A 115,343-nucleotide genomic window follows, 5' to 3' on the forward strand; every position below is an offset into this window, starting at 1 on the left:
ACAGATCGAGCAGCTTGCGCTGCCAGCGCGTGATGCGGTCGCCGGGCGTGACCGGCGCCTCGTCATCGGCGGCGGGCGCGCTGCCGACCTGCGGCGGCGCGTCGTCGATGACGCCCGGGCCGGTGACAGGCGCGTCGTCCGGCCCGCCCTGCACGCCGGCATCGGCGCTGGCCAGCGGCTTGATGCGTTGCAGCCGCGCGCGCCGGATGTCGATGACCAGCTCGAAACTCTCGTCATGCTCCTCGCCCACCTGACGCGTGCCGAGCTCGGTGGCGTGGGTAAAGGACGGCACCGGCCGGTGAGTGACGATCGTGGTCTCGAACAGCACCAGCTCGCCGAGCTTGATGCGCTTGCGCAGCGCGCTCGCATCGTCGACCACCACGGTGCTGAACTCTTCCGGCCGCAGCCACACGCCGGCAAACGCATGACCACGCGTGAACACCAGCAGCGGATGCAGGCCGGCCTGCTCGATGACCGAGCAGAACATCAGCGCCAGATCGAGGCAGGTGCCGAGCCGCGCATCGAGGATCTGCGTGATGCTGCGGACCTTCTGGCCGCTGTACTCGAAGCTGGCCGGCGGCAGCGCGTAGACCAGCCCGAGGCTGCCGACCGTATTCCAGATCGCCGAACTCAGCTCCCAGGCACGCTTCGGGCCGGCCTTGTAGCCGTCGATCGCCGGGCTGCGCCCGTTGGCGCGCAAGGCCTCGGCGGCCTGCTTGAGCAGCCGGTCCACCGACGGCTCGTTGGGCTGCACGAAGGCCGCGACGATGTCGGGCAGCTGGGCCAGCCCGCCCCACTGGTTGCGCGGCAGCAGCTCGATGGTTTGTTCATGACGCGCCAACTCGCGCGTGCCGTCGGCGGTCAACAGCAGCAGCCGCACGCTCGCCGTCTCGGCCTCGGTCAGCCGGGTGAGCAAGGCACCGTCGAGCGCGATGTCGCGGTCGGGCAGATGGCGCGTCTCGCCGGGTGCCAGCGCATCGAGATGCCAGCTGCGCGGGCGCAGAAAGGGCGGCTCGGAATCGATGCGCAGTTCGAGCGCGCGCAGCGGATCGGCGGTTTCGTTGACCACCGCCAGATCGCGCAGCAGCGGCACGGCGTTCTGGAAGTCGGCCAGGTTCAGCTTGCCGGCCAGCGCGATCTGGAGCCGGGGCGCGGCGGGCGGCGGGGCGACCGGTTCCTGGACGGCGGGTTCCTGGACTGCGGCGTCCTGCGTCGGTGCTTGCATGGGCTTGGCTTTCGGGTGCGCCTCGGCGCGAGATGACAGTTCGTCGATTGTCGCGGCGGCATGGCGCGGGCGTCGGCGAGTTTCGAGCGATGCCGCAAGTGCGCTGCGGTTTGATGCTGCATCGCCACGCACTGCATGCCATCGACGCTTTGCCCGGCGCCGGCTGTGGGTCATATTCGCCCGACCCTTCCACCAGCCCCGCCATGGACCCCGCCCGCCCGCTTGCGCCCGTCTCCGCCGCCGACCTCGACGACAGCCGCCTGCTCGCGCTGTCCGTCGATCCGGGCGCGGCCCTGCGCAGCGCGCTGCTGGCGCCGGCCGACGCTGCGCCGCGCCTGCTGCTGGGCATGCGCGGCTGCGGCAAGACGCATGCGCTGCGCCTGTGGTCCTGGCCGCTCGCCGGCCAGCGTGCGCCCGACGCCGACGGGCTCGATCTGGCGCGCGCTGACGCGATGCTGGCGGTGCATCTGCGCCTGAGCGCCTTCGACGCCCAGCGCTATCGCGCGCGCGGCGCCCAGCCGGCCGGCTGGCTCGCAGCCTTCGCGCGCCAGCTCGAATGGCGGATTGCCGAGCGCCTGCTCGGCGTGGCGATCGCCTGGCGTGCGCGCTGCGCCGGCGCCGGCTTCGACGAAGCGGTCTGGCCCGGCGGCGCCGGTCCGGCGCCGCTGCTGGCGCAGATCGTCGCCGCGCGGCGCCAGCTCGACGTGGACGCCGCGCGCGCCGCCGGCAGCCGCGCGCCCCAGCCGGCGCGGCTCGCCAGCCTCGACCTGCCGGCCCAGCGCGCCAGCCTCGACACGCCGGCGCAGCAGCACGCGAGCCCCGGCACGCCGGCCGCCGCTGACCGGCCCGGCGCGCTGCTCGCCGCCATCGGCGCGGCCTGGGCGCGCTGGCATGCCGACCTCGCCGACCTGCCGCTGATCTGCATCGTCGACGAAGCCGAGCAGCTGCCCGCCGCCCAGCTCGCCGAGCTGGTCCGGCTTGCCGGCACCGCCGCCACGCTGCGCTGGCGCATCGCCGGACGCCGCGAACTCGACGCCGAACCGGCCTTCGCCGGCTGGCCGCGCCATTGCGCCGACGACCTGCTGCGGCGCCTGCCGCACTGGCCGGTGCTGGCGCAGGCGCTGCTCGACCGCCGGCTCGCGCCCGGCGAACTGCCGCCGCTGGCCGACGGCGCCACGCCGCAAGGCGCGGTCGGGCTCGCCGCGCTCATCGACGCCAGCGCCGGCAATCCCGGCCTGCTGCTCGGCCTGTTCGACCGGCTCGCGCTCGCGGTGTGGCAGCGCGGCTTTCGGTTTGGCATGGCCGACGAGGAGAGCGGCGTCGAGGCGCCGCTGCCGGCCGCGCTCCAGGCCGAGGCGCTCGCCGCCAGCGCGCGCGATTTCTTCGAGCCGCCGGCGCTCGCGCGCAGCGATCCGCGTCATCACGACGCGCGCCGCCTGCCCGCGCCCGCCGCCCGCGATGCGCTGCGCCGGCTCGGCCTGCTGATTGCCGCGCTCGCCGGCCGCAGCGCGCCACGGCTGCAACTCGCCACCGCCGGGCTGCCGGCGGAGGCTGCCGCCAACCTCGCTGCCGCGCTCGATGCGGGTTGGCTGATCGACCTGGGCAGCGCGCGTGCCGAGCCGTCGGCCGGACCCGCCGGCGCGGCGCCGGCCGGCGCCGCCGCGTCACCGACCGCAGCCGTGCCGACGGCCGCCGCGTCGCCCCCGGCCGCGCTGTTCGACATCCCAGCGCCGCGCCAGCTGCCGCCGCGCCTGCGCGTCGCGCTGCATCCGCTGGTCGCGCTGCGGCTCGAGCTCGCCGCCGGCACCGAGGCCGCGCCGCTCGCGCTCGATGTAGCGCGGGTCGCGGCGGTGTTCGGCGCCACGCCGGCCGAGCGCTTCGCCCGCCTGCTGGCGGCGCTGGCCGCCGCGCCGCGCGATGCCGCCGATCCGCCCGGCGAGCAGGCGACGCTGTTCTAGCCGCGCAGCAGCCGCTGGGCGCGCGGCGGCAGAAAGGCCGGATTCCAGACCGCCTCGGCGCGCGGCCGGACCTTGAGCGCAAACACCTCGGCCACCTCGTCGAGCTGCTGCTGGAAATTGGCCGCCACCACGTCGCCAATGCCATTTGCGCGCGATTCGGCGGTGGCCACGTATTGCGCGGTAATGCGGAATCGCTCGATTTCGGTCGCCTCGTCGAGCAGAGGTTCGCGCTGTTTCACGAACGCCACTGCCGGCGCCGGATCGATCAGGCATTCGAGCATCGCGCGATGGGTGGCGCGCACGAATCCCGCCACCGCCTTCGGATTCTCGGAAACGATCTTGCTGCCGGCCAGGACCGCATTGCCGTAAAGCACCACGCCACTGTCGGCAAACGGCAATACCGCCAATTCGGCCGGCTTGATGCGCTGGAACAGCGACAGCGCCGAGTCGTGGAAATAGGTCGCGCCATCCACATCGCCGCGCACCACCACATTGTCGCGCGCGCTGAAATCGGTCGTGACCCATTGCAGGCTGTCGGCTGGCATGCCGAGCTTGCGCGCCGCCATCGGCCAGGCGCGTTTCGTCGATTCGACCGCCGCCGCTGCAATCCGCTTGCCGGCCAGACTCTTGAAATCGGCAATTCCGCGATCGCGCCGGCCGATGATCGCGAATGGCGCCCGGTTGTAATACTGATAGACCGCCTGCACCGTCGGCCGGCCATCGTTTTGCGCGACAAATTCCATCAGCGAACTGACATCGCCAAAACCCATGTCATAGGCGCCGCTCGCCACCCGCGTGATCGATGCCACCGAGCCGCTGCCCACGTCGAAATTCACGTCGAGCCCTTCCTCGCGGTAATAGCCCTTGCCGAGCGCCAGAAAGAACGGTGCCATCTGGCCGCTGATGCGGAAATCGAGCGTGAAACGGATCTTGCTCAGCGAGGGCTGGGCAATCACCGCCGGCGCGGCGAGCGCGGCCAGACCGCCTTGCAGCAATTTGCGACGAAGAAGCGAAGTCATTTCAGAGTCCTTTGATGTGTGCGCCATGAATGACGGGCGCGCGCCAAGCGACGGCCGAGCGCGCCCCTTGCCGACGAAACGCAGATTTCGTCGAGCGGAAAACGGAAAGGGAATGGCCCGCAGTGCGGGCCGAGGCTCAGCCGGTGATGGGTGGCATCACCGCCTGTTCATTCGCATTGCCGCGATGAATTTCCTGCTCGCCCGAGCGCGCGAGCAATTCCATCAGCTTCTTGCGAATGAGCATGCCGGGCTTGTCGCTCGGCATCGAAAACTCTACGCCGCGCCGGCGCATGTCGATGACCGCATCGGCATCGGTCGATTCGAGAATCTCCTTGTCCTCGCGCGTGATGATCTCGTCGAATTCGATCAGCATCTGCGCCGGGCAATCCTCTTCGCGGTCATTGCGAAACAGCCATTGGCACAGCTGAATATGCTCGTCGTCGATCGGCGTGAAGCAATTGATGATGATGTGCCGCACGCCCGACGGATATTCGATATCGAGCCGGCGCGAGAACGGCGTGAAATAGGCATTGCGCATGTGGCGCGTGGTCACGGCATCGGTCACGCCACTGATGCGATGGTATTTGGCCGGATTGGCCGCCGCGATGATCGTCTCGGCGCAAAAGCCGGCATCGTTTTCCACCAGCTCGTACTTGCTCGGCCTGGGCTGATCGAACACGCCAAACGTGGCCCGATGCACAAAGCTGAAATGCGAATTGTCGAAGGAGTTTTCCAGCGCACGCATCGGGCTGGTATTCCAGGTCTCGTAGAACTGGAAGATGGTGCGGAATGCCGGATCGTCGAATTCCGGCACCGGCGGAATGTCGGCAATCGGCTTGTCGAGCGCGACCCAGGCATAGCCGTATCTGGCCACGCAGCGATAGGCCGGCGTGCAATAGCCGTCCGGCACCGGCTTGCCATCTTCGAGTTGCGGAATATGGATGACGCGACCGGCGCGGTCGTAGGCCCAGCCGTGATAGCCGCATTGCAGCGCGCCCTTGAGCTTGCCTTCCGACGGGCAGAAGCCCATTGAAAGCCTTGCGGTGCGGTGGCAGCAGCGGTCCTTGAGTGCGGCGGGCTCGCCGTTTTCATCGAGGAAAAGAACGATTTTTTCGCCGAGCAGGGTGAATGGCTTGGGGCCGTCAGCCAGCTGGCTGATCGGCATGACTGCATGCCAGAACTTGCGAAAGATGGGTTGCCGGGTGGTCAGCATGAATGCCTCGCATCTTGAAGTGGGGAATCAGCCCCCGGCTGGCCGCATTGCGCGGCACAGCCTTGGGGCGCTTCAAGAGCAATTTCCGGCCGTCTCGCGGTGGGAACCGACGCGAATGCACTTGTGTTGTGCGCGGCGGTGACGGGACGGTGAACGCTTCTACTCTCTAATTTTTGAAAAGCAGTAAGCGTGCCACTTAATGCCAGATTTTTTCAAAAATAATGTTTCCTAAAATTCCAGTTATAAGGCTAAACGAAATCGAGCCAATGAATGAGAGCCAATTGATTTTTTGTTGGCGATCGCATTTTTCTTTATATTGCTCGGATTTTTTTGTGAGTAAGATATGACTTTGCTGGTGTCGTCCAGCTGTTGTTCCCACCCAGAGCATAATGCCGATGGTGAGTATTCCTGACGTTAGTGCAAAGAGTGTTGCGGTGGTGTAGAAGCTTTGCCATGTTCCATTGGCGATCATCTTTAGGATGTGATCGATTTTTTCGGGTTGTGTATTGGTGGCGATTATGTTGTTGATTTCTTTTAGTTGTTCTGTCTTGAGTGAAATGGCTTGTTGTATGCAAGTGCTTATAGATCCAATAAAAAATGCGCATCCTGAAAGCAGGGCGATTTTCCCACTGTGTCTTTGACAAAATTGCTGTAAATCGTTTTTGGGGTGAAATATATGTTCGATGTGGCCGGACAATAAGGCTTCTATATCTGCGCCCCATGTTCTGGCTGTGTGTTTAATTCTAAAGGTTGCTCCTCCTCCGCCGATAAATTTTGATAGAGGGATTACGGGTGAGTCTGATGATGAAAATAATTTAATGGCGCCTTCTAGTTTGGTTATAAACGAAATGTCAATATCTTGTTTTTCCGGAGTTGTTCTGTCTCGAAAGGTGACGAGAAATTGCCATGATAGATGCACTTGCGTTGCAATGAGTGGACGAACTTCGGAATAAGTCTGAAAATCATGGAGGCTGGTTAATAAAATTGAACTATTGTCATCATAAATAAGCCTTGCTGTGAATTGCAGCAAATGCGATTCATTTTGCTGTGCAATTCGTTGGGTAATGAGTTGATGTGTATTGGCAATATCTGTATGTTTGAGTTCAAAATGCCCGTAAAAACCTTTTGATATTGTTTGCGGTTTGCCTAATAGACTCTTGATGAAGCTACTGAAATCTTCTTGCGTGCAGGGTAATGCTACGGCATATTGCGGAGATGTCTTGCTTTGTCCGATGTATTCGTTCTTGTTCATTTCTTCTCCTGTAATATTAAATTATAAATTTTTTCTGGTGAATGCTTCGTGAATATTTTCACAAATTTCTTTTATTGAAAACGGTAATGCACTTTCTATTAAAATTTTGAACTGGTTGAGTGTGTGATTATTAAAATTTGGCATTGCAATAATAAAATTCATAAGGATATGAAGCTCTTCCGTGCGATTAGGGCTGCATTATTTAATCGCCTCAGATTTTCTAGGCTGATCGATTGATCGGTAAGGTAAACCCCGTCACCAACCCCGTCCCAGCCAGCACCAACCCGCTCCCAGCCACCGTGTGCCAACCCACCGCCTCGCCCAGAAACATCACCCCCCAAACCGTCCCGAACACCGGCACCAGAAACGTCACCGTCAGCGCCGACGCCGCGCCCACCTCGGCGACGAGCCGGAAATACAGCAGATAGGCCAGCCCGCTGCACAGCACGCCCAGCGCCGCGACGATCGCCAGCACATGCCATTCCGGCACGGCCGCCGGCAGCGGCGCCGCAAAGGCCATCGGCAGCGCGAACAGCGTCGCGGCCCACATGCTTCCGCTCGCATTCGCCACCGGTTCCACGGCGCGCGCCGTCCTGGCATAGACCGACGCAATCCCGTAGCAGCAGGCGGCGCCGAGCGAGGCGAGGATCGCCAGCCCGGCGCCCGCCGGCAGATGCAGGCTTTCCACGCCGGCGATCAGCGCCACGCCGACCACGCCGCAAGCCAGCCCGAGCAGCGTCCTCGGCGCGAGGCGGGTGCCGGTCATCGCGGTGCCGATGAGCGTGGCCCAGGTTGGCGCGGTGGCGTTGAGGATGGCGAGCAGCGCGGTCGGAATCACCTTGGCCGCCACGCCGATCAGCACGAAGGGCAGGGCGGTGTTGATGAAGCCCAGGAACACGAAATGCCGCCAGTGCGCGGCCAGCCCGAGCGGCTTGCGCTGCCAGCGCGCGACGCCCCACAGAAACAGCGCCCCGAGCGCGATGCGGCTCAACGCCAGCAGCCCCGGCCCCAGCACCGGCGCGCAGATGCGCATGAATGGAAACGACGCGCCCCAGATGGCGGACAGGCAGAGCAGGCGGACGAGGTTGGCGGTGTTCATGACGCGGCGCGGCGATTGACGGGCGCCGAGTATCTCCGGGCGGTGCGCTGCGCCGGCTGCGCTTGCAGTTTCGGGCTGTATATTTCCTCAGTACCCCAACGCCGCCGCAAAAATGTCCAGCTCCCGTCCCGCCGCCGACACCGATCCGCTCGCCACCCTCAACCCGGCCCAGCGCGAGGCGGTCGAATACGGCATCGGCGCCGCGCGCGCGCATGAACGCGCCGCGCTGCTGGTCATTGCCGGCGCCGGCTCGGGCAAGACCAACACGCTCGCGCACCGGGTCGCGCATCTGGTCGCCAACGGTGCCGACCCGCGCCGCATCCTCATGCTCACCTTCTCGCGCCGCGCCTCGGCCGAGATGACGCGCCGCGTGAGCCGGCTGCTCAGCCGTCGCCTCGGCCTGCGCAGCGATGCCGCCGAGAGCTGCCTCGACTGGGCCGGCACCTTCCACGCCATCGGCGCGCGGCTGCTGCGAGACTTCGCCGAGCGCATCGGCCTGGCGCCGACCTTCACCATCCACGACCGCGAGGACTCGGCCGATCTGCTCAATCTGGCGCGGCATGAGCTGGGGTTTTCGGCCAAGGCGCGGCGCTTTCCGACCAAGGGCAGCTGCCTCGCGATCTATTCGCGCGTGGTCAACACCACCGACGAGCTCGACGCGGTGCTGAAGGCGTCCTTCCCGTGGTGCCTGGAATGGGAGGCCGACCTGAAGAAGCTGTTCGGCGCCTACGTGGTGGCCAAGCAGGCGCAGAACATCCTCGATTACGACGATCTGCTGCTGTGGTGGGCCCAGCTGATGGAGGTGCCGGAGCTGGCCGCCGAGGTGGCGGCGCGCTTCGACCATGTGCTGGTCGACGAGTACCAGGACACCAACCGGCTCCAGGCCGCGATCCTGCTGGCGCTGCGGCCCGACGGGCGCGGGCTGACGGTGGTCGGCGACGATGCGCAGAGCATCTATTCGTTCCGCGCCGCGACGGTGCGCAACATCCTCGACTTCCCGGCGCAGTTCGCTGAAGCCGCGCGCGTGGTCACGCTCGACCGCAATTACCGCTCGACCAAGCCCATCCTCGACGCGGCCAATGCGGTCATCGGCCTCGCTGCCGAGCGCTTCACCAAGAACCTGTGGACCGAGCGCGAATCGACCGCGCGGCCGCGCATCGTCACCGTCTACGACGAGGCCGAGCAGGCGCGCTATGTGGCCGGCGCGGTGCTTGAGCGGCGCGAAACCGGCACGCCGCTCAAGCGGCAGGCGGTGCTGTTCCGCAGCTCAAGCCACAGCGCGCAACTGGAGATCGAGCTGACGCGCCGGAACATCCCGTTCGTGAAGTTCGGCGGGCTCAAGTTTCTGGAGGCGGCGCACATCAAGGATTTGCTGAGCGTGCTGCGCTGGGCCGACAACCCGCGCAACCGGCTTGCGGGCTTCCGCGTGATGCAGATGCTCGCGGGCATCGGTCCGGCGACGGCGGGCAAGGTGCTGGACGCGATGGATGCGAGCGCGACGCCGTGGCTGGCGTTCGATGTGTTCGAGCCGTCGGCAGCGGCGGCCGGCGAATGGGCCGGGCTGCGCGCGCTGATGCAGGCGCTGCGCACGCCCGCCGGCTGGCCGGCCGAAGTCGAGCAGATCCGCCGCTGGTACACGCCGCTGATGGAGCGCCGCTTCGACGACGCCGCCGTGCGCGAGACCGACCTGCTCCAGCTCGAATCCATCGCCGCCACCTATCGCAACCGCGAGCGCTTTCTGACCGAACTCACGCTCGACCCGCCCGATGCCAGCAGCGACGAATCGGGCGTGCCGCTGCGCGACGACGACTACCTGATCCTGTCCACCATCCACTCCGCCAAGGGCCAGGAATGGGAGGCGGTGCATCTGCTCAACGCGGTCGACGGCTGCCTGCCGTCCGACATGGCGACCGGCTCCGAGGCCGAGATCGAGGAGGAGCGCCGGCTGCTCTACGTCGCCATGACGCGCGCGAAGGACGCGCTGCATCTGGTCGTGCCGCAGCGTTTTCATGTGACCCAGCAGGCGCCCGGCGGCGACCGCCATGTGCTGGCGGCGCGCACGCGCTTCGTGCCGGCCGGGCTGCTCGCGCTGTTCGAGCAGGCCAGCTGGCCGCCGCCGTCGCCGCTGTCGCGTGAGGCGGCGGCGCTGGCGCGCGAAGCCGCCAGGCGCCCGGTGGTGGATGTGGCGGCGCGGCTGCGCGGCCGCTGGAGCTGAGGCCGGCTCAGGTCCAGAACGCCATGCCGCCCCAATGGAAGAAGCCGCCATAGCCCGGGTTGTGCACATTCGAGTCGACCAGAACCATGTGATAGGGCGCGTCGAGGTGATGCCAGGTCCATTTGCCGGCGCGTATCGCAGCGGCCCCGGGATTGATGCGGTCGGCCATCGAGAAATGCTGAGCCCGGCTGCCGTTCGGCGCGATCTTCACGATTCTGCCGTTGCGCGTCATGCCCGACTTGGGATTGACCGCCTGATTGACGCCGGTGGTCAGATCGACCTGCGTGCCGCCCAGAATCGGATTCTTGTTGCCGGCGCCCACATTGTTCGAGAAATCGATATTGAAATTGCCGCCCAGTGTGTAATCGAAAGGATAAGGACCGCTGCGGTCGGAGCGCATGGTCAGATTCTTCAATACCATCTGGATCGGCGCATTCACGCCTGAGTCGAATGTCTTGCCATTTCTGGCATAGGGATGATGGCGATGTTCCCTCAGCCGGCGATAACCGGGCACTCGCCCGCCACCGTCGCGCAATTTGTCGCGCCCAAAGCCGAAATGGACGGTGTCCGAATAATCGGGATCGCTGGCCTCGTCGTCGCTGGCATGAACCGATTCCTCGTCCGAGCTGCCGCCGCCGAGCGTGGCTTCTTCCGATTCGCCGTAATAGACGGCATACCGTTGCGGGTTGCCCTCGATCTGCGATTCATAGCTTTGGCGCGTCGGCCCTTCGAGATCGCCTTCGACCGGCAGGCGTGCCCTTTGCGGCTCGCCATCCACATGGCCATCGTCCTCGTCCTGGTCGACATGCCCGAAATCGACCGCCACTCGCTGGACCGGCGCGGCTCCGCCGCTGGCGCCACGCTGGCCGGCCAAGTCGCCCGATCCGACGGTGGCGAGTGCGCGGCTGCCCATCGCATCGGCCTCGGCTTCGAGCGCGCGGTCGTCGTTGACCGACGGGCCGCCCTTCATCTGCCGCGTGGGCTGAACCCGGCCCTGGGCCTGCTGCACCACATGCCAGGCCTCATGCGGCAAATGTTTTTCCTGACCCGGTGCCAGATGAATCTCGCTGCCTTGCGCATAGGCATGAGCATTGAGCTGGGCCGGCTCGGGCGAGTTGTAATGCACTTTCACGCTGTCGAGGCTGATTCCCGACATCGATTCGATTCCCGATTTGAGCTGATCGGGCAAGCCGGTGTCGTTGGCATGCCGCGATTCGGCCAATTGCGCGAGCGGTGCGCCGCCGGCATCGGCACGCGCTTGCAGGTGGCGCAATTGCATCGCCCGCGGACTGGCCTCGGCCAGCGCCATCAGGCGCAATTGCACAGCTGAATCGATGCCGGCACGGCCGGCGCCGGCCGATGGCCGCGCCGCCGCTGCAATTGCGTCAACCGGCTGCTTGGCGTGAATGGTTTCATTCATCTGGAAAATCTCCGGAGCGATTCAATGCCGTCGGCCCGTGCCATTCGCAGGCTTGGCAGATCTTGCTGCAATCGATGCTGGATTCGCATTGGCTTTGGCCAATGGGATCGGCGGGCCGGGCGGAGCCCGGTGTAACTTGCGGTTTCCACTCCAAGAGGCCCGCCATGTCCGAATCCCTCCACGCCGATCGCTACGGCATTCCGCCCAGCCTGCATGTCGATGTCTATCTCGAAGGCGAGCGCGAGTTCTGGCGCCTCGACGAACCCACGCTGGTCAGCATCGACGGCCAGCCGCTGGTGCTGCCGCCCGACCTGAGCCCGGCCAATCTGGCGCTCGGTCAGGTCATCGAGGCGGCCGACGGCGCGACCGTGGTGCTGCTGCTGCGCGACCGCGTGGCCACCGCGCCGGGCGCCGCGCCCAATGCCTATGTGGCGATCGCGCGCCGGTTTGCGCCGGGCGCGCCGCCGGTCTGCGTCTACTTTCACGACGCGCTCGATTCGGTCGATGCGGCGCTCGCCGCGACGCTCTGACGCCGGCGCGCGCCTGCCATGAACGCCGCCAGCCTGCTGGTCGGCACCGCGTCCTGGGCCGCGCCCGGGCTGATCGCCACCGGCCGCTTCTATCCGCCCGGCTGCGACAGCGCCGAGGCGCGGCTTGCGCATTACGCCTCGGTGTTTCCGCTGGTCGAGGTGGATGCGAGCTGGTATGCGCTGCCCACGCCGGCCCGGACCGAGCGCTGGCGCGACCGCACGCCGGCCGGTTTCATCTTCAATTTCAAGGCCTTCCGGCTGTTTACCGGCCATGCGACCGCGCCCGAGGCGCTGCCGGCCGATCTGCGCGCGGAGCTGGGCGCGGCGCCCGGCACGCGGCTCGGCTATCGCGATGTGCCGGCAGCGATCCGCGCCGAGTTGTGGCGCCGGCAGGCGCTGGCGCTGGCGCCGCTGGCGGCGGCCGGCAAGCTCGGCGCGCTGCTGTTCCAGTTCGGGCCGCAGCTGCACGGCGATGCGCGCGGCCGGGCCCATGTGCAGCACTGCCTGCAAAGCCTGCATGAGCACTGGCCCACCGCCGCGCCGCCGGCGACGGTCCAGCCCGGCCTGTTCGACGCGCCGCCCGCCGCGCCCGCCGGCGCCGCGCCGATCCCGCCCATGGCGGTCGAATTCCGCGACCGCAGCTGGTTCGCCGATGGCCGCAGCGCCGCCGCCACGCTCGACTTCGAGCGCGAGCTGGGGCTGGTCAATGTGGTGGTCGACGGGCCGCAAGGCCACCGCAACACCGTGCCCGCCGTGTGGGAAGTGACCCGGCCCGAGCTGGCCATGCTGCGGCTGCACGGCCGCAACGAGGCGGCCTGGGCCAACACGGCCGCCGCCAGCTCCGGCGCGCGCTTCGACTATCGGTATTCGCCGGCCGAACTGGCCGAGCTGGCCGACCGCGCCCGGCTGCTCGCGCTCGATGCGAAGCGCACGCATGTGGTGTTCAACACCAATCGCGAGGACCAGGGGCCGCGCAATGCGCTCGGCTTTGCGCAGGCGCTGGCCGGCTGAGGCCGGCGTCATTCGCTCAGCGCCTTCCAGCCCTCGTTGGCGACCAGTTCGACCAGGCGGGCGTGGATGGCCTTCAGCAGCGGCACGGCGGCCAGCTGGGCCGCGACCGCAAGCATGTATGCGGTGTCTGCATCACCGGTTGGTTCTTCATTCTTCCTCTTGGCGTTGAGGGCGCGCAGCGCCAAGCCGGTGCGCTGATCGAGCGTTTGGGCGACGGTGTAATCCGGCTCGGCAGGCGGCCGGCTACCGAACACCTCGAACACCATCGTCTCCACCTCACTGAAGGCTTCGATCATCAGATCCTTGTCCAGGGGAGAGTCGCTGCCCTTCAGGTTGTTCAGCCCTGCGGCTTCGAGCGCGGCCGCCAGCGCCGTCGCCAGCCGGTTCGCGCCCGAGAACGACTGGGCCTGGAACACGTACTGGTCGTCGAGCGGGATCGACTGCTCGGCGGCGGCGGTCCCGGCGCTGCGGCGCGGCGCGGCGGCGACCGAGTCGGCCGTGTAGGTCTTGCTCGCCTCGACGCGCAGCCGCACGCCATTGGCGTCGATGCCGGTCGGCACCGAGGCGAGCGGCGCGTACACCGCATCGATCGGTCGCTCGCGCCCGGCCAGTCCGCGGATGGCGGCGTTGTAGACCGCCCGGCCCTCGGAGCGCTGGGTGCCCCAGGGATTGGGCGCGCGGCCGGTCTTGCTCTTGCGCGCGGCGGCATAGGTGTCGCTGCGGATGAGGAAGTTGGGCTCGGTCGGATAGGTGAGCGTCGGCGCGACCTCGTGCACCGCCTGGCGGATCGCCAGATCGACCGCGTTGGAGCGCACCGTGTGCCGGTAGTCGTCGGGCTCGGCGTAATGGTCGGGGTCGGCGGTGAGGTTGTAGCCGCCGATCACCATGTCGGGCAGCGCGTCCGGATCGGTCGCGCGGCGGGCGTCGACGATCTGGTCATAGGCTTCGAGCACCGGCAGCCACTGCTCCTCGTCCTGCGGATCGCGCGTGAGCGTCTCGAAATCGGGCGCGTCGGCATCGAGCGAATGCAGATAGACCGGCTTGGCGCCGTTGCGGGTCAGATGCGCTTCGAGGCCGGCGGTCTCGTCGGTGACCAGCCCGCGCAGAAAGCCGTAGGGCACGCCGTAGTCGTTGCGCTGCTGGTTGAAGGCGGCGCGGATCGCCTCCTTGTCGGTCACCGTGCTGCGCACCGGCTCGGCCGGCAGCGCGTCCTCCTCGTCCGATTCGGGCGTGACCACCGAGACCCAGCGCAGCGTCTTGCCACCGTGGCTGCCGGTCTCGATCAGCCGGCCCAGCTCCAGCGTGGTGACGGTGCCGATGCCGTCGAGCTCGTACGAATAGCCCCAGGTAAAGCCGTTGACCTCGGACGACACCAGCTTGCCGACGCTGGCGGCGCTTGCCTTGGCCACGCCGCGCACCTTGTCGGCCTGGTCGCTGGCCTTGCCGTCGAAGGCCTGCTTGCTGTTGATGCCGAAGGACACGCCGAGCCGTCGCTGGCGTTCGGCCTCGGGCCAGCGCTGGCTGCCGGTCACGTACCTGGTGGCGAGATTGGCGGCGTCGTTCTCGCCCGAGTAGACGATGGCCAGCCCGAGGTAGCCGGCGCGCTCGGGTTCCTTGCCTTCCGGCGGCTTGCCGTGGCGCGAGCTGTCGGTGGCGACGACCTTGAGGTTGTTGCGCAGCGCGCCGTCGCCGTCCTTGATCTTCACCGCCTCCTCGTCCGTCGACGGCGGCAGCACGACTTCCAGGATCGGGGCGTCGGCTTCGCTTTCCGGCGCCTGGCCGATGCCGGTGACGAGGCTGCTCTGCGCCCGCTTGTCCTTGATCGGCAGGCCGGCGCGCTTGAGCCGATCGGCCGGCGGCTGCGCCTTCTTCTTCGTTGCCGACGGCGGCCCGTCCGACACCGGCTTGGGCGCGAATGCCGCGACCGCCGCATCGACCCGATCGAACACCTCCGAATAGCGGTGCTTGTCGTCGAGCAGCGCATCCCAGTCGACCAGTCGGCTGTATTCGGCGGCGCCGTGGGCGGCGGCCTCGCGCTCGAAGCGGCGCCGCAGCAGGCCGGCGTCGATGCTGGTCATGGCCTGCACCGGCGCGCCGGCCGTCGGCAGCAGCCGGCCCAGCGCGGCGCGCTGCGCGGTCATGCGCGGACTGCTGTCGATGCGCTCGGCCAGCGCGCGCTGGGCGGCGTGGCTGCGGCCGGCGCCGCTGCCGCCGGCCGTGCCCGGCGTGGCCAGCGCCGCCGGCTGGCGCGGATCGCGGTCGGCCGTGGCCGGGGGATGCAGAGGCTCGTTCATGGCTGCTCGGTGCGCGGATTGAGGTATTCGTACAGCGCCCACAGCAGCAGCGCCGCGATCAGCGCGATGAAGGGCGCATTGCCTTCGCGCACGCCGGCCAGCGCCGGATCGCAGCTGAGCATGCCGAGCGCCAGCGCGGTGAAGACGATGCCGCCCAGCATCAGCCCGAGCAGATAGCGCCGGCCCCAGCGCTGCACCCGGCACACCGCCCAGTACAGCGCAAAGCCGGCCAGCTCCAGCACGCCGAGCGCCTCGACCGCGATGCGTAGAGGCCAGCGGTTGGGGCAGAGCAGGCCGCAGACCGCGTTGTCGCCGCGCCGCCGGCTGTCGACGAAGGTCTCGACCAGCTTGTCCGGCAGGTCGATGCCGTGGGCCGCGAGCGGCAGCGCCCAGAAGCCCACGCCGCCGAAGTTGTTCTGCGCATAGGCCAGATCGTCGAGCAGCTGCACCTCGTCGTCGACGATGGCGCTGCCCGGCTTGCCGTAGGTGCCGGGCGTGAGGATCGGGATGAGCTTGCGGCTCACCACCGTGCGGTTGCTGCCCGACAGCGCGGTCGACAGGTCGATCTTGCGGCGCAGCTCCTTCTTGGTGAACTTGGTCGGCTCGGTCATGAGCACCAGGAATTGCAGCGTCAGCCGGGTGCTGCCGCGGTAGTCGCTGCCGGCGTAGCAGATGCGGTCGCCGCGCATCGACGGCCGCTCGGCCAGCTTGATCCAGTCGAGCAGGCTGGCGAAGTCGTAGCCGCCGGCCGCGTCCGCGTCGGCCGGATCGGCGTCGCGGTCGCCGAGCAGCCGGTCGGGGATGACCAGGTTGAGCGCCAGCGGCCGGTCGGCGGCCTGCATGCGGGCGATCAGCGCCGGCATGAAGGCGCGCATGAAGCGGCGCCAGTCGGCCGGCGCGGTGTAGGGCGCGGCGGCGCTCGTCTTGCCGCTGCCGCCAGCGCCGCCGGCCACGATGGGCGCGGCCGGATCGCGCGCCGGCGGCGGCTCGAAGAACAGCGTGATGCCATCGGCCGAGCCGCCCGGCGCGGTGAAGAAGGGCACATGGCGCTCCAGGTTCGAGGCCGGATCGGTCAGCGGCGTCTCGACGATGCGCATGGCCTGATCGACCAGATTGGCGATCGCGCGCGGCGTGCGCAGCACCGGATCGCCGGCCGGCATCGGATCGCACTGGAGGTTGGGATCGCTGCCGATCAGTGCGGCCAGCGGCGCCGGCAGCACCGAGGGTTTGGCGGCGGGTTTTGCGGCGGCGGGCCTGGCGCCGGCGGCACTGGCGCCGGCGTCGGCGGGCGCGCCGGCGGTGGCCTCGCTGCCGCCGCCGGTCACGGTCATGGGCCCGGCGAGCAGGCGCTTGAGGTCGCCCCACTGGCTGCGGTAGAGCACCAGATCCATCGCGCTGCCGTAGCGGCGCGCGGTGCGCACCGCGCCGGTGACCGCGTCCTGCCAGCGCGCCGGCGGCGTGAGCTGGCCGTCCTCGTCGAACGGCAGCGCGAAATAGCCGATGCGCTTGAACACCCGGAAGTCCAGCGTCGGCGCCGGCGCCTTGGGATCGCGGTTCCAGAACGGGAAGAAGCCGTAGGTCAGGCTCTTGAGCCCTTCGGGCACGCAGTCGCAGCCGGCGCTGGCCTGCCACAGATCGGCCGCCGCCAGCTCGGACGGGAAGGCGTGGCGCTTCATCGCGCGCTGCACCACGGCGCGCCGCAGGTCGTCGGGGAGGATGTCGCGCACCAGTTCGTCGACCGTGAGCCGGCTGCGCGGCGAGCGCAGGCTGGCGCCGGCCGGGCCGGTGTCGGTGGCCGGCGCGGCCACGCCCTCGGGCATGGCGGCGCGCGCATCGCCGGCATTGGCCGGCAGCAGTCCCGAGGCGGCCGGACCGTCGAGCGCGCCGCGCGCCTTGCAATAGCGCTGGCGCGCCAGCACGGCGGCCAGCGGCCAGTTGAGTTCCTCGGCGAACACGCCGCGCGCGTAGTCGCAGGCCACGTCGTCGAGGCTGCTGGCGAATTGCGCCTCGGTCGGGAATTCGACGCCGAGCAGGCGGTTGAGGATTTCCTGGGCCTGCTGGTCGCGCGCGCCGAGCGGCGCGGGCGGGGCCGGCGCGGCGGCGGGATCGCTGCCGGCGGGGTTGGCGGCGTTTGCGGCCGGCGCCGCCGCTTCGCCCTTGATGAGCGCCTCGATGTCGGCCGCGTCGAGCTGCCAGGCCAGGGCTTCGCGCAGGCGCAGGCCGTCGAGCGCGACATCGCCGGCGCCGGGCAGGGTCAGCGGCGCCGGCTGCGCGGCGGCCGGCGCGGATGCCGGTGCGCGCGGCGGCGCCAGCACCCGCAGCGAATAGCTCTGGCGCGCATTGCCGGGCGGCGTGGCGCTGTCGGTCACGCGCACCGCAAAGCGATAGCTGCCGGCGCCGGTCGGCGTGCCGACCAGCCGGCCGTCGGGCGCCAGTTCGAGGCCGGGCGGCAGCGCGCCGTCGGGCGCAAACCGATAGCCCGGCGTGCCGCCACCGGCCAGCAGCCGGCGCTCATAGGCCTTGCCGACGGTGGCACTGGGCAGCCCGACCGACTCGACCACCAGCCGCACCGCGCCGGTCGGCGGATTGGCGCAATAGGCGGCGGCCGCGCCGGGCTGGCCGCAGGCGTTGAGGTCGGTGGCGGCGGCGTCGGCGGCTGGGGAGGCGACTGCGGGAGCGGACGTTGCGGCGGCCGGTGCGGGCGTGGCCGGTGTGGGCGCGGGCGGCGTGGGCGGCGCGGTGGTGGCGGGCGTGGCGGTGGCGGGCAAGGCTGGCGCTGCGGCCGGCGGTGGCGCGGCAACCGCCGGCGCCGCATCCGCCGCCGTGGCGCGGCCGATCAGCGCCGCCGCGATCACGCCAGCCACGCCGGCCAGCACGCCGGCGCCGAGCAGCAGCGGGCGCAGGCCGGGCCGGCGCGGCGCTGGCCGGGAGGCGGCCGGTGCGTGCGCCGCCGGCGCGGCGGCGGGCGGCGCGGATCGATCCGGGCGGGGCGATGGCATCTGGGGCTCCTGCGGCAATTTCTGGTTCATGGCGTCTGCAAGGCGGCGCGGCGCTCAGCGCGTGCGGCCTTCCTTGCGCATTTCCTTGGCGATGCCGCGCCTGAGGTCGGCGGCGTTGATCTGGTCGCGCCCGGTCTGCAGGGCGGCGATGGCGGCGTAGCGCACGACGTTGGCGATGGCGCCGCCGGCCAGTTCGTGCTCGTCGGCGAGCCGGCGCAGGTCCACGTCGGCGGCGAGGCGGCCGGTCGGCAGCAGCACCGATTCCCACAGCCGCAGCCGCTGCGCCGCATCGGGCATCGGGAAGTAGACGAGCGACTGGAAGCGCCGTGCGAAGGCGTCGTCGATGTTGGATTTGAGGTTGGTGGCCAGCAGCACCGTGCCCGGGAAGTCCTCGATGCGTTGCAGCAGATAGGCCACTTCCTGGTTGGCGTGGCGGTCGTTGGAGCTGGACGTGGCGGTGCGCTTGCCGAACAGCGCATCGGCCTCGTCGAAGAACAGCAGCCAGTTGCGGCTCGCGGCCTGGTCGAACACATGGGCCAGGTTCTTCTCGGTCTCGCCGATGTACTTGGAGACGACCATCGACAGGTCGATCCGGTACACGTCGGCGCCGCTGGCCTGGCCGAGCAGCGTGGCGGTCAGCGTCTTGCCGGTGCCGGGCGGGCCGTAGAACAGGCTGCGATAGCCGGGCTTGAGCGCCTTGGCCAGCTTCCAGTCGTCAAGCAGCGTGGCCGAGTGGGCGAGCCAGGTGCGGATCGCGTCGATCTCGGCCAGCACCTCGGGCGCCAGCACCAGATCGCTCCAGCCGAGCGGGGTTTCGAGCCGATGCGCCGGGAAGCCGGCGCTGAAATCGGGCTTGTGGCGGCGGCCGAGCGTGAGCAGGTCGAGGTATTCGTCGGCCAGGCGCAGCGGCACGCAGAAGAAGGGCTCGCCGGGCGCGTCATGGTCGAGCCGCAGCACGCCTTCGCGGCGCAGCGGCGCGTCGTCGTCGAGCCGGCGGCGCAGCGCAAAGCGGCGCGCGAGATCGTCGCCGGCGGCCAGGAAGGCGGCGGTCTCGGCCGTGGGCAGGAAGCCGCCGTGCAGCTTGCCCTTCCAGCCGCCGAACTCGGTGAAGCCGCGGTCGAGCGTGGTGTTGCGCAGGAACAGGCTGTCGAGCAGGCGCGGGCGCAGATGCGGCGCGAGCGCGAGCGCCAGCGCGAGGCGCTCGTCGAAGCCGAGGCCGAGGCGGGCGACGAGTTCGGCGTGATCGGAGTCGCTGGCGGCCGGCGGCGCGATGTCGTCGATGCGCGCGACCGCGCCGGCTTGGCCGAAGTGCAGGTCGAGCCGCGCATGCAGCACGGCGTCGAGCCAGTCGAGTTCGCGCTCGAGCGCGGCGGCATTGGCCGCGAGCCGGTCAGCGCCAGTCGACATGGATCGGCTCCTTCATCCAGGCGAACTTGACGGTGCGAAAGCCCCAGGGAATGCGGTCGAGCAGCATGTCGTAGCTGCGCGGCGCGACGCGCAACTCCCAGCGGTCGTCGGCGCGCAGCAGCCGGCCTTCGCGTTGCAGGAAGGCTTCGCGCAGGCCGGCGGTCGAGGTCTTGCCGAGCGCGGTCCAGTGCTGGCGCATCGCGTCGAGCATGCCGTCGACGGCGGCGGTCTCGGCCGGCGCGGGGCCGATCTCGCGCCGCACCGGCGTCTCGGGCAGCAGGCCGCACATGAGCTTGTTGAGCACCAGCAGCGGCTCGGGCGTGTCGGGCTGGCCGGTGACGACCATCTGCATCAGGTGGACGGCGCGCTCGGCGGCGTCCGGGCCGGTGAAACGGCCCTGTTCGACGAGCTTGAGCATGGCGAGCAGGCGCGGGAGATAGGGGCCGGCGAGGACCAGGCCGGCGTTGGTGACGGGGATGGGCTCGCGCTCGGTGGCGGCGGGCGGGGCATCCTCGAAGCGCCAGGGGTCCGGCGCGGAGGCACGGGCGGCGACGGGCGCTCGGGCGGTCGCGGCGGGTTGGCGCTCGGCGGCGGCGGGCGTTCCGGGCGCGAAGGCGCGGACGATGCGGTGATCGGCGGCCGGCTGGCCCGGGTCGCGGGGAATGGCCGGCGTGGAGGCGACGCCGGGCGGAAGCGTCTGTTCGAGCGCGACGCGCAGGTCGGCGGCCAGGCCGGAAGCGTCGGCGCGGCGGCCTTCCTCGAACAGATGGCGCAGGGCGAGGCGCCAGGCAGTCTCGGCGAGCTGGTCGCGCGCCGGCGCGTTGGGCCGGATGGCGACGGCCGCGACGGCGGCGGCGACGGCCTCGGGCACGCGGCTGGCGGGCAGGAGCAGATCGGTCGCGCGCGGGAGGTGATCAGGGCCGAGCAGCTCGATCAGACGGCGCGCGGCGAGCGGCGAGTCGAGCCGGCGGTCGAGCGCGATGCGCAACGCGGAGCCGCCGCTGGCCAGGGCGCGCAGGGCCGCGACGCGGACAGCCTCAAGGCTGGCGGCGGCCGGCGGGCGGTCGTCCGCCGCGTCCTCGGCGAGATGGCGCAGGAAGCGACGGACATCGTCAGCCGACGCCGATCCGGCGGGCGCCGGCGCGGTGGCCTCGCCCGCTGCCGTGACGGCCTTGCCGGCACCAACGACCGCGCCCGGGCCATCGCCGACCGTGACCGCACCAACGGCCTCGTGGGCAGCGGAATCGGCAGCGGCTCGCGGCGCGGACGACCGCGCCGCGAGCCGGGCGAGGCTTGCATCGGAGTTCGCGCCCCTGGCTCCGGTCAGCGCGGCGAAGGCGACGGCGACCGACTCGTTCGCCGTCGCGGGCGGTGCGGCGAGCAGCCAATCGGCGAGCGCGCGTGCCTCGGGACTCGCCTGCCGAGCCCTGGCCCACGCGGCGCGGTTCGGATGCGAGAAGCGCCGCAGTGCGGTGGCGAGCCACTCGCAATCCTCGGCAAGCGTCGCCCGCCAGGCGGGCGTCTCGGTGAGGCCGGGCGGCAGCCCGAGTCCGCCGCGCGAGCGATACCTCAGCATCCAGTGGGCGAGATGCTTGCGGCGGACCCGGGTCGCCGGATGGGTGCCGGAGGCTGATGCGGCGGCGATGTCGTCGGGCGTCGGCGGTGGCGGGGTTTCCCGGGCGGCGAGCACGATGCGGAGGAGAAGCGCCCCGGCCCTCGATTCGCTGCGTGCCGAGCATTCGTCGAGCCAGCCGTCGAGCCAGGCGCGGTCTTCGGCGAGGGTGAGCCGCCAGTCGGCGCTGGCGCGGAGTTCGGCGTGCAACCGGGCATCGGTGGCGGGTGCGGGCGTGGCCTGCCAGTGGCGGAGCAGATGGGCCGAGACGCGTTCGCGGCGCGCGGCGGTGATGGCTGCCGCATCCGGTGCGTCGGCCCGCGCGTCGGCGGGCGGGGCGGGCTGCCGGGTACCGACGACAGCCGGGCTCGGGTCGGCGGCATTGGACGTGGCGGTGTTCGGGGCGGCGGTGGTCGTGAACGCGCCGGGCGGCAGCTCAGGCGGATCGGCCTGGGCCGCAAGCGCGTCGGGCGGCGGATCGGCACCGAGATCGAAACCGAGGGCGGCTTGCAGGCGCGCGCGCGCATCGGGCGCGAGGAGGCGCGCGAGACGCGCGCGCAGGCGCGGCGAGGCGCCGAGGTCGAGCACACGCTCGCGCAGCGCGGCGGTCAGGCCCTCGCCCGGCGGGTGGGCGAGGCTCGCGGCGAGCAGGTCGGCATCGCCCCCGAGCCAGCCGTGCTCGAAGCTGTCAACCAGGGGATCGGCCTTGCCCGGCCTTCGTGTTTCTGCTTGCCGCCCGTTGGAGCGGAGGGCAGCGACAGGCCCGGCGCTGACGGCGGACGTGACCACGGCTGCCGGACCCGAACTCGCGGCGTCCTTCGACCGCGATGCCGCGCCGGCCGCCTCGGGTTGGCCGGGGGCCGTCACGTTGACGGGGAGCGGCGGCCGCGCCGGTGTCGAGGCCGGCGCCTGCGGATCGTCGATCAGCAGCCGCGCGAGAACGCCGACGCCCGGAGCGATCGCGAGCCGCTGGGCGAGCCGGGCCCGCTGGCGCGGCGATCGGGCCAGATCGCGCAGCAGGGCGCGCAACCAGTCGGCATCGGTGGCGAGGCTGAGTCGCAAGTCGTCGTGATCGGGATCGGGGTCGGTCACCCGGTCATCGATGAACGACATGAGGGTCGCGGCCGAGGTCCGGTCGTCGCGCCAGAGGTCGGCGGCATCGGCGCCGGGCAGGGGCAGCAGCAGCAGGGCCTCGACGCGTTGCCGGCGGGCGAGGAGGGCGGCCGAGGGCGATTCGGTGTCCGCGCGTTTTCCGCCTTCTGTGGCGTCGGCGCCTTGGGTGGCTTCAGCGGCCTCGGTGGCTTTGGCGACCTCGGCGGCTTCTGCGGCTTCGGTGGCGGGCGCGGCGTCCGGGGCAGGGTCGGCGATGTCGGTGCGCGGCGTGCCGGCAGCGGTGGCATCGACCAGGGTCAGCAGGGCGTCGAAGACTTGTTCGTCGCCATCGGCCAGGCGGCGCAGCAGGCCGATCAGCTCCGCGTGCGGCAGCACCGCGAGGAGGCGGGTGGCGAGCGCGCTGGCGCCCGACCCTTCGGGAGACGCGGTGGTCGCGTGACTTCGGTTGGGGGCCGGGCGGGCGAAGGCGGCAGCGAGGGCGCTGGCTGGCGCGGGCAGCGTGTCGAGTGCGGCGGCCCAGGCCAGCCAGAGGCGGCGCAGGCGAGCATCGGCGGGCGCATCGCGGAGGGCCGCGAACAACGCGGCGGCGGGCCGGGCAAGCGCGTGGGTGTCGGGTGTGAGCAGCAGGTCGAGCAGCCAGCCCGAACGCCGTTCCGGTGCGATGGCGTCAGCGGCCAGCGTCATGCCGTCGGCGATGACGGCGGGCAGCAGCAGTCGCGCGATCGCATCGGCACGCGCGTCGTCGAGTTGCGCGGCGAGGCGCTTGCGCAGGCGGCGGGCACGGCCGATGTCGCGCAGCCAGCCCGCGAGCCAGTCGCGGTCGGTGGCGAGCAGATCGCGCAGGCGGGCGTGGAAATCGGCGGTCCGCCCGGCATGGAAGGCGGCGTCGAGATCGACGCGCGCGGCGCGGCGGGCAGGCGCGGGAGCGGGAGCTTCCACCGAGTCTTGCTGGGCGCGGTCGCCCATGCCGACTGCGCCCGGCGTGTCGGGAGCGGGCCCGTCATCGTGGGCCTGGGCGGCGCCGATGCTTGCGGTTCGTGCGGAGTCGGCCGTCGGCCGATCGGCGGGCGTCGATCGGAGTGGCTGACCACCGGCCGGGAGCGATGCGTCGGGTGCGCCGTACGGAAGGGAGCCGGCTCTCGCATCACTCACGGGCGGCGGGTTGGGGCCGGCCGCGGGGACAGTGGCGCCGGACTCCGTTCGATAGGGCAGCCTGGCCAGATCGGTCGGGTCGTTCAGGTCAGTCAGGCCGGTCAGCGGCAGCTGGCGCAAGAGCACGGGTGGAAGCGCGGCGCTCAGCTGCCGACGATAGCTGGCGGAACGGGTCAGATCGGCGAGGCGACGCGCGATGCGCTCGCCGTGGGTGGACAGCGCCGCCGGCAGCAGGCGGACCAGGGTGTCGGCATCGGCATGGTCGAAGGCGCGCGACAGCCGGTCGGGCAGGTCGTCGGCGCTGGCGTCATCCGTGGCGTTGCCGTCAACGTCAGCATCAACGCCGATGCCGATGCCGATGCCGATGCCGATACCAGTGTCGGTGTCGGTGTCGGTGTCGGCGCGGTCGTCGGATGTCGTGCGACCGAGCGCGCCGCCGCTCCCGACCGCCATCCCGTCCGCGTCAGTCCGCGCGGTCCCGGCGCCAGCCGCAGACCGGGGCGCCGGGGCGACATGGTCCGGGCGCAGCCAGCCTTGGAGGCCGGTGCCGGCTGCCAAGGCGGCGAGCAGACGATCGAGGGCGACAACGGCGGCATGGTCGTGGTCGGCGCCATCGCCGGGCCTGCCCGCCTCGGCTTGCGCGCCCGGTGACGGCGACGCCGGCACTCCTCCCTCGCCGACTGCCGTGCGCGCGATGTTCTCGAAGGCGCGAAGCATGGCGAGCGCGGAGGCGACCTCCGCCGGCGCGAGCCACAGCGCGAGCAACTCAGGCAGCAGACGCTCGGCGCGCGCGGCGCCAGCAAGGCGCCGCCGCCGGGGGGCATCGCCGAGGGCGATGTCGAGAGCCGCCCGCAGCGTCAGGTCGACGCCCGGCGCGCCGGGCGGCGGGGCCTCAACGGGCTGCAGGGGCGGTACCGACCGCCGCGACAGCTCCGGCAGCAGGCTCAGCAGCAGCCGTCCCAGCGGCAGTGGCACGTTTGCCAGCGGCATGCCCGGCGGGCTCGATGCTTCTGCGGCTCCGGCTCCGGCGGCGCCGAAGAAGGCCGCATCGAAGGGACTGCGCCCGGCGTCGAGGTCCAGCAGCACATGGGCGAGCGCGGCTTCCCTGGCCTCGGGCGTGCCGGCCGCAAGGCTCGACGGCTCGGCGCCGGCGTCGGCATCGCGCTCATCCGTCAGACCGACATGCGCCAGCAGCGCCCGCCGTGGCTCGGGAGCGAGCCAGAGCGCGATCAGCCGCGCGAAGTGTTCCGGCGTCAGCGGCACGCTGGCCAGTCGGCGGCGCCAGCGCCGTTCGCGCCCGAGCACGGCGAGCGCCGATGCGAGCCAGCCGGTGTCCTCGGCGAGCAGGCCGGGCAGTTCGGCGGCCAACGTGGCGCCGTCATCGGCGTGCAGCGCGACGAGCAGGCGCAGGCGTCGCGGCGTGATGGAGGCGACGTCAAGCGCCGCCGGCATCCCGGCGTCGGCCGTGTCGAGCGAGAAGACGAGGGTCGCCAGCGCCAGCTCGCGGATCGGCTGGGGCGCGGTGATCGGAGCGCTCGGAGCGGCCGGAGCAATCGAAGCGGCCTGAGCGACCGGGGCGGTCGAAGCAGCCGAAGCAGGCGCGACGCCGGCGGACGGCCGCACTCCGGGCGGCTCGGCGGTGGTTCCCACGCCCGAAGCGCCGGGCCGGGTGGAACGCGCCAACGCCCGTGCGGACCGCCGCGCTTCGGCAGGTGCCAGCCAGAGCGTCAGCACCGCCTCGAACAGCCGGTCGTCGCCAGCCGCGGCGAGCGCGCGGCGCAGGCGCCGGATGCGCAGTGCCTCGGTCAGTCGGCCGACGGTCCAGGCACGATCGTCCGCGAGCGCGTCGAGCCAGATCGACGCGTCGGCGAATGGCTCCCTGCCGGCGAGGCGATCGAGCAGCCGGAGGCGCCGCACATCGGTCACGCCGTCCGGCGTGGACGGGCCGGGAGCACCGTCGGCGACTGCGACAGTAGCGACAGCGTGGGCGTGGGCATGGGAGGACGCCGGCGCGGCGATCGGCGCGGGCGGCGTGCGGAACGGCGTGGCGGTGGCGACGCGGCCCGGCGTCCGCGCTGACGCGTTCAGCGCGGACGCCGCTTCGGGCGTCAGAGGCGTGCCCAGGGGGCTGCCCGGAGATCCTGCCGCCGAGTTCTCGCCCGGATCCGCGCCGGCCGTCGTCATCGCCGACGCGGCCGGGGACTCGTCCGAATGCGCTGCCGTCGTCTCGCTTCCGGCTGCCGGCGCCGTCATCCTGTGCGCGCTTTCGCGCAGCCGCGCGACCCAGGCCGGCGCGAACTGCGCGTCGAGCCGGCGTGCAACGCCGGGCCGGTCGAGCAGCGGCCCGAGCGAGCGCGCGAGCGCATCGGGCGCCGCGACCATCGCCGAGCGCGCCAGCCGGTCGAGCGTGGCGGCATCGGTCCCACCCACATGCCAGGGCAGCCGGCCGTGCAGCAGGAAATGCCGCAGCGCCTCGATGTCGGCCTCGCCGCGCGCGAGCCGACTCGGCGTCGCGCCGCGGGCCCTCAGCCCCGCCAGCCAGTCATCCAGCGCCTCGCCCAGCCGGCGCAGGAAGACGGCCTCGAAGTCGTCCGCCGGCAGCACGCCGAGGTCCAGTTCCAGCGTGTCGATGCGCAGCACCTCGTCGGGCGGGCTCGCGCGGTCGAAGCGATCGGCGATCAGCTCGGCCATGCCACGCCGCGCGCAATCGACCAGCCGCGACTGGAGGTCGAAGGCCAGCGCTTCGTCATCGAAGCGGAAGTCGAGGTCGAGCGCGTCGATCAGGTGGCCGCTCATGGCCGCGCTCCCGCTTGACGCAGCAGCCGCGCGAGGCGGGCGGCATGGCGGTCGTGGCGCCGCAGCAGGTCGTCGTCGGGGCCGGAGGCGGGATCGGCGGCCGCGAGCGCGACGCGGTCGGCGAGCCATTTCTCGTAGTCGGTCTCGAAGGCGCCGAGCGTGGCGCTGTCGAGCCAGACCGGCTCGACCAGCAGATGGGCCGGCGCGTGCTCGCGCACGAGATCGGCGAGGTGGTGGCGGAACAGCGGGTCGCCGCAACGCGGTCCCCAGGCCGGCAGCACGAGGCTGACGCGCGCGGCGCAGAAATCGGCCAGCGCGGCATCGAAGGCGGCGCCGTCGTCCGTGCCGAGCGCGCGGCGATGGAAGTCGGTCCGCCCGAGCGGCCGCAGCAGCAGATGCTCGACCAGATGCAAGCCTTCGGCACGCCGCGCCAGATGCAGCGCCAGGCCGCGCAGCGCGCGCGCCGCGCGCCAGGCCTCGGCGGCGGAATCGAAGCGGCCCAGCTCGCGCGGCGCGGTGCCCGCCTCGTCGAGCGCGAGCAGCAGCGTCTGCCCGTCGTTCCGGGCGCGCAGCGAGAAGTTGCGCTCATGGCAGGCCGCGCCGAGCAGCGCGTCGTCCAGCAGGTCGGCGCGCCCGCCGAGCAGCCGCGCGAGCAGGCGCATGCCCTCGCCGCCGGCCGGCGCCGCATCGGGTGCCATGCGCGCGAAATGCGCGCGCCAGTGCATGACCTCGGTCGCCAGCGGCCGGCTGCCGCTCCATTCGAAGCCGAGCAGCAGCCCCACGCGCCGCGCCAGCGAGCAGCCGTTGTCGCTGCGGCCCCAGCTCGGCCGGCTGTAGTCGAAGCCCGCCGCGCGGTCGCGCCCGAGCGTGAGGATGGCGATCAGGTAATCGGCCTTGTTGCGCAGCAGCGCCTGCTCCTGCCCGGCCGGCCACAGATGGCCGAGGAACTGGCGCTGGGTGTTCTGCGTCAGCGACTCGCCGTGCAGCGCCAGCAGATGGTCGAGCGCGCGGTGCTTGCGGTCGGCCCAGCGGTCGCTGTCCAGATACACGCCGCGCTCGATGCGCTCGGGCGGATTGCGCCACAGCGCATCAATGCCCGGCAGCGCGTCGTCGTCGAGCAGCCGCCAGCCGGCGCCGATGCCGGCGTCGAGCCCGGTCGAGAACAGCCGCCGCGCCTGCTGCAAGTGCGCAAGTCCATTGGCCAGAATCTGGTCGAACAGCGCCAGATAAGCCTTGAGTTGCAGCGCCGCCGCGCGCCGTTCGGCATCGGCCGAATGCGGCAGGCCGCGCCGGCCCACGCCGTACACCTCGGGCAGATCGAGCGCGATGGAGCGGTGCCGGTCGAGCTGGCGATGGCGGCCGCGCGGCAGCTCGGCCAGGTCGGCCATGTCGCCGGTCACGGCTTCGCGCAGCGCAAAGATGGCGGTGCGCTGGTCGTGAAAGCGCGCGGCAAACGCGGCCGGATCGATGTCCACGCGCCGGCCGCGCCGCAGCAGCGCCAGCCGGGGCAGCTCGGGAAAGCCGGGCCGGTCGGGCGCGCGCAGCCGCAGCGCCCAGCCCACGTCGCGCCAGGGCAGCGAGCCGGTCACCGGGCGCGCGGGCTGGCCGTCGGCATCGGGCGGCGGTTGCAGCGCCAGGCTCAGCACCTCGCGCACGCCGTCGATGTCGGCGACCAGTTGCCGCAGATCGCCCACGTAGAGCGACTTGGCCGTGAGCGCTGCGCCGGTGTCGAACACGCCGTTCGGCGTGTCCGGCCCGGTGAACACGTCCTCGACGCTGGCGCCGGCGGCGATGAGTTCGTCATGCCGATGGCGCTGCGGCCGGTCGGCGATGTAGCGCGCGCAGCTGGCATGGATGTCGGCGGCGATCTCGACCGGGTCGCGCGCGCCGCCGATCTCGATCTCGCCGACCAGCTCGCAATCGCGCTCGGCCACGGTGGCGACGGCCGGGTCCAGGTCTTCACCGAGGTTGCGCTGGCCGAGCCACACGGCGCGCGCCCGGCCGCTCAGGCTCGCGGCCTCGACCCGGCTGGCGCGCAGCGCGAGCGTCCACAGGCCGGGCGTGCTGCCGGCCTGCGCCGGCATCGCGTCGTCGAGTTCGTCGATGCGGTCGAGCAGCAGCCGGCGGTAGTCGTCGGCGGTGGTGGCGCGGCAGGGCAGGGCGCGCGCCGGCGGCGGCAGCGCGAGCAGGTCGGCATCGAGCCGGCCGTCGGACGCGGCCAGATGGTCGGCAACCGGAAAGTCGTTGCGGTAGATGACCTCGGTCAGCGCGAAGCACAGCTGCTCCAGCAGCGTCAGGCCGGGATCGTGGGCGTTGTAGTCGGTCCAGACGCCGCCGCTCAGCGCCTGCGCCAGCTCCACGCCGCGCGCCAGCAGCCGCTCGAAGCTGGCGTCGTCGGCCTCGGGCTGGCGGCGCGCAATGCTGGCGGACGGGCCGGTCATGCGGGCGCGCTGGGCACGGCGGGTGCCGCGCCGGCCATGAAGGCATCGCTCCAGAGTTGCGTGAGCTGCACCTGGATGAGCACGCCGGCGCCGTAATCGCAGCCGGTGCGGATTTGCAGCCGGTAGCGCGCGTTCTTGCCGCTGTCGCCGTGCCAGCGCAGTTGCAGCCGGTCGCAGCGCCGGCCGTACCAGGCATGGGTGCTGCGGATGCCCGAGCGCGGCCGCAGCCAGCCGAGCCAGCGGTCGCGCGGATTGAAGGTGTTGAGTGCAATCGCATGCAAGAGCGCATAGCGGCCCTCGCCGACGCGGCCGGTGCCGGCCATCACCTCGAAGCCCTGGCAGGCCGTCAGCTCGCCGGTGAGGTTCTGCCATTCGCCGTTGGCGAGCAGCGGATCGGCTTCGGTCGGCTGCACCGGCTGGCCGCTGCGGCCCTGCATCGCCACGGTGCCGGCCACGTCCAGCAGCTGGGCCGGCGCGGCGGTGCCCACGCCGACATTGCCGGCGGCATCCAGCAGCAGCACCGGCGGCGCCGCCTCGGTGACCAGACCGGGCCCGCGCGCAAACCGCAGCCCGGCGGCGCTGCCGTCGTAGCCGACGGTCCAGTGCGCATCGCGCGGCGTCTGGTCGCGGTAGAAGCTGAGCAGCGCGTCGTGGTTGACCGGCGTGGACACGCGAAAGCCGTCCTGCGCGGTCTTGCTGAAGCCTTCGTCGGCCATGTTCAGCATCGAGTCGATCAGGTCGCCGAACTGCGCCTGACCCGGCCGCGCGCCGTCGGTGAAGTAGTTCTTGAGCGTGCTTCGGTTCAGCTTACTCATCGCCTTGTCCGCCCACGATGAAGGTGGCGCCCACGCTGAGCCCGGCGACGCCGGTCGGCTCGGGCAGGCGCGGCTGGCCCGCATCGAATGTGGTGAGAATGTGCCGGTCCGTCGGGATGGCGATGGAGCCGGGGGAATGGGCGCGCAGCGTGACCGCCGCGCCATCGGCGGCGACCAGGGCGCTGTCGCGCAGGCGCAGGCCGCGCTCGCCGTCGTCGACAAAGTGCAGCAGCGACAGCCGCGCCACGTCGTCGATGTAGTCGAGCGCGCGGATGCGGGCTTCGACCTCGTCGCTGGCCAGGGTCCAGTCGAAGCGCGCCTGCCGGCCGCCCTCGCGCCACGGCGAGAGAAAGTCGCCGATGGCGCGGTCGAGCCGGCGTAGCGCGACGCCGGGCTGGTGGCCGGCATGGATGCGTACCGCGCAGCGCACCTGGATCGGCTCGTAGCGCGCGTTCATCACGCGCAGCGTCACGCTCGGCGAGGCCAGGGCGCGCAGCTCGTCGGCGATGCGCTCCAGCGCAATGCTGTTGAGGCGCGGGCCGCCGAGGTCGGCGATGTCGTCCATGCCGCGCGCGGCCGGCAGCACCATCACCAGCACATGGCCGGGGCGGTCGATGCGGTCGGGCGCGGCGCGGTGCATGAAGCACTTGACCTTGAGCACCTCGGGAAAGCGGTCGAGCACGAGGCGCTCGTAATCCCAGGCGGTGACGGCGCGCTGCTTGTGGCGCAGCCGCTCGCCGAGGCGGGTTTGCAGGCCGGCGCGGGTCTCGGCCGGCTCGAAGCCGAAGCTGGCGCCGACCTGCTCGACCGCGCCCAGGCCCGGCACCGGCCGCGCCGGCTTGCGCAGGCTGCCGGCCGGCAGCGGCGCGAGGGCGGCTTCATCGGCGCTGCCGTCGCTGGCATTGCCGGCCGCGCCCGTCAGCCGCGACACCCGCAGCGCCTGCGCGCGCACCGCATACAGCCCGGCGAAGGCATCGAACACCGGCAGCTCGCCGCGCACCGACACGCGCAGCCAGAACCGGCCGGCCGGAAAGATGCGGTTGTCGCGCGTGGCGGCGGCCGGGATGTCGAGCATGACGATGCCGGTGCCCAGAAAGGCGCGCGTGGTGTCGAGCAGCACGCGCGCTTCTTCCAGCGCCAGCCAGCGGTCGTTGGCCAGACAGGCCCAGACCGGGCGTGGCCGGGCGGCGGCCTCGGCATGGGCGGCTTCCTCGCGCAGCTCGAACAGCAGGCTGAGCGGGCCTTGCAGCTCGCTGGCCTCGATGCCGAGGTAGAGGTTGCCGTCCTCCTCCGAGCCCGGCAGCAGAAAGGGATGGCCGCCGGCCGCAACCGCATGCACCTCATGGCTGCCGAAGGGATGCAGATGAAAGAAGCGCAGCGCCGGCGCGGCATCGGCGCGCGGGCCGTGGCCAAAGTCGATCCGGGCCTCGGCGCGGTAATCGACCGCCAGCCCTTCGACCGTGGGCGTGTAGGGCGGATTGGGCAGCCGGGCCGGCTGCTTGCGCCTGGCGCTCTGGGTCACCGCCTCGGTCAGGCTGCGCGGATAGGTCTGATGGCCAAAGGCGTCGGGCGGGCTGGCCAGTTGCAGCCGCACGAAGGCATTGCGCGCGGTCAGGTCGTAGCGCGCCTCGGGCTGGCCGGGGCGGAAGTGGTCGCGCAGCAGGCCGGGCTCCACGCTCAGCCGGCGCTCGCTGCGCAGCCGGCCGCTGCCGGGCTCGGCGGCAAACAGCGGCTGCGGCCGGCCGGCCTGCCAGCGGCCGTCATGCAGCACGGCAAAGGCGGCGGTGAAATCGGCATTGCCGGGCACGCCCGGATAGCCGCGGTAGTGCGTGGCAAAGCCGCCGTCGTCGCGCGGCAGGCCGCCCCAGGCGAGGCGCAGCGTGAGGTCGACGACCGGCTTGCGCGCGAGTTCGGCGCCGCCGACCACCAGCCACGATTCGGCCGTGGGCAGCGGGCCGAAGGGCGCGAACGGCCGCGCCGGATCGAGCGCGCCGAACTGGTTGGCCAGCAGCAGATTGCGCAGCCCGCGCACCGTCACCTCGATGCGCGCCGCCGTGATACGCAGCCGGCCGAGCAGCGACAGGCAGTACATGCCGGCGCCCGAGCGCAGCCGGGCGCGCAGCAGCGGCGCGCCGGCGCCGTCCAGGCCGTCGTGCAGCGCCGGGTCGGCAGCGACCACGGCCGGCGCGTCGGGCCCGAGTTCGGTCGTCAGCACCAGGCCGCCGCGCCCGGCCACATGGCCCAGATCGGCGAGCGGCACGATGCCGGCATCGGCGCTGCGCCAGCCGTCGGCGCAGCTGAGTTCGAGCGCGAAGGCATGGCGCATCACCCGGTCGAAGATCAGGTCGCGGTCGGGCGGCGCGCTGCCGATCAGCGCCAGCGGATCGCCGATGCCCGAGCCCGATTCGCCCACGCGCGCGCCGAGCAGCAATGCGGCCTGCGCCGCCACTGCCTGACGCTCGGCCTCGCTCGGGCAGCCGGCCGGCGGCGTGGCGCCGAACCACGGTCGCGCGTCGAACATCCAGCGCGCAAACCAGTGGCCCAGATCGCGCCGGAAGGCGTCGGCGTCGGTCGCGGCCAGCAGGCGCGCGAGCAGCTCGGCATCGGGCGTCGGGTCGGCATCGTCGAAGGCGAGTTCGAGCCGGATTTCGCGTTCGCCCTCGGCCAGAAACAGCAGCGGCGAGGCGAGCGCAAAGCCGATCTGCGCATCGCTCGCGCAATGGCCGATGGCCGCCGCCGCATCGCCGCCGAACATCGGCCACCAGGGTCGGCCGGCGGCGGCGCCGGTGGCGCCGGTCGGCAGCGGCTCGGCGTTGGGCGCGCTGGCGCGGGCGCGGCACACATAGCCGAATTCATGCTCGGGCGAGATCAGCCGGTCGCGCTCCAGCCGCAGCGTGCGCAGCGCGGTCACGCGCGCATCGGTGACCAGCAGATCGTGGTCGGCGGCGAACTCGATCGGCTGGCCGGCGGCGTCCTTGCCGGCGCTGAACACGCTGCCGCGCGCGATGCGGGTCTCGCCGTCGAAGCGCGGCGTGCGCAGGCAGATGAGATGCGCCCAGTCGGTGCGCGCCGGGCGCGGCCGGGCGCGCAGCACATCGCGGTAATAGAAGTCGGCATGGCGCGCGGCAAAGCCGTTGAGCCGCTCGCGCGCCACGTCGTAGAGCTGGAGAAAGGCCATCAGCAGCGCCGGCGCCGGCGCGTGCTGGCCGTCGGCCAGCGCGGCGGGCAGGGCGTCGCGCGCCAGCTCCTGCATGCGCTCGATCAGGCTGGCCAGCGCGACGAAGGCACGGCGCAGTTCGTCGCGCGCGGGCGGCGGGCCGGCCGGCGGCGGAAAGGCGGCCGGGTCGCCGACCCGCTGCATCAGCGCGAGCAGGCCCTCGGGCAGGCGCGGCGGGCTCGGCCGCAGCGCATGCAGCCAGTCGTCGATGGGCCGGCGCAGCTCGGCATAGCGGCGCAGCAATTGCGCTGGCTCGGCGCTGTCGGCCAGGCGCAGAAAGTCGGCGCTGCGCGCATCGACATCGATGGCCAGCACGCGCGCCAGCGTGAGCGCATCGTCGGCGGCAAACATCGGCAGCCAGTCGGCTTCGGCGCCGCCCATGCCGGGGTTGATGTAGCGCAGCTGGCGCGCGAGCGCGGCGCTGGTCGCCACGCGGTCGGCGAACGTGCTTTCGTCGATGCCCACGCGGCCGGCGCCGAGCGCGGCCGGAAAGCGGTCGAGCTGGTGGGTGCCGTCAGCCACGCGGGCGCCTCGTCACAGCAGGCTCCGCACCGCATTGCCTTCCTGCATGTACAGCGGGAAGACGAGGTTGTAGCGGCTGTTGGTGCTGCGCACCGTGTAGTCGAGCGAGATCTTGAGCAGGCCGTCGGCCAGCTCGGCGGTGTCGAGCGTGACCGCGTCGAGCGTGATGCGCGGCTCGAAGAACAGCACCGCCTGCTCGACCAGATTGCGGATGCGGGTCTCGGCATTGGTGTCGATCTGCTCGAACACCATGCTGCGCAGGTCGCAGCCGTAGGTCGGCCGCATCAGCCGCTCGCCCGGCGTGGTCGACAGCAGGATGAACAGGCTTTCGCGGATGTCGGCCTCGGCCGAGACGGTCGCGGCATCGCGCGTGACCGGGTCGAAGCGCGGCGGAAAGCTCCAGCCGGTGCCCAGAAAGCTGGCGTCGTCGTCCATCGCCATGTCAGCCGCCGATCATCACGGTGAACTCGCCCAGCACGATGCTGCCGCCGTGCGCGGTCGGGTCGCCGATGCGCGCCGCCGGCTTGCCGCCGATCAGCACCGTGGTCGAGCCCATCACGATGGCGTCGGGCGGGCCGACGCAGACCGCGTTGTCGCCGACCACCGCCGCCGGCAGCTTGCCGATCAGCACCGTCGGCACGCCGGGGCCGATCACCGGCCCGCCCACATGCGGAATCGGCGGCAGGCCGGGCGTCTGCATCGGGCAGGTGTGCATGTCGGTCAGGCGGGCGGCGGGCGGCATGGTCTGGGCGGGCGCGGTCAATTGATCATCACCAGCGCGCCCTTGACCGTGGTCTGGCCGCTGGCCGACAGCTCGGCCGTGGCCGTGCCTTTCACGGTGAGGGCGACCTGGGCTTCGGCGGTCACGTTGAGGCCGCTGGCCTTCAGGTCCTGCGTCGCGGCGATTTCCACCTTGCCGGTCGCGCTGAGCTTGATGTTGCCGGTCGCGGTCAGCGTGATGTCCTTGGGGCTGTCGAGCAGGATGCCGCTCGTGCCCAGCTCGACCTTGTTGCCGGTCTGGTCCTGCAACAGGATGGATTTGCCGTCGTCGCTCACCACCACGGTGTTGCCGGCCGGCGTGACGACCGTGACCACCTTCTTGTCGTCGTCGAATTCGAGCTTGAGCTTGCTGCGCGTGACGATGGCCTTGGTGTTGTTCTCGGCCGCCAGCTCATAGGGCGGCGCGTGCTTGCCGCCGTAGACGCTGCCGAGCACCACCGGCTGGCCCGGATCGTTGTTGACGAAGCCGACGATCACCTCGTCGCCGACCTCGGGCAGGAAGAAGGCGCCAAAGCCGTTCGACGCGTAGAACTTGGCCAGCCGCGCCCAGACCGGCTGGGCCTCGCTGCCGAGAATCGGCAGGCTGATCTGGATGCGCTGGCCGGCCGCCGGATCGCCGTCGAGCTTGGTGACCAGCGCCGTGTGCAGCCCCTCGATGCCCGGCACCCAGCCCGAGGCCGGCGGCGCGACCACATCGCTGCGCGCGGTGATCGGCTCGGGCGGCAGGCCGAATTCCACCTCGGTGAGCCAGTTGCCGTTGTCGATCTCATGCACGACCGCGTTGACGAACACCGAACCCGAGAAGTGCTTGCCCACGCCGGTCACGCCGATCAGGCAGCCCGGCTGCGGCGTGGCGCTGCCCTGGAAGCGCATGTGGCCGCGGATGCGCGCCAGGCCCGCGCGCATCTGCGTGCCCTTGGCCCAGGCTTCGAGCGCATCGCTGGCGAGCGTGGCCGGGCTTTGCAGCGCATACGCCGACAGGCCGATCACCTCGGCCAGCGTCGCGCTGGTCAGATCGCCCTGGTCGTTGAGCGCGCCGGCGTCCGACGTGGCGTTGACGGTGGCAAGGCTGGCCGGGTCCCAGGCCGTGGCCGACACCGTCGCGAGCTGGCTGCGCACATCCATCTCGGCCGAAAAGTCGTAGAGGTCGCTGCCGTAGTTCACGTCGAGCACGGTCTCGCCGCTGACCGTTGGCACTGTCACCTTGAGCTTGCCCGGCGACGGCAGCAGCAGCAGGCCGTTGGCCTCGGCGCGCGCCACCACAAAGTCCCAGTCGGTGCAGTAGTACTGCACCAGCTCGCCGTGGGTCACGTCGGTCGCGATCACGTCGGTGCTCAGGCCGGTGGCGCCAAGCAGCGTGCTGATGATGTCGCTGTCCTTCTGGTCGATGTACGAGGCGTTCTTGCGCCCGACCGTGAGCGTCACCGATTGATGGCGGCATTCGACGACCAATTGCCCGTTGTTGCCCGGCCCGATCGAAATGCCGTGGCGAATCACGATGCCCTCGAAAACCGGCAATTCGGCATCGCCATAGCCGAGCGCCACCGTCACCTTGGCGCCCGGCTTGAAATCGGCGGAATCGCTGATCGGGAAAGTGGCATTCGGCATGTCGCCGTCGAGGAAGACCAGCGTGGCCGAGGCGATGCGATTGATGGCGTGGCTGATGCGCAATGAACGCAATTCGGCCGTGTCGCTCACGGGATTGCCGTCGCATTTGATGGTGATGCGCAGGACGCCGTCGGCGCCGGTTTCCGGGCTGGTGGCCATCGCTTACTCCAGCGGCGGAAATTGCAATTGCATGCCGGGCCGCAGATCGCGGAAATCGGCAAGATCGTTGAAACGCGCGACCTGCGGGTAATAGCCCGAGTCGCGGTAAATGCGATAGCACAGCAGCGGTAGCGTATCGCCTTCGCGCACGGTAATGCTGTGGGTCAGGTCGGGCGACGACTTGTTGGCCATGCGCGCCGCCTGCTTGGCGCTCAGAAAGCCCGAGAAAGCGAGCGACACCTTCGCGCGCAAGGGCTCGCCGGTGGGCTTGAACAGCGTGTAATCGACCGACAGGCTGGAAAGTCGGCCATAGAAACTGAAAGTGCCCCAGACGATCTGCACCCGCCAGGGCTCATGCTTGGCGCCCTTGTAGTCGTAAACCACCTGACTCAAGCGCGCAATCTGCTGGGCCACGGTCTGCTTTGCATCGCGATGCGCGGGCGGCACGGCGCCAGTGCCATCGATGACCAGATCGAATTTGAGCGTATTGGTGTCGTAGGCGCGAAATTTCGATTCGAGCCCGAGTGCGCCTTGCGGCTTGGCGCAGGAATAGCCGATGCCGCCGGTATAGCTGAGCTTGGCCGGATTGATCATGGCCGAGTAATACGGCCCGCTCTTGACCGTGACCGAGCCGTCCGATTCGATTTCGCAGGGCTGGATCTTGAGCATTTCCTTCGTGCCCGAGGCGGCCGGCATCTCAGCGCTCCCGCATCTCGCGCAGCGATTCCTGCAACATCAGCCGGCATTCGGCCAGGATTTCGCGCCGGATATCCTCGACCTTGTCGGCCGGCGGATCGCAATTGTCGGCATCGCAGCCCTGCGGCCGGGTATTGACCGTGGACCGGATCGTCATTTGCCTGATTTCGATGGTCATGGCCTGTTTCAGAGAATGAGCGTCACATTGGTATACGAGAACTCGATGCTGTCGACCGCCACCGAATTCTTGGTCGAGCCGAAAGGATCGACCGACCATTTGACCGGATAGGCATTCTCGAACGACCAGGTGCGCACCGGCGTGGCATTGGCATCGAGCAGCATCAGGTAAATGGCCTTGTAGGGCACGACCGCATTGGCGAATCCGCCCGACAGCAGCGACCAGCAATCGGCGCCAAATTTCGTATCGGCCCGCGTGATGCCACGCTTGAGCACCAGGCGCGGATGTTTGAATCCGCCCGGCAATACATGCACGAAGCGGTTCTCGCCCCCTTCGATCACGGTTTCGGTCTGCATTTCGGGGCCGATGCCCGATGCCTCCATGAAGGAGGCATCGCCCGAGGCACCGCCCCGGGACAGCGACAGCGCGAAATGAAAAGCCGGCAGTGGATAGTCGGGATCGGGAACGTCCCCGATATCGGGCATCAGCTATTCGCGATCGTCAGCCCTTCATGGGCAATCACGATCGTTTCGACGGCTACTTCATTGCCCTGCGACTTGAGATCGGTGCCGGTGATCTTGGTCGGCCAGGCATTTTTCAGCGTCCAGACCATGGTCGGCGCGCCGGCTTCATCGAGCAGACTGATCACGACCGGAATCCGCTTGATCGTGTTCATCTTGATCTGGTTGAACCAGTCCCAATAGGCGTTATCGGATTTGAACACGCCCTTCTTCATGGTGATGTCGCCGAATTTCTTCATGCCCGGCATCTTGAGCACCGAGAATTCCTTGCTGTCGCCATGCCGGTATTCGAGCGGCTGGGCTTCGATGTCGAGGCCCGAGATTTCCTGGAACTTCATGACCGTGGAGTCCCATTTCACTTCGAAATAGAACTTGGGCAGCGGCCAAATTGCCTTTGTCTGTTCTGAACCGTCGTCAGCCATGATCGATCTCCACCAAGATGTTTGCGATGTTTGAAAGTTGAGCGCGCGACCGATGTGACGATTGCCGCATCGGCGCCGGCATCATCAGGACTTCTGCATTTGCTGCTGGAAGGTGATTTCGATGAATTCGGCCGGGCGCGAAATGGCCACCAATACGGTCACGCGCATGATGCCTTCGAGAATGTCTTCGGGCGTCATCGTTTCGCCGAGGCCGACATGCACGCTGAAGGCATCGTCGGGCACGGCACCGGCCAGGCCGCCGCGCTTCCAGATGCTGGCGAGGAAATTGGAAATCATGCTCTTGATCGTGACCCAGGTATTGGCCACATTCGGCTCGAATACCATGGCCTTGGCGGCAAGGCGGCAGGATTCCTCGAGCATGATCATGGTGCGGCGCACATTCACATAGCGCCAATCGAGGCTGTTGCCATCGAGGGTGCGCGCACCCCAGACCAATACGCCTTCGCCAATGAATGAACGGATCGCATTGATCGATTTGCCTTGCGCGGTCACATTCAGATCTTCCTGCTCGTCATGCGAGATATTGACCGCCGGCGAAACCACGCCGGCCAGGCTCACATTGGCGGGCGCCTTCCACACGCCTCGGCTGCCGTCGACCATGGTGTAGACACCGGCCATGGCCGGGCTCGGCGGCAGCAGGTTGAGCTTGGAGCGGATGTCGGCCAGCACCGCGTTGTAGACATTGCTGATGGTGCGCAGCGTCTTGTCGACCAGCGCCTTTTCCACCGCGATATCGGCGGCCGAAAGCGATTTGTCGGCCGACCAATCCTTGGCGATATTGTCGATCGCCTCGATGGTCTGCTTGACGCGCGTGGTCGCATCGGCCGGCGCCGCATCGGGCAGGCCGAGTTCTTCCTTGATGCGGGCAATCAGCTCGTCCTTGTTGATGACATTGTCGTAGCTGAGATTCTTGTCCTGCACGAGGCTGGTATTGACCCACGGGTAATAGGCCGCCGCAAAGTCGAGATAGTTCTTGCCCAGATCGTTGCGGAATTGCTCGACCACATCGCCGTCGGGATCGGTGCGCGGCTTGTAGCCGCCCCACACATCCAGAATCGCAATGCGATTGCGCATCTTGCCGCCGCAATGGGCCAGCGCTTCCTGTTGCACGGCAATGCAGGCCGGCTCGGTCAGCAATACCGCATCCGGAATCACGACGATGGTCGGTTCCTGCTCCTTGACCAGTTGCAGGATGCCGGCGCGCAGCAGATCGGGATCGAGCGGCTTGGTATAATCGCCGACCGAAACGATATAGCAGGGGCCGCCACCGTTCTGGAAGAAATGCAGCATGCCGTAATACAGCAGATAGCGGCCACCGTCCGGGCCGTCGGGCTGGCTCACGAGATATTCGCTGCCATTGAGCGTGAAGGCCGAATCGGCGAGCGAGCCGTCGGCCTTCTTCTCGATATTGAAGCGCGCGGCCGGACCGGCGCCAAAGTATTGATGGAATTCAGCCAGCGAGCTGATGCGCCAGGGCTTGTTGGTCAGGCTCTTGCCGCGATTGTCGGCACGTTCCGTATGGCCGACGAAGACCGGCACGGCGGTCGCAACCTCGACCACGGAATTCGGGAAGGCGTTCTTCTCGACGATATAAACGCCTGGTGTCTTGTAGGCCATGTCGGTCTCCGTCAGCGGTTAGCAATGGATATAGATTTCCGAAAGCAGCGCCGGCATGCCGTCGCGGAGCTCGCGGTGAAAATGGGAAGCATCGGCCACCGGCAGCCGCTTCACCATGACTTTGTCGATGCCATCGACAGATTGACGCAATTCGAATCGGCAGCTTGAACGCTGCTGAATGACCAGTGGCCGGGCGGAAATGAAGCCGCTGGCCTGCTGACCGGCGCCGAGTGCTTCATTGCCGGTCGGCGTGAAATCGATCTGGCCGTCGTTGTCCACGATGCGCAATTGCTCGACCGGCCAATCGCCGACCAGCAGATATTTCCAGTAGGCAGAACGCGGCGCGAATCTCATGACGCAATCGAGCGGCAGCCGGGCCAGATCGTCAGGGCCGAGTGCAATGCTCAAGCCGATTTCGGTCGCTTCGCTGCCGGGCCGGGCCGATTGGCTGTGTTCGGCGCTGCGCTCGGAGAAATCGAGCGTGGCGTCGGAATGCAGCCGGATTCGGCCATCGGCATCGATCGCGCGGTCCCGTGCCGACAGCGACAATGTCTGCCGGCCGAGCAGGCCACCGGCGGTGTAATTGGCAAAATCGGCATCGAAGCGAATGTCGAGCCGAATCGTCAACGGTTCGGTCGCATCGCCGATCAGATCGGCGAGCACATCCTGGCGCTCGCTGTCGTAATGCAATTCGATGCCGCTGCCGATATTGCGGACGATGCCGCCAAAGGCAGCGGCAATGCGCAGAAAATCGGCTGCCGGCGCAAACCGGGCGGTGCGGCACAGCCCATCGGAAAAATATCCGTGTTCGACCGTCAGGCGCAGCAGCGGACGATAACTGGCCATTGCGCTCAATTCCCCCGCGGCACGATGCCAGAATCGGTGCCGGAAATGACCGGGACGCGGGCCGAAATCGCGGTCGAGTCGTAGGCGACCATCCGCACCCGATAAAGCGCCGACGGCAGATAACGGCCGCCGAGCACACCCCAGAGATTGCTCAGATCGTTGCTGCTGAGGCTTTCGAGATCGACGATCAGCTTGTCGAGGCGCGGATCGAGTTCGGGCGTGTTCTGCCGGTCGAATACCGATTGAATCTGCAACAGGCTGATGGCGTTGGAAAGCAGCTTCAGCGCTTCGCGGTAATTGCTGGCGCCAAAGCTTGCCGCAATCATCATGCGCAAATTCAGATAGATCGGCATCGGCCGCTGCAATGCGCGGCTGGCGCTGGAATTGCCGGGGCCGGCATGGGCCACGGTATCGCGCTCGATGTTGACGAGAAAGATCGCCAGCTTGTTGGCTACATGAATGGCGGCGCTGCCGTCGGTTTCGGTGACGGGCGCCACGACTGCAAAGTCTTCATCGACGAGAAAGCGCCGACGCAATGCCTGATTGAGATAGGCGGCAATATGGTCGAGGGCAGCGGCAATCATTGCGACCGGATTCGCTCAGGCGTTGCCAGCAGGGCCGAAAGACAGGGAGACATGATCGGTTCGGGTTGCGAGGCTTGAATTCGGGTCGCCGGACTGTGGTGGTGGCCAGAAACGATCTGGACACAAAGTCGATGCTTGCAGGATTGCGCCGGCGGCGATTGAGCAGTGCCAGCGGCGGCGCGCGGCAGATTCTATGGCGTTTGCCACAGAAATCGTGCGAGTTTCTTGAATTCAATTCGCCGCTTGATGGTACGGCCAAGTATCTCGATGCTCAGTCAAGGTTAGGAGGTGCAGAAAATCGTGAACTATTTCCTCTTTCTGGCGCGTGTCTTTGGCGAATAAGAGAATGTCAAAACGAATGTAGGTACTTGCCAATATCAAATGAAAAGCCCCCGAAACCTTTCGGTCGCGGGGGCCTGGCTTGCAGTACCGGACGGCGTCAGCCGGTATTGCGCAGACCGGCTGCCACGCCGTTGATCGACAGGTGGATGCCGCGCTGCACGCGCACATCGACCGTGCCGCTGTCCTTCTGCAGCCGGTAGCGGCGCAGCAGTTCGACCTGCAAGTGGTTGAGCGGATCGAGATAGGGGAAGCGGTATTCGATCGAGCGCGCGAGCGACGGGTTGGACGCCAGCCGGCCCGGCGTGCCGAGGATGGCGTCGAGCGCGGCATTGGTGCGCTCCCATTCGGCCTGGATCGCGGCCGAGATGCGCTTGCCCAGCCTCTTGTCCTCGACCAGATCCACATAGCGCAGTGCCACCGCGAAATCGCACTTGGCCGCGACCATTTCCATGTTGGCCAGCAGGGTGCGGAAGAACGGCCATTGCTTGTGCATCTTCTGCAGCAGCGCCAGCCTGGCCGGGCGGTCGTCGCCTTCACCCAGCACGCTTTCGATCGCCGAGCCGAAGCCGAACCAGCCCGGCAGCGCCACGCGGCACTGGCCCCAGCTGAAGCCCCAGGGAATCGCGCGCAAGTCCTCGATGGCGCGGGTGGCCTTGCGCGAGGCCGGGCGCGAGCCGATGTTGAGTTCGGCGATTTCGCGGATCGGGGTGGCGCTGAAGAAGTAGTCGGTGAAGCCCGAGGTCTCGTAAACCAGCTTGCGGTAGGCGGCCATGCTGGCGGTCGAGATGGCGTCGGCGGTTTCGAGGAAGGCCTTGGGCGCGGCCTTGCTCGGATGCAGCAGGCTGGCTTCGAGCGTGGCGGCCACCAGGGTTTCGAGATTGCGCCGGCCGACTTCGGGATGGGCGTACTTGGAGGCGATCACCTCCCCCTGCTCGGTCAGGCGGATCTGGCCGTTCACCGTGCCGGGCGGCTGGGCCAGGATCGCGTCATAGCTCGGGCCGCCGCCGCGACCTACCGTGCCGCCGCGGCCGTGAAACAGCCGCAGCACGATGCCGTGGCGGGCGCGCAATTCGTCGAACAGCTTCACCAGCGCGGTCTCGGCGCGGTAGAGCTCCCAGTTGCTGGTGAAGAAGCCGCCGTCCTTGTTGCTGTCGGAGTAGCCCAGCATGATGTCCTGCTCGGGCACGGCGCCGACGCGCGAGGCTTCGATCAGTCGGGCGATGCCGGGCAGCTCGTAGAAGGCGGCCATGATCGGCGCGGCATTGCGCAGGTCGCCGATGGTCTCGAACAGCGGCGAGACGATCAGGTCGGCCACCGCGCCGTCGTCGAGCGTGCCGCGCAGCAGGCCCACTTCCTTTTGCAGCAGCAGCACTTCGAGCAGGTCGGACACCGTTTCGGTGTGGCTGATGATGTAGTGGCGCAGCGCCTGGCGGCCGTAGGTCTTGAGGATGTCGCGCGCCGCCTCGACGATGGCCAGCTCGCTTTCGACCAGCTCGCCGTACTGGGCGCCGATCACGCGCAGGCCGCGCGCATCGTTGAGCAGCCGGAGCAGCAGCGTCTGCTTGGCGGCTTCGTCCAGGCCCGAGTAGTCGGGCTCCAGCCTGGCCACCTTGAGCAGCTCGTCGATGACCGCCTCGTGCTTGTCGCTGCTCTGGCGCAGGTCGATGGTGGCGAGATGGAAGCCGAACACCTGCACCGCGCGGATCAGCGGCCGCAGCCGCATGTTGGCGAGCGCCTCGCCCTGGTGCGCCAGCAGCGAGGTTTCGATGGTGCGCAGATCGGCGAGGAAGTCTTCGGCGTTGGCATAGGGCGTGGTGGGCACGACCACGTACTTGGCCGGTTCGCCGCCGGCCAGCGTCTTGAGCGTGGCGGCCAGCCGGGCGTAGATGCCGACGCAGCTGCGGCGATAGGGCTCGTCGCGGCGGTGCTCGGCCTTGTCGCCCGAGGCGTCGGCGAGCGCCAGCAGTTCGGGCGCGGCCGGCTTGAGCAGCGTGGTGGTGCTCAGCTCGGCGCCGAGCGCATGCACTTCGCGCAGGTAGTGGCGCAGCGCGGTGTCGCTCTGGCGGCGCAGCGCGAGCCGCAGCGTCGGCGCCAGCACGAAGGGGTTGCCATCGCGGTCGCCGCCGATCCAGCTGCCCATGCGCAGAAAGCTGCCGATGTCGTGGCCCGGCAGACGCTGCTCGAGCTCGGCGTACACGCGCGGAATCTGTTCGAGGAAGGTGAGGCCGTAATAGCTCAGCGCGTTCTCGATCTCGTCGGCCACGGTGAGCTTGGTGTAGCGCAGCATCCGCGTCTGCCAGAGCTGGGTGATGCGCTGATGCAGCTGGGTCTCGTTGCGCGCGATGTCGTAGGGCGCGCGCAGCCGGTCGCGTTCCTGCACCAGCTCGGCGATCGCATGCTCGGTATCGAGGATGGACTTGCGCTGCACCTCGGTCGGATGCGCGGTGAGCACCGGCGACAGCCAGGCGCGTTGCAGCAGGTCGGCGATGTCGGCGGCGCGCACGCCGGCGTCGGCCAGCTTCTCGAAGCTGTTGTCGAGCGTGCCGGCGCCGTGGGTGCCGTCGATGGCTTCGTTCTCGAGCCGGCGCGCGTTGTGGCGGTCTTCGGCGATGTTGGCCAGATGCGAGAAATAGCTGAACGCGCGGATGACCGATACCGCCTGGTCGCTGGCCAGGTTGTTGAGCAGGCGGGTCAGCGTCTTGCCGGCCTTGTCGTCCTTCTTGAGCCGGAAGGCGACGGCGAGCTGGCGGATGCGCTCGACCAGCTCGAAGGCGGCGGCGCCCTCCTGTTCGCGGATCACGTCGCCGAGGATGCGGCCGAGCAGGCGGATGTTGTCGATGAGGGCGGCGTCGTCGGGCGCGGCGGTGCGGCTGCGGGTCTGCGTTGCGCGGGCTGCGGGCATTGCGGTCTCGGTTGTTATCGATGGGAGGTGACGCGGCGGTGGCCGGGTCGTGGCGGCCGGGTAAGCCGTGCGCTTCGCGGCGCGGCTGCGGTTTTAGCAAGGACCAATCCAGCCGTGTGAATTTACTTGCGGCGGGCCGGTTGCGCGGCCGCTTCGGGCGCACCATGCAAGCCGAAAGACCCCGAAAAACCGCGTGCTAGCATCCGCCGCCCATGACCGACACCCCGCTTGAAACCGCCGCCGCGCCCTACGCAGGCTTCACGCCCGAACAGGTGCTCGACGCGCTCGATGCACTCGGTTTCATCACCGACGGCCGCCTGCTCGCCCTCAACAGCTACGAGAACCGCGTGTTCCAGGTCGGCCTCGACGACGCGCCGCCGGTGGTGGTCAAGGTGTACCGGCCCGGCCGCTGGAGCGATCCGGCGATCGCCGAGGAGCATGCCTTCGTCGCCGAGCTGGTCGAGCGCGAGATTCCGGTCGCCGCGCCCATGCAGCTGCTGGCGCGCGATGCCGGCGCCGTCGTCGATGCCGCCGGCACGCTCGCCACGGTGGGCGGCTTTCGCTATGCGGTGTTCCCGCGCTTTGCCGGCCGCGCGCCCGAGCTGGACCGGCCCGAGACGCTGGAATGGATGGGGCGCTTTCTGGGCCGCATCCATGCGGTCGGCAAGCTGACAGCGTTTGCAGCGCGCCCGGCCATCGATCTGGCCAGCTACGGCCATGCGCCGCGCGACTGGCTGCTGGCGCACGGCGCCATCCCCGATGAATTGCGCGAGGCCTGGACCAGCACCGTCGCCTTCGCGCTCGACCGCGTCGCCGCCTGCTACGAGCGCGCCGGTGCGGTCGCCACGCTGCGGCTGCACGGCGACTGCCATGCCGGCAATGTGCTGTGGAACGACCGTGGCGATCCGCCCGGACCCTGCTTCGTCGACTTCGACGACGCGCGCAGCGGCCCCGCCATGCAGGACCTGTGGATGCTGCTGTCCGGCGACCGCGCCGCGATGACGATGCAGCTGAGCGACGTGCTCGCCGGCTATGAAGACTTCTGCGATTTCGACCGCCGCGAGCTGCATCTGGTCGAGGCGCTGCGCACGCTGCGCCTCATCCACTACTCCGCCTGGCTGGCCCAGCGCTGGAGCGACGCCGCCTTTCCGGCGGCCTTTCCCTGGTTCGGCACAGTCAAGTACTGGCAGGACCGCATCCTCGAACTGCGCGAACAGATCGCGCTGATGGACGAGCCGCCGCTCGTCGTCTGACTCCGGAAACCCGCATGGCGCTCGGCTCCACCATCTTCAAGGCGCAGTTGCAGGTCAACGACCTCGACCGCCACTACTACGCGAGCCATGCGCTCACCATCGCGCGCCATCCGTCCGAGACCGACGAACGCATGATGGTCCGCGTGCTGGCCTTCGGCCTGCATGCCGACGAGTCGCTGGTGTTCGGCGCCGGCATGACCAGCGACGACAACGCCGACCTCTGGCATCACGACTACACCGGCCGGGTCAAGCTCTGGATCGATGTCGGCCTGCCCGAGGCGCGGCTGGTCAAGAAGGCCGCCGCGCGTTCCGACCGGGTGATGGTCTATGCCTACGGCCGCACCGCCGGCATGTGGTGGGACAAGAACCGCGCCGACCTCAACAAGCTCGACAACCTCGGCGTGGTCATCGTGTCGAGCGAAAGCAGCCAGCAGCTCGCGCGCTGCGCCGAACGCGGCATGCAGCTCGACTGCACGATCCAGGACGGCGAAGTGATGTGGACCGGCGCCGACGACGCGTTTGCGGTTGCACTCGACACGGTGAAGCGCGCCGCCTGAACAGATTGCTCAGGCGGCGCGGTCAGGCTCAGAAGCGCACGCCGCCGTACACGCCCACCTGATAGCGCGGCGCGATCGCCTTGGCGAAGTCGGACGCGCTGGCATTGGCCGGCAGGCTGTCGTGGGTCAGCGCATAGCCCGCCTCCAGCCGCACGAACGGCGACACCACCGGCAGCGGCAGCGACCAGCCCAGACCCAGGCGTGCCCAGGGGCGGGTGAAGCTCTGGTCCTCGCTGCCACCGCCGCTGCGGTCGAGCGTGACCTTCTCGCGGCGCATTTCCAGCCCGGCATTCACGTTGAGCAGCAGCTTCCAATCCACCTGCGCGCCGAGCGCCACGTACGAGAAGCTGCCGCGCGTGTAGCCGCTCGGCGGCGCGCTCACGATGTCGTCGTCGGCCTTGTCGTGCCAGGTGCCGGTGATGGCCACTTCGGTCACGGCCAGGTCGAGCAGGGTGTAGGCGCCGCGAATGGCCTTGCCGCGCGGCTTGACCATGTCGACGCTGGTCGTGCTCGAGTCCTGCGAGCGGCCGCCCTGCTGGTCGAACAGCACGCCGATTTCATGCGCGCCGGCGGGCAGGGCGGTGGCGCCAGCGATGGCAAGCGCGAGGGTGACGATCTTCTTCATGCGATTCCTGTACGGGATGAATGGGCGGCTCAGACCGAGCTGAGTCCGACGATGCTCGAACGTGCCGTGAGCGGCGCGCTCACGAGGGCGATGGGCGCCGTGGCGGTGGCGCTGGCGGCGGCATCGTTCTCGGCCGCGCGCAACACGGCCCAGGCTTCGTCGCCGGCGGGCGGGAAGCGGTTGATGAAGCGCAGCGCGGCCGGATAAGGAAACACGCTTTCGATGTGGCCCTTGCCGATGCGGTCTTTCAAGCCCTGCCAGAACTCCGCGGTGAACAGGTCGCCGTGGTGCGCAAGCAGCACATCGCGCACCTTGGGGTTGCCGAGCAGGAAGGGCTTGAACTCCTCGGGGAACACGTCGTACTTGCCGACCGTGTACCAGACCTCGCCCGACATCTCGTCCTCCTCGTTGCGCGGCGTGGGTATGCGGCGGAAGTTCATCGTCGTCATGTACTCGATCTCGTCGTAGTCGTAGAAGACGATCCGGCCCTGGCGCGACACACCGAAGTTCTTGTAGAGCATGTCGCCCGGAAAGATGTTGGCCGCCGCCAGTTCCTTGATGGCATTGCCGTACTCGATGAGCGCGCGGCTCAGCTCGGTGTCGTCGGCCTGCTGCATGTGCATGTTGAGCGGCCGCATGTAGCGCTCAATGTAGCAGTGGCGCAGCACCACGGTGTCGTCGTTGACCTGGAGCATCGACGGCGCCAGTTCCTGCAACTCGTCGAGCAGCTCCTGCGCAAAGCGCTCGCGCGGGAAGGCCACGTCGCTGTACTCCAGCGTGTCGGCCATGCGGCCGAGGCGGTCGTGCTGCTTCACGAGCTGGAACTTCTCGCGCACCAGCGCGCGCGAGGTGTCCTTGGTGCTGGCGATCTTGTCCTTGATGACCTTGAACACATAGGGGAAGGACGGCAGGCAGAACACCAGCATCACCAGCCCGCGGATGCCGGGCGCGATCTGGAACTGGTCGGTGCTGTGACGCAGATGGTCGAGGAAGTCGCGGTAGAACAGCGTCTTGCCGAACTTCTGCAGGCCGACCATCGAGTACAGCTCGGCCTTGGGCTTGTTGGGCATGATCTGGCGCAGGAAGCGCACATAGGCCGCCGGCACTTCCATCTCGACAAAGAAGTAGGACCGCGCGAACGAGAACAGCGTGAGGATGTGATCGCGTTCCAGCAGCAGCGCATCCACCGTCAGCGAATCGCGCCGCTCATGCCGGATCGCCAGCGCGAACGGCTGCTCGCGGAAGCCGTTGATGACCTTGCCGATCAGATAGCAGGCCTTGTTGCGGAAGAACGGCGAGCGCAGTACCTGCACCTGATGATTGGGCAGCGGCCGGAAGTTGTCGGGCAGCACCTCGGCCAGCGCGCGCTCGATGCAATCGAGGTCGTAGTCGAGGTTGGCGAACGGCACCGCGAAATCCAGATCGGTGATGAGTTCGCGGAACACATGGCGCAGTCCGGTGGCCGGCGATTCGCCTTCGGCGCGGAAGTCGAGCGGGTAATAGCTCTTGTAGGACGGCGGTTCGGCGTCGAGGTATTCGGTCGAGATCGTCGGCCGGACGAAGATGAAATCGTTGTGGTAGTACTCGCGCTTGACCAGCTTGCACACCACCGAGTTGAAGAAGCTCTCGGCGCATTCGGGCTGCATGTGGTCGAGCAGCAGGTCCACGTACTCGAACTTGACGCGCTGCCACACATCCTCGTCGCCCAGCGAGGACGAGAACTCGTTCTCGATGCGCTCGACCGTTTCGCTCACGCGCAGATCGTAGAAGCGGATCCGGTCGCTCGCGGCCTGTTGCACGCCATGCCAGTCGGCGCGCTCGAAGCGGTCCTTGGCCAGCGCCGAGGTCTCGCGGAACAGCCGGTAATGCTTGTTGAAACCCCACAGGATCACCTGCGAGATGGCTTGGGCAAGGCTGCGTGCTTCATTGGCCGAGCGCTTGGTGGTCTGGCTCATGTCTCCCCCTCCGATCGATCTGATGCCGCAATAAAAAAGGCGCTCCCGGTTGCCCGGAAGCGCCTTTCATCATGGCGACGCTTGAACGAACTTACTGAACCTTGGCGGCGTCGCGCAACTGCTTCTGGTAGGTCGCCAGCTTCTTCTGTTGCAGCGATTCCTGGATCTGCTTCTTGACCTGCTCGAACGGCGGGAATTGCGTCGCGCGCGTGTCTTCGAGCTTGATGACGTGATAGCCGAACTGGGTCTTCACCGGGGTTTCGGTGATCTGGCCCTTGGTCAGCTTGGTGAGCGCGTCGGCGAATTCGGGCACGTAGTTGGTGGCCGGGGCCCAGTCGAGATCGCCACCGTTGGCGGCCGAGCCCGGGTCCTTCGACTGCTTGGCCAGGTCTTCGAACTTGGCGCCGCCCTTGAGCTTGGCGATGATCGCCTTCGCGTCGTCTTCCTTCTCCACCAGGATGTGTCGCGCGTGATATTCCTGGGCGTTGCCCATGCGCTGCTTGGCGCTGTCGTACTCGGCCTGCACGTCGGCGTCGGTGATCGGATGCGACTTGATGTAGTCCTGCGCCAGCGCGCTGAACAGGATGCGCTGACGCGCGTTCTCGAGCGCGAGCTTGATTTCGGGGCGGTCGGCGATCTTCTGCTTGACGGCTTCCTGCATGAAGACTTCGCGCATCACGAGGTCTTCGCGGATCTGGCTGCGCAACTCGGGGCTGTCGGGCTGGCCCTGCTTCTTCACCTCGGCGACGATCTCGTCGACCTTGGCCGAGGGGATGGCCTTGCCGTTGACCACGGCGGCGTTTTGCGCCGCGGCGGGCGAGCACAGGGCAACGGTCATCAGCGTCGTGGCGGCGGCAGACGAGCCGACCGTCAGGAGTTGCTTCAACTTCATGAATCAGTCCTCAGGAAATGTTTGGCACGGGCGCCTGTGGCCGGCTGGCGATCGCGGTGCGATCGGTGGACGGTGCGGCGGTGCTCATGGGAGACGAGCCGTGGGCTCTTGATGGTGATTTAAGCGAACTTTGATCGGCGGACGGCTGATTGCTTCAAGCCTCTGACGGGCTCTTGGCGTCGATGGCCAGTGCGTGGATGCGGGTCTGCATCAGCGAGCCGAGGGCATCATACACAAGGCGATGACGGGCCACGGAGCGCTTGCCGGCGAACTCGTCGGCCACGATGACGACTGTGTAATGACCGCCGCCGCCAGCCGACTGGTGGCCTGCATGCTCATGCGAGTCGTCCTCGATGCGCAGTGCGTGCACCGTGAATTTTTCGCGCAGCGCACTGGCGATGAGGTCGGGCGTGGCGGCATCGGACATGTCAGTTCTCTCCCTGGGGCAGATGGCGGCCGAGCCAGAGCGCCTGGCCGACCACGAAGACGAGCATCAGCCCCATCGAGCCGAACATCTTGAAATTGACCCAGGTTTCGAGCGGGAAGCTGAAGGCGACGGCCAGATTGATGCAGCCCATGGCCACGAAGAAGCCGATCCAGGCCATCAGCAGGCGCAGCCAGACGACATCGGGCAGGCTGATCTCGGCGCCCATCATCTTGCGGATGAAGTTGTTGCCGAAGCCGAACTGCGCCACTGCCAGCCCGCCGGCCGAGGCCCAGTACAGCACCGTCGGCTTCCACTTGATGAACACGTCGTTGTGAAACCAGAGCGTCGCGCCGCCGAACACCACGACGATGCCGAGGCTGATCCAGAGCATCGGCTCGATGCGCTTGCGCCGCAGCAGCAGCCAGACGACTTGCAGCGCGGTGCCGGCGATGGTGGCGACCGTGGCCCACATCACCGGCGCTTCCTTCGGGCCGATCTCGCCGCCGGCGGCCAGCGCGCCAAACCAGTGCGTGGCCAGTTCGGCGGCCGCGGCAGGGTCCATCTCGGCGAGCTTGAAGGCCGCGAAGAACAGGGCGACGGGGAAGAGATCGAACAGCAGCTTCATGCGGGGTCCGGGCGGGTCAGCGATGGCGCGCGATTGTAGCGACGCAAGGTTTCAGATCGGCTCGAAGGTGAGCGAGGCCGAGTTGATGCAATAGCGCAGGCCGGTCGGCGGCGGGCCGTCGGGGAAGACATGGCCCAGATGCGCATCGCAGACCTTGCAGATGACTTCGGTGCGGATCATGCCGTGGCTGGTGTCGCGCTTCTCCTCGACATTGTCGGGATCGAGCGCGCGGAAATAGCTGGGCCAGCCGCAGCCCGAGTCGAACTTCGTGTCCGACTCGAACAGCGCGGTGCCGCAGCACACGCAGCGGTAGATGCCGTGCTCGTGGTGATCCCAGAACTTGCCGGTGAAGGCCTGCTCGGTGTAGGCCTTGCGGGTGACGAGGTATTGCATCTCGTCGAGGCGGGCGCGCCATTGTTCGGGCGTCTTGACCACTTTCTTGGGGGTGTCGCTCATGCTTCGTCTCCTTGCTGCGGCGGGTCGGGTTTCGCGTTGGGCGGCAGGCGCGGCGGCAGGTTCCGCGCCCGGGCGGATCAGCTGGAGCAGCTCACTTCGAGACCGCTGGCCCAGTCGGGCGGCAGGGCGGCGTAATGGGCGTTCTCGGGCTGCTCGTCGAAGGGGCGGCGCAGGCAGCGCAGCACCCGGCTGATCTCGGAGAAATCGCCTTCGCGGGCGGCGCGGATGGCGCCCTCGGCGATCCAGTTGCGCAGCACGAAGCGCGGATTGGCGGCGTTCATCGCGGCCTGGCGCTCGGCGTCGGGCCGGGCCGGCTCCAGCGCGAGGCGGGCGCGCCATTGCGCGAGCCAGGCGTCGCAGGCGGCGCGGTCGATGAAGTGGTCGCGTAGCGGTGCGTCGGCGGCGATGCGGTCGGCTTCGCTCACCGCCGCCGGCAGCTGGCCGAGCGTGCGGAAGGTGAGCGTGAAGTCGGGATGGTTCTCCTGCATCAGCTTGAACAGGCTGCCGATGAGCTGGTCGTCGCTGGCATGCGCCTGCGCGAGGCCGAGCTTGCCGCGCATGAGCGCAAAGAAGCTGTCGTTGTAGCCCGGGCCGAAGCCGTCCTCGATCGCCTTGCGCGTGGCATCCACATCGCCGATGAGCGGGTAGAGCGCATTGCCGAGCCGGTACAGGTTCCAGTGCGCCACATGCGGCTGGGCCCGGTAGGCGTAGCGGCCATCGCTGTCGGAGTGGTTGCAGATGTGCTCGGCGTCGAAGGCTTCCATGAAGCCGAACGGGCCGTAGTCGAGCGTGAGCCCGAGGATGGACATGTTGTCGGTGTTCATCACGCCGTGCATGAAGCCGACCGACTGCCAGTGCGCAATCATCCGGCCGGTGCGCAGCGCCACTTCCTTGAGCAGCGCGGCATAGGGCTGGGGCTCTTCGCGCAGCTGCGGGTACTGGGTGGCGATGACGAAGTCGGCCAGCGTGCGCAACTCGTCGATGCGCTTTTGCGAGGCCCAGTGCTCGAACGAGCCGAAGCGCACGAAGCTCGGCGCGAGCCGGGTGACGACGGCGGCGGTCTCGACCGTCTCGCGTGCGACCGGCTGCGGCGAGCCGGTGATGCACAGCGCGCGCGTGGTCGGCACGCCGAGCGCGGCCATGGCTTCCGAGCACAAAAATTCGCGGATCGACGAGCGCAGCACCGCGCGGCCGTCGGCGAAGCGCGAATAGGGCGTGGGGCCGCCGCCCTTGATCTGCACTTCCCAGTGGCCGGTCGAGGCTTCGATCTCGGCCAGCAGATGCGCCCGGCCGTCGCCGAGCTGGCCGGCCCACACGCCGAACTGGTGGCCGGAATACACCGCCGCCAGCGCCTGGGTGCCGCCGAGCATGCGGTTGCCGGCAAAGATCTCGACCAGCTCATGGCGGTCGAATTCGGCGGGGTCGAGGTCGAGCAGGGCGCAGCTTTCGCGGCTGACCGCCACCAGATGCGGCTGGGGCAGCGGCACCGGATCGACCTCGGCATAGAAATCGCCGGGCAGATGGCGGGCAAAACGGTTGGCGAGCGTGATCCCTTTGGGCCAGACCGCGCCAGCGTCCGGCTCAGAGCTTCGTGCGTTCATGACGGCTCCTGTTGTGTGAGGGGAGGAGCGGGCCGCGCGCACGGCCCGCCGGCCGCCATCAAAACACAAGCGAGGTCGGTGCTCCGGCGTCGGGAACGTGCAGCGCTGCCAGCATGCGGGTTTCCAGCTCCAGCTGGCGCTTGGCGTCGGACAGGCCGGTGCCGCTCACGACGAAGCTGTCCTCGACCCGGTCGCCGAGCGTCATGATCTTGGCCGAGTGGACGCTGACGCGGAACTCGGCCAGCACCCGCGCGATGGCATAGAGCAGGCCCGAGCGGTCGGCCGCCGACATGGTCAGGAAGTAGAACTTGGCGCGTTCGTCGGGTTGCAGGTCGATCGTCGGCTCGATCGGGAAGTTGCGGATCTCGCGGCCGATGCGGCCCCGGCTTGGCGGATGCAGCGCGGCGCGGGTGTCGATGCGCTCGGCCAGCTCGGTCTCGACCAGCGACACCAGCGAGCGGTAGTCGGTGCGCCCGGGTACCGAGCCCGACTCGACCACGATGAAGGTGTCGAGCGCATAGCCGTTGCGCGTGGTGTGCACGCGCGCGTCGAGAATCGAGAAGCGCTTGCTGTCGAAATAGCCGCAGACGCGCGCGAACAGGTCGGGCTCGTCGCGCGTGTACACCGCCACCTCCAGCCCGTCGCCGATGTGCGCAAGCCGCGCCTTGACCACGGCGGTCGCGGCATCGACGCGGTAGTGCAGCGAGCGCGTCAGCCAGGCGATGGTCTGAGCGTCGTGGCGCAGGAAGAAGCCGACATCGAGCTGGCTCCAGAGCGCCTCGTGCGCGGTCTCGGAGAAGGCGTAGAGGCGCAGGATGCGCAGCGCCTCGGCGCGGCGTTCTTCGAGCGCCGAGCGGCGGTCGGGCGCCGGCGCATTGGTGGCCAGCAGCCGGTCGGTCGCGTTGTAGAGGTCCTCGAGCAGCTTGGCCTTCCAGGCGTTCCACACCTTGGGCGAGGTGCCGCGGATGTCGGCCACGGTGAGCAGATAGAGCGCCGCAAGCCGGCGCCGGTCGCCGACCATCTCGGCAAAGCCGCGGATCACGTCGGGATCGCTCAGGTCGCGCTTCTGCGCCACGTTGCTCATGGTCAGGTGCTGCTCGACCAGGAACACCACCAGCTCGGTGTCGTCATGCGACAGCTCATGGCCCTTGCAGAAGCGCCGCGCATCGACCATGCCGAGCTTGGAATGGTCGCCGCCGCGTCCCTTGGCGATGTCGTGGAACAGCGCCGCCACGTAAAGCAGCCAGTGGCGCTCGAAATTGGCGATCAGCCGCGAGCACAGCGGGTACTCGTGGGCATGCTCGGCCATCGTGAAGCGGCGCAGGTTGCGCAGCACATTCATGATGTGCTGGTCCACGGTGTAGGCGTGGAACAGGTCGTGCTGCATCTGGCCGATGATCCGGCGGAAGGCCGGCAGATAGCGGCCGAGCACGCTGGTCTGGTTGAGCCGGCGCAGCTCGTGGACGATGCCGCGCGGCGATTGCAGCAGCGCCAGGAAGTTGGCGCGGTTGCGCGGATCGGCGCGGAAATCGGCATCGATGCGGCCGCGCGCATGCCACAGCGCACGCAGCAGCCGCGCCGACATGCCCTTCAGCTCGGGCTGGCGCTGCATCACCAGGAAGGCTTCGAGGATGGCGCCCGGATCGCGCTCGAACACCTCGTTGTCGTCGATGTCGAGCAGGCCGTTGCTCTCGCGGAAGCGCTCGTCGATGGGCCGCGCCGGCAGCCGCGTGCGGTCGAAGATCAGGTCGCCGATGTTCTGCAGCACGATGGTGTTGAGCTGCACCACGGCCTTGGCGGCCCAGTAGTAGCGCTGCATCAGCACTTCGGAGGCGCGCCGCGGGCCCTGGGCCGAGAAACCCATGTCGGCCGCCAGCGACTCTTGCAGGTCGAACAGCAGCCGGTCCTCGGTGCGCCCGGCCAGCAGATGCAGATGCACGCGGATGGTCTTGATGAAGCGCTCGTTGCGCGCGATCGCGACCGCCTCGGCATGGGTGATGAGCTCGCGTTCGGCCAGCTCGCGCCAGCTTTCGCCCAAGCCCGCCGCGCGCGCGATCCACAGAATGATCTGGGTGTCGCGCAGCCCGCCCTGGCTCTCCTTGCAATTGGGCTCCAGGCTGTAGGGCGTCTCGTCATGCTTGATGTGGCGCTGCCGCATCTCGAGCAGCTTGGCCTGCACGAACTTGCGGATGTCGAGCGCCGCCGCGAGCCGCTCGCGCAGCTGGGTGTAGAGCGCGCGGCTGCCGGCCAGCCGGCGCGCCTCGACCAGCGCGGTCTGGATGGTGATGTCGCGCGCCGCCTCGTCGACGCATTCGTCGAGGGTGCGCACGCTGTGGCCGACGGTCAGACCCAGATCCCAGCAGGCGCCGATGAAACGCTCGACGCGCTCATGCGCGGTGGCATCGAGCGGCTGACCGAGCAGCACCAGGATGTCGACATCGGAGCGCGGAAACAGCTCGCCACGGCCGTAGCCGCCGACCGCCACGATCACGCAGTCGGCCGGCAGGCGGGCGTTGTCGCGCAGCGCCACGATGGCGGCATCGACCGAGGCGCGCAGGCGGTTGAGCAGTTCGGGCGTGCCGTGGTCGCGGCGGAAGTGTTCGATGGCGGCGGCGCGTTCGGCATGCAGCCGTTCGCGCACCGCGCGCGTGGCGTCGACGGAGCTTGCCGTCTTGGCGTCGTCAGGCACCGGCAGCCTGCGTCTGGACACCGCGCACCCACGACGGGATGGCCGGCGAGGCATCGGACAGCGTGAGCACCTCGTAGCCGGTTTCGGTCACCACCAGCGTGTGCTCCCACTGCGCCGACAGGCTGTGGTCCTTGGTGACGATGGTCCAGCCATCGGCCAGTTCGCGGATTTCGCGCCGGCCGGCGTTCACCATCGGCTCGATGGTGAAGATCATGCCCGGCAGCAGCTTGTCGAGCGTGCCCGGACGACCGTAGTGCAGCACCTGCGGCTCCTCGTGAAAGCGGCGGCCGATGCCATGCCCGCAGAACTCGCGCACGATGCTGAAACCGTGCTTCTCGGCATGGGTCTGGCAGGCATGACCGATGTCGCCGAGCGAGCCGCCCGGACGCACCGCGTCGATGCCCTTCCACATGCATTCGTAGGTCACCTCGCACAGCCGCCGCGCCGCCGTCGAGGCGTCGCCGACGATGAACATCCGGCTGGTGTCGCCGAAATAGCCGTCCTTGATGACGGTGATGTCGAGATTGACGATGTCGCCCGACTTGAGCACCCGCTCGCCCGGAATGCCGTGGCACACCTGATGATTGACCGAGGTGCAGATCGACTTGGGATAGGGCGTGTAGCCCGGCGGCGCGTAGTTGAGCGGCGCCGGAATCGTGCCCTGCACATTCACCATGTAGTCGTGGCACAGCCGGTCGAGCTCGCCGGTGGTCACGCCAGGCACGACATGCGGATCGATGAAGTCGAGCACTTCGGCCGCGAGCCGGCATGCGACCCGCATCGCGGCGATGTCTTCGGGGGTCTTGATCTGTATTGCCATTGAAGATTCCTGGCTGACGGGCTCCGGCATGGCGCCTCATGCATCCGTCGTGCGAATTGGGTTATGATTATAGGCTTCACAGAAATCGCGATTGCCCAATTGGGCCTTGCGCATTTCCGGAATGTAAGCGGGTCGGATGGGCGGCGAGGCGCAATACAGCGCCGGTTTCCCGGGTATTCGCGGGCATTTCGGCGGGGTCATCGGCCCTGATGTGATTTCGCCGTTTCATGCTCCGTGCATGTTCGGCGGACCGCAGGCCGCGTGGAGTCCGTTTCGACGGATGAGTGCGGCGGCCTGCAGATATCACGCGGATCCAGTGCGCGTCGCCTCATGCGGCGTTGCACTCCGAAGGTGGCGGCAAACATGTGCCGCCCGACTGGTCCGCGTATGACCAAACCTTCTCGGAGCATTTCAAATGCCGGCAACGATGCGTCAGATGCTGGAAGCGGGCGTCCATTTCGGACACCAGACCCGCTTCTGGAACCCCAAGATGGCCCCCTTCATTTACGGCCATCGCAACAAGATTCACATCATCAACCTCGAAAAGACGGTTGTGCAGATGGCCGAGGCGACCAAGTACGCCAAGACCCTCGCTGCCAACCGCGGCACGATTCTTTTCGTGGGCACCAAGCGCCAGTCGCGCGAAATCCTGGCGGCCGAAGCCACCCGCGCCGGCATGCCTTATGTCGACAGCCGCTGGCTCGGCGGCATGCTCACCAACTTCAAGACCGTCAAGGGCTCGATCAAGCGCCTGAAGGATCTGGAGACGCTGGTGGAAGAAGGCGGCCTGGAACGCCTGAGCAAGAAGGAAGCGCTGACCATCGAGCGCGAAGTCGAGAAGCTGCAAAAGTCCATCGGCGGCATCAAGGACATGGGCGGCGTGCCCGATGCGCTGTTCATCATCGACGTCGGCTATCACAAGATCGCCGTCACCGAAGCGAACAAGCTCGGCATCCCGGTCATTGCTATCGTCGACACGAACCACTCGCCGGAAGGCATCGACTACGTGATCCCGGGCAATGACGACTCGGGCCGCGCGATCGAGATCTATGCGACCAGCATCGCGGACGCCATCCTCGAAGGCCGCAACAGCGCGCTGACCGAGGTTGTCGAGGCCGTGCGTGCGCCGGCTGCCGAAGGCGAGTTCGTCGAGGTCGCCAACTGATCACGGTTCTCTGCCGAACCGGAGAAGGGGGCTTGCGAGCCCCTTTTTTGTGAATCGAATCTGAGGAGCACACACATGGCTGCAATCACCGCAGGTATGGTCAAGGAACTGCGCGAGAAGACCGACGCGCCGATGATGGAATGCAAGAAGGCGCTGGCGGAATCCGACGGCGACATGGCCAAGGCCGAGGAACTGCTGCGCGTCAAGCTCGGCAACAAGGCGAGCAAGGCCGCCGGTCGCGTGACCGCTGAAGGCGTGGTGGCTGCCTTCATCTCGGCCGACCAGAAGACTGGCGCGCTGATCGAAGTGAACTGCGAGACCGATTTCGTCGCGAAGAACGACGACTTCCTGGCGTTCTCGCGCGAGCTGGCCCAGCTGGCCGCCGAAAAGAATCCGGCCGACGTCGCAGCCCTGTCGGCGCTCGAAGTCGATGGCGCGACCATCGATGCCAAGCGCCTCGCGCTGGTCGGCAAGATCGGCGAGAACCTGTCGATCCGCCGCTTCGTGCGCTTCGAAACCGCCAACAAGCTGGCCTCCTACCTGCACGGCACCCGCATCGGCGTGCTGGTCGAGTTCTCGGGCGAGGACGATCAGGTCGGCAAGGACGTGGCGATGCATGTGGCCGCGAGCAAGCCGGTGTGCGTGTCGCGCGACCAGGTGCCGGCCGACAAGATCGAAGCCGAGCGCAGCATCTTTTCGCAGCAGGCTGCCGAGTCGGGCAAGCCGGCCGAAATCGTCGCCAAGATGGTCGAAGGCCGCATCAACAAGTTCCTGTCGGAAGTGGCACTGCTGGGTCAGCCCTTCGTCAAGAATCCCGACGAGACCGTCGAGAAGATGCTGAAGTCGAAGGGTGCTTCGGTGGCAGCGTTCGCTCTCTACGTGGTCGGCGAAGGCATCGAGAAGAAGACCGACGATTTCGCGGCCGAGGTCGCGAAGATGGCCGCCGGCGCGCAATAAACCGCTACATTCGGTCGTCTTTAGCCCTCCTCCCTTCAGAAAATGCCGATTCTTCACAAGCGCATCCTCCTCAAGCTTTCGGGTGAAGCCCTCATGGGTGACACCGCCTACGGCATCGACCGTACGACCCTGGAAGCCATGGTTTCCGACATCGCCGAAGTCCATGCCCTGGGCGTGGAACTCGCGGTGGTGATCGGCGGCGGCAACATCTTTCGCGGCATGGCGCTCGGCGCCGCCGGGATGGATCGGGCCACGGGCGACTACATGGGCATGCTGGCGACAGTGATGAACTCGCTGGCGTTGCAGGACGCGCTCAAGAACGTGGGCATCCCCGCTCGCGCGCAATCGGCACTCAAGATCGAGCAGGTGCTCGAGCCCTACATCCGCCCGAAGGCACTGCGCTACCTCGAAGAGGGCAAGGTGGTGATCTTCGCGGCGGGCACGGGCAATCCCTTCTTCACGACCGATACCGCCGCCGCCCTGCGCGGCGCGGAAATCGGCGCCGAGATCGTGCTCAAGGCGACCAAGGTCGACGGCATCTACAGCGCCGACCCGAAGAAGGATCCGACCGCGACGCGCTATTCGTCGATCAGCTTCGACGAGGCGATCAGCAAGAATCTGGCAGTGATGGATGCGACGGCCTTCGCGCTGTGCCGCGACCAGAAGCTGCCGATCCGGGTTTTCAGCATCGTCAAGCCGGGTGCGCTCAAGCGCATCGTGCTGGGCGAGGACGAGGGCACGCTGGTCCACATCTGACCCGCAACCGGTTACACGGAGTTTGGCTTCATGAGTACTGCCGACATCAAGAAGGCGACCGAGCAGAAGATGCAGAAGTCGTTCGAGAGCCTCAAGACCGAGTTCTCGAAGGTCCGCACGGGCCGCGCGCACACGGGTCTGCTCGACCACATCAACGTCGACTACTACGGCTCGCCGACGCCGCTGTCGGGCGTCGCCAATGTCACGCTGATCGATTCGCGCACCCTCGGCATCCAGCCCTGGGAAAAGAAGATGGTGCAGGTGGTCGAGAAGGCCATCCGCGAATCCGACCTGGGGCTCAATCCGGCGACGATGGGCGATCTGATCCGCGTGCCGATGCCGGCACTCACGGAAGAACGTCGCAAGGACCTCATCAAGGTGGTGCGCGGCGAGGCCGAGGGCGCCAAGGTCGCGATCCGCAACCTGCGTCGCGATGCCAACGAGCAGCTCAAGCGGCTGGTCAAGGACAAGGCGATTTCCGAGGACGACGAACGGCGCGGGCAGGACGAGATCCAGAAGCTCACCGACCGTTTCGTGGCCGACGTCGACAGGACGCTCGGCGAGAAGGAAAAGGAAATCATGACGGTATGAAGGCCCTGCGCCGGCTTGCCGGCAGCCGCGCAGCGGCCTCCGCCGGTGCGTCTTCGGGCGCACCGGTCGGCGCGATTCCGCGCCATATCGCCATCATCATGGACGGGAATGGCCGCTGGGCGACGCGCAGGTTTCTGCCGCGCACGGTCGGTCATCACAAGGGTCTCGATGCGGTGCGAACGACGGTCGAGGCCTGCGTGCAGCGCGGCGTCGAGTACCTGACGCTGTTCGCCTTCAGCTCCGAGAACTGGCGTCGTCCCGAGGAAGAGGTATCGGTGCTGATGACGCTGTTCGTCTCGGCGCTGGAGCGCGAGGTGGGCCGGCTCATCCGCAACGGCGTGCGGCTCAAGGTCATCGGCGATGTCTCCGCCTTCAATCCGGTATTGCAGACCGCGATCCGCGAGGCCGAGGCGCGTACCGCCGACAACGGCAAGCTGGTGTTGACCATCGCGGCCAATTACGGCGGGCGCTGGGACATCACCCAGGCCATGCGTCGGCTGCTGGCCGAGCGGCCCGAATGCCTGACCCGGCCCGAGCTCATCGACGACGCGGCGCTGGAACCCTTCCTCGCCACCGCCGGCATGCCCGAGCCCGATCTGTTTATCCGCACCGGCGGCGAGCAGCGCATCTCCAACTTCCTGCTCTGGCAGCTCGCCTATACCGAGCTGTATTTCTCCGAAGACTTCTGGCCCGATTTCGATGCCGCCGCGCTCGATCGCGCGATCGCGTCCTTCGGCGAGCGCGAACGGCGTTTCGGTCGCACCAGCGCCCAGGTTGCGGCGGTCGCGCCGCAGTCGCGCTGAGCCGGAACGTCGCCGTTCATGCTGCGTACCCGCGTTCTCACCGCCATCGCGCTGCTGGCGGTCGTGCTGCCGGTGGCCTGGTCGGGCAGTCTCTGGGCCGTGGGCGCGGTGGCGCTGCTGGCGACGGTGGCCGGCGGCTGGGAATGGACCCGGTTGTTCGGTCTGTCGCCGCTAGGTGTGCCGGCCGCGCTGCTGGCGACGGCTGTAGCTCTGGTGATTTCCTTCGCCGCCGGCTCGATGCCCGCCTGGGCCGAGGCGTCGGGGCAGGGCTTGCTGATCGTCGCTGCCGTGTTCTGGGTCGCTCAGGCGCTGCCTGCGGTGCTGGCCGCGCGACTGCCCGACTGGCTGGCCGGCAAGACCGTGGCCAGCCTGGTCGGCGTGCTGCTGCTGCTGGCCTTTCTGCTCGCGGTGCTGGGGCTGTACCAGCGCGGTCCGGTCACGCTGCTGTCGGCGCTGGTGATCGTCTGGGTGTCCGACATCTCGGCCTATTTCTGCGGCCGGCGCTTCGGTCGCCACAAGCTCGCGCCGGCGGTGAGCCCCGGCAAGACCTGGGAAGGCGCGATCGGCGCGGCGGTGGTCGTGACGCTGCTGGCGCTGATCTGGGCCGCGATCGCCAGCGGCAGCGATCTCGTGAGCGCACTGGCCCGGCGCGGGCCGGTCCTGGTGCCGGCCATCGTTGCGCTGGTGGCGCTCGGCATCGTCGGCGACCTGTTCGAATCGCTGCTCAAGCGGCGCGCCGGGCTCAAGGATTCGAGCGGCCTGCTGCCCGGCCACGGCGGCGTGCTCGACCGCATCGACGCCTTGCTGCCGGTGCTGCCGGTGGCCGAACTGCTGCTGCGCTGGCTGGCCTGACCGCGAGAACCTCATGTCCGTGCAAAACCTGACCCTGCTTGGCGCTACCGGTTCGATCGGCAGCAGCACGCTCGACGTCGTCGCGCGCCATCCCGAGCGCTTTCGCGTGCATGCGCTGACCGCGCACCGCCGCATCGACGAGCTGGCCGAACTGTGCCGGCGCTTCCGGCCCGACCGCGCCGTGGTCGCCGATGCCGACAGCGCGATCCGGCTGCGCACGCTGCTCGCCGCCGAGCATCCGGCCTGCGTCGTCGATCACGGCGCGGCGGCGCTCTGCGAAGTGGCCAGCGCGCCCGAGGTCGATACCGTCATGGCCGCCATCGTCGGCGGCGCGGGTCTGGCGCCGGGCCTTGCGGCGGCGCGCGCCGGCAAGCGCATCCTGCTGGCCAACAAGGAAGCGCTGGTCATGGCCGGCGACCTCATGCTCGACGCGGTCGCCCGGTCCGGCGGACTGCTGCTGCCGGTCGACAGCGAGCACAACGCGATCTTCCAGTGCCTGCCGCTCGATGCCCATGCGCGCGCCGACACCAGCCGGGTGCGGCGCCTGGTGCTCACCGCCTCGGGCGGCCCGTTCCGCACCGCCTCGCTCGACCGCATGCGCGCAGCCACGCCCGATCAGGCCTGTGCCCATCCCAACTGGAGCATGGGCCGCAAGATCTCGGTCGATTCGGCCACGCTGATGAACAAGGGGCTGGAAGTGATCGAGGCGCGCTGGCTGTTCGGCGTGACCGCCGAGCGCATCGGCGTGGTCGTGCATCCGCAGTCGGTGGTGCACAGCATGGTCGAGTACATCGACGGCTCGGTGCTGGCGCAGATGGGCCAGCCTGACATGCGCACGCCGATCGCCTCGGCGCTGGCCTGGCCCGCGCGCATCGATGCCGGCGTCAAGCCGCTCGACCTGACCGCCGTCGGCACGCTCACTTTCGAGCCGCCCGACTTCGTGCGCTTTCCCTGCCTGCAACTCGCGTTCGATGCGCTCGCCGCCGGTCCCTGGGCGTCCATCGCGCTCAATGCCGCCAACGAGATCGCGGTCGAGCGCTTTCTGGCCGGCCGGCTCGGCTTTCTCGCGATTGCCGACGCGATCCGCGCCACGCTCGACGCGCTGGCGGGCAGCGCGGCCGACTCGATCGACGCCATCTTCGAACTCGACGCCCGGGCGCGCCGCGTGTCGGCAGATTTCATCGACCGTCAGCCGCGCGCTGCCGCATGCTGACACTTGCTTGCATGATCGCGCCGGCGCGCGAAAAGCCCGGCAATCCAGCCAAGCCATAATCGCCGACGCTCGGGCCGGCCGAGCCTCCGGAGCCATCCGTCTTGCAGACCATCCTCGCCTTCGTCGCGGCCCTCGGGCTGCTGATCGTCATCCATGAACTCGGGCACTACCTCGTCGCGCGCGCCTGCGGCGTCAAGGTGCTGAAGTTCTCGGTGGGTTTTGGCCGGCCGCTGATCGCCCGACGCTTCGGCCGCGACGACACGCTCTGGGCGATCTCGATGCTGCCGCTCGGCGGCTATGTATCGATGCTCGACGAACGCGAAGCCACCGAGCCGATCCCGGCCGCCGATCTGCCGCGCGCCTTCAACCGCCAGTCGCCGCTCAAGCGCATCGCCATCGTCAGCGCCGGCCCGATCGCCAACCTGCTGCTGGCGATCGCGCTGTATGCCGCGCTCGATCTGCACGGCGTGAAGGAGCCGCGCGCCGTCGTCGGCACGCCGGCCGCCGCCAGCCTGGCCGCCGACGCCGGCCTCAAATCCGGCGACGAACTGCTCGCCATCGACGGCGAGCCGGTGGTCAGCTGGGTCGATGCGCGCTGGCATCTGCTCAAGGCCAGCGTCGATCGCCGCCCGGTGACGCTGCATGTGCGCGATGCCGCCGGCGCCGAGCGCGATCTGCGGTTGGCGCTCGACCGGCTGCCGGCCAGCGACATCGAAGGCAATGTGGTCGAGACGCTCGGCATGGGGCCGCGCCGGCCGCCGCCGCGCATCCTGAGGGTCGAGCCCGGCAGCGCCGCCGAGCGCGCCGGCATCAAGGATGGCGACCTGATCGAAACGCTCGACGGCGAGCCCATTGCCACGGTCGCGCCGCTGGTCGAGCGCATCCGCGGCGCGGCCGGCCAGACGCTGGAACTCGGCGTGCGGCGCGACATCGGCAGCGTGGCCGAAAGCCTGCATCAGCTCGACGTGGTGCCGGTCGCCGCCGACAACCCCGGCGGCCAGCCGGTCGGCCGCATCGGCGTCGCCTTCGACCTGCAACTCGAAATGGTGGAAGTGCGTCGCGATCTGCCGCAGGCAATCGCCAGCGGTGCCGCGCGCACCTGGGACATGAGTCTTTTCTCGCTGCGCATGATGGGAAAAATGGTCATCGGCGAGGTTTCACTCAAGAATCTCAGCGGCCCGGTAACGATTGCCGATTTCGCCGGCCAGACCGCGCGAATGGGGCTGGAAGCCTATGTGGCATTTCTCGCGCTCATCAGCGTGAGTCTTGGCGTACTTAACCTGCTGCCGATCCCGGTCCTTGATGGAGGACACATCCTGTATTATTCGATCGAATTTGCCAGGGGCAGCCCATTGCCTCAGCGCGTTATCGAAGTCGGGCAACGTGCCGGGCTTGGCGTACTGGCTGCAATGATGGCCATTGCGCTCTTCAACGATTTGACGCGGCTTTTCAGCTGAACATCCCCTTCGTGCTTTCCCTTTTCCTGGTGCGTTTCTCCGTCCCGTCGAATGCAGATTGCTTCGATCCGGCGACCGGGTTTCGCGGGCCGACCTCGCAATGACAAGATCCCGAATTGCCGCAGCCGTATTCGCGGCCTGCATGACGCCCGCTGCCTATGCGGTCGATCCGTTTGTCATCAAGGACATTCGCGTCGAAGGCGTGCAGCGCACCGAGCCCGGAACCGTATTCAGCTATCTGCCATTTCGCATCGGCGACAGCTACAACGATGAAAAGGGTGCCGCCGCGATTCGCGCGCTGTATGCCGCCGGTTTTTACCGCGATGTGCGGCTGGAAGTGGAGGGCGAAACCCTGGTGGTGACCGTCGAGGAAAGGCCGGCGATCTCGTCGATCAATTTCTCGGGCGCCAAGGAATTCGAGGCCGACAAGCTCAAGCAGGCCTTGCGCGACGTGGGCATCGCGGAAGCGCGCACCTTCGACCGCAGCCAGCTCGATCGCGCCGAACAGGAGCTCAAGCGCCTGTATCTGTCGCGTGGCAAATATGCGGTGAGCATTTCCACCACCGTCACGCCGCAGGAACGCAATCGCGTCGCCATCAATTTCACCATCGAGGAAGGCGATGTCGCGACGATCAAGCAGATCCATTTCGTCGGCACCAAGGCCTTCACCGAGAAGGAATTGCTGAAGGAAATCCAGCTCACCACGCCGGGCTGGTTTACCTGGTTCAGCAAGCGCGACCAGTATTCCAAGCAGAAACTCACTGCCGACCTCGAAACGCTGCGCTCTTTCTATCTGAATCGCGGCTATCTCGAATTCAATGTCGAATCGACCCAGGTGTCGATCACGCCGGACAAGCGCGACATCTACATCACGGTGGCAATCACCGAAGGCCAGAAATACACGGTCTCGGATGTGAAGCTCGCCGGCGATCTGCTCGACAAGCGCGCCGAACTCGAAACCGCGCTGGTGCTCAAGCCGGGCCAGACCTTCAGCGGCCAGGATCTCAACGACTCGATCAAGCAGATCAACGAGAAGCTCGGCAATTACGGCTATGCATTTTCCAATGCCAATGCCTCGCCCGATATCGACCGTGAAAAGTCCACCGTGGCATTCACCATCGTGGTCGATCCGGGCCGCCGGGTTTATGTGCGGCGGGTCAATATCGCCGGCAATGCGCGTACCCGCGATGAAGTGATCCGGCGTGAATCGCGCCAGCTCGAAGGCGGCTATTTCGACGGTGAGCGCGTGCGTCAGTCGCGCGACCGCATCGACCGGCTCGGTTTCTTCGAGGAAGTGAAGGTCGATTCGCCGGCGGTTTCGGCGGCGCCCGACCTGCTCGATGTGAACTACACGGTCAAGGAACGCGCGACCGGCACGCTCAATGTCGGCGCGGGTTTCTCCTCGACCGACAAGCTGGTGCTGACCGCATCGATTTCGCAGAACAATCTTTTCGGCACCGGCAATTCGCTGTCGTTCGAAGTCAATACCAGCAAGGTCAATCGGACCTTTGCGATTTCCCAGACCAATCCCTATTTCACGGTCGACGGCATTTCGCAGGGTTTCGACATCTATACCCGCACCTACAATCCCACTTCACTCAACCTGGGCGATTACAAGGTGCGCAGTACCGGTGCCGGCGTGCGTTTCGGCTTTCCGGTCTCCGATTTCAATACCGTGGTGTTCGGCCTGAATGCGGAAAACACCGACATCACGGTCGGCTCGGCCAGTCCGTCGCGCTACAAGCAGTACGTCGACCTGTTCGGCGAATCGAGCACCGGCGCGACCGCCTCGCTCGCCTGGATCAACGACACCCGCGATTCGGGCCTGGCGCCAACCCGCGGCCGTTATGGCCGGGCCTCGATCGAAGCCACGCTGCCGGTATTCGACCTGCGCTATTACCGCGCAACGGTCCAGCAGCAATGGTTCAAGCCGATCACGCGCGATTTCACCTTTGCGCTCAATGGCGAGGCCGATTACGGCAAGGGTTTCGGCGGCAAGCCGCTGCCGCTGTTCAAGTATTACTACGCGGGCGGCATCGGCACGGTGCGGGGTTTCGAGCCGGGTTCGCTGACGACGACGCGCGATTCCAATGGCTATTCGCTCGGCGGTGCCAGCCGGGTGTTCGGCAATGCTGAATTCCTGTTTCCGTTGCCGGGCACCAGCGACCGCACGGTTCGGCTGTTTACCTTCCTCGACGGTGGCAATACTTTCCCCGAAGGCGAAGGCATCAAGTTTTCGAATCTGCGCTATTCCACCGGTTTCGGCGTGAGCTGGCTTTCACCGGTCGGGCCGCTCAAGCTTTCGCTCGGCAAGCCGCTCAATTCCAAGCCGGGCGACCGCGAGCAGCGTTTCCAATTCCAGCTCGGCACGGGTTTCTGAGCCATGTCTTTGAGAGGACAAGCAGTCATGTCGATGACGCGCACGACCACCACGGCGCGCCTGGCCGGATTCATGGCCTGCGCGCTGCTCACCCTGCCGCTCCAGGCGCAGGCCGACGATGGCTTGAAGGTGGGTTTTGTCAGCACCGAGCGCGTGATGCGCGATTCGGCGCCCGCCAAGGCCGCCCAACAGCGTCTTGAAGGCGATTTCGCCAAGCGCCAGAAGGAGCTGGAGGACATGGCGGCCCGGCTCAAGGCAGCGTCCGACAAGCTCGACAAGGACGCCGCCGTGCTGTCCGACAGCGAGCGCGGCCGGCGCCAGAAGGATCTGGCCGACCAGGATCGCGACTTCCAGCGCCGCCAGCGCGAACTGCGCGAAGACCTCAATCAGCGTCGCAACGAGGAAGTGACCGCGCTGCTCGACCGCGCCAACAAGGTCATCCGCCAGATCGCCGAGAGCGAGAAGTACGACCTGATCCTGCAAGAGGCGGTGTATTTCGGCCCGCGCATCGACATCACCGAGAAGGTGCTGAAGGCGCTCAACCAGCAGGCGGCCGGCAAGTGAGGGCCAATCCTGCTTTGCGTTTTTCGCTTGCCGATCTGGTCGCAAGCGTCGGCGGTTCGCTGCTCGGCAACGAGAAGACCGAGATCAGCGGCTTTGCGCCGATCGAGCGCGTGAGCCCGACCGAGGCGGCCTTCGTCGAGCAGCCGCGCTTTCTGGGCGCGGCGCGCGAGGTGCAGGCGGCGGCGATCATCCTGCGGCCCGGCGACGCGGCGAAGATGGACGGCCATCGCTCGCAGGCGCTCTGGCTGCACGACAACCCCTATCTCGCGTTTGCGCGCGCGGCCCAGGAAATCGAGCGCAGGCGCCATCCGCGCCTGCTGCAGGGCGTGCATCCGACGGCGGTAGTGTCGAGCGATGCCACGCTGCATCCGAGCGCCAATGTCGGCGCCGGCGCGGTGATCGAGGCCGGTGCGCGCATCGGCGCGGGTGCCGACATCGGCGCGCTCGCCTATGTGGGTGCCGACGTCGTGATCGGAGACGACACCGAGCTGGAGGCGCGCGCGACAGTGCATCACGGCTGCGTGATCGGTGCGCGCTGCATCCTGCATTCGGGCTGCGTGATCGGCGCCGACGGCTTTGGTCTGGCGCCCGACCGCGGCACCTGGGTCAAGATTCCGCAGGTCGGCCGGGTGGTCATCGGCGACGACGTGGAAATCGGCTGCAACACCACCATCGACCGCGGCGCGCTCGACGACACGCGCATCGGCAACGGCGTCAAGCTCGACAATCTGATCCAGATTGGCCACAACTGCGAGATCGGCGATCACACCGCCGTTGCGGGCTGCGCCGGCATCGCCGGCAGCGTCAAGATCGGCAAGCACTGCATGATTGCCGGCGCCGCGATGATCGGCGGCCACATCGAGATCTGCGACAACGTGTTCATCTCGGGCGCGACCTCAGTGTTCAAGTCGATCACCGAGCCGGGCCGCTACTCCGGCACCACGCCGATCCTGCCGCATCGCGACTGGGAGAAGAACGCCGTCGTGGCGCGCAATCTCGTCGAACTCCGGGCGCGTCTGCGCGCCCTTGAAAAGCTGGTCGCGAATCCCGCCGACCAGTCCTGAATGCAGCGCCCGCCGTTCGCGCGGGCTGCTCGCCACCACCTAGCCGCCCCCCGTCGCGGCGCCTGCCGAGACCTACCGGACAGCCATGGACATCAACGAGATCCTCAAGCATCTGCCGCATCGCTTTCCGATGCTGCTCATCGACCGCGTGCTCGAAATCGAGCCCGGCAAGCGCATCAAGGCGCTGAAGAACGTGACGATGAACGAGCCCTTCTTCCAGGGCCATTTCCCGCATCTGCCGGTGATGCCGGGCGTGCTCATCGTCGAGGCGATGGCGCAGGCGGCCGGCGTGCTGTCGTTCAAGACCATGGGCATCCTGCCGAGCGACGACTCGGTCTATCTGTTTGCCGGCATCGACGGCGCGCGCTTCCGCAAGGCCGTGGTGCCGGGCGACCAGCTCATCCTCGAGATCGAGACGGTTCGCCAGTCGAAGAGCCTGGGCAAGTACGTCGGCAAGGCCTATGTCGACGGCCAGCTCGCGGCCGAGGCGACGATGCTGTGCACGCTGCGCTCGACCGCAGACGCGGCCAAGGTGCCTGCATGAGCCGCATCCACCCGACCGCCATCATCGAGCCCGGTGCCGAGCTTGGCGCCGAGGTGGACATCGGGCCCTACGTCGTCGTCGGCCCGCACGTAAGGATCGGCGACCGCACGCGCATCGCCGCGCATGCGCTCATTACCGGCCACACCACGATCGGCGCCGACAACCGCATCTTTTCGTCCTGTTCCATCGGCGAGGTGCCGCAGGACATGAAGTACCGCGACGAGCCCACGCGCCTCGTCATCGGTGACCGCAACACCATCCGCGAGTGCTGCACCTTCAACATCGGCACGGTGCAGCAGGACGGCGTCACGACCTTCGGCAGCGACAACTGGGTGATGGCCTATGTGCATGTCGCGCACGACGTGGTGGTCGGCAACCATTGCGTGCTGGCCAATGCGGTGACCCTCGCCGGCCATGTGACGGTCGGCGATCACGTCACCATCGGCGGGCTGTCGGGCGTGCATCAGTTCTGCCGCATCGGCACGCAGGCGATGGTCGGCGGCATGACCAAGATCGTGCAGGACGTGGCGCCCTACATCACGGTCGACGGCAATCCGGCCGAGGTGCACGGGCTCAATCTGCTGGGCCTGCGCCGGCGCGGTTTCAGCAATGAAGAGATCAATCAGCTCAAGAAGGCGCAAGGCTTTGTCTGGCGCGACGGGCTGACGCTCGACGAGGCCAGGCTGCGGCTGGCCGAACTCGCGGCCGAGACCGGCAATGCGCATGTGCAGACGCTGCTCGATTTCGTGTCCGTGGCCGGTCGCGGCCTGGTGCGCTGAGCGCGGCGGGCCGGGCAGATGAAGCGGAGCGGCGCATGAGCGGGCAGGCCAGCGCCAGCGCGGCCGGCCTTGCGACGACGCTGGGCCCGGCCGTTGCCGCCACGCCGGCGCGGCTCGCGATGGTGGCCGGCGAACCCTCCGGCGACCTGCTCGCCAGCCTGCTGCTGCGCGGCCTCGACGCCCGCCTGCCCGGCAGCGAGATCTGGGGCATCGGCGGACCGAAGATGGCCGCCGAAGGCTTTCGCCTGACCGAATCGATGGACCCGCTCTCGGTGCACGGCTACTGGGACGCGATCCGCAGCCTGCGCGAGATCTTTGCTGTGCGGTCGCGGCTGTTCGCTGCCATCGCGGCCGACCGGCCCGACGCCTTCATCGGCGTGGATGCGCCCGACTTCAACTTTGGCGTCGAGGAGCGGCTGCGCGGCCAGGGCATCAAGACCATCCATTTCGTGAGCCCGTCGATCTGGGCCTGGCGCGGCGGGCGCATCGAGCGCATCAAGCGCGCGGTCGATCTGATGCTGTGCATGTTTCCGATGGAGCCGCCGATCTATCGGCGCGCCGGCATTCCCTGCGCCTATGTCGGTCATCCGCTGGCCGACGAGATTGCGCTGCAACCCGATCCGGCCGCCGCGCGCGCGCGTCTGGGCCTGCCGGCCGATGCCGAACTGCTGGCGCTGCTGCCCGGCAGCCGGCGCGGCGAGGTCGAGCGCATCGGGCCCGATTTCATCGCTGCCGCGCGCTGGCTGCATGCGCGCGAGCCGGGCATCCGCTTTGTCGTGCCGATGGCCAATGCGCGGCTGCGCGCCATGTTCGAGGCGCTGCCGGGCGCGCGCGGCGAGCTGCCGATCACCATCGTCGACGGTCATTCGCATGACGTGATCGAGGCCTGCGACGCGGTGCTGGTCGCGAGCGGCACGGCCACGCTCGAATGCGCGCTCTACAAGAAGCCGATGGTCATCAGCTATCGCGTGGCCGGGCTGACTGCGCTCATCATGCGGCGCATGGGCTATCTGCCCTGGGTCGGCCTGCCCAACATCCTCGAAAACGAATCGCTGGTGCCCGAGCTGCTGCAAGAGGCGGCCACGCCCGAGGCGCTCGGCGCAGCGGCGCTGACCGCACTGCGCGACGCCCAGCTGCGCGCCAGACTCGCCGAGCGCTTTACCGCGCTGCACCACCGCCTGCGCTGCGATACCGGCAGCCGCGCCGCCGAGGCCATCGCCACCTGCCTCGGCCGCTGACGCGCCGGGCCGGCCAGCCGGCCACGCCCCCCGCACCGCCCACTTCCTTCCCCGATTGCCACCGATGTCCCGCACCCCGACCCGCGCCGAACTTGCCACCTATGTCGTGCCCGACTTCGGCCCCGACGTGCGCTGCCTGTGCGGCGTGGACGAAGCCGGGCGTGGCCCGCTCGCCGGCTCGGTGGTGGCGGCCGCCGTGGTGCTCGACCCGGCGCGGCCGATCGCCGGTCTGGCCGATTCCAAGGCGATGAGTGAGCGCCGCCGCGAGGCGCTGGCGCCGGTCATCCGCGAACGCGCGCTTGCCTGGTGCGTGGCCGAGGCCACGGTCGAGGAGATCGACCGGCTCAACATCCTGCAAGCCACCTTCCTCGCGATGCGGCGCGCGGTGGCGGGGCTCGCGCTCGACGGTGCGCCGCTGCTGCCCGATCTGGTCGCCATCGACGGCAACCAGGACCCGCGTCTTGGCTTGCGCACCGCGCTGGTGGTGAAGGGCGATGCGCTCGTGCCGTCGATCTCGGCCGCGTCGATCCTGGCCAAGACCGCGCGCGATGCGCAGCTGCGCGAGCTGCATCTGCTGCATCCGCACTACGGCTTTGACCGGCACAAGGGCTATGGCACGGCCGAGCACATGGCCGCGATCCGCAGGCACGGCGTGCTGGCGGCGCACCGGCGCTCGTTCGCGCCCATCGCCCAGCAGCTGCTGTTGGGCAATCTCACGGAGCAGGGCGCATGAAGCTCGTCACCTCGCGCGAAAACCCCGGATTCAAGCAGCTGCGCGCCGTCGGCCAGGGCAAGGAACGCGGGCTGGCGCTGCTCGACGGCATTCATCTGTGCGAAGCCTGGAGCCAGCGCGACTGGCCGGTGATGCTCTGCGCCTTTGTCGAGGATGCGGCGCCGCGTGCCGACGTGGCCGCGCTGATCGAGGCCGCGCGCCAGGCCGGCGCCGAGCTGCTGGCGCTGAGCCACACGCTCATGGGTCAGGTGTCGCAGCTCGATTCGCCGGCGCCCATCGTCTATGTGGTGCAGCCGCCGCCGAGCGATCTGGCCAGTCTTGCCGGCCGCGATGCCATCGCGCTCGACGGCGTGCAGGACCCGGGCAACGTGGGAACCATGCTGCGCACCGCCGCCGCTGCCGGCGTGCAGGTCGCCATCGCCGGGCCGGGCACCGCCGGCTTCTGGTCGCCCAAGGTGTTGCGCGCCGGCATGGGTGCGCAGATGGCGCTCGATTGCGTCGAGGTCGACGACCTTGGCGCGGCGCTCGATGCGCTCGGCCTGCCGGTCATCGGCACGGTGGTGCGCGGCGCGACTTCGCTCTACGACTTTGATCTGCGCCGGCCGCGCGCCTGGGTGTTCGGCAATGAAGGTCGCGGGCTGTCGCTGCGCATCGATGCGCGGCTCGACGAGCGCTGCACCATCCCGCACAGCGGCGCGATCGAATCGCTCAACGTCGGCGCGGCCGCCGCCGTCTGCCTGTTCGAGATGCAGCGCCAGCGCCGCTGAAGCGCGGCCTCAGCGGCCGGCCGACGACGGCGTGATCGGCCGCCGGCCGGCGGTCATCTGCTCGCGCAGCATGTCGGCAAACACCTCGGGCGCCACCGCCGGGCTGAACAGATAGCCCTGGTAGGCATCGCAGCCGCATTCCTTGAGGAAGGCGAGCTGGGCCCGGTTCTCCACGCCCTCGGCAATCACATGCAGGCCGATGCCGCGCCCCAGGCTGATGACCGCGCGCGTGATGGCGGCGTCGCCGGTGTCGTGCAGCAGGTCGCGCACGAAGCTCTGGTCGACCTTGAGCGCATCCACCTCCAGCTGCTGCAGATGCGACAGGCTGGAATAGCCGGTGCCGAAGTCGTCGATGGCGATGCTCATGCCGAGCCGCTTGAGCGCCGCGATCACCTTCTTGGTCATGGCCACGTCGAACAGCATCGAGGTCTCGGTCACCTCCAGCTCCAGCCAGGCCGGATCGGCGCCGGTCTCGACCAGAATCGTCGAGATGCGGTCGATCAGGTCGCGCATCAGCAGCTGGCGCGCCGAGAAATTGACCGACACGGTGCCGAAGTCGATGCCGGCGCGCTGCCATTCGCGCAGCTGCTCGCAGGCGCGCCGGAACACCCAGATGCCCAGGTCGAAGATCAGCCCGGTTTCCTCGGCCACGCGGATGAACTTCTTGGGCGGCACTTCGCCGAGCTCGGGATGGGTCCAGCGCAGCAGCGCCTCGGCGCCTTCGATCAGGCCATCGGCCACGCCGACGCGCGGCTGGTAGTGCAGCCGCAGCTGGTTGGTCGCCATCGCCACCCGCAGTGAGAACTCGATCAGCGACTGCTCCTCATGCTCGCGCGCCAGATCGTCGCTGTAGAACTCGAACCGGCCCTTGCCGCGCTCCTTGGCGTGATACATCGCCACGTCGGCATTCTTGAGCAGCTGGTTGGCATCGTTGCCATGCTCGGGAAACACGGCGATGCCGACGCTGCCGGCGACCGTGAGCATGTGGCCTTCGACCGGGATCGGCTGGTTGAGCGCCGCCAGCACCTTGTTGGCGATGTGCTGGGCCGCCGGCCGCACCTTCGGATGCTCGATGACCACCATGAACTCGTCGCCGCCCATGCGCGAGACAGTGTCGCTCTTGCGCACGCAGCTCTTGAGGATGCGCGCCACCGCCAGCAGCAGCTGGTCGCCGACGCGATGGCCGAGCGTGTCGTTGACGTTCTTGAAATGGTCCAGATCGATGAACAGCGCCGCCACGCCGTGACCGGTGCGACGCGCGCGGTCGAGCGCCTGGGCCAGCTCGAATTGCAGACTTGAGCGGTTGGGCAGCCCGGTCAGCGAATCGAAGGCGGCGAGTTGCTGGAGCCGCGCCTCGGCCTCGACGCGCTGGTTCACGTCCTGCACCAGCGCAAAGATCGAGGTGACCGCGCCGGTCTCGTCGGCCAGTGCCGATATGTACCACTCGCACCAGATGCGGCTGCCGTCGGCGCGCGTGACGCGCTGGAGCGCCGAGACGCGCTGCTGCAAGCCCGACAGCACCAGCGCGAACGAGCGCGTGATCGCATCGACCTCGCCGAGCCCGATCATCTCCAGATCCCAGACGCTGCGGCCCTGCACCAGATCGCGCTGCCAGCCAAACAGCCGCTCGGCGCGCTCGGTCCAGCGGGTGATGGCGAGATCGGCATCCAGCTCAAGCGCGGCCAGCGGCGAATTGTCGAGATGCGACGACAGCAGCGAATTGGCGCGCCGCAGCTCCTCCTGGCTGGCTTGCAGCTCGCGCTGCTGGCCCTTGAGATCGTCGACATCGAACAGCACCAGATACACGCCGCTCACCGCGCCGTCGGCGCCGCGCTGCGGCACGAAGCGCAGCCGCCACCAGCGCCGGCGGCCGTCGGGCGCGGGCAGTTCGCGCTCGGTCGTCACCTCGTAGCCTTCGCGGGCGCGCGCCATCATCGGGCCGATCACGTCGATGACGCGCGGCGTGGCCAGCTCGCTGGCCGGGCGGCCGACCGCCTCGTCGGTAATGCCGAACAGCTCGCGCAGGCTGCTGTTGGCAAAGCGCAGCCGGTCGTCGGTGTCGAACAGCGCGATCGGCGTGCCGATGGAATTCATCGCGCGTTGCAGTTCCTGCACCGAGGCGTCGTAGGCGGCGCGCGCCTGCCGCGCCTCATGCACGTCGCGGAAGATGAGGTAGGAGCCGCGCGGCTCGGCGCCGATGCCGAGCGAGCTGCCCGGATCGAAGTCGGGCAGCCAGCGCACCTCGACCCAGCGCGCCGTGTGGCGCTCGCCGGGCTGGCCGAACAGCGGCAGCAGGCGCTCCTCGACCAGGCTTTCGCCGTGGCGGATGCGGGCGATGGCGGCATCGAGCTCGCAGTCCATGGCGTGACCGAGCAGCTCGACGATGGGCCGGCCGGCGGCGCTGGCGCCGTCGAGCCCGAGCGCCAGGCTGAAGGCGCGGTTGGCCACGCTGACGCGGAATTGCGCATCGAGATACGCGAGCGCCAGCGGCACGTTGTCGATGAACTGGCGCACCCGCAGCTCGCGGCCCTCGATCTCGCTGCGCGCGAGCCGCTCGCCATGCACGTCGAGCGCGATGCCGTAGACGCCGACCACCTCGGCGCCGGCGCGGTTGGGCACCAGGGTGATGCGCAGCCAGTGCGGCTCGCCGTCGGGCTGGGGCAGCAACTGCTCGTAGGCGATGTGTTCGCCGGCGAGGGCGTGATCGAGATGGCCGGCGAGGTCGAGCGCCAGGCTGCCGCCGAACAGCGCATGGCCCTGGCGGTTGCCGAAGGTGACGTGGTGCTGGTGGTCGAAATAGGCGACCGCGAGCGGCAGCGCATCGAGATAGCCGTAGAAGCCGCCATCCGGCGGCGGCAGCAGCGCATCGGGCGTGGCAGCGAGCACGGCCTGCGCCAGCGCGTCGGCATCGGGCGCCGGCGCGATCTCGGGGCCGACCAGCACGCAGCCGCAGGCGCGGCCGGCAGCATCGCGATCCACCCGCAGGCTGAAGCCGCCCTGGCTCAGGCGCTCGCGTCGTGCCGTGCCGCGCGCCATGTCGAGCGCCAGCGCGCCGAGCCCGGCGGCGGCCGAGCCTTCGAGCGCGTCGTCGATGCGGCGGCCGGCGAGCGCGCTGCGCGCCAGCCCGACATAGGCGGCGAAATCGTCATTGGCCAGCCGGATGCGGCCGTCGCTGTCGATGCAGGCGACCGGCCGGTCGATCCAGTCGAGCACGGCATTGGCAAACGGTGCCTGCGCCGGCGCCACCTCGTGCGGTGCCCGATGGTCGGCAGTCGCGGCGGGGCCGGGGACGATCGGGATGAGCTTGGGCGGCGAGGACATGGACGTTGGCTTCTGCCTGGAGGTAGCCGGGGACTTTAGCGGCTTGGGTGTGAAGCGAACAATTCGCGGCGACGTTCAGGCGGCCAGGTCCGGCCGCTGGACAGCGCCGGCGCGTCGGACGGTCGCCAGCGCGGCGCGAGCGGCGCGCAATCCGCTGCGCACGGCGCCTTCGAGCGTGGCGGGATAGTCGGGATCGGCATGGTCGCCAGCCAGGAACAGGCCCGGCGCGCCGCTGGCGACCGGCGTGCGCGCGAGCCCGGGCAGGCAGCGGAAGGTAGCGCGCTTGTCGATGACCACGGCGGCGCGCGCCGCATCCAGCCGTTCGGGCGCGACGCCGAGCGCGCCGGCCAGCTGGCGCGCGGCGCCGGCAATGAGCGCAGCATGATCGAGTCCGAGCAGTTCGCGCGCGCCGCTGGCCACCACGGCGAGCCGCCCGTCGGGCAGGCCGAGCGCGCCGCGGTCGAACGCGAACTGGCCGAATTCGGCGGCGGCGGGCCGCTCGGCCAGCGCGATCATCGGCGCTGGCAGGCGCAGCCCGTCGGCGCGGAAATAGACGGTGGCGATCGGCTCGTAGGCAAAGCCGTCGAGCGCGGCGAGTGCGGCGGCAAACGGCGCGGCGTCGGGCAGCGTGCGCAGCAGGGCGGCGCTTGTGGCCGGCGGCGTGGCGAGGATGACCGCGTCGAAGCGGCCGAGCGGCGCGCCGGCATGGCAAAGCCAGCCGCTGTCGGCGTAGGTCGGTGCGGTCAGCGCGGTCAGGCGCGTGCCCAGATGCAGCTCGGCGCCGCGTTCGCGCAGCCGGGCCAGGCTGGCGTCGGGCAGCAGCGCGCCCAGGTCGACCGCCGGCAGCAGCAGGTCGGAGGCGGCGCGGCCGGCGCCGAGCGAATCGCGCAGCACGCGTGCGAATACGGCGGCGCTGGCCTCCTCGGCGCGGGTGTTGAGCGCGGCGACGCAGAGCGGTTCGAGCATCAGCCGGCGCATGCGCTCGGGCGCGTCGGCGATCCACTGCGCGACGGTCATGTCGGCCGGCGCGCGGAAGCCGCCGAGCCGGCAGCCGATCATCCAGCGCAGCGCGCCGAGCTTGTCGGCCGGCGTCAGCCCGCGCGCGGTGGCGAGCCCGACCAGCACATGCAGCGGCGCGGGCAGCCGTGGCAGCGCCAGCGAGAACTGGCCCGGCAGATCGAGCCGCAGCGGCAGCCGGCGCAGCGCGCTCGCCGGCACGCCGACGCGCGCCAGCAGCGCGAGCGTGTCGACATAGGCGCCGATCAGGATGTGCTGGCCGTTGTCGAGCGTTTCGCCGTGCAGCGCGATGCGCCGGGCGCGGCCGCCGGCGTCGCGTGCGGCTTCGATCAGCGTGACCTGAATGCCGGCCTCGGCCAGCTCGACCGCCGCCGCGCAGCCGGCCCAGCCCGCGCCGACGACGGCGATGCGCGGCGCCGCGCCTGACCGGCCCGCTGCGCCGGCGGGAGCGATCGCGCGCGCGCCCGTCACGCCTTCCAGCCGAAGACCCAGGTGCGCCACGCAATCCACAGCTTGCGCAGCGGCGTGAGCGACACCCGATGCGTCAGCACCGGAAAGCCGTCGGCCTCGATCTCGTCGAGCAGGGTGCGGTAGATGGCACCCATGATGAGTCCGGCGCGCTGGGCCCGGCGGTCGGCGGCGGGCAGCACGGCCAGCGCCTCGGCATAGATGGCGCGCGCGCGGTCGGCCTGGAACTTCATCAGCGCGATGAATTCGGGCGAGCTTTCGCCCTTGAGGATTTGCGCCGCCTTCACGTTGAAGCGCTGCAAGTCTTCGATGGGCAGATAGATGCGGCCACGCCGGGCGTCGTCGCCGACATCGCGAATGATGTTGGTGAGCTGGAAGGCGAGGCCGAACTTCTCGGCGTAGTCCGAGGTTTCGGGCCGCGTCTGGCCAAAGATGCCGGCCGACACCAGCCCGACCACGCCGGCCACCAGATGGCAGTAGTGCTTGAGGCCGGCGTAATCGAGATAGCGGGTCTGCTCCAGATCCATCTGCATGCCGTCGATGACCAGGCCGAGGCGCTCGGGCGTGATCGCGCCGTCGGCGGCGAACGGCAGCATCGCGCGCGTCACCGGATGCTCGGGCGAGCCGGCGGCGAAGCGGGCGACCTCGGCGCGCCACCAGTCGAGCTTGGTGTGGGCGATGGACAGCTCGACCGCGTCGTCGACCGCGTCATCTACCTCGCGGCAGAAGGCATAGAAGGCGGTGATCGCGCGGCGCTTGGCCGGCGGCAGAAACAGGAAGCTGTAATAGAAGCTCGATCCGCTGCGGGCGGCCTTGTCCTGGCAATAGTCGTCGGGCGTCATCGGGCGGGGAAGAGTCGGCGGTAGCGCAGGGCGCGGGACAGAAGTCGGAACCAGTCGGCGCGGCCGAGCGTGGGGCGGGCGCGGAACACGTCGTGGCCGGCGGCTTCGATGCGGTCGAGGATGGCGAGCCCGCCGAGCACCACGAAGCGCAGTTCGATGCCGATGCGTCCGGGCAGGTCGGCCGCCAGCGGGGCGCCGGATTCTAGCAGCGCCCGGGTACGCGAAACCTCGAAGGCCATCAGCGCGCGGAAGGCGTCGTCGCAGCGGCCGGCGCCGATCTGCGCCTCGCTCACGCCGAAGCGCGCCAGGTCGTCGAGCGGCAGATAGACGCGCGCCGCGCCGGCGTTCTTGCGCCAGTCGATCGCCACGTCCTGCCAGAAGTTGGCGAGCTGCAAGCCGGTGCAGATGGCGTCGGAGCGTTCCAGATTGCGCGGCGTGACCGCGCCATACAGATGCAGCATCAGCCGGCCGACCGGATCGGCGCTGCGCCGGCAGTAGTCGCGCAGCTCGGCGAAGTTGGCATAGCGCGTGGTGGTCACGTCCTGCGCGAAGGCCGAGAGCAGGTCGTGGAACAGACCGAGCGGCAGGCCGTGGCGCCGGATCGGCTCGACCAGCGCGGCGGCGAGCGGGCCGGCGGGCGCGCGGCCGGCGCCGATCGCGTCGAGGTCGGCGTCCATCGCGGCGAGGTCGGCGAGGCGCTCGGGAATGCTGGCGTCGCCCTCGTCGGCGAGATCGTCGGCATGGCGCGCCCAGCGATAGATGGCCTCGACCGCCGGCCGCAGCCGGGCCGGCAGCAGGAAGGACGCGACGGGGAAATTCTCGTAGTGATCGACCGGCATGGAATGAGGCTGAAACAGGGCCGGAGCGGCCGAAAAATGCCAAAAGCTGCGTGTTATAACCGCCGCGCTCAATAAACCTAGCGCTGGCTGGCGACCGAGTCGCGGCTGGCGGCAGACAACAGGTAAGTCCAATGGCCGCAGGTGTTCTCGTCCCCCATTCTTTCGCGGCCGCCTTGCAGCGGTTGGCGCGTGTCGGCGTCGTGTGTGCGTCGGTCGCGATTCTTGGCGCTTGCAGCAAGCCGCCGGCCGCCGAGCCGTTGCCGCGCATGGTGCGCACCACGGTGGCCCAGGCCGAGATGTTCGGCGCGCCGCTGGAGTTTGCCGGCGAGGTCAAGGCGCGCGCCGAGTCGCGGCTGGGTTTCAGGGTGGGCGGCAAGATCGTCGAGCGGCTGGTGGAGTTTGGCGCCAGCGTGCGTCCGGGCCAGCCGCTGGCGCGGCTCGATCCGCGCGATCTGGCCGATGCCGAGGCGGCCGGCAAGTCGGCACTTGAGGCGGCGCGTGCCGACCTCAAGCTGGCCGAATCCGATTTCAAGCGCGCGGTCGATCTGCAGAAGCAGAACTTCGTGTCGCAGGCCGAGGTGGATCGGCGCCGCAGCACGCTCGATGCCGCGCGCGCCCAGCGCGACCGCGCCGAGGCCCAGGCCCGGTCGCTCGGCTCGCAGACCTCGTATGCGCTGCTCACCGCCGATGCGGCTGGCGTGGTGACCGCCATCGAGGCCGAGGCCGGCCAGGTGGTGTCCGCCGGCCAGACCGTGGTGCGCGTGGCGCGCGCCGACGACAAGGAAGTGTGGATCGCGGTGCCGGAAGACCGGCTCGACCTGATCCGCGCGCTCGGCGCCGGCGAGGTGCGGCTCTGGGCCAATGCCAGCCAGCCGCTCACCGCCCGGGTGCGCGACATCGCCGCCGCCGCCGACGCCGCGACCCGCACCTACACGGTCCGCCTGCGGCTCGACAACCCGCCGGCCGACGTGCGCCTGGGCATGACCGCGACCGTGCGCTTCGACGTGAAGCGGCCGCAGCCGATGGTGCGGCTGCCGCTGTCGGCGCTGCTCGAGGCCGGCGGCAAGACCTCGGTCTGGATCTATGACACCAGCGACGGCAGCGTGAAGCCGGTGCCGGTACTCATCGGCGGCTCGGACGGCGGCGACGCGCTCGTGGCCCAGGGCATCGAGCCCGGCCAGCGCGTGGTGACCGCCGGCGTGCATGTGCTGCAACCGGGCCAGAAGGTGCGGCTCATGGACGCGCCCGTCACCGCCGGAGCCCGTTCATGAGCGGCGACCGCGACGCGCCATCGCATGGCGGCTTCAACCTCTCGCGCTGGGCGCTCGAACATCAGTCGATCACGGCCTATCTGATCGCGGTGCTGACGCTGGCCGGGCTGATCAGCTTCTTCCACCTCGGTCAGGATGAAGACCCGCCGTTCACCTTCCGCACCATGGTGGTCAGCGCCAACTGGGCCGGTGCCAGCGCGCGCGAGATGAGCGAGCAGGTGACCGACAAGCTGGAGGAGAAGCTCCAGGAGACGCCCTTCCTAGACAAGCTGGTGAGCTACAGCCGGCCGGGCGAGACCATCATCATGGTCAATCTGCGCGAGGAAACGCCGCCCAGGGAAGTGCAGGAAATCTGGTACCAGGTGCGCAAGAAGATGGGCGACATCCGCGGCCGGCTGCCGGCCGGCGTGAGCGGGCCCGGCTTCAACGACGAGTTCGGCGATGTGTTCGGCACGCTCTACGGGCTGTCGGCCGACGGCTTCAGCTACGAGGAGCTGCGCCGCAACGCCGACGCCATCCGCCAGGAAATGCTGCGCGTGCCCGACGTGGCCAAGGTCGAGCTGTTTGGCGTGCAGGAGCAGAAGGTGTTCGTCGAGGTGTCGCACCGGCGCTTCGTGCAACTGGGCCTGAGCGCCCAGGACGTGGTGAGCCAGATCGCGGCGCAGAACACGGTGGAGCCGGCCGGCACGCTGGTCACGCCGACCGACGACGTGGCGGTGCGGGTGAGCGGCGCCTTCATCACCGTCGACCAGATCCGCGATCTGCGCCTGCGCGCCGGCGGCAATACCGTGCGGCTCGGCGACATCGCCACCGTCACGCGCGGCTATGCCGATCCGCAGACGCAGTCGATGCGCGTCAACGGCAAGCCGGTGATCGGGCTGGGCGTGTCGATGCGCAGGGGCGGCGACATCGTGCGGCTCGGCGAATCGCTCGGCGTGCTGAGCGCGCGCATCCGCGCATCGCTGCCGGTCGGCATCGAGATGACGCAGGTGCAGGATCAGCCGCGGTCGGTCATCGGCTCGGTCGACGAGTTCGAGCACACGCTGGTCGAGGCGGTGCTGATCGTGCTGGCGGTGAGCTTTCTGGCGCTCGGGCTGCATACCAAGCCATTCCGCATCGATGTGTGGCCCGGGCTGGTGGTGGCGCTCACGATTCCCATCGTGCTGGCCATCACCTTCCTGTTCATGGGCATCTTCAACATCGGCCTGCACAAGATCTCGCTCGGGGCGCTGATCATCGCGCTCGGCCTGCTGGTCGACGACGCGATCATCGCGGTGGAAATGATGGTGCGAAAGCTGGAGGAGGGCTTCTCGCGCATGGAGGCGGCGACCTTCGTCTGGAGCCATACCGCCTTCCCGATGCTGACCGGCACGCTGGTCACGGCGGCCGGTTTCCTTCCGGTCGGGCTGGCCGAATCGGTGGCCGGCGAATACACCTTCTCGATCTTTGCCGTGACCGGGCTGGCGCTGGTCATCTCGTGGTTCGCGGCGGTCATTTCCACGCCTTACCTCGGCTATCACCTGCTGCGCACCAAGAGCCATGTGGGCGGCGGCGAGCATCACGAGCTGTTCGACACGCCGTTCTACCGCCGCTTCCGCGCCCTGGTCGACGGCTGCGTGGCGCGGCGCTGGCTGGTGATCGGCGCGACCGTCGGCGCACTGGTGCTGGGCGGCGTGGGCTTCCGCTTCGTCGAGCAGCAGTTCTTCCCCGATTCCACCCGGCCCGAGGTCATCGTCGAGCTCTGGCTGCCCGAGGGCGCGAGCTATGCGGAAACCGAGCGGATCGCGCGCCGCTTCGAGGACTGGGCCGGCAAGCAGGATCAGGTGGAAAGCGTGACCAGCTTCGTCGGCACCGGCGCGCCGCGCTTCTATCTGCCGCTCGACCAGATCCTGCCGCAGAAGCAGGTGGCGCAGATCGTGGTGCTGCCGACCGGGCTGGCGGCGCGGGCGCGGCTGCGCGATGCCGCCACCGCCTTCATCGCCGAGCAGATGCCCGAGGTGCGCGGTCGCGTGCGCTATCTGCCGAGCGGGCCGCCGGTGCCCTACCCGGTGCAGTTCCGCATCGAAGGCCCCGATCCCGACCGCGTGCGCGCCATCGCCGAGGAGGTCAAGACCACGATGCGCGGCAATCCCAACACGCTCGGCGTTAACGACAACTGGAACGAGTCGGTCAAGACGCTGCGCGTCGAGGTGGACCAGGACAAGGCGCGCGCCGCCGGCGTCAGCTCGCAGGACGTGGCGCGCGCCGCCCAGACCGCGCTCACCGGCCAGACCATCGGCCAGCTGCGCGAACGCAACCGGCTCATCGACATCGTCGTGCGCTCGCCGCGCGAGGAGCGCGACGCCATCGCCGCCATGGCCGAGGTGAATCTGGCCACGCCGTCGGGTCCGGTGCCGATCAGCCAGCTCGCGCGCATCGGCTTTGCGTGGGAGCCGGGCGTGCTCTACCGGCAGAACCGCGACTGGGCCATCACCGCGCAATGCGATGTGCGCGACGGCATCCAGGGCAACACGGTGGCGATGCAGATCGATCCGCAACTCGACGCGTTGCGCGCCACGCTGCCGATCGGCTACCGCATCGTCATCGCCGGCGCGCTCGAGCAGAGCGATGTGGCCGGCAAGTCGATCGCGGCCAAGCTGCCGCTGGCCATCTTCGTGATCTTCACGCTGCTGATGCTGCAAGTGCACAGCTTCTCGCGCGCGGTGATGATCTTCCTGACCGGGCCGCTCGGCTTCATCGGTGCGGCGGCGGCGCTGCTGCTGCTGCGCGCGCCGTTCGGCTTCGTGGCCCAGCTCGGCGTGATCGCGCTGGTCGGCATGATCATCCGCAATTCGGTGATCCTGGTCGACCAGATCGAGCAGGACCGCGCCGCCGGCGTCGATGCCTGGACTGCCATCGTCGAGGCGGCGGTGCGGCGTTTCCGCCCGATCCTGCTCACGGCCGCCGCCGCCGTGCTGGCGATGATTCCGCTGTCGCGCTCCGTCTTCTGGGGCCCGATGGCGGTCGCGATCATGGGTGGGCTCATCGTTGCGACGGTGTTGACGCTGCTGTTTCTGCCCGCCTTGTATGCCGCGTGGTTCCGCGTGAAGCGCGTCGCGACGATTTCAGGCTAGAATCGCGGGCTTTTCCCTTGCCGCACCCGACGTTGACGCTTCGGGGCGGCCCGACGTTTCACTTCCGCATCCGTGCGGCAGGACCACAAGGAGTTTTCATGCGTCATTACGAAGTGATTTTCATCGTCCACCCGGATCAGAGCGAGCAGGTTCCCGCGATGATCGAGCGGTACAAGGGCATGATCGAATCGGAAGCCGGCAAGATCCATCGTCTCGAAGACTGGGGGCGTCGCCAACTGGCCTATCCGATCTCGAAGCTGGTCAAGGCCCATTACGTGCTCATGAACATCGAAGCCGGCCAGCCCACGCTCGACGAACTCGAACACGCGTTCAAGTTCAACGACGCCGTCCTGCGCCATCTCATCATCAAGACGAAGAAGGCCGAAACCGGCCCGTCGCCGATGATGAAGGCCATCGAGAAGGAACAGCGCCGCGTGACCACCGAAGCGCCGGCCGCCTGAGCATCCAGGCAAGAGTGACGCGAGCAATCGAGGAACAGGCGCCTGCGCCGTTCAATTCGCTGCTGCTCGCTGCGCAGATCGTCGAACGCGGCCAGATCCGCTACACGCCGGCCGGTGTGCCGGTGCTGGAGCTGAAGCTGGGTCACGCATCGCAATGCATCGAAGCGGGTGCGCCACGGCAGGTTGCCTTCGAGGCCGCCGCCGTCGCTCTGGGGCCGATGGCTCTCAGGGCCGACGCCGCACCGCTTGGCTGTGCATTGCAGTTCGAAGGCTTTCTCGCGCAAAAGTCGCTCAAGTCGAAGACGCTCGTCATTCACATCACGAACATCTCCGCGCCCGTCGCGGACACGTAAAAGGATTTGGTCATGCCCCGTCCCACTGGAAAAGGCAAGGGTCGTCCCCGTCGCCAGCAGCAAAACCCGCTCTTCAAGCGCCGCAAGTTCTGCCGTTTCACCGCCGAGAAGGTCGACGAGATCGACTACAAGGACGTCGACGTCCTCAAGGATTTCGTGCAGGAAAACGGCAAGATCATGCCGGCCCGCATCACCGGTACCAAGGCCCGCTACCAGCGCCAACTCGACACGGCCATCAAGCGCGCGCGTTTCCTCGCGCTGCTGCCGTACAGCGACCAGCACCGCGTCTGATCGACCCGACAGGAGATAAAGCATGCAGATCATTCTTCTCGAGAAGGTCATCAACCTCGGCAACCTCGGCGACGTCGTTCGCGTCAAGGACGGCTACGCCCGCAACTTCCTGATCCCGCAGCACAAGGCTCGCCGCGCGACCAAGGTTGCGATCGAGGAATTCGAAGCGCGTCGCGCCGAACTGGAAAAGCTGGCCGCCGAAAAGCTGGCCGCTTCGCAAGCCGTTGGCGAAAAGCTGGCTGGCCTGACGCTGCACATTGCCGCCAAGGCGGGTGTCGACGGCCGTCTGTTCGGCTCGGTCACCAACCACGACATCGCCGATGCGCTCGACAAGCAGGGCTTCAAGGTCGAGAAGCATCAGGTGCGTCTGCCGAACGGTCCGCTGAAGACCATCGGCGAGCAGGACGTGTCGGTTTCGCTGCACACCGACGTGGTGGTCGACATCACGGTCGCGATCAGCGGCGAAGCTGCCTGAGGCAGTCGACGCTCAGCAAAAAGGCCGGGTTTCCCGGCCTTTTTGCTTTTGGGGCGGCCGGTTTCCACCGGAAGCTCACAGCCTGTGCACAGGCTTGTCCACACCCGTCGCCCGATGCCGCCAGACCGGCATGTCTCCCCTGGAAGCCCGCCATGAACAGCCCCAAGCAGTCCCGCAGCTTCGAGCGCGAAGTGCCGTCCGATCCGGCGGTGGCGCAGCTGCGCGTGCCGCCGCACTCGATCGAGGCGGAACAGGCGGTGCTGGGCGGTCTGATGCTCGACAACCAAGCCTGGGACCGCATCGCCGATCTGGCGCACGAGGACGACTTCTACAGCTTTGCGCACAAGCTCATCTTCCGCGCCATCCTCAAGCTCATCGAGCTGAGCAAGCCGGCCGACGTGGTGACGGTGTTCGAGGCGCTGCAGAACATCGGCAAGCATGAGGAAGTGGGCGGCCTCGCCTACGTGAATGCGCTGGCGCAGAACACGCCGAGCGCCGCGAACATTCGGCGCTATGCCGAAATCGTGCGCGACCGCGCCGTGCTGCGCGCACTGGTCACGGTATCGGACGACATCGCGACCAAGGCGCTCAATCCCCAGGGCCGCGATACCAAGCAGATTCTCGATGAAGCCGAATCGCGCATCTTCGCGATTGCCGAAGAGGGTTCGCGCGGCACCAGCGGCTGGGCCCAGATTCCCGATCTGCTGGCCGAAGTGGTTCAGCGCATCGACGAATTGCATCATCGTGAAGGCAATAACGAAGTTACCGGCGTGCCCACCGGATTTGTCGATCTCGACAAGATGACGGCCGGCATGCAGGGTGGCGATCTGATCATCGTCGCGGGCCGTCCTTCGATGGGCAAGACGGCTTTCTCGCTGAATATCGGCGAGCATGTCGCGATCGAACAGGGTTTACCCGTAGCCGTGTTCTCGATGGAAATGGGCGGCGTGCAACTCGCGCTGCGGATGCTTTGCTCGGTAGGCCGGCTCAATCAGCAGCGGGTACGTGTCGGGCGAGTCGAGGATGAGGAATGGCCGCGATTGATGGCGGCCGTGCACAAGATGCGCGAGGCGCCGCTCTTCATCGATGAAACGCCGGCGCTCAATCCGCTCGAAGTGCGCGCGCGCGCGCGGCGATTGGCGCGGCAATACGGAAAGATGGGCCTCATCATTGTCGACTATCTGCAATTGATGAGTTCGGCGCGCGGCGATGGCGAGAATCGCGCGACTGAAATTTCGGAAATCAGCCGGGGTTTGAAGGCGCTCGCCAAGGAGCTGGATTGCCCGCTGATCGCGCTGTCCCAGCTCAACCGCTCGCTGGAGCAGCGGCCCAACAAGCGCCCGATCATGAGCGATCTGCGTGAATCGGGCGCCATCGAGCAGGATGCCGACGTAATCCTCGCGATCTACCGTGACGAGGTCTACAACAAGGACACACCGGACAAGGGCACCGCCGAGGTCATCATCCTCAAGCAGCGGAACGGCCCGATCGGCGATGTGCGGCTGGCCTTCCTGGGCGAATACACGAAGTTCGACAACTTCGCGCCATCCGGCAGTTATTGAGCTTAATGCCGGGAAACCGGATGCCGCTCGGCAATCCGGTCATTCCATCTCAGAACGATTTCCGCTCGATGCGGATTTCCTGAAGAATCGTTGCGGCAATTTCCTCGATCGACTTGGTCGTGGTGGAAAGCCAGCGAATGCCTTCGCGCCGCATCAATGCTTCGGCCTCATTCACTTCCATGCGGCATTGCTCGATGGAAGCGTATTTGCTGCCGGGCCGCCGTTCATTTCGCACCTGATGGAGACGGTCGGGCGAAATCGAAAGGCCGAACAGCTTTTCGCGCTGGCGCGGCAATACCGACGGCAAATGCCCGCGCGCGAAATCCTCGGGAATCAGCGGGTAATTCGCAATCTTGAGCCCGTGGGTCATTGCGAGATATAGGCTGGTCGGCGTCTTTCCGCAGCGCGATACGCCGACGAGAATCACATCGGCGTCGGGCAGGCCCTTGTTCGATTCGCCATCGTCATGCGCGAGCGAGAAATTGATCGCCTCGATTCGGCGGTTGTATTCCTCGGTATCGGCAATCGTGTGGCTGCGGCCGATGCCGTGCGTCGACTTGATGCCGAGTTCCTGCTCCAGGCCGGGAACGAAGGTGGGAATCAGCTCGTGAATCATGCCGTTGGCCTGGCGCATCACGGCGGCGACTTCTGCATTGACGAGCGTGGAGAAGACAAGTGGACGTTTGCCGTCGCGCTCGGCCGCTTCGTTAATCCGACGAGCGGCTTCAAGGGCTTTGGAAACGCTGTCGACAAAAGGCAGACGGACCTGCCGGAATTTCACATCGAACTGCGACAGCAACGCATGGCCGAATGTCTCGGCAGTGATCCCGGTTCCATCAGAAACAAAAAATGCGGTGCGTTCGTAGCGGTTGGCGGGAACGAGAGTCAGTGGCATGCGAAAGAGAACTTCGGCTTGGAAACGAGCCTGATTGTGCGGTGCGCAGATGAAGGCGCGCCGCTACAATCGTCGGCAATAAAGAATCTTAACTGCTCCATAGGAGAACCCATGTCCAACCTCGCTCAGGCAGTCCCGGCTGGCGGCCAATCGGCTTCCGGTTCGTCGGCTCCCGCGGCACTTGTCGTCCGTTTCGAAGATCTGCGCGTGCACGATGTCGATACGGTCGGAGGGAAGAATTCCTCGCTCGGCGAGATGATTTCGCAACTGGCCGGTGCCGGCGTGCGTGTGCCGGGCGGCTTTGCCACCACGGCGCAGGCTTTCCGCGACTTTCTGGCCTACAGCAACATCACCGGCAAGATCAACGACCGCCTCGCCGCACTCGATGTGGAAGACGTGCGGGCCCTCGCCGAAGCCGGCAAGGACATCCGCCAGCTGGTCATCGACGCGCCGTTCCAGCCCGAACTCGAAGCGCAGATCCGCGCCTTCTACGACGAACTGGTGAAGGATTCGCCCGAAGGCATGTCGTTCGCGGTGCGTTCGTCGGCCACGGCCGAAGACTTGCCCGACGCGTCGTTCGCGGGTCAGCAGGAAACCTTCCTGAACGTGGTCGGCATCGACGCCATCCTCCACGCGATGAAGGAAGTGTTCGCCTCGCTGTACAACGACCGCGCCATCGCCTACCGGGTGCACAAGGGCTTTGCGCACGACATCGTCGCGCTGTCGGCCGGCATCCAGCGCATGGTCCGTTCCGACCAGGCTTCGTCGGGCGTGATGTTCACGCTCGACACCGAGTCGGGCTTCAAGGACGTGGTGTTCATCACGTCGAGCTTCGGTCTGGGCGAAATGGTGGTGCAGGGCGCGGTGAACCCGGACGAGTTCTATGTCCACAAGCCGATTCTCGACCAAGGCTATTTCCCGATCATCCGTCGCTCGATCGGCAGCAAGCTGATCAAGATGGTGTTCACGCAGCCGGGCGAGCCGGGCCGCACCAAGACCATCGACGTGCCGGCTTCGGAGCGCAACAAGTACTCGATCACCGATGACGACATCATCGAGCTGGCCAAGTACGCGGTCATCATTGAGAAGCACTACGGCCGCCCGATGGACATCGAGTGGGGCAAGGACGGCCTCGACGGCAAGATCTACATCCTGCAAGCACGCCCCGAAACGGTGAAGAGCCAGCAGGCCGGCAAGGCCGAGCACAAGTACAAGCTCAAGGGCAGCTCGTCGGTGCTGGCCACGGGCCGCGCCATTGGCCAGAAGATCGGCACTGGCCCGGTGCGCGTCATCCTCGACCCGAGCGAGATGGAACGCGTGCAGCCGGGCGACATCCTGGTGGCTGACATGACCGATCCCAACTGGGAGCCGGTGATGAAGCGCGCCAGCGCCATCGTGACCAACCGCGGCGGCCGTACCTGCCACGCGGCCATCATCGCGCGTGAACTGGGCGTGCCCGCCGTCGTCGGCTGCGCCGATGCGACCGACAAGCTCAAGGACGGCATGCTGGTGACGGTGAGCTGCGCCGAGGGCGACGAAGGCAAGGTCTATGAAGGCCTGCTCGACGTTGAAGTGTCGGAAGTCAGCCGTGGCGAACTGCCGCCGCCGCCGGTCAAGATCATGATGAACGTCGGCAATCCCCAGCTCGCGTTCGACTTCCAGTCGATTCCGAACGGCGGCGTGGGCCTGGCCCGGCTCGAGTTCATCATCAACAACAACATCGGCATCCACCCGAAGGCGATCCTCGAGTACCCGAACATCGATCCGGAACTCAAGACCGCCGTCGAGTCGGTGGCCCGTGGTCATGCGTCGCCGCGCGCGTTCTACGTCGACAAGCTGGCCGAGGGCATCTCGACCATCGGCGCCGCGTTCTATCCCAAGCCGGTCATCGTGCGCCTGTCCGACTTCAAGTCGAACGAGTACAAGAAGCTGATCGGTGGTTCGCGCTACGAGCCCGATGAAGAAAACCCCATGCTCGGCTTCCGTGGCGCGTCGCGCTACATCGCCGAGGACTTTGGCGAAGCCTTCGCGCTCGAATGCGTGGCGCTCAAGCGCGTGCGCGACGAGATGGGTCTGACCAACGTCGAAATCATGGTGCCGTTCGTGCGCACGCTCGGCCAGGCCGAAGCGGTGCAGAACCTGCTGGCCAAGTACGGCCTCAAGCGCGGCGAAAACGGCCTGCGCCTGATCATGATGTGCGAGGTTCCGTCGAACGCGATCCTGGCCGACCAGTTCCTCGAGTTCTTCGATGGCTTCTCGATCGGCTCGAACGATCTGACCCAACTGACGCTCGGCCTCGACCGCGACTCCGGCATGGAGCTGCTGGCCAAGGACTTCGACGAACGCGATCCGGCGGTCAAGTTCATGCTCAAGCGTGCCATCGACGCCTGCCGCGCCAAGGGCAAGTACGTCGGCATCTGCGGCCAGGGCCCGTCCGACCATCTCGACTTTGCCGCCTGGCTGGTCGAGCAGGGCATCGTGTCGATCTCGCTGAATCCCGACACCGTCGTGGATACTTGGCAAAAGCTGGCGAGCGGCGGCTGATTGGCCTGACGCAAGCGCCTTGAAAACGCCCCGGCTGGTCCGGGGCGTTTTTCATTTCAGGCGGGCACAATCGTCGACGGACTCATGCCGGGGAGGGCGGATGCAGGCGACAAGCTGGGGATTGGTGGCGCTCGGGTTGATGGCGCTCGAGATGGCAGTTGGAACTTTCTATGTGCTGATGCTGGCGCTCGGGGCTGGCGCGGCTGCGCTGGTGGCGCTGACGGGTGCCGGCACGGTGGTGCAAAGCCTGGTGGCGGCGGCTGTCGCGTCCAGTGCGGTGCTGCTGCTGCGCCGGCGTCGTGCCCGGAGCGGCCGTGGCGCGACCGACCTCGGGCTGGATCTGGGGCAGCCCGTCGAGGTCGCGGCATGGAACGCCGGTCTGGCGCGTGTGCACTATCGCGGCAGCGAGTGGGAGGCCGAACTTGCCCACGGCGAGCCGGCCGCCGCCGGACCGCATCACATTGTTGCGGTGCGAGGCGCCCGTCTCGTGCTGGGGCCGGGACCGGCTCCGCGTGGCTGATACCGAAGAATCTTCGCTGGAGAAAACATGAATTTCGCTTTCCTCGCGCCGCTGCTGCTGGTGGCGGCAGTGGTGTTCGTCGTGCAGGCGGTCAAGGTCGTGCCGCAGCAGAACGCCTGGGTCGTCGAGCGGCTGGGCAAGTTCCATGCGGTGCTGTCGCCGGGGCTGAACATCGTGATTCCCTTCGTCGACCGCGTGGCCTACCGCCATTCGCTGAAGGAAATCCCGCTCGATGTGCCGAGTCAGGTCTGCATCACGCGCGACAACACCCAGCTGACGGTCGACGGAATCATCTATTTCCAGGTGACGGACGCGATGCGCGCTAGCTATGGATCGAGCGATTTCATCGTGGCGATCACCCAGCTGGCGCAGACCACGCTGCGCTCGGTGGTCGGCAAGCTGGAGCTGGACCGCACCTTCGAGGAACGCGACGACATCAACAGCGCGGTGGTGCGCTCGCTCGACGAGGCGGCCGTGAACTGGGGCGTGAAGGTGCTGCGCTACGAGATCAAGGACCTTACGCCACCGACCGAAATCCTGCGCTCGATGCAGGCGCAGATCACGGCCGAGCGCGAGAAGCGCGCGTTGATCGCCGCGTCCGAAGGGCGCAAGCAGGAGCAGATCAACATCGCCACCGGTGAGCGCGAGGCATCGATTGCGCGTTCCGAGGGCGAGAAGCAGGCGCAGATCAATCGCGCCCAGGGCGAGGCGGCCGCGACGCTGGCGATTGCCGCCGCCTCGGCGCGCGCGATCGAGACGATTGCCGGCGCGCTGAGCCGACCGGGCGGCATGGAGGCGGTGAACCTGCGCGTGGCCGAGCGCTATGTGGAGGCGTTTGGCGAACTCGCGCGCACCAACAACAGCCTGATCGTGCCGGCCAACATGAACGATCTCGGTTCGGCGATCGCGAGCGCGATGCAGATCGTGAAGTCGCAGTCGCCGGCAGAAGCGCCCGTCAGGCGCCCGGCTTGATGCGCCAGTTGGGCAGAAACTTGTCGAGCGTGGCGACCAGCTTGGACTGATCGAAGGGCTTGGCCAGGAACACGTCGGCGCCGGCGATGCTGGCGCGTACCCGCTCGATGGCCGACGGCTTGTCGGTGGCGAAGATCACCGCGACGCGCCGGCGGTCGTCGCGGCCCTTGATCTTGCGCGCCAGGTCGTAGCCGTCGATGCCGGGCATGGCCGGATCGATGAACACCGCGTTGTAGCGGCTGCCGGCAAGCAGTTGCATGGCCTGATCGGCCGACTGCGCGTAGTCGACGCGGTAATTCAGGTCCATGAGCTTGGCCGCCATGTAGCGCCGCGAGGCGAGGTCGCCGTCGACGACGAGCACGGCCGGCTCGGTGCGAAATTCGGTGATCTTGCTGCGGTCGTACCAGTCGGGAATCTGCGACAGCTCGAGATCGTCCTCGGCGCGCGCGATCGTCGCGTTGCCGGTCTCGACCCGGGTGCTCGGTCCGATCCGGTTTGCGGCCGCGCTTGCCGGCAGCAGGCCGACGGCCATCAGTCGCGCGCTTTCGGCCGAGACCGCGGGGCGCGGCAGCGCGTCGATGTGCAGCATTACCTCGGCCCAGCGGATCGGGCGATGGATGACCGGATAGCCACGCAACGCCTCGACCGCCGGCGTTCCCACGAAGATGCCGCCGCCGCAACTGCCCGGATCGATCATGAAGAAGCTCTCGACCGCCTCGGCATCCTCCGAGTCGACGATGAAATAGTCGGCATGCGGATGGACGTCGGGATTGAACTCGACGTAGCGGATCTCGCGGTGCTTCGACAGTGCAAATATCGATCCGAAGAGTGTTCGCTCACGATCGTTGAAACCCAGCAGCTGGACCGTATAGGCGGCGGAATGCGAGTCACCCTGACGGGCGACCGATCTCAACTGGCTGGGCAGGCCATGCGTGACATCGTTCATGGCGCCGACTTTAGCCGCGAATACCGATGCCCAAGGCCGGAACAGCCAAGTCAAGCGCTGGCTTTTGTGCGGTCTTGCGGCGGGTCATCGCCGGCTGGAGTTTTCAGTCCTTGGCCGGTGTGCGCATGAGGCGTGCGCGCTCGCGTTCCCAGTCGCGCTTCTTCTCGGTCTCGCGCTTGTCGTGCAGTTTCTTGCCCTTGGCGAGACCGATCTCGCACTTGATGCGACCGCGCTGGTAGTGCATGTCGAGCGGCACCAGCGTGTAGCCGGAGCGCTCGACCTTGCCGATGAGCTTGCGGATTTCCTCCGCCTTGAGCAGCAGCTTGCGGGTGCGGACCGGGTCGGGCGAGACATGCGTGCTGGCGCTTTGCAGCGCGCTGATGTGCATGCCGATGACGAAGATCTCGGCGCCACGGATGACGACGTAGGCTTCCTTGATCTGGGCCCGGCCCGCGCGGATGGCCTTGACCTCCCAGCCTTCGAGCGCCATGCCGGCTTCGAAACGCTCCTCGATGAAGTAGTCGAAGAAGGCCTTGCGGTTGTCGATGATGGACATGCGGTAGGGGAGCTCGGGTGACGGTTCTATACAATCGGCTGGGCATTCTAATGAATGCCTCTCGTTTCACCGGCCGTTTCCGGCCGTCCTCCCAAGCAGCCCAATTCCGATTCATGGCCGTCGTCGAAAGATCGGTGCTGGTCGCGCATCCGGCACAACGGATGTACGACTTGGTCACCGCCATCGAGCAGTACCCCAAATTCCTTCCGTGGTGCGGCGGCGCGCGCGTGCTGTCGCGCGAGCAGCGCGCCGATGGCAGTTCAGTGGTGCTGGCCACCATCGAGATCAACTTCAAGGGCGTGCGCCAGAGCTTCACGACGCAGAACGTGCAGACGCCGGCGAGCCGCATCGACATGCAGTTCCGCGAAGGGCCATTCCGCATGCTCGAAGGCGACTGGCGTTTCGTGCCGCTGGCCGACGACGCCTGCAAGGTCAGCTGCCGCATCGAGTACGAGTTTGCGAGCCGCCTGCTCGAAAGCCTGGTCGGCCCGGTGTTCAACCATGTGGCGGGCAGCTTCGTGGACGGCTTCGTCAAGCGCGCCGACCAGCTCTATGACTGACGCCGCCGCCGTCGGCTGCGAGGTGTGCTTCATGGCGCCGGGCCTGTGCTTTCGCCGCGCGCTGCGCCTGCCGGCCGGCAGCAGCATTGGCGCCGCGATCGAGGCGTCGGGACTGCTGACGCTGCATCCGCAGGCCGATCCGGTCGGGCAGGGCGTGGGGGTGTTCTCGCGCCGTCGCAGCCTGGACGATGCGGTGCAGGACGGCGACCGGATCGAGGTCTATCGCGCGCTGGTCGCCGACCCCAAGAGCGCACGCCGGCACAAGGTGGCGCGCCAGCGCGAGGCCGAACCGGATCGCTGGGTCCGGCGCTGAAGCTGCCGGACCGACGGCCGTCGGTTCACTGGCACAGGCTGGTCAGCTGTTCGTCCAGGCGCGCCACTTCGGCTTCGCGCTCGGCATCGCCCATCACCGCGCCGGTTTCGAGCGAGCGCATGCGCAGGCCGCCAGCCACGGCGTCACGGCGCTGGGAGACGCGCTGGCAGTCTTCGGCGCGCTGCTGCTTCTGCGCCGCCGCTTCGGTTTCCTTGCGTTCGGCCTCGCCGCGTTCCTTGCGGCGTTTCTCGAATTCGTTGGCGAGTTCTGCGGTAGTGCTGCGCGGTGCCGCCGTTGGCGCGGCACCGGCGGGCGTGGCCGGCGGCGTGGTGGCCGCCGCACCGCTCGGGCGGCGCAGGATGCGGTCGGCCGGCACCGAGGACGGCGGAGGCTGGTCCGAGAACACGGTCGAACCGTTGCTGTCCTTCCAGGCCCATTGCGCCTGTACCGCGACCGGCAGCAGCAGGGCCGCGCCTAGCGCGAGCAGGCCGGCATGGCGCCGGAACATCGGAAAGCTGCGGTCTGGCATGCGTCACTCCAAGGCTGAGATCGGCAAATTATGCGGCGCGATGCAATCGGATGGCCCACAGCACGCCGCCGAGCAGCACGGCAATTGCGGCGCATTCCCGCCCGTCGGGCCAGTGTCCGGCCCAGGCAAAGCCGTAGAGCAGCGCGAACACCGTCTCGCTGACCAGCAGCTGGCCGGTCAGCGTGATGGGCAGCCGCCGGCTCGCGATATTCCAGAGCCAGGCGCCCAGGTTGGAGGTGGTGACGGCGAGCGCGAGTGCCACGGTCAGCAGCCGCAGCCAGGGCCGGTCGGCGTCGAAGGCCGCGCCGGACCAGGGCAGCGCCGGCAGCAGCAGCAGCGCCAGCAGCCCGGTCGTCAGGCCGGTCAGATCGTTCCAGTCGCGCGCCGACCAGCGCGCATGGGCGCGCAGCCAGCTCGCATTGCCAACCGCATAGACAGTCCAGCACACGACCGCGCCGACCGCCCAGCCCAGCCCGGCGAGCGGCAGCGCCGAGCCGGCGCGATGTGCGGCAGCCAGCGCGGGCGCATTCACCAGCAGCATGCCCAGCGCGATCAGCGCCAGCGGCGGCGCGAGCCGACGCAGCGGCAGCCGTTCGGCGCGCGGTCGATGCGCCCGACCGACCAGCGTGATGGTGAGCGGCAGCAGTCCGACCACCAGCGCCGATGGCGCCACGCCGACCAGCGCCACCGAGCGCGCGACGCAGAAGTAGTAGCCGAGCGTGCCGCAGGCCGACAGCCCGAGCAGCGCCAGCAGATCGGCGCGCGTCGTGGCGCGCATCAGCGCACCGATGCGCGGCAGCGCCAGCAGCAGTGAAATTGCCCCGTAGGCGAGATAGCGTGCCGCCGTCTGTTCCAGCGCCGAGAACATCGGCAGCAGCAGCGGGAACAGGAAGATCTGGCCCCACAGCGCACCGGCGGCGAGGCCGCAAAGCACGCCGCCAGTCATGCCTGAAAAGGCGACAAACCGACGCAGGTTAAAATTCGCTTTTGTGCGAAGAGGAAAGCATGCGACTTCTGCAAAAGGCACTCACATTCGATGACGTGCTCCTCGTTCCGGCGTACTCCGATGTACTCCCGAACCAAACAAGCCTCGCGACGCAGCTTACCCGCAGCATCCGCCTGAACATTCCGCTCGTGTCCGCCGCCATGGACACCGTCACCGAGTCGCGTCTTGCGATCGCGATGGCGCAGGAAGGCGGCATCGGCATCATTCACAAGAACCTCACGCCCGCCGAGCAGGCGCGCGAAGTGCGGCGCGTCAAGCGCTTCGAGGCCGGCGTGGTGCGCGATCCGATCACCATCGGACCCGAAGTCACCATCCGCGAAGTGATCGCGCTGCAGAACCAGCACGGCATCAGCGGCTTTCCGGTGGTGCAGGGCGGCAAGGTGGTCGGCATCATCACCAACCGCGATCTGCGCTTCGAGGAAGAACTCGGCGTCGCCGCCAGCACCAAGATGACGCCGCGCGAGCGGCTCGTGACGGTGCGCGAAGGCGCGACGCTCGACGAAGCCAAGCGCCTGATGAGCAAGCACCGCCTCGAACGCGTGGTGGTGGTCAACGAGTCCGGCGAGCTGCGCGGCCTCATCACCGCCAAGGACGTGCAGAAGGCGGTCGAGCATCCGCTGGCCAGCAAGGATGAGCAGGGTCGCCTGCGCGTCGGCGCGGCGGTCGGCACCGGCGCCGGCACCGAGGAACGCGCCGAAGCGCTGGTCGAGGCTGGCGTCGACGTCATCATCGTCGACACCGCGCACGGCCACAGCAAGGGCGTGCTCGATCGCGTGCGCTGGGTGAAGACGCGCTATCCGCAGGTGCAGATCATCGGCGGCAACATCGCCACCGGCGATGCGGCGCGCGCGCTGGTCGATCACGGCGCGGATGCGGTCAAGGTCGGCATCGGCCCGGGCTCGATCTGCACCACGCGCATCGTCGCGGGCGTGGGCGTGCCACAGGTCTCGGCCATCGCCAACGTGGCCGATGCGCTTGCCGGCAGCGGCGTGCCGCTGATCGCCGACGGCGGCATCCGCTATTCGGGCGACGTGGCCAAGGCGCTCGCCGCCGGCGGCTACACCGTGATGCTCGGCTCGATGTTCGCCGGCACCGAAGAAGCGCCGGGCGACGTGATCCTGTTCCAGGGCCGCAGCTACAAGGAATACCGCGGCATGGGTTCGCTGGGCGCGATGTCGGCCGGCTCGGCCGACCGCTACTTCCAGGAAACCGGCTCGGCGACCGAAAAGCTCGTGCCCGAAGGCATCGAAGGCCGCGTGCCCTACAAGGGCAGCGTGCTCCAGATCGTCTATCAGCTGGTCGGCGGCGTGCGTTCGTCGATGGGCTATTGCGGCTGCTCGACCATCGACGAGATGCGCGAGCGCGCGTCCTTCGTCGAGATCACCTCGGCGGGCATCCGCGAAAGCCACGTCCACGACGTGACGATCACCAAGGAAGCGCCCAACTACCGCGTCGGCTGACGCGCGCCGGCGGCCATCACCATGACCCAGGCGTCCCGGGGCCGCAGCGCCCGCCAGCCGGCCGTCGCCTTCGTCATGGTGACGGTGCTCATCGACGTGATCGGCTTCGGGCTGATCCTGCCGGTGCTGCCCACCGTCATCGCCGGCTTCACGACCGGCAGCGAGGCGCAGGCCTGGTGGTACGGGCTCATCTCGGCCGGCTTCGGGCTGGCGCAATTTCTGTTGTCGCCGCTGCTCGGTGCGCTGTCCGACCGCTTCGGTCGGCGGCCGCTGCTGCTGTTGGGCGTGGCCGGGCTCGGTGCCGATTTCCTGCTGACCGCGCTGGCGCCGTCGCTGGCGTGGCTGGTGGCGGCGCGGCTGATCGGCGGCGCGCTGTCGGCCAATGTGGCAGTGGCTCAGGCCTATATCGCCGACATCACGCCGCCGCAGGACCGGGCGCGCCGCTTCGGCATGCTGGGCGCGGCCTTCGGCATCGGCTTCATCGTCGGGCCGGTGATCGGCGGGCTGCTCGGCGATGGCGATCCGCGGCTGCCGTTCTTCGTCGCGGCGGGGCTGGCGGGCGTGAACTGGCTCTACGGCCTGCTCGTGCTGCCCGAATCGCTGCCGCCGGAGCGCCGTCATGCGGTGGACTGGCGTCGCGCCAATCCCTTCCGCGCGCTGCTGGCGCTGGCGCAATTGCGCGGCGTGGGCCTGCTCATCGCGGCCATCGCGCTGTCGGGGCTGGCGCAGTTCATCCTGCATTCCACCTGGGTGCTGTCGAACCAGTTCCGCTTTGGCTGGGGCGCGCGCGAGAACGGGCTGTCGCTGTTTGCCGTGGGCATCGTGGCGGTGGTGGTGCAGGGCGGGCTGCTCGGCCGGCTCATCAAGTGGCTCGGCACGCGCCGGCTGGCGGTGATTTCGCTGGCCTGGGGCACGGTGGCCTATGTGCTCTACGGGCTGGCGACGGCGGGCTGGATGATGGTCGCGCTGATCCTGTTCAACTTCCTGTCCTTCGCCAGCAACTCGGCCTTCCAGGGGCTGGTGAGCGAGGCGGCCGACGCGCAGACGCAGGGCGCGACGATGGGCGCGCTCAGCTCGCTCAACAGCCTGACGATGGTCGCGGCGCCGCTCATCGGTGCCGCGCTGCTGGCGCAGGTGAGTCATCTGCCGGCGCACGACTGGCGCGCCGGCGCCACGTTTTTCCTGAGCGCGGCGCTGTCGGCGGCATCGCTGCTGCTGGCGCTGCGCCAGTTCAGCCGCATGCCGCGCCTGGCGCCCGCGTCGCCGTAAACCTCGCCCGATGCCGCAACGATTTCCGCCGTCAGCCTCCGGGCTGCGGACTTCATCTTTTCCGATCGCCACACCATGACGACCCAGCACGACAAGATCCTCATCCTCGACTTCGGCTCGCAGGTCACGCAGCTGATCGCGCGCCGCGTGCGCGAGGCCAATGTGTATTGCGAGATCCATCCCTGCGACGTGGACGAAGCCTTCATCCGCGCCTATGCGCCCAAGGGCGTGATCCTCGGCGGCAGCCACATGTCGGCCTATGAAGAATCGACCGACAAGGCGCCGCCGGTGGTCTTCGAGCTGGGCGTGCCGGTGCTCGGCATCTGCTACGGCATGCAGACGATGGCGCAGCAACTCGGCGGCAAGGTCGAGGGCGCCGTCGAAGGCAAGCAGGCGCACCGCGAGTTCGGCTATGCCGAGGTCCGCGCGCGCGGCCACACGAAGCTGTTCGACGGCATCCAGGATTTCGTCACCGACGAGGGCCACGGCATGCTCAAGGTGTGGATGAGCCACGGCGACAAGGTGACGGAGCTTCCGCCCGGCTTCGTCGTCGCCGCCAGCACGCCGAGCTGCCCGATCGCCGGCATGGCCGACGAGGCGCGCGGCTTCTACGGCGTGCAGTTCCATCCCGAAGTCACGCATACGCTGCAAGGCCAGGCCATCCTCACGCGCTTCGTGCGCGACATCTGCGGCTGCGGTGCCGACTGGGTGATGGGCAACTACGTGGAAGAAGCGGTGCAGCGCATCCGCGAACAGGTCGGCGACGAGGAAGTCATCCTCGGCCTGTCGGGCGGCGTGGATTCGAGCGTGGCCGCCGCGCTGATCCACAAGGCCATCGGCGACCAGCTCATCTGCGTGTTCGTCGACAACGGCCTGCTGCGCCTGGACGAAGGCGCGCAGGTGGTCGACACCTTCCAGACCCACATGGGCATGAAGCTCATCCATGTGGACGCGACCGAGCGCTTCATGACCGCGCTGGCCGGCGTGAGCGACCCCGAGGCCAAGCGCAAGATCATCGGCCGCGAGTTCGTGCATGTGTTCCAGGAGCAGGCCGAATCGCTCAAGCAGGCGAAGTGGCTGGCGCAAGGGACGATCTACCCCGACGTGATCGAGAGCGCTGGCGCCAAGACCGGCAAGGCCACCACGATCAAGAGCCATCACAACGTCGGCGGCCTGCCCGACACGCTGCATCTCAAGCTGCTGGAGCCGTTGCGCGAACTGTTCAAGGACGAGGTCCGCGCGCTGGGTCTGGCGCTCGGGCTGCCGCGCGACATGATCTTCCGCCACCCCTTCCCGGGCCCGGGTCTGGGCGTGCGCATCCTCGGCGAGGTGAAGCATGAATTCGCCGAGCTGCTGCGCCGCGCCGACGCGATCTTCATCGAGGAACTGCGCGGCACCTTCCACGAAGGCAAGAGCTGGTACGAGCTGACCAGTCAGGCCTTCACGGTGTTCCTGCCGGTGAAGAGCGTGGGCGTGATGGGCGACGGCCGCACCTATGAATGGGTGGTGAGCCTGCGCGCGGTGCAGACCAGCGACTTCATGACCGCGCACTGGGCGCATCTGCCTTACGAGCTGCTGGGTCGCGTGAGCAACCGCATCATCAACGAGGTACGCGGCATCAATCGCGTGGTCTACGACATCAGCGGCAAGCCGCCTGCCACGATCGAGTGGGAGTGATGGGCAGCGGTTGTCGCATCGCTGCGCCAACCGCCCGGGCGTCACGCCAAGCGTGACCGACCACATCGACAGCGCCTGACGGCAACGCGCTAATCGCGCACGCCGTCACGGCGCTGTCGTTTTTTGCATCCAACGCCCGCAACCCACTCCGCCATGGCCACCGACGACCTCCAGCAGCTTGCCGCCCGACTTCGCGCCGACGCCCTCAACCGCGTGTTCGGCGCGATCCGCTTCTGGCGCTTTGCCGTGGTGCGGCCGCACGACCAGGCCTTCGAGCTGCTGTCGGTCGCGGTCGACGGCGACCGGCTCGATCTGGAGCTGCGGCATGCCAGCGGCGCCGGCAGCAGCAGCCTGCTGTCGGTCTGGGCGCCGGCCGGCCTGAGCATCGGCCCGGCCGGCGTGGCGATCGCTGCCGCCGAGCGCCTGCGCTTCGACGACAACGAAGCCTGGCTCGGCGGTGCCGACTACCGCATCCGCACGCCGCGCGGCGAAGGTGGCTTTGCGGTGGCGGGCGCGGATGCGCTGACGCTGGAGACGTGACGGCAGGCCCGGTTCGCATGACGAACCGGATTATCCCTGCCAATTGCCCCCGTCATGAACCGAGTCCTTCGTTCTGCCTTTGCTGTTTCTGCCCTGCTCGCACTGAGCGCCCCCGTTCACGCCGAACTGCCGTTTCCGGCCCAGCTGGCCGGCAAGGCCGTCGCCCTCAGCGCCGCCGATCCCGATTACGCCCGCGCCGTGGTGAGCGCTGCCGTCAAGCCGGACGGCCAGGGCGGCGTGACTGAAGCGCTGGTGGTGCGCATCACCGAGGACATCCCGGTCTATCGCATGTGGAACGGCCCGGCCAAGAAGGACGCGCGCGGCAACACCAACCGCCTGGGCGGCTGGTGGTCGTATGACGCGCCCTCGGGCGCGGTGACCGGCTACCGCAGCAACTACGAGATCTGCCAGGCCTGGAACGACCTGACCTGGGTCGCGCGCTGCACGCTAAAGGCCGGCGCGGTCGTGGCCGTCGGCCCAGGCCAGTCGGTCGCGCCCGAGACCTGCGGCGACCCGACCGGCAAGGAGAGCTATGCCGTCAACACGCGCGACTGGCAGCTGTATGTCGACAAGCCCTGGCTGCGCTCGGCCGAGCTGTCCTGCCCGGCCGAGACCGCCGACTACGAGGCCGACCCGGCCAACATCGCTCAGGCCAAGACCCGCTGAAGCGAACCGGCCCGCCTCGGCCGAAGGGACGAGGCGGACCTGACCCTTGTGCGGTGGGCGCGGGCGGGTAGGGGCGGCAGCATCGGAGCTCCGTCCCGCGCCATCGGCACCGGACGGCACTCCTCCCACCGACAGGTCTGCCGATGCCGCCCTCCGCCACCAGCAGCTTCGCGCCGCTGCGCCAGCCGATCTTCGCGGTGCTGTGGATCGCCACCGTGCTGGGCAACATCGGCAGCTTCATGCGCGATGTGGCCAGCGCTTGGCTCGTCACCGATCTGTCGGCCAATCCGACGGCGGTGGCGCTGATCCAGACCGCCGCCACGCTGCCGATCTTCCTGCTCGCCATCCCGGCCGGCGTGCTGTCCGACATCCTCGACCGGCGCCGCTTTCTCATCTGCGTGCAGCTCGGGCTGGCGGCGGTCAGCGGCACGCTGCTGCTGCTGTCGCATTCCGGCGCGCTGACGGTCGAGCTGCTGATCGCGCTCACCTTTGCCGGCGGCATTGGCGCCGCGCTCACCGGGCCGACCTGGCAATCGGTCGTGCCCGAGCTGGTGCCGCGCGCCGACCTCAAGAGCGCGGTCGCGCTCAATTCGCTCGGCATCAACATCGCGCGCTCGATCGGCCCGGCCGTCGGCGGGCTGATGCTGGCCAGCTTCGGCGCCGCCGTCACCTACGGCGTCGACGTGCTGAGCTATGCCTTCGTCATCGGCGCGCTGGTCTGGTGGCGCCGGCCGGCCAGCGCCGCCAGCGGTCTGTCGGAGAACTTCTTCGGCGCCTTTCGCGCCGGCCTGCGCTATGCCCGCGCCAGCCGCGCGCTGCATGTGGTGCTGCTGCGCGCGGCGGTGTTCTTCGTGTTTGCCAGCGCGGTGTGGGCGCTGCTGCCGCTGGTGGCGCGCCAGATGCTCGGCGGCACGGCCGGCTTCTACGGCGTGCTGCTGGGCGCGGTCGGGGCGGGCGCCATCGTCGGCGCGCTGCTGCTGCCGCGACTGCGCCAGCGTCTCGATGCCGACGGCCTGGTGCTGCTGGCCGCGCTGCTGTCCGCCGCCGTGATGGCCGGGCTGATGCTGGCGCCGCCGCGCTGGCTGGCGCTGCCGCTGCTGCTGCTGCTCGGGCTGGGCTGGATCGTGGCGCTCACCACGTTCAACGGCGTGGCCCAGGCCATCCTGCCCAACTGGGTGCGCGGGCGCGGGCTGGCGGTCTATCTCACGGTGTTCAACGGCGCGATGGCGGCCGGCAGTCTGGGCTGGGGCCTGGTGGCGCGCGCCATCGGCGTGCCGGGCGCGCTGGCCGTCGGCGCGGCCGGGCTGGTGGCGGTCGGCCTGCTGTTCCATCGGCTGCGGCTGCCCGCCGGCGAGGCCGATCTGCAACCGTCCAACCACTGGCCCGAGCCGCTGCTGGCGGCGCCGGTCGCGCATGACCGGGGCCCGGTGCTGATCCAGATCGAGTACAGCATCCACGTCGAGGACCGCGCCGCCTTCCTGCTTGCGCTCAAGCGGTTGGAGCAGGAGCGCCGGCGCGACGGCGCCTATGCCTGGGGCATCGCCGAGCATTCGGCCGAGCCCGAACGGCTGATGGAATGGTTCCTGGTCGAATCCTGGGCCGAGCATCTGCGCCAGCATCACCGGGTATCGAACGCCGACGCCGATCTGCAGGGCGAGGTGCTCGCGTTCCACCGCGGGCCCGAGCGGCCGGCGGTGCATCACTTTCTGGCGCTGTAGCGGCACATCGGAGCGTCGCCGCGATGCCGATAAACTCGGCCGTCGCCCACCCTCCCAGCGCAGCGCTGGCGCCCTCGCCATGACGGCCATGCCGATTCCTCGACCCTTCCGGCCCGGCCGGCCCCGCCGCGCGGTGACCGGCACATGAACCGCAAGCCCGACGAACTCTTCCTGCGGCTGGCCATCGATCAGGCCCGCAATGCCCAGGTGATCGGCGAGGTGCCGGTCGGCGCCGTCGTGGTCAAGGACGGCGTGGTCATCGCCACCGGTTTCAACCAGGTCATCACCCAGAGCGATCCGACCGCGCATGCCGAGATCGTGGCGCTGCGCCAGGCCGCGACCAAGCTCGGCAACTACCGGCTGCCGGGCTGCGAGCTCTACGTCACGCTCGAACCCTGCGCGATGTGCATGGGCGCGATGCTGCATTCGCGGCTGGCGCGGGTGGTGTTCGGCGCGGCCGATCCCAAGACCGGCGTCTGCGGCGGCGTGCTCGACATTCCGGCGGTGCGCCAGCTCAATCATCAGACCGAGGTGCTGGGCGGCGTGCTGGCCGAGGAATGCGGCAGCCTGCTGCGCGACTTCTTCGCGGCCCGGCGCGCGCGCAAGCAGGGCGCGCTGCTGAGTGCCGCGGCGCCGGCGCCGCTGCTCGACCTGCTCACCCACCGGCCCGCCGCCGAGGCCGAGCCCTATCCCATGCCGCCGGAAGACTGATGCGCGTCGCCGAATTCATCGCTCCGTCGGGCCAGGTGCTCGACTTTCCCGCGCTCGACCGCGCGGCCGACTACTTCCGTGCGCGCGGCTTTGCGCTGCGCGAGGCGGCCCAGCTGCGCGCCTGCGTCGAGCGGTTTGCCGGCAGCGATGCCGAGCGCGCCGCCGCCTTCGAGGCCGCGATCCTCGCGCCCGACGCCGAGCTGGTGCTGACGGCGCGCGGCGGCTACGGCCTGTCGCGGCTCATGAACCGCATCGACTGGCCGCGACTGGCTGGCGCGATCCGCGAGCGCGGCGTGCTGCTCACCGGTCAGTCCGACGTGACCGCCGCCCATCTGGCGCTGCTGGCCCAGGGCGCGATCACGCTGGCCAGCCCGATGGCCTGCTTCGACTTCGGCGCGGTCGAGCGCTCGGCCTTCACCGAGCGCCATTTCTGGGGCCTGCTCGGCAGCGCCGACTACCGCGTGCAGCTGGCGCGCCCGGCCTCGCTGCCGGCCGAGCCAACGGTTGCGGTCGAAGGCCCGCTCTGGGGCGGCAACCTGTCGCTCGTCGCGAGCCTGGTCGGCACGCCCTGGCTGCCGGCGATCGAGGGCGGCATCCTGTTCCTCGAAGACGTGGCCGAGCATCCCTATCGCGTCGAACGCATGCTGAGCCAGCTGCTGCATGCCGGCCTGCTGGCGCGCCAGCGCGCGGTGCTGCTCGGCGACTTCACCGACTACCGGCTGTTCCCCAACGACAACGGCTACGACCTGCCGAGCGTGGTCGGCTGGCTGCGCTCGGTCTGCCCGGTGCCGGTCGTCACCGGGCTGCCGTTCGGCCATGGCCGCGACAAGCTCACGCTGCCGGTCGGCGCCCACTGCGCGCTCGCCGCCGATGCCGACCGGCTCGAGCTGGCTTTCAGCGGTCATCCGCTGCTGCGCGCAGCCACGTCCGCGTCTGCCGGCCCGGCCTGAACTGGCCGGCTATCGCCCCGCAAATCGACAAATTCGGCGTCGAAGCCGCCTCCTAGACTCCAGCGCATCACGAATCGACTGCACCGGACCGCCTTCAGCACGGCCCGGTGTGCGCAGGAGGAAAGCAATGACGCAGAGCGTCGGAGTCGGCATGGCGGCAGCACCGGTCCTGCCCGTGGGTGGGGCCGGCGGACCGGGCCGCTGGCGCGCCGGCGGCATCGTGGCCGGCGCCGGCCTTGCCGCCATCGCGGCGGCCCAGGGCGGCAGCGCCATGACGGCGCTGGCCGCGGTGGCGGTCGCCGGCGTGGCCTGGCTCGCCTTCCGCAAGCCGGCGGTCGATCCGGCCGAGAACGCCGCCCACGACCGCGATGCCGGTTGGCATGAGGTGCTCGACCGGCTGCTGCCGGTCTGGGCGCGCCATGTGACCACCGTGCGCAGCCAGTCCGACGAAGCGGTCGGCAACATGATGGGCGCCTTCTCCGGCCTGCTGTCCCAGCTCGATCACCAGCAGTTCCACAACTCGGCCGTGGCCGAGGGCGACGACGACAATCTGCGCAGCATCGAGCACAACCTGAACACGCTGACCGATCCGCTCAAGCAGGCCATGCGCGACAAGGACGCGATGCTGCGCGAGGTGCTCAACTTCGGCGACTGGGTCAAGGACCTGCACCGCATGGCCGAGGAAGTCGGTGCGGTCGCGCGCCAGACCAATCTGCTCGCGCTCAATGCCGCCATCGAGGCGGCGCGCGCCGGCCCCGAAGGACGCGGCTTTGCCGTGGTTGCGGCCGAGGTGCGGCAGCTGTCGCGGCTGTCGGGCGAGACCGGCGAACGCATCGCCAAGCGCATCGGCGACATGGACCAGCTGGCGCGCTCGCTGGTCGCGCGGGTCGGCGAGAACGCCCGCGTCGAGGAAGCCATGATGGCCAGCATCCAGGAGCGCATCCAGGCCATCGCCGCCACCGTGCAGCAGCGCGGCGCGGTGATCGACGACATCTCGGCGCAGATGAAGCAGAGCGCCGAGCGCGCCCATGTCGAGATGGAAAACCTGCTGGTGCACTTCCAGTTCCAGGACCGCGTGAGCCAGATGCTGGCCAATGTCGGCGACGACATCGACCGGCTGGCCACGGCCGTGCATGCCGGCGAGCCGCGTCCCGACGTGAACCAGTGGCTGGCCCGCCTCGAAGGCGGCTACACGACCATCGAGCAGCGCGCCAACCACAGCGGCAACACCGCCGCTGCCGACGGCGGCGGCGTCGACTTCTTCTGAGACTCCAGGCAGGCGCATCCCATGGCGAAGAACATCCTCATCATCGACGACTCGACATCCTTCCGGCAGGTGGTGCGCATCGCGCTGACCGGCGCCGGCTATGCAGTGACCGAGGCCGGCGACGGCATGGAAGCGATCCAGCGCCTCGGCACCCAGCGCTTCAACCTCATCGTCTGCGACGTGAACATGCCGCGCATGGACGGCATCACCTTCGTCAAGCACGTCAAGACCCAGCCGTCGCACAAGTTCACGCCGATCATCATGCTCACCACCGAAAGCCAGGAGGCCAAGAAGGCCGAGGGCAAGGCCGCCGGTGCGCGCGCATGGATGACCAAGCCGTTCCAGCCGAGCCAGCTGCTCGACGCCGTCAACCGCCTTTGCGCCTGAAAGAGCCACCGTCATGGAAGAACTTGCCCACGCCGAAATCGCCCGCGGCATCGGCGCGCTGCTGGCCGACATGCCGACCGTCATCGACGGCGAGCTGACCATTTATCGCGCGGCCGAACTGCGCCATTACCTCGCCAGCCGTCTCGAGGCCGGCGATGGGCATTTCGACCTGTCGGGTGTGAGCGAGATCGACGGCGCCGGCGTGCAGCTGCTGCTGGCGCTCGACGCTTCGCTCACGGCGGCCGGGCGCCAGCTCCAGCTCAGCGGCGTGCCGCAATGCGTGGCCGACGCGCTGGCCGCCTGCGGCCTCGACACCGGCCTGCGCGCCGTGCCGGAGTACTGGGCGTGACCGACGACGAACTGCTCGAAGCGTCGCGCAGCGCCTTCTTCGAGGAGGCGGGCGAGATGCTGCGGCAGTTCGAGACCGCGCTGCTCGACATGGAGCGCGGCACGAGCGATGCCGAGACGCTTGGCGCGGCCTTCCGCGCCGCGCACACCATCAAGGGCTCGGCCGGGCTGTTCGGCTTCGAGCCGGTGGTGCGCTTCACGCACGATGTGGAGACGCTGCTCGATGCGCTGCGCGACGGCCGGGTGCTGGCCGATGCGGCGCTGCTGGCGCTGCTGATCGAAAGCCGCGACCAGATCGAGGCGCTGATCGGCGAGATCGGCCTGGACCGCAGCGATGCCGCCGTGGCCGAACGCGGCGTGGCGCTGGGCCGGCGGCTGCGCGACCGGCTCGACGGCGGTGGCACTGGCGCCAGCGCGCCCGTACCGGCGCCCGTGCCAATGTCCGCCGCCGGCGCGCCGCGCCAGTGGCGGCTCAAGCTCCGGTTCGACGAGCCGACCTTCCGCGACGGCTTCGATCCGCTGTCCTTCCTGCGCTATCTGGCCACGCTCGGCAGCGTCAAGCGGGTGCGGCCGGTCTGCCCGACCCTGCCCACGCTCGACGCGCTCGATCCGGAAAGCTGCCATCTCGGCTTCGAGCTGATTCTGGAGACGGCGGCGCGGGTCGAGGCGATCCGCGACGTGTTCTCGTTCGCGCTGGAGCTTTGCGCGCTGGACATCGAGCCGCTCGACCCGCCGGCGGACACCGGGCCGGCGGCTGCCGCGCCCGGCGCCGAAGCCGGCGCCAAGGCCGACCGCCCGGTGGCCGTGCCGCCCGTGGCCCGGTCCGCGCCCGCCACGACGCCGGTCATCGCGTCATCCGCCGCGACGGCGCCCGCGGCCGAGCCGGCCACGCCGCCGCAGCGCGACGACAAGGCCCGCTTCCTGCGCATCCGCGCCGACAAGCTCGACCATCTCATCGACCTGATCGGCGAACTCGTGATCGCCAGCTCGGGCGCCCAGCTGGTCGCCGACAGCGAACGGTCGCCGCGCTTCAGCGAATCGGCGGCGCGCATCCGCGACCTCGTGGAGCAGGCGCGCAACGATGCGCTCGGCCTGCGCATGGTGCCGATCGGCGAAAGCTTCGCGCGCTTCCAGCGCGTGGTGCGCGACGTGTCCCGGCAGCTCGGCAAGGATGTGGAGCTGCAGATCACCGGCGGCGATACCGAACTCGACAAGTCGATGGTCGAGCTGGTCACCGATCCGCTCATGCATCTGGTGCGCAACAGCCTCGACCACGGCATCGAAGGCCCGGACGAGCGCAGCGCCGCCGGCAAGTCGCCGCGCGGCCGGCTCGCGCTCAATGCCTGCCAGGAAGCCGGCCAGATCGTCATCGAGGTCAGCGACGACGGTCGCGGCCTGAACCGCGAACGCATCGTCAAGCGCGCGCTGGAGCGCGGCCTGATCGACCATCCGCCCGCCACCGACGGCGAGATCGACGAGCTGATCTTTCTGCCCGGCTTCAGCACCGCCGAGCAGATCAGCGACCTGTCGGGCCGGGGCGTGGGCATGGACGTGGTGCGGCGCAATGTCGAATCGCTGCGCGGCCAGATCCAGATCGCCAGCCAGCCCGGCGAGGGCACCACCATGCAGCTGCGGCTGCCGCTCACGCTGGCGATCATCGACGGCTTTCTCACCAGCGTCGGGCCGGTGCATTACGTGGTGCCGCTCGAGAACCTGGTCGAGTGCATCGAGACGCCGGCCGAATGCGCCGCCGTGCCCGACGCCGAAAGCGGCTGCTTCGACCTGCGCGGCGAAGTGCTGCCCTGGCTCGATCTGGCGCGCTACTTCGGCCATGAGCCGCAGGCCAGCGCGCGCCGCAGCCTGATCGTGGTGCGCGCCGGCGGCGGCAAGGTCGGCTTCGTCGTCGACCGGCTGCTGGGCGAGTACCAGACCGTCATCAAGCCGCTCGGCGAGCTGTTCCGTCATCTGCGCTGCATCGCCGGCTCGACCGTGCTGGGCAGCGGCGAGGTGGCACTCATCGTCGATGTGCCGGCGCTGGTGTCGCGCATCGCGGCCCAGGGTGGGCGCATGCGCGCCGCCGAACTCAGGCGCGGCGCCGGCTGATGCCGGGCCGGGCTCGCCGGCTCGGGCGTCCTGTCCGCGCCAATCGTTCACCGCACCAAAAACAAAGCCGGAGATTTGCCATGCTCGAACGCCTGTTCGGTTCGTCGCACTCGACACGCAATGCCAACCTCGCGCTCGAGGCGCTCGCCACCAACGTGATGATCGCGGACGAGAACTTCGTCATCACCTATGTCAATCCGTCGCTGCAACGCATGCTGGAGGCGGCCGAGAACGATGTGCGGCGCGACCTGCCGCGCTTTTCGGCCAGCACGCTGGTGGGCAGCAACATCGACGTGTTCCACAAGAATCCGGCGCATCAGCGCCGCGTGCTGGACGATGCCCGCGGCACGCATCAGGCCCGCATCGAGCTCGGCGGCCGCACCTTCGATCTCAATGCCACCGTCCTGCGCAACGCCGGCGGTCAGCGCGTGGGCGCGGTGGTGGAATGGCTGGACTGCACCGCCGAACTGGCGCGCTCGGCCCAGGTGCAGAAGGAAGTGATGCAATGCATCGACGCGCTGCTGTCGGGCGATTTCTCGCAGCGCATCGACGTGAAGGACAAGCCGGAACTGGTCGCGCGCGTGGGCACCGGCATCAACAGCCTGCTCGAAAGCCTGCAAGCGCTGCGCGCCGAGATGCGCCACATGAGCGCCGAGCACGATGCCGGCGACATCGACGTGGCGATCGACGCGGCCCGCTTCAACGGCGAGTTCCGTGGCATGGCCGAGGACATCAACGTCATGGTCGGCAGCCATATCGCGGTCAAGAAGAAGGCCATGGCCTGCATCAGGGCCTTCGGCGAGGGCAACTTCGACGCGCCGATGGAGCGGCTGCCGGGCAAGAAGGCCTTCATCAACGACACCATCGAGCAGGTGCGCGGCAACCTGAAGGGCCTGATCGCCGAGATGAACCGGATGAGCGTCGAGCATGAAAAGGGCGACATCGACGTGGTGATCGACGCCCAGCGCTTTGCCGGCGACTACCGGCTGATGGCCGAGGGCATCAATCGCATGGTCGGCGGCCACATCGCGGTCAAGAGGATGGCGATGGCCTGCATCAAGGCCTTCGGCGAAGGCGATTTCGATGCGCCGCTGGCCCAGCTGCCGGGCAAGAAGGCCTTCATCAACGACACCATCGAGCAGGTGCGGCGCAACCTCAAGGGGCTGATCGCGGAGATGAACCGCATGAGCACCGAGCATGAAAAGGGCGACATCGACGTGGTGATCGACGCCAAGCGCTTCACCGGCGATTTCGCCAGCATGGCCGAGGGCATCAACGGCATGGTCGGCGGCCACATCGCGGTCAAGAAGCTCGCGATGGCCTGCATCAAGGCCTTCGGCGAGGGCGATTTCGATGCGCCGATGGCCCAGCTGCCGGGCAAGAAGGCCTTCATCAACGACACCATCGAGCAGGTGCGGCGCAACCTCAAGGCGCTGGTCGAGGATGCGGCGCGGCTGGCCGAGGCGGCGGTCGACGGCCGGCTCGATGTGCGGGCCGACGCTTCACGCCAGCGCGGCGGCTTCCGCGAGATCGTGGAAGGCATCAATCGCACGCTCGACGCCATCGTGGCGCCGGTGACCGAAGTGCGGCAGGTGCTCGGCCGGGTCGAGGCGGGCGACATGACGCACAGCATCACCGGCGACTATCGCGGCGCGTTTGCCGAGCTCAAGCATGCGGTCAACAACTCGGTGACCAAGCTGTCGGGCACGCTCGGCGAAGTGGCGGCGGCCTGCGAGGCGCTGAATGCGGCGGCGGCCCAGGTATCGGCCACCTCGGGCTCGCTGTCGCATGCGGCATCGGAGCAGGCGGTGAGCGTGGAAGAAACCAGCTCGTCGCTGGCGCAGATGTCGTCGTCGGTACGCCAGAACAGCGACAGCGCCAAGGTGACCGACGGCATCGCGACCAAGGCGTCGAAGGAAGCGACCGACGGTGGCAATGCGGTCGGCAACACGGTCGAGGCGATGAAGTCCATCGCGACCAAGATTTCGATCATCGACGACATCGCCTACCAGACCAATCTGCTGGCGCTCAACGCGGCCATCGAGGCGGCGCGCGCCGGCGAGCACGGCAAGGGCTTTGCAGTGGTGGCGGCCGAAGTGCGCAAGCTGGCCGAGCGCAGCCAGGTGGCGGCGCAGGAAATCGGCAAGCTGGCCGGCTCCAGCGTGAGCCTGGCCGAGAAGGCCGGCACGCTGCTCGGCCAGATGGTGCCGTCGATCGCGCGCACCTCGGAGCTGGTGCAGGAAATCGCGGCGGCCTCGGCCGAGCAGGCCAGCGGCGTGGCCCAGATCACCACCGCCATGTCGCGCCTGAGCGGCTCGACCCAGCAGAACGCGGCTGCCGCCGAGGAGCTGTCGGCCACGGCCGAGGAGCTGTCGAGCCAGGCCGAGCAGCTGCGCGAGCAGATCGGCTTCTTCCGGCTGGGCAATGCGCGGCGCAGCTATGACGCCGCGCCCTACGCGCCGCCGGCAGCCGCCGCGGCCGGCCAGCGCCCGGCGCCGCGCCGGACTGCCGTGCCGGTCGGCGAGATCGACGAAGCCCACTTCACCCGCTTCTGAGGCGGTCATGCAAGCCAGCCCGCAAGCCCGCGTCGTCGCGGCGGCGGTCGCGCCGGCCGAGGCGCCGCCGACCGCGCAATACCTGCGCTTCGCGCTCGGCCGCGAGCATTTCGCGCTGCCGATCGAAAGCGTGCGCGAGATCCTCGAACTGGCCGAGCTGACGCCGGTGCCGCTGATGCCGGCGTTTCTGCGCGGCGTGATGAATCTGCGCGGCGTGGTGGTGCCGGTCATCGATCTGGCCTCGCGCTTCGATCTGGGCAATACCGTCGCCACCCGGCGCAGCTGCGTGGTGGTGGTCGAGCTGCCGGGCAGCGAGACCGGCACCCGGGTGCTCGGCATGCTGGTCGATTCGGTGTCCGAGGTGGTCGATCTGGCCGCCGACCGCATCGAGCCGACGCCGGCGCTCGGCACCTGCATCGCGCCGGGATTCATTCGCGGCATGGCGCGGCTGCCGGGCCGCCTGGTGATGGTGCTGGATCTGGCGCGCGTGCTCGACGCCGAGGATCTCGATCGGCTGGTGAGCCAGCATGCAGCGCACTGACAGCCCGCCGGCCGAGCTTTCCGACCGCGCCTTCACCGCCGTCTGCGAGCTGTTCGAGCGCCATTCCGGCATCCGCTTGCCGGCGCAGAAGCGCGCCCATGTGGTGGCGCGTCTGGGCAAGCTGGCCGCCGAGGCCGGCCTGCCGTCGGCCGAAGCCTATGTGGCGCGGCTCATCCTCGACCGCGATCCGGCGCGCATCGCGCGCACCGTCGACCGGCTCACGATCAACGAGACCTATTTCTTCCGCGAGCCGGCGCATTTCGACTGGCTGGCCGAGCAGCTCGACCAGTGGCCGCGCAGCGCGCCGCCCAATCTGTGGAGCGCCGCCTGCGCCTCGGGCGAGGAGCCCTACAGCCTGGCGATGGTGCTGGCGGCGCGGCTCGGCCTTGATGCCGGCTGGCGCCTGCTGGCCACCGATCTGTCGGCCGAAATGATCGAGGCCACGCGGCGCGGCCGCTATCCGATGGACCGCATCGACGGCATTCCGCCGGCGCTGCTGCGCGACTGGTGCCTGCGCGGCCAGGGCCCCGAGCACGGCCGGCTGGCGATCGCGCGGCCGCTGCGCGAGCGCTTGCAACTGGCCCAGGCCAACCTGGCCCAGCCGCTGCCGCCGGCCGTGGTCGGCGCCGGGCCGTTCGACATCGTCTTCCTGCGCAATGTGCTCATCTACTTCGATCCGCCGATGCGGCGCGCGGTGGTCGAGCGTGTCGCCCAGCAGCTGCGGCCCGGCGGCTGGCTGGTGGTCGGGCATGCCGAAAGTCTCCAGGGCCTCGACCTGCCGTTGCAGTTGCTGCGGCCCTCGCTGTTCCGCCGGCTCGTCTGAGCCGATGCCCGCCTTCTTGTAGCGAATCCAGTCATGAGCAGTCTCAAAGCCCCCGCCACACCCGGCGCCGCCATCCGCGTGATGATCGTCGACGATTCGGCCGTGGTTCGCACCCATCTGTCCGAGCTGCTGACGCGCGCCGGCATCGAGGTGATCGCCACCGCCAGCGATCCGGTGTTCGCGCGCGAGCGGCTGCGCCATGTCGCGCCCGACGTGATCGTGCTCGACGTGGAAATGCCGCGTCAGGACGGCCTGAGCTTTCTGCGCGAGCTGATGGCCGAGCGGCCGACGCCGGTCGTCATGTGCTCCACGCTCACCGAGCGCGGCGCCGAGACCACGCTGCAAGCGCTGGCCGCCGGCGCGGTCGGCATCGTGGCCAAGCCGCGCGTGGGCCTGCGCGATTTCATGGACGACCCGGCCAACGGCGTGGTCGCGGCGGTGCGCGCGGCGGCGCGGGCCCGGGTCGGCGCGCTGCGGCCGGCCGGTGCGCCGGCGGCCCGCGCCGGACTGGCATCGGGGCACGGCCCGGCGGGTGCCGTCGGTGCCGCCGGCCAGCGGCCCGCGCCTGTCGGCGCGTCCACGCTCGGCCGCACCACCGAGCAGCTGATCGCCATCGGCATCTCGACCGGCGGCGTGCAGGCGCTCGAACGGCTGCTGCTGCCGCTGCCGCGCACGCTGCCCGGCATCGTCGTGGTGCAGCACATGCCCGAGCGCTTCACCGCCGCCTTCGCCACCCGGCTCGACGGCCTGTGCGAAGTGGATGTGCGCGAGGCGCGCCACGGCGACCGCGTGCTGCCCGGCAGCGTGCTGATCGCGCCCGGCGGACGGCATCTGCGGCTGGCGCGCAGCGGCGCGCAATACGTGGTGGAAGTGGTCGACGGTCCGCCGGTCAATCATCACAAGCCGTCGGTGGATGTGCTGTTCCGCTCGGTGGCCCAGCATGCCGGCCGCAATGCGCTCGGCATCATCATGACCGGCATGGGCGACGACGGCGCGCGCGGCCTCAAGGCCATGCACGAGGCCGGCGCCCGCACCGCCGCCCAGGACGAAGCCAGCTGCGTGGTGTTCGGCATGCCCGAGGTGGCGATCCGGCTCGGCGGCGTCGACGAGGTGCTGCCGCTCGACGCCATCGGCGGCTGGATGACGCGCCAGAGCCAGTCGGTCTGACGCAAGCGCGGCCGGCGCCCCAAATGCAAACGGCGACCCGCAGGCCGCCGCTCGTCATGCGGACCGGCGCGCCGCCGGCCCGGGCTCAGGGGTGTCGGCTCAGAACGCGTAGCTCAGCGAACCGACGATGCGAGGCTTTTGCGTGGTGCCGAAGCGGTTGACGCCCGGCAGGATGAGCTGGGTGCCCCAGGTGACGCCGGTATCGCCGATCGGCTGGCTCAGGCCGAAGATCATGTGGCGGAAGCCGTGGCGGGTCGGCGTGTCGCCGGCATAGCAGCCGTTGACGTTGAAGGCTTCGCCGGCGCCGCACTTGGCGCCTGTAAAGGTGTCGGTCGTGCCCAGATACTTGCCTTCCTTCTTGTAGTAGTACCAGCCCAGGCTGGCGGTGAAGGCGAGGTCGTGCACCCACTTGTCGGCGAAGTTGAGCGTGAAATAGGTGTCGCCCTTGTTGCCCCAGACCACGTCCTTCAGCAGCGTCTGCGCATAGCCGGTGAACTTGCCGTAGCCCACGCCGAGCTTGGTTTCGAGCGCGTCGGCATTGCTGCCGTTGTAGTAGACGTAGCCGGTGAAGCCGACGGTGTAGCTGAAGTCGTCGAGCGTGCCGACATAGCCGGCATAGAAGTCGTTCTCGACCGAGCGGTCGCTCTGCCAGGTGGTGATCGAGCGGTTCGAGTAGGAGTCGCCGAGCTGCTTGTACGAGTAGTTGACCATCGACGCCCAGTAGCCGGCGTAGAAGCCGCTCGGGTCGGTGTAGTCGGCGCCCCATTGCAGCGCCGGATGGTTGCTCTCGGGCGCGTCGGCGCCCTTGTTGCCGAGCGCCGCGCCGTTGCCGTAGGTGGAGGTGGCGCCACGCAGCACATAGCGCGAGACCAGATCGACATGGCCGGTAAAGGCAGGGGCGGCGGGTGCGTCTTCGGCCAGGGCCGGCAGGGCGCTGCCGGCGAGCAGCAGGGCGACGGCGAGCGGCAGCAGCTTGGGTTGGCGATTCATGGTCTTGTTTTCTCCTGTCGAGGGTGGGGTTGCGGGAAACGGTGGGGCGCTGCAAAGGCTTTCATGGCGCGAGGCCGGCGAGGTTCTGGCCGGCCTGCACCGGCGCGCCTTCGTGGCAGAGCAGGCGCGCGACGCTGCCGGCGACCGGCGCGACGACCGGAAATTCCATCTTCATCGACTCGACGACGACCAGCGTGTCGCCGGCCGCGACGCGCTGGCCGGGCGCGACCGCGAGCTTCCAGACGCTGCCCGAGACCGGGCTGGCGACGGCGCGCAGATCGGGCGGCAGTGCGCTCGCGTCCTCGTCGGCGGGGGCTTCGGCTTCGTCCAGATGCTCGGCCTGGCCGGCTGCGCGCCAGCGTTCGCGCTCGGCATTGAAGGCGGCTTGCTGGCGGGTCTTGAAGGCGTCGATGCCGGCGGCGTTGTCGGCCAGGAAGCGGCGGTAGTCGGCCAGCTTGAACGTGGCCGGCTCGATCTCGATATGGCTGCGGCCGTGCAGAAAGCCGTCGCGCAGATCGAGCAATGCCTCTTCGCTCACCTCATGGAAGCGGATGCGGTCGAAGAAGCGCAGCAGCCAGGGCTTGCCGTCCTGAAAGTCGGCGGTGCGCTTCCAGCGGTTCCAGATCGGCAGGGTGCGGCCGACGAACTGATAGCCGCCCGGGCCTTCCATGCCGTAGATGCACATGTAGGCGCCGCCGATGCCGACCGCGTTCTCGGGCGTCCAGGTGCGCGCGGGGTTGTACTTGGTGGTGACCAGCCGGTGGCGCGGATCGACCGGCGTGGCGACCGGCGCGCCGAGGTAGACGTCGCCCAGACCCAGTACCAGATAGCTCGCGTCGTAGACGATGCGCTTCACTTCGTCGACGCTGTCGAGGCCGTTGATGCGGCGGATGAACTCGATGTTGCTCGGGCACCAGGGCGCGTCGCGGCGCACCGATTGCATGTACTTGCGCGTGGCGAGTTGCGTCTGGCTGTCGTCCCAGGCCAGCGGCAGATGGACGATGCGCGACTCGACCTCGATGGCGTCGTGGCCGGGCAGTTCGTCCTCGGCGGCGGCGAGGGCGTCGAGCAGGCGCGCCTCGCTCAGCAGCTCGGCGTCGTAATGCACTTGCAGCGAGCGGATGCCGGGCGTGAGGTCGACGATGCCGCGCAGCCGGCCTTCGTGGCGCGCGCGTGCAAGCCATTGCATGAGCACATGGGCGCGAAAGCGCAGGTCGAGGTCGAGCACCAGCGGGCCGTATTCGACCAGCAGGTTGAGGTCGCCGGCGCGGCGGTAGGTGACGGCCGGCCGGTCGCCGATGGCGGGCAGGCGCAGCAGGATCGGATCGCCGGCATCGGTCGCGCGGACGGCGCCGGCGGGCAGGGCGCGCGGCGCGGTGACGGTGGCGACTGGCGCAGCGCTCGCCGGCAGCGCCGCCGGGCCGCCCGCACTGGCCAGCAGCGCCTGCTTGCGGTCGAACAGCGCCTGTCCCTCGGCCGGCGTCAGGCGCCGGAAGCGCAGCCGGTCGCCGGGCCGCAGCTGGCCCAGCTTCCAGAGCTCGGCCTCGGCCACCACGCCCGGGCAGACG

94 protein-coding genes (2 of these 94 cut by a window edge) are annotated in these 115,343 nt (G+C 68.6%); 50 read left to right on the top strand and 44 right to left on the bottom strand.

Annotated elements, in window-relative coordinates; all coding sequences use genetic code 11:
- Nucleotides 1-1,225 carry the 5' portion of a DUF3320 domain-containing protein gene (locus B9P64_RS08925; RefSeq protein ID WP_085315857.1) on the bottom strand. Its footprint begins 5,402 nt before the window's first position, so the window shows 1,225 of its 6,627 coding nt (coding positions 1-1,225); it begins with the start codon at nt 1,223-1,225; its stop codon lies off the left edge, out of view.
- Between the two features lie 203 nt (nt 1,226-1,428).
- On the opposite strand from B9P64_RS08925, the gene B9P64_RS08930 reads away from it, so the two are divergent.
- Nucleotides 1,429-3,183: an ORC-CDC6 family AAA ATPase gene (locus B9P64_RS08930; protein ID WP_085315858.1), complete on the top strand. Its 1,755-nt coding sequence runs from the start codon at nt 1,429-1,431 to the stop codon at nt 3,181-3,183.
- Here the strand turns inward: B9P64_RS08930 and B9P64_RS08935 are convergent.
- The 4 genes from B9P64_RS08935 to B9P64_RS08945 form a co-directional block, all read right to left on the bottom strand.
- The gene (locus tag B9P64_RS08935; RefSeq protein ID WP_085315859.1) at nt 3,180-4,202 is read right to left on the bottom strand and encodes an ABC transporter substrate-binding protein; all 1,023 of its coding nucleotides are present in this window, start codon (nt 4,200-4,202) and stop codon (nt 3,180-3,182) included. The two genes, B9P64_RS08930 and B9P64_RS08935, sit on opposite strands and share 4 nt — an antisense overlap.
- A gap of 136 nt (nt 4,203-4,338) precedes the next feature.
- Nucleotides 4,339-5,415, bottom strand: coding sequence for an aromatic ring-hydroxylating dioxygenase subunit alpha (locus tag B9P64_RS08940; protein WP_085315860.1), 1,077 nt, complete (start codon nt 5,413-5,415; stop codon nt 4,339-4,341).
- Nucleotides 5,416-5,611: 196 nt separating this feature from the next.
- Nucleotides 5,612-6,667 carry a hypothetical protein gene (locus B9P64_RS24310; RefSeq protein WP_139826218.1) on the bottom strand — a complete coding sequence of 352 codons (1,056 nt, stop codon included), beginning with the start codon at nt 6,665-6,667 and terminating at the stop codon, nt 5,612-5,614.
- Between the two features lie 220 nt (nt 6,668-6,887).
- The gene (locus tag B9P64_RS08945) at nt 6,888-7,766 is read right to left on the bottom strand and encodes a DMT family transporter (protein ID WP_085315861.1); all 879 of its coding nucleotides are present in this window, start codon (nt 7,764-7,766) and stop codon (nt 6,888-6,890) included.
- 112 nt (nt 7,767-7,878) lie between these two features.
- Here B9P64_RS08945 and B9P64_RS08950 point away from each other — a divergent pair, with 112 nt between their 5' ends.
- Nucleotides 7,879-9,981 (top strand): ATP-dependent helicase, encoded by a 2,103-nt coding sequence (locus B9P64_RS08950; RefSeq protein ID WP_085315862.1) that lies wholly within the window; start codon nt 7,879-7,881, stop codon nt 9,979-9,981.
- 7 nt (nt 9,982-9,988) lie between these two features.
- Here the strand turns inward: B9P64_RS08950 and B9P64_RS08955 are convergent, their stop codons facing one another.
- Nucleotides 9,989-11,401, bottom strand: coding sequence for an eCIS core domain-containing protein (locus B9P64_RS08955; protein WP_085315863.1), 1,413 nt, complete (start codon nt 11,399-11,401; stop codon nt 9,989-9,991).
- Between the two features lie 164 nt (nt 11,402-11,565).
- Between B9P64_RS08955 and B9P64_RS08960 the strand changes: the two genes are divergently transcribed.
- Together B9P64_RS08960 and B9P64_RS08965 are read left to right on the top strand one after the other, a co-directional pair.
- Complete coding sequence (locus tag B9P64_RS08960; protein ID WP_085315864.1) at nt 11,566-11,931, top strand: hypothetical protein; 366 nt, start codon at nt 11,566-11,568, stop codon at nt 11,929-11,931.
- An 18-nt stretch (nt 11,932-11,949) separates the two neighbouring features.
- The gene (locus B9P64_RS08965; protein ID WP_085315865.1) at nt 11,950-12,942 is read left to right on the top strand and encodes a DUF72 domain-containing protein; all 993 of its coding nucleotides are present in this window, start codon (nt 11,950-11,952) and stop codon (nt 12,940-12,942) included.
- 8 nt (nt 12,943-12,950) lie between these two features.
- On the opposite strand, the gene B9P64_RS08970 is transcribed toward B9P64_RS08965, so the two are convergent.
- The 18 genes from B9P64_RS08970 to ppc all read right to left on the bottom strand — a co-directional run bounded on the left by B9P64_RS08970 (nt 12,951) and on the right by ppc (nt 43,986).
- Nucleotides 12,951-15,236, bottom strand: a complete 2,286-nt coding sequence (locus B9P64_RS08970; protein ID WP_085315866.1) for a hypothetical protein — start codon at nt 15,234-15,236, stop codon at nt 12,951-12,953.
- A complete protein-coding gene (locus B9P64_RS08975; RefSeq protein ID WP_139826219.1) occupies nt 15,233-18,235 on the bottom strand; it encodes an Ig domain-containing protein in 3,003 nt (1,000 codons plus the stop codon). Before B9P64_RS08975 ends, B9P64_RS08970 begins: the two co-directional genes overlap by 4 nt.
- A 54-nt stretch (nt 18,236-18,289) precedes the next feature.
- The gene (locus B9P64_RS08980; RefSeq protein WP_139826220.1) at nt 18,290-19,642 is read right to left on the bottom strand and encodes an ATP-binding protein; all 1,353 of its coding nucleotides are present in this window, start codon (nt 19,640-19,642) and stop codon (nt 18,290-18,292) included.
- Complete coding sequence (locus tag B9P64_RS25640) at nt 19,626-26,315, bottom strand: contractile injection system tape measure protein (protein WP_176256776.1); 6,690 nt, start codon at nt 26,313-26,315, stop codon at nt 19,626-19,628. The genes B9P64_RS08980 and B9P64_RS25640 overlap by 17 nt, the downstream gene beginning before the upstream one ends.
- Entirely contained in the window at nt 26,312-28,756 is a 2,445-nt protein-coding gene (locus tag B9P64_RS08985) for a hypothetical protein (RefSeq protein WP_085315868.1), read from the bottom strand. The genes B9P64_RS25640 and B9P64_RS08985 overlap by 4 nt, the downstream gene beginning before the upstream one ends.
- On the bottom strand, nt 28,753-29,571 hold the full coding sequence (locus B9P64_RS08990) for a hypothetical protein (protein ID WP_085315869.1): 819 nt from the start codon (nt 29,569-29,571) through the stop codon (nt 28,753-28,755). The genes B9P64_RS08985 and B9P64_RS08990 overlap by 4 nt, the downstream gene beginning before the upstream one ends.
- Nucleotides 29,564-33,310 carry a baseplate J/gp47 family protein gene (locus B9P64_RS08995; protein WP_085315870.1) on the bottom strand — a complete coding sequence of 1,249 codons (3,747 nt, stop codon included), beginning with the start codon at nt 33,308-33,310 and terminating at the stop codon, nt 29,564-29,566. Before B9P64_RS08995 ends, B9P64_RS08990 begins: the two co-directional genes overlap by 8 nt.
- Nucleotides 33,311-33,322: 12 nt before the next feature.
- The gene (locus tag B9P64_RS09000; protein WP_235839931.1) at nt 33,323-33,751 is read right to left on the bottom strand and encodes a GPW/gp25 family protein; all 429 of its coding nucleotides are present in this window, start codon (nt 33,749-33,751) and stop codon (nt 33,323-33,325) included.
- Nucleotide 33,752: 1 nt separating this feature from the next.
- The gene (locus B9P64_RS09005) at nt 33,753-34,052 is read right to left on the bottom strand and encodes a PAAR domain-containing protein (RefSeq protein WP_085315871.1); all 300 of its coding nucleotides are present in this window, start codon (nt 34,050-34,052) and stop codon (nt 33,753-33,755) included.
- 17 nt (nt 34,053-34,069) lie between these two features.
- Nucleotides 34,070-35,857, bottom strand: a complete 1,788-nt coding sequence (gene vgrG, locus B9P64_RS09010; protein ID WP_085315872.1) for a type VI secretion system tip protein VgrG — start codon at nt 35,855-35,857, stop codon at nt 34,070-34,072.
- Between the two features lie 3 nt (nt 35,858-35,860).
- Entirely contained in the window at nt 35,861-36,553 is a 693-nt protein-coding gene (locus B9P64_RS09015; protein ID WP_085315873.1) for a CIS tube protein, read from the bottom strand.
- Between the two features lies 1 nt (nt 36,554).
- Nucleotides 36,555-36,731 (bottom strand): DUF5908 family protein, encoded by a 177-nt coding sequence (locus B9P64_RS25645; RefSeq protein ID WP_176256777.1) that lies wholly within the window; start codon nt 36,729-36,731, stop codon nt 36,555-36,557.
- 8 nt (nt 36,732-36,739) lie between these two features.
- The gene (locus tag B9P64_RS09020) at nt 36,740-37,216 is read right to left on the bottom strand and encodes a phage tail protein (protein ID WP_085315874.1); all 477 of its coding nucleotides are present in this window, start codon (nt 37,214-37,216) and stop codon (nt 36,740-36,742) included.
- Nucleotides 37,216-37,674, bottom strand: a complete 459-nt coding sequence (locus B9P64_RS09025; protein WP_085315875.1) for a phage tail protein — start codon at nt 37,672-37,674, stop codon at nt 37,216-37,218. The genes B9P64_RS09020 and B9P64_RS09025 overlap by 1 nt, the downstream gene beginning before the upstream one ends.
- 84 nt (nt 37,675-37,758) lie before the next feature.
- Nucleotides 37,759-39,312, bottom strand: coding sequence for a phage tail sheath family protein (locus tag B9P64_RS09030; RefSeq protein ID WP_085315876.1), 1,554 nt, complete (start codon nt 39,310-39,312; stop codon nt 37,759-37,761).
- A gap of 18 nt (nt 39,313-39,330) precedes the next feature.
- Nucleotides 39,331-40,158, bottom strand: a complete 828-nt coding sequence (locus tag B9P64_RS09035) for a hypothetical protein (protein ID WP_085315877.1) — start codon at nt 40,156-40,158, stop codon at nt 39,331-39,333.
- Between the two features lie 5 nt (nt 40,159-40,163).
- The gene (locus tag B9P64_RS09040; protein WP_085315878.1) at nt 40,164-40,742 is read right to left on the bottom strand and encodes a DUF4255 domain-containing protein; all 579 of its coding nucleotides are present in this window, start codon (nt 40,740-40,742) and stop codon (nt 40,164-40,166) included.
- 439 nt (nt 40,743-41,181) lie between these two features.
- Nucleotides 41,182-43,986, bottom strand: a complete 2,805-nt coding sequence (gene ppc / locus B9P64_RS09045) for a phosphoenolpyruvate carboxylase (protein ID WP_085315879.1) — start codon at nt 43,984-43,986, stop codon at nt 41,182-41,184.
- 212 nt (nt 43,987-44,198) lie between these two features.
- On the opposite strand from ppc, the gene B9P64_RS09050 reads away from it, so the two are divergent.
- Nucleotides 44,199-45,239: a serine/threonine protein kinase gene (locus B9P64_RS09050; protein WP_085315880.1), complete on the top strand. Its 1,041-nt coding sequence runs from the start codon at nt 44,199-44,201 to the stop codon at nt 45,237-45,239.
- A 14-nt stretch (nt 45,240-45,253) separates the two neighbouring features.
- Entirely contained in the window at nt 45,254-45,796 is a 543-nt protein-coding gene (locus B9P64_RS09055) for a YaeQ family protein (RefSeq protein ID WP_085315881.1), read from the top strand.
- Nucleotides 45,797-45,824: 28 nt separating this feature from the next.
- Here B9P64_RS09055 and B9P64_RS09060 read toward each other — a convergent pair whose 3' ends face one another.
- The 9 genes from B9P64_RS09060 to map form a co-directional block, all read right to left on the bottom strand.
- A complete protein-coding gene (locus B9P64_RS09060) occupies nt 45,825-46,421 on the bottom strand; it encodes a hypothetical protein (protein WP_085315882.1) in 597 nt (198 codons plus the stop codon).
- A 29-nt stretch (nt 46,422-46,450) separates the two neighbouring features.
- Nucleotides 46,451-48,376, bottom strand: a complete 1,926-nt coding sequence (gene aceK / locus B9P64_RS09065) for a bifunctional isocitrate dehydrogenase kinase/phosphatase (protein WP_085315883.1) — start codon at nt 48,374-48,376, stop codon at nt 46,451-46,453.
- 91 nt (nt 48,377-48,467) lie between these two features.
- Nucleotides 48,468-49,268: a peptidylprolyl isomerase gene (locus B9P64_RS09070; RefSeq protein ID WP_085315884.1), complete on the bottom strand. Its 801-nt coding sequence runs from the start codon at nt 49,266-49,268 to the stop codon at nt 48,468-48,470.
- A 154-nt stretch (nt 49,269-49,422) separates the two neighbouring features.
- Nucleotides 49,423-49,695 (bottom strand): BolA family protein, encoded by a 273-nt coding sequence (locus B9P64_RS09075; RefSeq protein ID WP_085315885.1) that lies wholly within the window; start codon nt 49,693-49,695, stop codon nt 49,423-49,425.
- 1 nt (nt 49,696) lies between these two features.
- Entirely contained in the window at nt 49,697-50,320 is a 624-nt protein-coding gene (locus B9P64_RS09080; RefSeq protein WP_085315886.1) for a septation protein A, read from the bottom strand.
- Between the two features lie 51 nt (nt 50,321-50,371).
- Nucleotides 50,372-50,776, bottom strand: a complete 405-nt coding sequence (msrB, locus tag B9P64_RS09085) for a peptide-methionine (R)-S-oxide reductase MsrB (RefSeq protein WP_085315887.1) — start codon at nt 50,774-50,776, stop codon at nt 50,372-50,374.
- Between the two features lie 77 nt (nt 50,777-50,853).
- Nucleotides 50,854-52,377 (bottom strand): protein adenylyltransferase SelO, encoded by a 1,524-nt coding sequence (locus tag B9P64_RS09090; protein WP_085315888.1) that lies wholly within the window; start codon nt 52,375-52,377, stop codon nt 50,854-50,856.
- Between the two features lie 58 nt (nt 52,378-52,435).
- Nucleotides 52,436-55,120, bottom strand: a complete 2,685-nt coding sequence (locus tag B9P64_RS09095) for a [protein-PII] uridylyltransferase (RefSeq protein ID WP_085315889.1) — start codon at nt 55,118-55,120, stop codon at nt 52,436-52,438.
- Nucleotides 55,059-55,886, bottom strand: coding sequence for a type I methionyl aminopeptidase (gene map / locus B9P64_RS09100; protein ID WP_085315890.1), 828 nt, complete (start codon nt 55,884-55,886; stop codon nt 55,059-55,061). Before map ends, B9P64_RS09095 begins: the two co-directional genes overlap by 62 nt.
- Before the next feature lie 415 nt (nt 55,887-56,301).
- Between map and rpsB the strand changes: the two genes are divergently transcribed.
- From rpsB to B9P64_RS09180, 16 genes are all read left to right on the top strand, one after another.
- Nucleotides 56,302-57,051, top strand: coding sequence for a 30S ribosomal protein S2 (gene rpsB, locus B9P64_RS09105; RefSeq protein ID WP_085315891.1), 750 nt, complete (start codon nt 56,302-56,304; stop codon nt 57,049-57,051).
- A gap of 75 nt (nt 57,052-57,126) precedes the next feature.
- Nucleotides 57,127-58,008: a translation elongation factor Ts gene (gene tsf, locus B9P64_RS09110; RefSeq protein ID WP_085315892.1), complete on the top strand. Its 882-nt coding sequence runs from the start codon at nt 57,127-57,129 to the stop codon at nt 58,006-58,008.
- 42 nt (nt 58,009-58,050) lie between these two features.
- Nucleotides 58,051-58,764, top strand: coding sequence for a UMP kinase (pyrH, locus tag B9P64_RS09115; protein ID WP_085315893.1), 714 nt, complete (start codon nt 58,051-58,053; stop codon nt 58,762-58,764).
- A gap of 30 nt (nt 58,765-58,794) precedes the next feature.
- Nucleotides 58,795-59,355 (top strand): ribosome recycling factor, encoded by a 561-nt coding sequence (frr, locus tag B9P64_RS09120; RefSeq protein ID WP_085315894.1) that lies wholly within the window; start codon nt 58,795-58,797, stop codon nt 59,353-59,355.
- A 98-nt stretch (nt 59,356-59,453) separates the two neighbouring features.
- Nucleotides 59,454-60,158, top strand: a complete 705-nt coding sequence (uppS, locus tag B9P64_RS09125; protein ID WP_235839948.1) for a polyprenyl diphosphate synthase — start codon at nt 59,454-59,456, stop codon at nt 60,156-60,158.
- A gap of 18 nt (nt 60,159-60,176) precedes the next feature.
- Nucleotides 60,177-61,010 (top strand): phosphatidate cytidylyltransferase, encoded by an 834-nt coding sequence (locus B9P64_RS09130; protein ID WP_085315896.1) that lies wholly within the window; start codon nt 60,177-60,179, stop codon nt 61,008-61,010.
- A gap of 13 nt (nt 61,011-61,023) precedes the next feature.
- Nucleotides 61,024-62,223 carry a 1-deoxy-D-xylulose-5-phosphate reductoisomerase gene (gene ispC, locus B9P64_RS09135; protein ID WP_085315897.1) on the top strand — a complete coding sequence of 400 codons (1,200 nt, stop codon included), beginning with the start codon at nt 61,024-61,026 and terminating at the stop codon, nt 62,221-62,223.
- Nucleotides 62,224-62,324: 101 nt separating this feature from the next.
- Complete coding sequence (rseP, locus tag B9P64_RS09140; protein WP_085315898.1) at nt 62,325-63,680, top strand: RIP metalloprotease RseP; 1,356 nt, start codon at nt 62,325-62,327, stop codon at nt 63,678-63,680.
- A gap of 100 nt (nt 63,681-63,780) precedes the next feature.
- On the top strand, nt 63,781-66,060 hold the full coding sequence (gene bamA, locus B9P64_RS09145; protein WP_085315899.1) for an outer membrane protein assembly factor BamA: 2,280 nt from the start codon (nt 63,781-63,783) through the stop codon (nt 66,058-66,060).
- Nucleotides 66,061-66,087: 27 nt separating this feature from the next.
- Complete coding sequence (locus B9P64_RS09150; protein WP_407919681.1) at nt 66,088-66,624, top strand: OmpH family outer membrane protein; 537 nt, start codon at nt 66,088-66,090, stop codon at nt 66,622-66,624.
- Complete coding sequence (gene lpxD, locus B9P64_RS09155) at nt 66,621-67,688, top strand: UDP-3-O-(3-hydroxymyristoyl)glucosamine N-acyltransferase (protein WP_235839934.1); 1,068 nt, start codon at nt 66,621-66,623, stop codon at nt 67,686-67,688. Before B9P64_RS09150 ends, lpxD begins: the two co-directional genes overlap by 4 nt.
- Nucleotides 67,689-67,773: 85 nt before the next feature.
- Nucleotides 67,774-68,232, top strand: coding sequence for a 3-hydroxyacyl-ACP dehydratase FabZ (fabZ, locus tag B9P64_RS09160; protein ID WP_085315902.1), 459 nt, complete (start codon nt 67,774-67,776; stop codon nt 68,230-68,232).
- Nucleotides 68,229-69,011 (top strand): acyl-ACP--UDP-N-acetylglucosamine O-acyltransferase, encoded by a 783-nt coding sequence (gene lpxA / locus B9P64_RS09165; protein WP_085315903.1) that lies wholly within the window; start codon nt 68,229-68,231, stop codon nt 69,009-69,011. Before fabZ ends, lpxA begins: the two co-directional genes overlap by 4 nt.
- 35 nt (nt 69,012-69,046) lie before the next feature.
- Nucleotides 69,047-70,249, top strand: coding sequence for a lipid-A-disaccharide synthase (gene lpxB / locus B9P64_RS09170; RefSeq protein WP_085315904.1), 1,203 nt, complete (start codon nt 69,047-69,049; stop codon nt 70,247-70,249).
- A 64-nt stretch (nt 70,250-70,313) separates the two neighbouring features.
- Nucleotides 70,314-70,982, top strand: coding sequence for a ribonuclease HII (gene rnhB / locus B9P64_RS09175; protein WP_085315905.1), 669 nt, complete (start codon nt 70,314-70,316; stop codon nt 70,980-70,982).
- Nucleotides 70,979-71,749 carry a TrmH family RNA methyltransferase gene (locus B9P64_RS09180; RefSeq protein ID WP_085315906.1) on the top strand — a complete coding sequence of 257 codons (771 nt, stop codon included), beginning with the start codon at nt 70,979-70,981 and terminating at the stop codon, nt 71,747-71,749. Before rnhB ends, B9P64_RS09180 begins: the two co-directional genes overlap by 4 nt.
- Before the next feature lie 9 nt (nt 71,750-71,758).
- On the opposite strand, the gene B9P64_RS09185 is transcribed toward B9P64_RS09180, so the two are convergent.
- From B9P64_RS09185 to hpnC, 4 genes are all read right to left on the bottom strand, one after another.
- Complete coding sequence (locus B9P64_RS09185) at nt 71,759-75,070, bottom strand: EAL domain-containing protein (protein ID WP_085315907.1); 3,312 nt, start codon at nt 75,068-75,070, stop codon at nt 71,759-71,761.
- Between the two features lie 75 nt (nt 75,071-75,145).
- Nucleotides 75,146-76,558, bottom strand: a complete 1,413-nt coding sequence (hpnE, locus tag B9P64_RS09190) for a hydroxysqualene dehydroxylase HpnE (RefSeq protein WP_235839935.1) — start codon at nt 76,556-76,558, stop codon at nt 75,146-75,148.
- Nucleotides 76,555-77,397, bottom strand: coding sequence for a presqualene diphosphate synthase HpnD (hpnD, locus tag B9P64_RS09195; protein ID WP_085315908.1), 843 nt, complete (start codon nt 77,395-77,397; stop codon nt 76,555-76,557). The genes hpnE and hpnD overlap by 4 nt, the downstream gene beginning before the upstream one ends.
- A complete protein-coding gene (gene hpnC / locus B9P64_RS09200) occupies nt 77,394-78,236 on the bottom strand; it encodes a squalene synthase HpnC (protein ID WP_085315909.1) in 843 nt (280 codons plus the stop codon). Before hpnC ends, hpnD begins: the two co-directional genes overlap by 4 nt.
- Nucleotides 78,237-78,502: 266 nt before the next feature.
- Here hpnC and B9P64_RS09205 point away from each other — a divergent pair, with 266 nt between their 5' ends.
- The 7 genes from B9P64_RS09205 (at nt 78,503) to B9P64_RS09235 (ending at nt 85,762) form a co-directional block, all read left to right on the top strand.
- Nucleotides 78,503-79,507, top strand: a complete 1,005-nt coding sequence (locus B9P64_RS09205; protein ID WP_235839936.1) for an efflux RND transporter periplasmic adaptor subunit — start codon at nt 78,503-78,505, stop codon at nt 79,505-79,507.
- Nucleotides 79,504-82,620, top strand: a complete 3,117-nt coding sequence (locus B9P64_RS09210) for an efflux RND transporter permease subunit (protein WP_085315911.1) — start codon at nt 79,504-79,506, stop codon at nt 82,618-82,620. Before B9P64_RS09205 ends, B9P64_RS09210 begins: the two co-directional genes overlap by 4 nt.
- Nucleotides 82,621-82,718: 98 nt before the next feature.
- Nucleotides 82,719-83,081, top strand: a complete 363-nt coding sequence (rpsF, locus tag B9P64_RS09215) for a 30S ribosomal protein S6 (protein WP_085315912.1) — start codon at nt 82,719-82,721, stop codon at nt 83,079-83,081.
- Nucleotides 83,082-83,095: 14 nt separating this feature from the next.
- Nucleotides 83,096-83,434 (top strand): primosomal replication protein N, encoded by a 339-nt coding sequence (gene priB / locus B9P64_RS09220; RefSeq protein WP_235839937.1) that lies wholly within the window; start codon nt 83,096-83,098, stop codon nt 83,432-83,434.
- A gap of 12 nt (nt 83,435-83,446) precedes the next feature.
- On the top strand, nt 83,447-83,725 hold the full coding sequence (gene rpsR, locus B9P64_RS09225) for a 30S ribosomal protein S18 (protein ID WP_085315913.1): 279 nt from the start codon (nt 83,447-83,449) through the stop codon (nt 83,723-83,725).
- 22 nt (nt 83,726-83,747) lie between these two features.
- A complete protein-coding gene (gene rplI, locus B9P64_RS09230) occupies nt 83,748-84,200 on the top strand; it encodes a 50S ribosomal protein L9 (protein ID WP_085315914.1) in 453 nt (150 codons plus the stop codon).
- Nucleotides 84,201-84,352: 152 nt separating this feature from the next.
- On the top strand, nt 84,353-85,762 hold the full coding sequence (locus B9P64_RS09235; RefSeq protein ID WP_085315915.1) for a replicative DNA helicase: 1,410 nt from the start codon (nt 84,353-84,355) through the stop codon (nt 85,760-85,762).
- A gap of 49 nt (nt 85,763-85,811) precedes the next feature.
- Here B9P64_RS09235 and ppsR read toward each other — a convergent pair whose 3' ends face one another.
- Nucleotides 85,812-86,657 (bottom strand): posphoenolpyruvate synthetase regulatory kinase/phosphorylase PpsR, encoded by an 846-nt coding sequence (ppsR, locus tag B9P64_RS09240; RefSeq protein ID WP_085315916.1) that lies wholly within the window; start codon nt 86,655-86,657, stop codon nt 85,812-85,814.
- A 111-nt stretch (nt 86,658-86,768) separates the two neighbouring features.
- On the opposite strand from ppsR, the gene ppsA reads away from it, so the two are divergent.
- From ppsA to B9P64_RS09255, 3 genes are all read left to right on the top strand, one after another.
- Nucleotides 86,769-89,201, top strand: coding sequence for a phosphoenolpyruvate synthase (ppsA, locus tag B9P64_RS09245; RefSeq protein WP_085315917.1), 2,433 nt, complete (start codon nt 86,769-86,771; stop codon nt 89,199-89,201).
- 100 nt (nt 89,202-89,301) lie between these two features.
- The gene (locus B9P64_RS09250; RefSeq protein ID WP_085315918.1) at nt 89,302-89,721 is read left to right on the top strand and encodes an NfeD family protein; all 420 of its coding nucleotides are present in this window, start codon (nt 89,302-89,304) and stop codon (nt 89,719-89,721) included.
- Between the two features lie 27 nt (nt 89,722-89,748).
- Nucleotides 89,749-90,693 (top strand): SPFH domain-containing protein, encoded by a 945-nt coding sequence (locus tag B9P64_RS09255; protein ID WP_085315919.1) that lies wholly within the window; start codon nt 89,749-89,751, stop codon nt 90,691-90,693.
- On the opposite strand, the gene B9P64_RS09260 is transcribed toward B9P64_RS09255, so the two are convergent.
- Nucleotides 90,677-91,639 (bottom strand): response regulator, encoded by a 963-nt coding sequence (locus tag B9P64_RS09260; RefSeq protein WP_085315920.1) that lies wholly within the window; start codon nt 91,637-91,639, stop codon nt 90,677-90,679. The two genes, B9P64_RS09255 and B9P64_RS09260, sit on opposite strands and share 17 nt — an antisense overlap.
- A gap of 103 nt (nt 91,640-91,742) precedes the next feature.
- The gene (gene smpB, locus B9P64_RS09265) at nt 91,743-92,195 is read right to left on the bottom strand and encodes an SsrA-binding protein SmpB (protein ID WP_085315921.1); all 453 of its coding nucleotides are present in this window, start codon (nt 92,193-92,195) and stop codon (nt 91,743-91,745) included.
- Between the two features lie 113 nt (nt 92,196-92,308).
- On the opposite strand from smpB, the gene B9P64_RS09270 reads away from it, so the two are divergent.
- Nucleotides 92,309-92,755, top strand: a complete 447-nt coding sequence (locus tag B9P64_RS09270; RefSeq protein ID WP_085315922.1) for a type II toxin-antitoxin system RatA family toxin — start codon at nt 92,309-92,311, stop codon at nt 92,753-92,755.
- Nucleotides 92,748-93,068, top strand: coding sequence for an RnfH family protein (locus B9P64_RS09275; RefSeq protein ID WP_235839938.1), 321 nt, complete (start codon nt 92,748-92,750; stop codon nt 93,066-93,068). The genes B9P64_RS09270 and B9P64_RS09275 overlap by 8 nt, the downstream gene beginning before the upstream one ends.
- A 25-nt stretch (nt 93,069-93,093) precedes the next feature.
- Here the strand turns inward: B9P64_RS09275 and B9P64_RS09280 are convergent, their stop codons facing one another.
- Both B9P64_RS09280 and B9P64_RS09285 read right to left on the bottom strand, forming a co-directional pair.
- Nucleotides 93,094-93,597, bottom strand: coding sequence for a DUF4124 domain-containing protein (locus B9P64_RS09280; protein ID WP_085315923.1), 504 nt, complete (start codon nt 93,595-93,597; stop codon nt 93,094-93,096).
- Nucleotides 93,598-93,625: 28 nt separating this feature from the next.
- Entirely contained in the window at nt 93,626-94,543 is a 918-nt protein-coding gene (locus B9P64_RS09285) for a DMT family transporter (RefSeq protein ID WP_139826221.1), read from the bottom strand.
- A gap of 59 nt (nt 94,544-94,602) precedes the next feature.
- On the opposite strand from B9P64_RS09285, the gene guaB reads away from it, so the two are divergent.
- From guaB to B9P64_RS09365, 16 genes are all read left to right on the top strand, one after another.
- The gene (guaB, locus tag B9P64_RS09290) at nt 94,603-96,063 is read left to right on the top strand and encodes an IMP dehydrogenase (RefSeq protein ID WP_085315924.1); all 1,461 of its coding nucleotides are present in this window, start codon (nt 94,603-94,605) and stop codon (nt 96,061-96,063) included.
- 21 nt (nt 96,064-96,084) lie between these two features.
- Nucleotides 96,085-97,332, top strand: a complete 1,248-nt coding sequence (locus B9P64_RS09295; RefSeq protein ID WP_085315925.1) for a TCR/Tet family MFS transporter — start codon at nt 96,085-96,087, stop codon at nt 97,330-97,332.
- 75 nt (nt 97,333-97,407) lie between these two features.
- Nucleotides 97,408-99,009, top strand: a complete 1,602-nt coding sequence (guaA, locus tag B9P64_RS09300) for a glutamine-hydrolyzing GMP synthase (protein WP_085315926.1) — start codon at nt 97,408-97,410, stop codon at nt 99,007-99,009.
- Between the two features lie 153 nt (nt 99,010-99,162).
- Nucleotides 99,163-99,549 carry a hypothetical protein gene (locus B9P64_RS09305; RefSeq protein WP_085315927.1) on the top strand — a complete coding sequence of 129 codons (387 nt, stop codon included), beginning with the start codon at nt 99,163-99,165 and terminating at the stop codon, nt 99,547-99,549.
- 54 nt (nt 99,550-99,603) lie between these two features.
- The gene (locus B9P64_RS09310) at nt 99,604-100,215 is read left to right on the top strand and encodes a hypothetical protein (protein WP_085315928.1); all 612 of its coding nucleotides are present in this window, start codon (nt 99,604-99,606) and stop codon (nt 100,213-100,215) included.
- Between the two features lie 143 nt (nt 100,216-100,358).
- Nucleotides 100,359-101,933: an MFS transporter gene (locus tag B9P64_RS09315; RefSeq protein ID WP_085315929.1), complete on the top strand. Its 1,575-nt coding sequence runs from the start codon at nt 100,359-100,361 to the stop codon at nt 101,931-101,933.
- A 144-nt stretch (nt 101,934-102,077) separates the two neighbouring features.
- A complete protein-coding gene (gene tadA, locus B9P64_RS09320) occupies nt 102,078-102,644 on the top strand; it encodes a tRNA adenosine(34) deaminase TadA (RefSeq protein ID WP_085315930.1) in 567 nt (188 codons plus the stop codon).
- Nucleotides 102,644-103,594, top strand: a complete 951-nt coding sequence (locus B9P64_RS09325) for an LD-carboxypeptidase (RefSeq protein ID WP_085315931.1) — start codon at nt 102,644-102,646, stop codon at nt 103,592-103,594. Before tadA ends, B9P64_RS09325 begins: the two co-directional genes overlap by 1 nt.
- 127 nt (nt 103,595-103,721) lie before the next feature.
- Nucleotides 103,722-104,861 (top strand): methyl-accepting chemotaxis protein, encoded by a 1,140-nt coding sequence (locus tag B9P64_RS29865; RefSeq protein WP_085315932.1) that lies wholly within the window; start codon nt 103,722-103,724, stop codon nt 104,859-104,861.
- Between the two features lie 21 nt (nt 104,862-104,882).
- Nucleotides 104,883-105,248 carry a response regulator gene (locus B9P64_RS09335; protein WP_085315933.1) on the top strand — a complete coding sequence of 122 codons (366 nt, stop codon included), beginning with the start codon at nt 104,883-104,885 and terminating at the stop codon, nt 105,246-105,248.
- A 13-nt stretch (nt 105,249-105,261) separates the two neighbouring features.
- Nucleotides 105,262-105,597, top strand: a complete 336-nt coding sequence (locus tag B9P64_RS09340; RefSeq protein ID WP_235839939.1) for an STAS domain-containing protein — start codon at nt 105,262-105,264, stop codon at nt 105,595-105,597.
- Nucleotides 105,594-107,699: a chemotaxis protein CheA gene (locus B9P64_RS09345; protein ID WP_217808663.1), complete on the top strand. Its 2,106-nt coding sequence runs from the start codon at nt 105,594-105,596 to the stop codon at nt 107,697-107,699. The genes B9P64_RS09340 and B9P64_RS09345 overlap by 4 nt, the downstream gene beginning before the upstream one ends.
- 80 nt (nt 107,700-107,779) lie before the next feature.
- Nucleotides 107,780-110,254, top strand: coding sequence for a methyl-accepting chemotaxis protein (locus tag B9P64_RS09350; protein ID WP_217808664.1), 2,475 nt, complete (start codon nt 107,780-107,782; stop codon nt 110,252-110,254).
- A 7-nt stretch (nt 110,255-110,261) separates the two neighbouring features.
- Entirely contained in the window at nt 110,262-110,795 is a 534-nt protein-coding gene (locus tag B9P64_RS09355) for a chemotaxis protein CheW (RefSeq protein ID WP_085315935.1), read from the top strand.
- Nucleotides 110,782-111,618 (top strand): CheR family methyltransferase, encoded by an 837-nt coding sequence (locus B9P64_RS09360; RefSeq protein ID WP_085315936.1) that lies wholly within the window; start codon nt 110,782-110,784, stop codon nt 111,616-111,618. Before B9P64_RS09355 ends, B9P64_RS09360 begins: the two co-directional genes overlap by 14 nt.
- 33 nt (nt 111,619-111,651) lie before the next feature.
- Complete coding sequence (locus B9P64_RS09365) at nt 111,652-112,785, top strand: protein-glutamate methylesterase/protein-glutamine glutaminase (RefSeq protein ID WP_085315937.1); 1,134 nt, start codon at nt 111,652-111,654, stop codon at nt 112,783-112,785.
- Nucleotides 112,786-112,884: 99 nt separating this feature from the next.
- Here the strand turns inward: B9P64_RS09365 and B9P64_RS09370 are convergent, their stop codons facing one another.
- Nucleotides 112,885-113,775, bottom strand: coding sequence for a TorF family putative porin (locus B9P64_RS09370; protein ID WP_085315938.1), 891 nt, complete (start codon nt 113,773-113,775; stop codon nt 112,885-112,887).
- Between the two features lie 61 nt (nt 113,776-113,836).
- On the bottom strand, nt 113,837-115,343 hold the final stretch of the coding sequence (gene uca / locus B9P64_RS09375; RefSeq protein ID WP_085315939.1) for an urea carboxylase. It continues 2,165 nt past the right edge of the window; only the last 1,507 of its 3,672 coding nucleotides appear in the window; its start codon lies beyond the right edge, outside the window — the gene reads right to left on this strand; the stop codon is at nt 113,837-113,839.

The sequence above is a fragment of the Derxia lacustris genome (genome assembly GCF_002105195.1).
Classification (GTDB): domain Bacteria; phylum Pseudomonadota; class Gammaproteobacteria; order Burkholderiales; family Burkholderiaceae_E; genus Derxia; species Derxia lacustris.

Excerpts from the sequence above, each read along its gene's own strand:
- B9P64_RS08930 (WP_085315858.1), top strand. The coding sequence starts at position 1,429 with ATGGACCCCGCCCGCCCGCTTGCGCCCGTCTCCGCCGCCGACCTCGAC.
- B9P64_RS08935 (WP_085315859.1), bottom strand. The coding sequence starts at position 4,202 with ATGACTTCGCTTCTTCGTCGCAAATTGCTGCAAGGCGGTCTGGCCGCG.
- B9P64_RS08940 (WP_085315860.1), bottom strand. The coding sequence starts at position 5,415 with ATGCTGACCACCCGGCAACCCATCTTTCGCAAGTTCTGGCATGCAGTC.
- B9P64_RS24310 (WP_139826218.1), bottom strand. The coding sequence starts at position 6,667 with ATGAACAAGAACGAATACATCGGACAAAGCAAGACATCTCCGCAATAT.
- B9P64_RS08945 (WP_085315861.1), bottom strand. The coding sequence starts at position 7,766 with ATGAACACCGCCAACCTCGTCCGCCTGCTCTGCCTGTCCGCCATCTGG.
- B9P64_RS08950 (WP_085315862.1), top strand. The coding sequence starts at position 7,879 with ATGTCCAGCTCCCGTCCCGCCGCCGACACCGATCCGCTCGCCACCCTC.
- B9P64_RS08955 (WP_085315863.1), bottom strand. The coding sequence starts at position 11,401 with ATGAATGAAACCATTCACGCCAAGCAGCCGGTTGACGCAATTGCAGCG.
- B9P64_RS08960 (WP_085315864.1), top strand. The coding sequence starts at position 11,566 with ATGTCCGAATCCCTCCACGCCGATCGCTACGGCATTCCGCCCAGCCTG.
- B9P64_RS08965 (WP_085315865.1), top strand. The coding sequence starts at position 11,950 with ATGAACGCCGCCAGCCTGCTGGTCGGCACCGCGTCCTGGGCCGCGCCC.
- B9P64_RS08970 (WP_085315866.1), bottom strand. The coding sequence starts at position 15,236 with ATGAACGAGCCTCTGCATCCCCCGGCCACGGCCGACCGCGATCCGCGC.
- B9P64_RS08975 (WP_139826219.1), bottom strand. The coding sequence starts at position 18,235 with ATGCCATCGCCCCGCCCGGATCGATCCGCGCCGCCCGCCGCCGCGCCG.
- B9P64_RS08980 (WP_139826220.1), bottom strand. The coding sequence starts at position 19,642 with ATGTCGACTGGCGCTGACCGGCTCGCGGCCAATGCCGCCGCGCTCGAG.
- B9P64_RS25640 (WP_176256776.1), bottom strand. The coding sequence starts at position 26,315 with ATGAGCGGCCACCTGATCGACGCGCTCGACCTCGACTTCCGCTTCGAT.
- B9P64_RS08985 (WP_085315868.1), bottom strand. The coding sequence starts at position 28,756 with ATGACCGGCCCGTCCGCCAGCATTGCGCGCCGCCAGCCCGAGGCCGAC.
- B9P64_RS08990 (WP_085315869.1), bottom strand. The coding sequence starts at position 29,571 with ATGAGTAAGCTGAACCGAAGCACGCTCAAGAACTACTTCACCGACGGC.
- B9P64_RS09000 (WP_235839931.1), bottom strand. The coding sequence starts at position 33,751 with ATGGCGATGGACGACGACGCCAGCTTTCTGGGCACCGGCTGGAGCTTT.
- B9P64_RS09005 (WP_085315871.1), bottom strand. The coding sequence starts at position 34,052 with ATGCCGCCCGCCGCCCGCCTGACCGACATGCACACCTGCCCGATGCAG.
- vgrG (WP_085315872.1), bottom strand. The coding sequence starts at position 35,857 with ATGGCCACCAGCCCGGAAACCGGCGCCGACGGCGTCCTGCGCATCACC.
- B9P64_RS09015 (WP_085315873.1), bottom strand. The coding sequence starts at position 36,553 with ATGCCGGCCGCCTCGGGCACGAAGGAAATGCTCAAGATCCAGCCCTGC.
- B9P64_RS25645 (WP_176256777.1), bottom strand. The coding sequence starts at position 36,731 with ATGACCATCGAAATCAGGCAAATGACGATCCGGTCCACGGTCAATACC.
- B9P64_RS09020 (WP_085315874.1), bottom strand. The coding sequence starts at position 37,216 with ATGCCCGATATCGGGGACGTTCCCGATCCCGACTATCCACTGCCGGCT.
- B9P64_RS09025 (WP_085315875.1), bottom strand. The coding sequence starts at position 37,674 with ATGGCTGACGACGGTTCAGAACAGACAAAGGCAATTTGGCCGCTGCCC.
- B9P64_RS09030 (WP_085315876.1), bottom strand. The coding sequence starts at position 39,312 with ATGGCCTACAAGACACCAGGCGTTTATATCGTCGAGAAGAACGCCTTC.
- B9P64_RS09035 (WP_085315877.1), bottom strand. The coding sequence starts at position 40,158 with ATGGCCAGTTATCGTCCGCTGCTGCGCCTGACGGTCGAACACGGATAT.
- B9P64_RS09040 (WP_085315878.1), bottom strand. The coding sequence starts at position 40,742 with ATGATTGCCGCTGCCCTCGACCATATTGCCGCCTATCTCAATCAGGCA.
- ppc (WP_085315879.1), bottom strand. The coding sequence starts at position 43,986 with ATGCCCGCAGCCCGCGCAACGCAGACCCGCAGCCGCACCGCCGCGCCC.
- B9P64_RS09050 (WP_085315880.1), top strand. The coding sequence starts at position 44,199 with ATGACCGACACCCCGCTTGAAACCGCCGCCGCGCCCTACGCAGGCTTC.
- B9P64_RS09055 (WP_085315881.1), top strand. The coding sequence starts at position 45,254 with ATGGCGCTCGGCTCCACCATCTTCAAGGCGCAGTTGCAGGTCAACGAC.
- B9P64_RS09060 (WP_085315882.1), bottom strand. The coding sequence starts at position 46,421 with ATGAAGAAGATCGTCACCCTCGCGCTTGCCATCGCTGGCGCCACCGCC.
- aceK (WP_085315883.1), bottom strand. The coding sequence starts at position 48,376 with ATGAGCCAGACCACCAAGCGCTCGGCCAATGAAGCACGCAGCCTTGCC.
- B9P64_RS09070 (WP_085315884.1), bottom strand. The coding sequence starts at position 49,268 with ATGAAGTTGAAGCAACTCCTGACGGTCGGCTCGTCTGCCGCCGCCACG.
- B9P64_RS09075 (WP_085315885.1), bottom strand. The coding sequence starts at position 49,695 with ATGTCCGATGCCGCCACGCCCGACCTCATCGCCAGTGCGCTGCGCGAA.
- B9P64_RS09080 (WP_085315886.1), bottom strand. The coding sequence starts at position 50,320 with ATGAAGCTGCTGTTCGATCTCTTCCCCGTCGCCCTGTTCTTCGCGGCC.
- msrB (WP_085315887.1), bottom strand. The coding sequence starts at position 50,776 with ATGAGCGACACCCCCAAGAAAGTGGTCAAGACGCCCGAACAATGGCGC.
- B9P64_RS09090 (WP_085315888.1), bottom strand. The coding sequence starts at position 52,377 with ATGAACGCACGAAGCTCTGAGCCGGACGCTGGCGCGGTCTGGCCCAAA.
- B9P64_RS09095 (WP_085315889.1), bottom strand. The coding sequence starts at position 55,120 with ATGCCTCGCCGGCCATCCCGTCGTGGGTGCGCGGTGTCCAGACGCAGG.
- map (WP_085315890.1), bottom strand. The coding sequence starts at position 55,886 with ATGGCAATACAGATCAAGACCCCCGAAGACATCGCCGCGATGCGGGTC.
- rpsB (WP_085315891.1), top strand. The coding sequence starts at position 56,302 with ATGCCGGCAACGATGCGTCAGATGCTGGAAGCGGGCGTCCATTTCGGA.
- tsf (WP_085315892.1), top strand. The coding sequence starts at position 57,127 with ATGGCTGCAATCACCGCAGGTATGGTCAAGGAACTGCGCGAGAAGACC.
- pyrH (WP_085315893.1), top strand. The coding sequence starts at position 58,051 with ATGCCGATTCTTCACAAGCGCATCCTCCTCAAGCTTTCGGGTGAAGCC.
- frr (WP_085315894.1), top strand. The coding sequence starts at position 58,795 with ATGAGTACTGCCGACATCAAGAAGGCGACCGAGCAGAAGATGCAGAAG.
- uppS (WP_235839948.1), top strand. The coding sequence starts at position 59,454 with ATGGACGGGAATGGCCGCTGGGCGACGCGCAGGTTTCTGCCGCGCACG.
- B9P64_RS09130 (WP_085315896.1), top strand. The coding sequence starts at position 60,177 with ATGCTGCGTACCCGCGTTCTCACCGCCATCGCGCTGCTGGCGGTCGTG.
- ispC (WP_085315897.1), top strand. The coding sequence starts at position 61,024 with ATGTCCGTGCAAAACCTGACCCTGCTTGGCGCTACCGGTTCGATCGGC.
- bamA (WP_085315899.1), top strand. The coding sequence starts at position 63,781 with ATGACAAGATCCCGAATTGCCGCAGCCGTATTCGCGGCCTGCATGACG.
- B9P64_RS09150 (WP_407919681.1), top strand. The coding sequence starts at position 66,088 with ATGTCGATGACGCGCACGACCACCACGGCGCGCCTGGCCGGATTCATG.
- fabZ (WP_085315902.1), top strand. The coding sequence starts at position 67,774 with ATGGACATCAACGAGATCCTCAAGCATCTGCCGCATCGCTTTCCGATG.
- lpxA (WP_085315903.1), top strand. The coding sequence starts at position 68,229 with ATGAGCCGCATCCACCCGACCGCCATCATCGAGCCCGGTGCCGAGCTT.
- lpxB (WP_085315904.1), top strand. The coding sequence starts at position 69,047 with ATGAGCGGGCAGGCCAGCGCCAGCGCGGCCGGCCTTGCGACGACGCTG.
- rnhB (WP_085315905.1), top strand. The coding sequence starts at position 70,314 with ATGTCCCGCACCCCGACCCGCGCCGAACTTGCCACCTATGTCGTGCCC.
- B9P64_RS09180 (WP_085315906.1), top strand. The coding sequence starts at position 70,979 with ATGAAGCTCGTCACCTCGCGCGAAAACCCCGGATTCAAGCAGCTGCGC.
- B9P64_RS09185 (WP_085315907.1), bottom strand. The coding sequence starts at position 75,070 with ATGTCCTCGCCGCCCAAGCTCATCCCGATCGTCCCCGGCCCCGCCGCG.
- hpnD (WP_085315908.1), bottom strand. The coding sequence starts at position 77,397 with ATGACGCCCGACGACTATTGCCAGGACAAGGCCGCCCGCAGCGGATCG.
- hpnC (WP_085315909.1), bottom strand. The coding sequence starts at position 78,236 with ATGCCGGTCGATCACTACGAGAATTTCCCCGTCGCGTCCTTCCTGCTG.
- B9P64_RS09205 (WP_235839936.1), top strand. The coding sequence starts at position 78,503 with ATGGTGCGCACCACGGTGGCCCAGGCCGAGATGTTCGGCGCGCCGCTG.
- B9P64_RS09210 (WP_085315911.1), top strand. The coding sequence starts at position 79,504 with ATGAGCGGCGACCGCGACGCGCCATCGCATGGCGGCTTCAACCTCTCG.
- rpsF (WP_085315912.1), top strand. The coding sequence starts at position 82,719 with ATGCGTCATTACGAAGTGATTTTCATCGTCCACCCGGATCAGAGCGAG.
- rpsR (WP_085315913.1), top strand. The coding sequence starts at position 83,447 with ATGCCCCGTCCCACTGGAAAAGGCAAGGGTCGTCCCCGTCGCCAGCAG.
- rplI (WP_085315914.1), top strand. The coding sequence starts at position 83,748 with ATGCAGATCATTCTTCTCGAGAAGGTCATCAACCTCGGCAACCTCGGC.
- B9P64_RS09235 (WP_085315915.1), top strand. The coding sequence starts at position 84,353 with ATGAACAGCCCCAAGCAGTCCCGCAGCTTCGAGCGCGAAGTGCCGTCC.
- ppsR (WP_085315916.1), bottom strand. The coding sequence starts at position 86,657 with ATGCCACTGACTCTCGTTCCCGCCAACCGCTACGAACGCACCGCATTT.
- ppsA (WP_085315917.1), top strand. The coding sequence starts at position 86,769 with ATGTCCAACCTCGCTCAGGCAGTCCCGGCTGGCGGCCAATCGGCTTCC.
- B9P64_RS09250 (WP_085315918.1), top strand. The coding sequence starts at position 89,302 with ATGCAGGCGACAAGCTGGGGATTGGTGGCGCTCGGGTTGATGGCGCTC.
- B9P64_RS09255 (WP_085315919.1), top strand. The coding sequence starts at position 89,749 with ATGAATTTCGCTTTCCTCGCGCCGCTGCTGCTGGTGGCGGCAGTGGTG.
- B9P64_RS09260 (WP_085315920.1), bottom strand. The coding sequence starts at position 91,639 with ATGAACGATGTCACGCATGGCCTGCCCAGCCAGTTGAGATCGGTCGCC.
- smpB (WP_085315921.1), bottom strand. The coding sequence starts at position 92,195 with ATGTCCATCATCGACAACCGCAAGGCCTTCTTCGACTACTTCATCGAG.
- B9P64_RS09270 (WP_085315922.1), top strand. The coding sequence starts at position 92,309 with ATGGCCGTCGTCGAAAGATCGGTGCTGGTCGCGCATCCGGCACAACGG.
- B9P64_RS09275 (WP_235839938.1), top strand. The coding sequence starts at position 92,748 with ATGACTGACGCCGCCGCCGTCGGCTGCGAGGTGTGCTTCATGGCGCCG.
- B9P64_RS09280 (WP_085315923.1), bottom strand. The coding sequence starts at position 93,597 with ATGCCAGACCGCAGCTTTCCGATGTTCCGGCGCCATGCCGGCCTGCTC.
- B9P64_RS09285 (WP_139826221.1), bottom strand. The coding sequence starts at position 94,543 with ATGACTGGCGGCGTGCTTTGCGGCCTCGCCGCCGGTGCGCTGTGGGGC.
- guaB (WP_085315924.1), top strand. The coding sequence starts at position 94,603 with ATGCGACTTCTGCAAAAGGCACTCACATTCGATGACGTGCTCCTCGTT.
- B9P64_RS09295 (WP_085315925.1), top strand. The coding sequence starts at position 96,085 with ATGACCCAGGCGTCCCGGGGCCGCAGCGCCCGCCAGCCGGCCGTCGCC.
- guaA (WP_085315926.1), top strand. The coding sequence starts at position 97,408 with ATGACGACCCAGCACGACAAGATCCTCATCCTCGACTTCGGCTCGCAG.
- B9P64_RS09305 (WP_085315927.1), top strand. The coding sequence starts at position 99,163 with ATGGCCACCGACGACCTCCAGCAGCTTGCCGCCCGACTTCGCGCCGAC.
- B9P64_RS09310 (WP_085315928.1), top strand. The coding sequence starts at position 99,604 with ATGAACCGAGTCCTTCGTTCTGCCTTTGCTGTTTCTGCCCTGCTCGCA.
- B9P64_RS09315 (WP_085315929.1), top strand. The coding sequence starts at position 100,359 with ATGCCGCCCTCCGCCACCAGCAGCTTCGCGCCGCTGCGCCAGCCGATC.
- tadA (WP_085315930.1), top strand. The coding sequence starts at position 102,078 with ATGAACCGCAAGCCCGACGAACTCTTCCTGCGGCTGGCCATCGATCAG.
- B9P64_RS09325 (WP_085315931.1), top strand. The coding sequence starts at position 102,644 with ATGCGCGTCGCCGAATTCATCGCTCCGTCGGGCCAGGTGCTCGACTTT.
- B9P64_RS29865 (WP_085315932.1), top strand. The coding sequence starts at position 103,722 with ATGACGCAGAGCGTCGGAGTCGGCATGGCGGCAGCACCGGTCCTGCCC.
- B9P64_RS09335 (WP_085315933.1), top strand. The coding sequence starts at position 104,883 with ATGGCGAAGAACATCCTCATCATCGACGACTCGACATCCTTCCGGCAG.
- B9P64_RS09340 (WP_235839939.1), top strand. The coding sequence starts at position 105,262 with ATGGAAGAACTTGCCCACGCCGAAATCGCCCGCGGCATCGGCGCGCTG.
- B9P64_RS09350 (WP_217808664.1), top strand. The coding sequence starts at position 107,780 with ATGCTCGAACGCCTGTTCGGTTCGTCGCACTCGACACGCAATGCCAAC.
- B9P64_RS09355 (WP_085315935.1), top strand. The coding sequence starts at position 110,262 with ATGCAAGCCAGCCCGCAAGCCCGCGTCGTCGCGGCGGCGGTCGCGCCG.
- B9P64_RS09360 (WP_085315936.1), top strand. The coding sequence starts at position 110,782 with ATGCAGCGCACTGACAGCCCGCCGGCCGAGCTTTCCGACCGCGCCTTC.
- B9P64_RS09365 (WP_085315937.1), top strand. The coding sequence starts at position 111,652 with ATGAGCAGTCTCAAAGCCCCCGCCACACCCGGCGCCGCCATCCGCGTG.
- B9P64_RS09370 (WP_085315938.1), bottom strand. The coding sequence starts at position 113,775 with ATGAATCGCCAACCCAAGCTGCTGCCGCTCGCCGTCGCCCTGCTGCTC.